This is a genomic window from Gluconobacter kanchanaburiensis NBRC 103587 (assembly GCF_007988905.1).
GTDB classification, from domain to species: Bacteria; Pseudomonadota; Alphaproteobacteria; order Acetobacterales; family Acetobacteraceae; genus Gluconobacter; species Gluconobacter kanchanaburiensis.
Window position 1 is genome coordinate 54,614 of record NZ_BJVA01000005.1, and the last position, 115,343, is coordinate 169,956.

98 protein-coding genes, 4 tRNA genes and 1 pseudogene (2 of these 103 running past the window's edge) are annotated in these 115,343 nt (G+C 58.6%); 37 read left to right on the forward strand and 66 right to left on the reverse strand.

The features are described 5' to 3' along the window. The 10 genes from dnaA to GKA01_RS05725 all read left to right on the forward strand — a co-directional run. Positions 1 to 250, forward strand: the final stretch of a protein-coding gene (gene dnaA, locus GKA01_RS05680; RefSeq protein ID WP_228119790.1) for a chromosomal replication initiator protein DnaA. It extends 1,190 nt beyond the left edge of the window; 250 of the gene's 1,440 nt are visible here — the last part of the coding sequence; its start codon lies beyond the left edge, outside the window; it ends in the stop codon at positions 248 to 250. A 91-nt stretch (positions 251 to 341) separates the two neighbouring features. Further along, positions 342 to 1,466 (forward strand): DNA polymerase III subunit beta, encoded by a 1,125-nt coding sequence (gene dnaN / locus GKA01_RS05685; RefSeq protein WP_146860081.1) that lies wholly within the window; start codon positions 342 to 344, stop codon positions 1,464 to 1,466. 13 nt (positions 1,467 to 1,479) lie between these two features. Beyond that, on the forward strand, positions 1,480 to 2,583 hold the full coding sequence (gene recF, locus GKA01_RS05690) for a DNA replication/repair protein RecF (protein ID WP_146860083.1): 1,104 nt from the start codon (positions 1,480 to 1,482) through the stop codon (positions 2,581 to 2,583). An 85-nt stretch (positions 2,584 to 2,668) separates the two neighbouring features. After that, positions 2,669 to 5,113, forward strand: coding sequence for a DNA topoisomerase (ATP-hydrolyzing) subunit B (gene gyrB / locus GKA01_RS05695; RefSeq protein WP_146860085.1), 2,445 nt, complete (start codon positions 2,669 to 2,671; stop codon positions 5,111 to 5,113). Next, positions 5,103 to 5,903, forward strand: a complete 801-nt coding sequence (locus GKA01_RS05700; RefSeq protein WP_228119789.1) for a DUF3108 domain-containing protein — start codon at positions 5,103 to 5,105, stop codon at positions 5,901 to 5,903. The genes gyrB and GKA01_RS05700 overlap by 11 nt, the downstream gene beginning before the upstream one ends. A 104-nt stretch (positions 5,904 to 6,007) precedes the next feature. Further along, complete coding sequence (gene glmU / locus GKA01_RS05705) at positions 6,008 to 7,342, forward strand: bifunctional UDP-N-acetylglucosamine diphosphorylase/glucosamine-1-phosphate N-acetyltransferase GlmU (RefSeq protein ID WP_146860089.1); 1,335 nt, start codon at positions 6,008 to 6,010, stop codon at positions 7,340 to 7,342. Next, positions 7,342 to 9,168, forward strand: a complete 1,827-nt coding sequence (gene glmS / locus GKA01_RS05710) for a glutamine--fructose-6-phosphate transaminase (isomerizing) (RefSeq protein ID WP_146860091.1) — start codon at positions 7,342 to 7,344, stop codon at positions 9,166 to 9,168. Before glmU ends, glmS begins: the two co-directional genes overlap by 1 nt. A 77-nt stretch (positions 9,169 to 9,245) precedes the next feature. Beyond that, entirely contained in the window at positions 9,246 to 12,224 is a 2,979-nt protein-coding gene (locus GKA01_RS05715; protein WP_146860093.1) for an FAD-binding and (Fe-S)-binding domain-containing protein, read from the forward strand. 116 nt (positions 12,225 to 12,340) lie between these two features. Then, entirely contained in the window at positions 12,341 to 12,961 is a 621-nt protein-coding gene (locus GKA01_RS05720) for a thiamine phosphate synthase (protein WP_146860269.1), read from the forward strand. A 49-nt stretch (positions 12,962 to 13,010) separates the two neighbouring features. Then, positions 13,011 to 15,584 carry a cation:proton antiporter gene (locus GKA01_RS05725; protein ID WP_146860095.1) on the forward strand — a complete coding sequence of 858 codons (2,574 nt, stop codon included), beginning with the start codon at positions 13,011 to 13,013 and terminating at the stop codon, positions 15,582 to 15,584. Here the strand turns inward: GKA01_RS05725 and GKA01_RS05730 are convergent. Beyond that, positions 15,581 to 17,044 carry a peptide MFS transporter gene (locus tag GKA01_RS05730; RefSeq protein ID WP_146860097.1) on the reverse strand — a complete coding sequence of 488 codons (1,464 nt, stop codon included), beginning with the start codon at positions 17,042 to 17,044 and terminating at the stop codon, positions 15,581 to 15,583. The two genes, GKA01_RS05725 and GKA01_RS05730, sit on opposite strands and share 4 nt — an antisense overlap. A 528-nt stretch (positions 17,045 to 17,572) precedes the next feature. Here GKA01_RS05730 and GKA01_RS05735 point away from each other — a divergent pair. After that, positions 17,573 to 19,201, forward strand: coding sequence for a porin family protein (locus GKA01_RS05735; protein WP_371859261.1), 1,629 nt, complete (start codon positions 17,573 to 17,575; stop codon positions 19,199 to 19,201). Positions 19,202 to 19,329: 128 nt separating this feature from the next. Here GKA01_RS05735 and GKA01_RS05740 read toward each other — a convergent pair whose 3' ends face one another. From GKA01_RS05740 to GKA01_RS05775, 8 genes are read right to left on the reverse strand one after another with little or no spacing between them, the layout of a single operon-like run. Further along, positions 19,330 to 20,121 carry an MBL fold metallo-hydrolase gene (locus GKA01_RS05740; protein WP_146860099.1) on the reverse strand — a complete coding sequence of 264 codons (792 nt, stop codon included), beginning with the start codon at positions 20,119 to 20,121 and terminating at the stop codon, positions 19,330 to 19,332. After that, on the reverse strand, positions 20,118 to 20,903 hold the full coding sequence (locus GKA01_RS05745; protein WP_146860101.1) for a TatD family hydrolase: 786 nt from the start codon (positions 20,901 to 20,903) through the stop codon (positions 20,118 to 20,120). The genes GKA01_RS05740 and GKA01_RS05745 overlap by 4 nt, the downstream gene beginning before the upstream one ends. After that, positions 20,900 to 22,435, reverse strand: a complete 1,536-nt coding sequence (gene metG, locus GKA01_RS05750; RefSeq protein ID WP_146860103.1) for a methionine--tRNA ligase — start codon at positions 22,433 to 22,435, stop codon at positions 20,900 to 20,902. Before metG ends, GKA01_RS05745 begins: the two co-directional genes overlap by 4 nt. A 30-nt stretch (positions 22,436 to 22,465) precedes the next feature. After that, positions 22,466 to 23,389 (reverse strand): DNA polymerase III subunit delta', encoded by a 924-nt coding sequence (locus GKA01_RS05755; protein WP_146860105.1) that lies wholly within the window; start codon positions 23,387 to 23,389, stop codon positions 22,466 to 22,468. Beyond that, positions 23,386 to 24,030, reverse strand: a complete 645-nt coding sequence (tmk, locus tag GKA01_RS05760; RefSeq protein WP_146860275.1) for a dTMP kinase — start codon at positions 24,028 to 24,030, stop codon at positions 23,386 to 23,388. The genes GKA01_RS05755 and tmk overlap by 4 nt, the downstream gene beginning before the upstream one ends. Positions 24,031 to 24,034: 4 nt before the next feature. Next, entirely contained in the window at positions 24,035 to 25,309 is a 1,275-nt protein-coding gene (locus GKA01_RS05765; protein ID WP_194265804.1) for a D-alanyl-D-alanine carboxypeptidase family protein, read from the reverse strand. After that, positions 25,306 to 26,154, reverse strand: a complete 849-nt coding sequence (locus GKA01_RS05770) for a septal ring lytic transglycosylase RlpA family protein (protein ID WP_146860277.1) — start codon at positions 26,152 to 26,154, stop codon at positions 25,306 to 25,308. Before GKA01_RS05770 ends, GKA01_RS05765 begins: the two co-directional genes overlap by 4 nt. Continuing rightward, complete coding sequence (locus GKA01_RS05775; RefSeq protein WP_146860107.1) at positions 26,141 to 27,124, reverse strand: lytic murein transglycosylase; 984 nt, start codon at positions 27,122 to 27,124, stop codon at positions 26,141 to 26,143. The genes GKA01_RS05770 and GKA01_RS05775 overlap by 14 nt, the downstream gene beginning before the upstream one ends. Positions 27,125 to 27,306: 182 nt before the next feature. On the opposite strand from GKA01_RS05775, the gene GKA01_RS05780 reads away from it, so the two are divergent. Beyond that, on the forward strand, positions 27,307 to 27,873 hold the full coding sequence (locus GKA01_RS05780) for a DedA family protein (protein WP_146860279.1): 567 nt from the start codon (positions 27,307 to 27,309) through the stop codon (positions 27,871 to 27,873). A gap of 5 nt (positions 27,874 to 27,878) precedes the next feature. After that, a complete protein-coding gene (locus tag GKA01_RS05785) occupies positions 27,879 to 28,943 on the forward strand; it encodes an ATP-grasp domain-containing protein (RefSeq protein WP_146860109.1) in 1,065 nt (354 codons plus the stop codon). A gap of 41 nt (positions 28,944 to 28,984) precedes the next feature. Here GKA01_RS05785 and GKA01_RS05790 read toward each other — a convergent pair whose 3' ends face one another. Continuing rightward, positions 28,985 to 29,449 (reverse strand): MlaD family protein, encoded by a 465-nt coding sequence (locus GKA01_RS05790; RefSeq protein ID WP_146860111.1) that lies wholly within the window; start codon positions 29,447 to 29,449, stop codon positions 28,985 to 28,987. Between the two features lie 174 nt (positions 29,450 to 29,623). On the opposite strand from GKA01_RS05790, the gene GKA01_RS05795 reads away from it, so the two are divergent. Both GKA01_RS05795 and GKA01_RS05800 read left to right on the forward strand, forming a co-directional pair. Continuing rightward, complete coding sequence (locus tag GKA01_RS05795) at positions 29,624 to 30,466, forward strand: undecaprenyl-diphosphate phosphatase (RefSeq protein ID WP_146860113.1); 843 nt, start codon at positions 29,624 to 29,626, stop codon at positions 30,464 to 30,466. Positions 30,467 to 30,517: 51 nt separating this feature from the next. Further along, positions 30,518 to 32,059, forward strand: a complete 1,542-nt coding sequence (locus GKA01_RS05800; RefSeq protein WP_146860115.1) for an amino acid permease — start codon at positions 30,518 to 30,520, stop codon at positions 32,057 to 32,059. Here GKA01_RS05800 and GKA01_RS05805 read toward each other — a convergent pair. Beyond that, on the reverse strand, positions 32,051 to 33,298 hold the full coding sequence (locus GKA01_RS05805) for a mechanosensitive ion channel family protein (RefSeq protein WP_146860117.1): 1,248 nt from the start codon (positions 33,296 to 33,298) through the stop codon (positions 32,051 to 32,053). The genes GKA01_RS05800 and GKA01_RS05805 overlap by 9 nt on opposite strands. Before the next feature lie 207 nt (positions 33,299 to 33,505). On the opposite strand from GKA01_RS05805, the gene GKA01_RS05810 reads away from it, so the two are divergent. Together GKA01_RS05810 and GKA01_RS05815 are read left to right on the forward strand one after the other, a co-directional pair. Then, positions 33,506 to 33,580: transfer RNA gene (locus GKA01_RS05810), tRNA-Met, on the forward strand. 47 nt (positions 33,581 to 33,627) lie between these two features. Continuing rightward, the gene (locus GKA01_RS05815; protein WP_228119787.1) at positions 33,628 to 34,524 is read left to right on the forward strand and encodes a glycosyltransferase family 2 protein; all 897 of its coding nucleotides are present in this window, start codon (positions 33,628 to 33,630) and stop codon (positions 34,522 to 34,524) included. Between the two features lie 56 nt (positions 34,525 to 34,580). Here the strand turns inward: GKA01_RS05815 and GKA01_RS05820 are convergent, their stop codons facing one another. Then, a complete protein-coding gene (locus tag GKA01_RS05820; RefSeq protein ID WP_228119814.1) occupies positions 34,581 to 35,039 on the reverse strand; it encodes a DUF4167 domain-containing protein in 459 nt (152 codons plus the stop codon). Positions 35,040 to 35,318: 279 nt separating this feature from the next. Next, on the reverse strand, positions 35,319 to 36,161 hold the full coding sequence (prmC, locus tag GKA01_RS05825) for a peptide chain release factor N(5)-glutamine methyltransferase (RefSeq protein WP_194265803.1): 843 nt from the start codon (positions 36,159 to 36,161) through the stop codon (positions 35,319 to 35,321). A 30-nt stretch (positions 36,162 to 36,191) separates the two neighbouring features. Between prmC and GKA01_RS05830 the strand changes: the two genes are divergently transcribed. Further along, the gene (locus tag GKA01_RS05830) at positions 36,192 to 36,662 is read left to right on the forward strand and encodes a hypothetical protein (RefSeq protein ID WP_146860123.1); all 471 of its coding nucleotides are present in this window, start codon (positions 36,192 to 36,194) and stop codon (positions 36,660 to 36,662) included. A 3-nt stretch (positions 36,663 to 36,665) separates the two neighbouring features. Here GKA01_RS05830 and prfA read toward each other — a convergent pair whose 3' ends face one another. The 6 genes from prfA to GKA01_RS05860 form a co-directional block, all read right to left on the reverse strand. After that, on the reverse strand, positions 36,666 to 37,727 hold the full coding sequence (gene prfA / locus GKA01_RS05835) for a peptide chain release factor 1 (protein ID WP_146860125.1): 1,062 nt from the start codon (positions 37,725 to 37,727) through the stop codon (positions 36,666 to 36,668). Positions 37,728 to 37,731: 4 nt separating this feature from the next. After that, positions 37,732 to 38,979: a histidine--tRNA ligase gene (gene hisS / locus GKA01_RS05840; protein ID WP_146860127.1), complete on the reverse strand. Its 1,248-nt coding sequence runs from the start codon at positions 38,977 to 38,979 to the stop codon at positions 37,732 to 37,734. Next, positions 38,979 to 40,124 (reverse strand): flavodoxin-dependent (E)-4-hydroxy-3-methylbut-2-enyl-diphosphate synthase, encoded by a 1,146-nt coding sequence (gene ispG, locus GKA01_RS05845; protein ID WP_141351147.1) that lies wholly within the window; start codon positions 40,122 to 40,124, stop codon positions 38,979 to 38,981. Before ispG ends, hisS begins: the two co-directional genes overlap by 1 nt. 91 nt (positions 40,125 to 40,215) lie before the next feature. Beyond that, on the reverse strand, positions 40,216 to 41,484 hold the full coding sequence (locus GKA01_RS05850; protein ID WP_146860129.1) for a helix-turn-helix domain-containing protein: 1,269 nt from the start codon (positions 41,482 to 41,484) through the stop codon (positions 40,216 to 40,218). A gap of 14 nt (positions 41,485 to 41,498) precedes the next feature. Next, entirely contained in the window at positions 41,499 to 42,542 is a 1,044-nt protein-coding gene (locus GKA01_RS05855; protein WP_146860131.1) for an NAD(P)H-dependent flavin oxidoreductase, read from the reverse strand. Continuing rightward, positions 42,539 to 43,864: an aspartate kinase gene (locus GKA01_RS05860; RefSeq protein WP_146860133.1), complete on the reverse strand. Its 1,326-nt coding sequence runs from the start codon at positions 43,862 to 43,864 to the stop codon at positions 42,539 to 42,541. Before GKA01_RS05860 ends, GKA01_RS05855 begins: the two co-directional genes overlap by 4 nt. 175 nt (positions 43,865 to 44,039) lie before the next feature. Between GKA01_RS05860 and ubiG the strand changes: the two genes are divergently transcribed. Then, positions 44,040 to 44,795 (forward strand): bifunctional 2-polyprenyl-6-hydroxyphenol methylase/3-demethylubiquinol 3-O-methyltransferase UbiG, encoded by a 756-nt coding sequence (gene ubiG / locus GKA01_RS05865; RefSeq protein WP_146860135.1) that lies wholly within the window; start codon positions 44,040 to 44,042, stop codon positions 44,793 to 44,795. 69 nt (positions 44,796 to 44,864) lie between these two features. Here ubiG and GKA01_RS05870 read toward each other — a convergent pair whose 3' ends face one another. The 8 genes from GKA01_RS05870 to GKA01_RS05905 form a co-directional block, all read right to left on the reverse strand. Beyond that, entirely contained in the window at positions 44,865 to 46,136 is a 1,272-nt protein-coding gene (locus GKA01_RS05870; protein WP_146860138.1) for a lactonase family protein, read from the reverse strand. A 92-nt stretch (positions 46,137 to 46,228) separates the two neighbouring features. Then, on the reverse strand, positions 46,229 to 46,711 hold the full coding sequence (locus GKA01_RS05875) for a DUF2147 domain-containing protein (RefSeq protein WP_146860140.1): 483 nt from the start codon (positions 46,709 to 46,711) through the stop codon (positions 46,229 to 46,231). Then, entirely contained in the window at positions 46,712 to 46,969 is a 258-nt protein-coding gene (gene grxC, locus GKA01_RS05880) for a glutaredoxin 3 (RefSeq protein WP_146860142.1), read from the reverse strand. Between the two features lie 7 nt (positions 46,970 to 46,976). Next, positions 46,977 to 47,747 (reverse strand): ComF family protein, encoded by a 771-nt coding sequence (locus GKA01_RS05885; protein WP_306309826.1) that lies wholly within the window; start codon positions 47,745 to 47,747, stop codon positions 46,977 to 46,979. Further along, positions 47,744 to 47,932, reverse strand: coding sequence for a DUF3553 domain-containing protein (locus GKA01_RS05890; RefSeq protein ID WP_146860144.1), 189 nt, complete (start codon positions 47,930 to 47,932; stop codon positions 47,744 to 47,746). The genes GKA01_RS05885 and GKA01_RS05890 overlap by 4 nt, the downstream gene beginning before the upstream one ends. A gap of 36 nt (positions 47,933 to 47,968) precedes the next feature. Then, the gene (gene pgmG, locus GKA01_RS05895; protein WP_146860147.1) at positions 47,969 to 49,375 is read right to left on the reverse strand and encodes a phosphoglucomutase/phosphomannomutase PgmG; all 1,407 of its coding nucleotides are present in this window, start codon (positions 49,373 to 49,375) and stop codon (positions 47,969 to 47,971) included. Further along, complete coding sequence (galU, locus tag GKA01_RS05900) at positions 49,375 to 50,259, reverse strand: UTP--glucose-1-phosphate uridylyltransferase GalU (protein WP_146860149.1); 885 nt, start codon at positions 50,257 to 50,259, stop codon at positions 49,375 to 49,377. The genes pgmG and galU overlap by 1 nt, the downstream gene beginning before the upstream one ends. Positions 50,260 to 50,469: 210 nt before the next feature. Further along, positions 50,470 to 50,555: transfer RNA gene (locus GKA01_RS05905), tRNA-Leu, on the reverse strand. A gap of 77 nt (positions 50,556 to 50,632) precedes the next feature. Between GKA01_RS05905 and lipB the strand changes: the two genes are divergently transcribed. Next, a complete protein-coding gene (lipB, locus tag GKA01_RS05910; protein WP_146860151.1) occupies positions 50,633 to 51,316 on the forward strand; it encodes a lipoyl(octanoyl) transferase LipB in 684 nt (227 codons plus the stop codon). Here lipB and GKA01_RS05915 read toward each other — a convergent pair. Next, entirely contained in the window at positions 51,297 to 51,890 is a 594-nt protein-coding gene (locus GKA01_RS05915) for a LolA family protein (RefSeq protein ID WP_146860153.1), read from the reverse strand. The two genes, lipB and GKA01_RS05915, sit on opposite strands and share 20 nt — an antisense overlap. Then, positions 51,887 to 52,213, reverse strand: a complete 327-nt coding sequence (locus tag GKA01_RS05920) for a BolA family protein (protein WP_146860160.1) — start codon at positions 52,211 to 52,213, stop codon at positions 51,887 to 51,889. The genes GKA01_RS05915 and GKA01_RS05920 overlap by 4 nt, the downstream gene beginning before the upstream one ends. A 68-nt stretch (positions 52,214 to 52,281) precedes the next feature. Here GKA01_RS05920 and GKA01_RS05925 point away from each other — a divergent pair, with 68 nt between their 5' ends. The 3 genes from GKA01_RS05925 to GKA01_RS05935 all read left to right on the forward strand — a co-directional run bounded on the left by GKA01_RS05925 (position 52,282) and on the right by GKA01_RS05935 (position 55,882). Continuing rightward, entirely contained in the window at positions 52,282 to 52,902 is a 621-nt protein-coding gene (locus GKA01_RS05925; protein ID WP_146860162.1) for a J domain-containing protein, read from the forward strand. Between the two features lie 87 nt (positions 52,903 to 52,989). Beyond that, complete coding sequence (cobS, locus tag GKA01_RS05930; protein ID WP_146860164.1) at positions 52,990 to 54,006, forward strand: cobaltochelatase subunit CobS; 1,017 nt, start codon at positions 52,990 to 52,992, stop codon at positions 54,004 to 54,006. A gap of 4 nt (positions 54,007 to 54,010) precedes the next feature. Beyond that, on the forward strand, positions 54,011 to 55,882 hold the full coding sequence (locus GKA01_RS05935; RefSeq protein WP_146860166.1) for a cobaltochelatase CobT-related protein: 1,872 nt from the start codon (positions 54,011 to 54,013) through the stop codon (positions 55,880 to 55,882). Here the strand turns inward: GKA01_RS05935 and GKA01_RS05940 are convergent. Continuing rightward, complete coding sequence (locus GKA01_RS05940; RefSeq protein ID WP_146860168.1) at positions 55,836 to 57,263, reverse strand: pyridoxal phosphate-dependent decarboxylase family protein; 1,428 nt, start codon at positions 57,261 to 57,263, stop codon at positions 55,836 to 55,838. The genes GKA01_RS05935 and GKA01_RS05940 overlap by 47 nt on opposite strands. 77 nt (positions 57,264 to 57,340) lie before the next feature. Next, complete coding sequence (locus GKA01_RS05945; RefSeq protein ID WP_146860170.1) at positions 57,341 to 58,162, reverse strand: DUF1217 domain-containing protein; 822 nt, start codon at positions 58,160 to 58,162, stop codon at positions 57,341 to 57,343. Positions 58,163 to 58,265: 103 nt separating this feature from the next. Here GKA01_RS05945 and GKA01_RS05950 point away from each other — a divergent pair, with 103 nt between their 5' ends. Beyond that, a complete protein-coding gene (locus GKA01_RS05950) occupies positions 58,266 to 59,129 on the forward strand; it encodes a DUF2125 domain-containing protein (protein ID WP_146860172.1) in 864 nt (287 codons plus the stop codon). On the opposite strand, the gene mfd is transcribed toward GKA01_RS05950, so the two are convergent. After that, positions 59,118 to 62,627, reverse strand: coding sequence for a transcription-repair coupling factor (gene mfd / locus GKA01_RS05955; protein ID WP_146860173.1), 3,510 nt, complete (start codon positions 62,625 to 62,627; stop codon positions 59,118 to 59,120). The genes GKA01_RS05950 and mfd overlap by 12 nt on opposite strands. Positions 62,628 to 62,699: 72 nt before the next feature. Between mfd and recG the strand changes: the two genes are divergently transcribed. Together recG and GKA01_RS05965 are read left to right on the forward strand one after the other, a co-directional pair. After that, complete coding sequence (gene recG, locus GKA01_RS05960) at positions 62,700 to 64,853, forward strand: ATP-dependent DNA helicase RecG (RefSeq protein ID WP_146860285.1); 2,154 nt, start codon at positions 62,700 to 62,702, stop codon at positions 64,851 to 64,853. Between the two features lie 79 nt (positions 64,854 to 64,932). Continuing rightward, entirely contained in the window at positions 64,933 to 66,633 is a 1,701-nt protein-coding gene (locus tag GKA01_RS05965; protein WP_146860174.1) for a putative bifunctional diguanylate cyclase/phosphodiesterase, read from the forward strand. Positions 66,634 to 66,698: 65 nt separating this feature from the next. Here the strand turns inward: GKA01_RS05965 and GKA01_RS05970 are convergent, their stop codons facing one another. Further along, the gene (locus GKA01_RS05970; RefSeq protein WP_146860175.1) at positions 66,699 to 67,700 is read right to left on the reverse strand and encodes a lipid A deacylase LpxR family protein; all 1,002 of its coding nucleotides are present in this window, start codon (positions 67,698 to 67,700) and stop codon (positions 66,699 to 66,701) included. Positions 67,701 to 67,990: 290 nt separating this feature from the next. Between GKA01_RS05970 and GKA01_RS13975 the strand changes: the two genes are divergently transcribed. Then, entirely contained in the window at positions 67,991 to 68,683 is a 693-nt protein-coding gene (locus GKA01_RS13975) for a cold-shock protein (protein ID WP_146860176.1), read from the forward strand. 143 nt (positions 68,684 to 68,826) lie between these two features. Here GKA01_RS13975 and smpB read toward each other — a convergent pair whose 3' ends face one another. Genes smpB through GKA01_RS05995 form a run of 4 tightly spaced genes read right to left on the reverse strand, consistent with a single transcriptional unit; the run spans position 68,827 to position 71,823 of the window. Beyond that, entirely contained in the window at positions 68,827 to 69,321 is a 495-nt protein-coding gene (gene smpB, locus GKA01_RS05980) for an SsrA-binding protein SmpB (protein ID WP_146860177.1), read from the reverse strand. Positions 69,322 to 69,329: 8 nt separating this feature from the next. After that, positions 69,330 to 70,223 (reverse strand): 4-hydroxy-tetrahydrodipicolinate synthase, encoded by an 894-nt coding sequence (gene dapA / locus GKA01_RS05985; protein WP_194265802.1) that lies wholly within the window; start codon positions 70,221 to 70,223, stop codon positions 69,330 to 69,332. 38 nt (positions 70,224 to 70,261) lie between these two features. After that, positions 70,262 to 71,098 carry a prephenate dehydratase gene (locus tag GKA01_RS05990; RefSeq protein WP_146860179.1) on the reverse strand — a complete coding sequence of 279 codons (837 nt, stop codon included), beginning with the start codon at positions 71,096 to 71,098 and terminating at the stop codon, positions 70,262 to 70,264. Then, positions 71,098 to 71,823: a 3-deoxy-manno-octulosonate cytidylyltransferase gene (locus tag GKA01_RS05995; protein WP_146860181.1), complete on the reverse strand. Its 726-nt coding sequence runs from the start codon at positions 71,821 to 71,823 to the stop codon at positions 71,098 to 71,100. The genes GKA01_RS05990 and GKA01_RS05995 overlap by 1 nt, the downstream gene beginning before the upstream one ends. Positions 71,824 to 71,897: 74 nt before the next feature. Here GKA01_RS05995 and GKA01_RS06000 point away from each other — a divergent pair, with 74 nt between their 5' ends. The 3 genes and pseudogenes from GKA01_RS06000 (at position 71,898) to GKA01_RS06010 (ending at position 75,499) form a co-directional block, all read left to right on the forward strand. After that, complete coding sequence (locus tag GKA01_RS06000; RefSeq protein ID WP_146860182.1) at positions 71,898 to 72,686, forward strand: inositol monophosphatase family protein; 789 nt, start codon at positions 71,898 to 71,900, stop codon at positions 72,684 to 72,686. 140 nt (positions 72,687 to 72,826) lie between these two features. Then, positions 72,827 to 74,077 carry a phosphoglycerate dehydrogenase gene (gene serA, locus GKA01_RS06005; RefSeq protein ID WP_146860287.1) on the forward strand — a complete coding sequence of 417 codons (1,251 nt, stop codon included), beginning with the start codon at positions 72,827 to 72,829 and terminating at the stop codon, positions 74,075 to 74,077. Positions 74,078 to 74,127: 50 nt separating this feature from the next. Further along, positions 74,128 to 75,499 (forward strand): annotated as a pseudogene (locus GKA01_RS06010) (YifB family Mg chelatase-like AAA ATPase). A gap of 4 nt (positions 75,500 to 75,503) precedes the next feature. On the opposite strand, the gene metC reads toward GKA01_RS06010, so the two are convergent. Together metC and GKA01_RS06020 are read right to left on the reverse strand one after the other, a co-directional pair. Continuing rightward, entirely contained in the window at positions 75,504 to 76,715 is a 1,212-nt protein-coding gene (gene metC / locus GKA01_RS06015; RefSeq protein ID WP_146860184.1) for a cystathionine beta-lyase, read from the reverse strand. Continuing rightward, positions 76,708 to 77,613 (reverse strand): sulfurtransferase, encoded by a 906-nt coding sequence (locus tag GKA01_RS06020; RefSeq protein ID WP_228119785.1) that lies wholly within the window; start codon positions 77,611 to 77,613, stop codon positions 76,708 to 76,710. The genes metC and GKA01_RS06020 overlap by 8 nt, the downstream gene beginning before the upstream one ends. A 69-nt stretch (positions 77,614 to 77,682) precedes the next feature. Here GKA01_RS06020 and GKA01_RS06025 point away from each other — a divergent pair, with 69 nt between their 5' ends. Together GKA01_RS06025 and GKA01_RS06030 are read left to right on the forward strand one after the other, a co-directional pair. Beyond that, the gene (locus tag GKA01_RS06025; protein ID WP_146860291.1) at positions 77,683 to 78,762 is read left to right on the forward strand and encodes an AI-2E family transporter; all 1,080 of its coding nucleotides are present in this window, start codon (positions 77,683 to 77,685) and stop codon (positions 78,760 to 78,762) included. After that, positions 78,759 to 79,385, forward strand: coding sequence for an endonuclease/exonuclease/phosphatase family protein (locus GKA01_RS06030; protein WP_146860186.1), 627 nt, complete (start codon positions 78,759 to 78,761; stop codon positions 79,383 to 79,385). The genes GKA01_RS06025 and GKA01_RS06030 overlap by 4 nt, the downstream gene beginning before the upstream one ends. A gap of 6 nt (positions 79,386 to 79,391) precedes the next feature. Here the strand turns inward: GKA01_RS06030 and cls are convergent, their stop codons facing one another. Beyond that, positions 79,392 to 80,804, reverse strand: coding sequence for a cardiolipin synthase (cls, locus tag GKA01_RS06035; protein WP_146860188.1), 1,413 nt, complete (start codon positions 80,802 to 80,804; stop codon positions 79,392 to 79,394). Positions 80,805 to 80,957: 153 nt separating this feature from the next. Between cls and GKA01_RS06040 the strand changes: the two genes are divergently transcribed. Beyond that, the gene (locus tag GKA01_RS06040) at positions 80,958 to 81,674 is read left to right on the forward strand and encodes an arginyltransferase (RefSeq protein WP_146860190.1); all 717 of its coding nucleotides are present in this window, start codon (positions 80,958 to 80,960) and stop codon (positions 81,672 to 81,674) included. Positions 81,675 to 81,705: 31 nt separating this feature from the next. On the opposite strand, the gene parC is transcribed toward GKA01_RS06040, so the two are convergent. Continuing rightward, positions 81,706 to 83,913 (reverse strand): DNA topoisomerase IV subunit A, encoded by a 2,208-nt coding sequence (gene parC / locus GKA01_RS06045; RefSeq protein WP_146860192.1) that lies wholly within the window; start codon positions 83,911 to 83,913, stop codon positions 81,706 to 81,708. On the opposite strand from parC, the gene GKA01_RS06050 reads away from it, so the two are divergent. Continuing rightward, positions 83,890 to 84,366 (forward strand): hypothetical protein, encoded by a 477-nt coding sequence (locus GKA01_RS06050; RefSeq protein WP_146860194.1) that lies wholly within the window; start codon positions 83,890 to 83,892, stop codon positions 84,364 to 84,366. The genes parC and GKA01_RS06050 overlap by 24 nt on opposite strands. Here the strand turns inward: GKA01_RS06050 and recO are convergent. The 18 genes from recO to GKA01_RS06140 form a co-directional block, all read right to left on the reverse strand. Further along, positions 84,360 to 85,124: a DNA repair protein RecO gene (gene recO, locus GKA01_RS06055; protein ID WP_146860293.1), complete on the reverse strand. Its 765-nt coding sequence runs from the start codon at positions 85,122 to 85,124 to the stop codon at positions 84,360 to 84,362. The genes GKA01_RS06050 and recO overlap by 7 nt on opposite strands. Before the next feature lie 127 nt (positions 85,125 to 85,251). Then, a complete protein-coding gene (gene tsf / locus GKA01_RS06060) occupies positions 85,252 to 86,160 on the reverse strand; it encodes a translation elongation factor Ts (RefSeq protein ID WP_146860196.1) in 909 nt (302 codons plus the stop codon). Positions 86,161 to 86,261: 101 nt separating this feature from the next. Further along, positions 86,262 to 87,059, reverse strand: a complete 798-nt coding sequence (rpsB, locus tag GKA01_RS06065) for a 30S ribosomal protein S2 (RefSeq protein ID WP_146860198.1) — start codon at positions 87,057 to 87,059, stop codon at positions 86,262 to 86,264. Positions 87,060 to 87,262: 203 nt separating this feature from the next. Then, positions 87,263 to 90,685: a DNA polymerase III subunit alpha gene (gene dnaE, locus GKA01_RS06070; protein WP_146860200.1), complete on the reverse strand. Its 3,423-nt coding sequence runs from the start codon at positions 90,683 to 90,685 to the stop codon at positions 87,263 to 87,265. A 70-nt stretch (positions 90,686 to 90,755) separates the two neighbouring features. Next, positions 90,756 to 91,451: an ABC transporter ATP-binding protein gene (locus GKA01_RS06075; protein WP_146860202.1), complete on the reverse strand. Its 696-nt coding sequence runs from the start codon at positions 91,449 to 91,451 to the stop codon at positions 90,756 to 90,758. Further along, complete coding sequence (locus tag GKA01_RS06080; protein ID WP_146860204.1) at positions 91,444 to 92,694, reverse strand: lipoprotein-releasing ABC transporter permease subunit; 1,251 nt, start codon at positions 92,692 to 92,694, stop codon at positions 91,444 to 91,446. Before GKA01_RS06080 ends, GKA01_RS06075 begins: the two co-directional genes overlap by 8 nt. Next, positions 92,694 to 94,010 (reverse strand): proline--tRNA ligase, encoded by a 1,317-nt coding sequence (gene proS / locus GKA01_RS06085; protein ID WP_146860206.1) that lies wholly within the window; start codon positions 94,008 to 94,010, stop codon positions 92,694 to 92,696. The genes GKA01_RS06080 and proS overlap by 1 nt, the downstream gene beginning before the upstream one ends. Positions 94,011 to 94,022: 12 nt before the next feature. Further along, positions 94,023 to 95,681 carry a ribonuclease J gene (locus tag GKA01_RS06090; RefSeq protein WP_146860208.1) on the reverse strand — a complete coding sequence of 553 codons (1,659 nt, stop codon included), beginning with the start codon at positions 95,679 to 95,681 and terminating at the stop codon, positions 94,023 to 94,025. Positions 95,682 to 95,721: 40 nt separating this feature from the next. Beyond that, positions 95,722 to 96,534 carry a type III pantothenate kinase gene (locus tag GKA01_RS06095; protein ID WP_146860210.1) on the reverse strand — a complete coding sequence of 271 codons (813 nt, stop codon included), beginning with the start codon at positions 96,532 to 96,534 and terminating at the stop codon, positions 95,722 to 95,724. Between the two features lie 16 nt (positions 96,535 to 96,550). After that, on the reverse strand, positions 96,551 to 97,282 hold the full coding sequence (locus GKA01_RS06100) for a biotin--[acetyl-CoA-carboxylase] ligase (protein WP_146860212.1): 732 nt from the start codon (positions 97,280 to 97,282) through the stop codon (positions 96,551 to 96,553). A 19-nt stretch (positions 97,283 to 97,301) separates the two neighbouring features. Next, positions 97,302 to 97,376, reverse strand: a tRNA-Val gene (locus GKA01_RS06105). 75 nt (positions 97,377 to 97,451) lie between these two features. After that, on the reverse strand, positions 97,452 to 97,736 hold the full coding sequence (locus tag GKA01_RS06110; RefSeq protein ID WP_011251684.1) for an HU family DNA-binding protein: 285 nt from the start codon (positions 97,734 to 97,736) through the stop codon (positions 97,452 to 97,454). Positions 97,737 to 97,877: 141 nt separating this feature from the next. Next, positions 97,878 to 100,442, reverse strand: coding sequence for an endopeptidase La (gene lon / locus GKA01_RS06115; protein ID WP_146860214.1), 2,565 nt, complete (start codon positions 100,440 to 100,442; stop codon positions 97,878 to 97,880). A 153-nt stretch (positions 100,443 to 100,595) separates the two neighbouring features. Beyond that, positions 100,596 to 101,861: an ATP-dependent Clp protease ATP-binding subunit ClpX gene (gene clpX, locus GKA01_RS06120; protein ID WP_146860216.1), complete on the reverse strand. Its 1,266-nt coding sequence runs from the start codon at positions 101,859 to 101,861 to the stop codon at positions 100,596 to 100,598. 191 nt (positions 101,862 to 102,052) lie between these two features. Next, a complete protein-coding gene (locus GKA01_RS06125) occupies positions 102,053 to 102,700 on the reverse strand; it encodes an ATP-dependent Clp protease proteolytic subunit (RefSeq protein ID WP_146860218.1) in 648 nt (215 codons plus the stop codon). Positions 102,701 to 102,833: 133 nt separating this feature from the next. After that, positions 102,834 to 104,165 (reverse strand): trigger factor, encoded by a 1,332-nt coding sequence (gene tig, locus GKA01_RS06130; RefSeq protein ID WP_146860220.1) that lies wholly within the window; start codon positions 104,163 to 104,165, stop codon positions 102,834 to 102,836. Positions 104,166 to 104,224: 59 nt separating this feature from the next. Continuing rightward, a tRNA-Leu gene (locus GKA01_RS06135) sits at positions 104,225 to 104,309 on the reverse strand. Between the two features lie 68 nt (positions 104,310 to 104,377). Continuing rightward, complete coding sequence (locus tag GKA01_RS06140) at positions 104,378 to 105,847, reverse strand: NAD(P)H-hydrate dehydratase (RefSeq protein ID WP_146860222.1); 1,470 nt, start codon at positions 105,845 to 105,847, stop codon at positions 104,378 to 104,380. Between the two features lie 252 nt (positions 105,848 to 106,099). Between GKA01_RS06140 and GKA01_RS06145 the strand changes: the two genes are divergently transcribed. Then, entirely contained in the window at positions 106,100 to 106,552 is a 453-nt protein-coding gene (locus GKA01_RS06145; RefSeq protein WP_146860224.1) for a hypothetical protein, read from the forward strand. Positions 106,553 to 106,716: 164 nt separating this feature from the next. Here the strand turns inward: GKA01_RS06145 and GKA01_RS06150 are convergent, their stop codons facing one another. Further along, positions 106,717 to 107,112 (reverse strand): hypothetical protein, encoded by a 396-nt coding sequence (locus GKA01_RS06150; protein WP_146860225.1) that lies wholly within the window; start codon positions 107,110 to 107,112, stop codon positions 106,717 to 106,719. A gap of 1 nt (position 107,113) precedes the next feature. On the opposite strand from GKA01_RS06150, the gene GKA01_RS06155 reads away from it, so the two are divergent. Together GKA01_RS06155 and GKA01_RS06160 are read left to right on the forward strand one after the other, a co-directional pair. Further along, positions 107,114 to 109,048, forward strand: coding sequence for a DEAD/DEAH box helicase (locus tag GKA01_RS06155; protein ID WP_244289172.1), 1,935 nt, complete (start codon positions 107,114 to 107,116; stop codon positions 109,046 to 109,048). Next, complete coding sequence (locus GKA01_RS06160; protein ID WP_146860227.1) at positions 109,041 to 110,366, forward strand: class I SAM-dependent RNA methyltransferase; 1,326 nt, start codon at positions 109,041 to 109,043, stop codon at positions 110,364 to 110,366. Before GKA01_RS06155 ends, GKA01_RS06160 begins: the two co-directional genes overlap by 8 nt. Here GKA01_RS06160 and GKA01_RS06165 read toward each other — a convergent pair. The 6 genes in view from GKA01_RS06165 to sufB are tightly spaced (at most 15 nt apart) and all read right to left on the reverse strand, a layout consistent with a single transcriptional unit that may run on beyond the window. Then, complete coding sequence (locus GKA01_RS06165) at positions 110,311 to 110,667, reverse strand: HesB/IscA family protein (RefSeq protein WP_146860229.1); 357 nt, start codon at positions 110,665 to 110,667, stop codon at positions 110,311 to 110,313. The genes GKA01_RS06160 and GKA01_RS06165 overlap by 56 nt on opposite strands. 15 nt (positions 110,668 to 110,682) lie before the next feature. Beyond that, positions 110,683 to 111,039: an SUF system Fe-S cluster assembly protein gene (locus GKA01_RS06170; protein WP_306309820.1), complete on the reverse strand. Its 357-nt coding sequence runs from the start codon at positions 111,037 to 111,039 to the stop codon at positions 110,683 to 110,685. 8 nt (positions 111,040 to 111,047) lie between these two features. Beyond that, on the reverse strand, positions 111,048 to 112,289 hold the full coding sequence (locus GKA01_RS06175; protein WP_146860233.1) for an aminotransferase class V-fold PLP-dependent enzyme: 1,242 nt from the start codon (positions 112,287 to 112,289) through the stop codon (positions 111,048 to 111,050). Further along, positions 112,286 to 113,482 (reverse strand): Fe-S cluster assembly protein SufD, encoded by a 1,197-nt coding sequence (gene sufD, locus GKA01_RS06180; protein WP_244289173.1) that lies wholly within the window; start codon positions 113,480 to 113,482, stop codon positions 112,286 to 112,288. The genes GKA01_RS06175 and sufD overlap by 4 nt, the downstream gene beginning before the upstream one ends. After that, a complete protein-coding gene (gene sufC / locus GKA01_RS06185; protein WP_146860235.1) occupies positions 113,479 to 114,249 on the reverse strand; it encodes a Fe-S cluster assembly ATPase SufC in 771 nt (256 codons plus the stop codon). Before sufC ends, sufD begins: the two co-directional genes overlap by 4 nt. A 1-nt stretch (position 114,250) precedes the next feature. Beyond that, a protein-coding gene (gene sufB / locus GKA01_RS06190) for a Fe-S cluster assembly protein SufB (protein WP_146860237.1) crosses the window boundary here: on the reverse strand, positions 114,251 to 115,343 show its 3' portion. It continues 392 nt past the right edge of the window; only the last 1,093 of its 1,485 coding nucleotides appear in the window; its start codon lies beyond the right edge, outside the window — the gene reads right to left on this strand; it ends in the stop codon at positions 114,251 to 114,253.

Sequence of the window (115,343 nt, forward strand, 5' to 3'; positions counted from 1 at the left end):
GCACTGGAATATCCGCCTGACGGACATGTCGTCCGCCCGCCGCGCGCGCGCGGTCGCGCGCCCACGCCAGGTCGCCATGTATTTGGCCAAACAGTTGACGAGCCGTTCTCTTCCGGAAATCGGACGTAAATTTGGCAACCGCGACCACACGACCGTCATGCATGCTGTCAACCGCGTCACAGAGTTGATGGATCAGGATACATCCTTCGCCGAGGACGTAGAACTGCTGCGCCGGATGCTCGAAGGCTGATCTCGACCAGCCCCCGATCCCTCTCTTTCCCGAGGGGCGGGGGTCTGCTAGGTTCTCTCAATTAATTCAAGATCTTCACCCGAGGCCCGGAATGAAATTCAAGGTTGACCGTACCCTGCTGCAACGGGCTCTGGCGCATATTCATGGCGTTGCGGAAAAGCGGAATACCATTCCCATTCTGGCCAACGTCCTGATGAGCTTTGAGGGCGATATTCTGCGCCTGACGGCGACGGATATGGAAATCGCTGTTGTGGAAGATGTTCCCGCCACCGGCGAACGCTCCGGCTCCACCACAGTGCCTGCCGCAGTACTTTTCGAAATTGTCCGCAAACTACCGGACGGTGTGGCACTTGAGTTTGATCATCAGGATAGCGAAGCACCGCTGGCCTTGCGCGCGGGCCGTTATGCCACCAGCCTGAATGTTCTGCCGGTCGATGATTTCCCGGCCATGGTCGCCGGAGATCTGCCGCATCGTTTCTCGCTCCCCGCAGCAACACTGCGCGGTCTGATCGACCGCACTAAGTTCGCCATTTCGAACGAAGAAACCCGCTACTACCTAAACGGCATCTATCTGCATGTGGCAGAAAACGGTGCCACCCCGATGCTGCGAGCCGTCGCCACGGACGGTCACCGTCTGGCACGCGTTGAAACGGACCTGCCCAAAGGTGCACGCGGCATGCCGGGCGTCATTATTCCCCGCAAGACTGTCAACGAACTGCGCAAGCTTCTGGACGAAGGGGCGGCTGATCTGGAAATCTCCCTGTCTGACACGCGGATCCAGTTCCAGGCCGGCCCCGTCCTTCTGACCTCCAAACTGATTGACGGAACCTTCCCGGAATATGAGCGCGTCATTCCCAAGGGCAATGATCGCATCCTGCGTGTCGGCAAGCGTGATTTCGCGGCTGCTGTCGGCCGCGTTGCGGCCATCAGCCAGGAACGCTCGCGCCCGGTCAAGCTGTCTGTCACGCAGAATATGCTGAACCTGTCCGCCACCAGCCCCGATCAGGGCGTGGCGCATGAGGAACTCGACGAAAGCGCAGTATCATATGATGCCGCGCCGATCGAGATCGGCTTTCAGGCGCGTTATCTGACAGACATCACCGACCAGATCGACGTCGAAGTGGAATTTGCATTCTCGGATAGTTCCGCTCCAACCATCGTGCGGGATACGGCCGCACCGTCGGCTCTGTATGTTCTGATGCCGATGCGGGTCTAAACGCGAGCGTCTATTGAAACTGACCCGGCTCGCACTGACGGATTTCCGGAACTATTCACACGCTGTCTGGACACCGGAAAAGCGGATATTGGTCCTGACCGGCGAGAACGGGTCCGGGAAAACCAATCTTCTTGAAGCAGTCTCGCTTCTTGCACCGGGTAGAGGACTAAGGGGGGCACCGCTTCCCGTACTGTGCCGCCAGGGAGCAGAAAGCTGGGGCGTCGCCGCTACATTCCGGTCAGGTCTGGAGGAGTTCCAGATCGGCACCGGAAATACACCGGCAAACGGACCACGCCGGATCTTTCAGCTTGATGGCGAAAATGTCCGTTCCCACGCGCGTATAGGCCAGCGCTTCTCCTGTGTCTGGCTGACACCTCAGATGGACCGTCTTTTTCAGGATGGCGCCAGTAGCCGACGGCGCTTTCTGGACAGACTGGTCATGTCTCTGTCTCCCGATCACGGACGACAGATCGCCGCCCATGACCGTTCCGTGGCCAGTCGGAACCGACTTCTTTCAGAACGGCCATCTGAAACAGAATGGATGTCTTCGATTGAAGACTCTATTGCCCGCCATGCTGTCGCAGCCTCCGCCGCACGGCTCGCACTTGTCGAGAGCATGAACGCTCATCCATTTGAAAATGAAGGTTTTCCAGGAAGCACTCTTTCCTTGGAATGCTCCATCGCGAGACGTCTCTCCAACCAGCCGGCTCTGGAAGTTGAAGACTGGATCCGAAATGCTTTGAGCACGTCAAGATCTGATGACAGGATGCGCGGGGCAACCTCTCTCGGAGCTCACAAAGCGGATTTTTCGCTGTCGGATACTGCGACTTCGCGCCCTGCCGAGCTTTCAAGCAGTGGCCAGCAGAAGATCATGCTGACCGGGACCATTCTCTCACATGCCAGATTGATGATTCAGGCACGGCGTCAGGTTCCTGCCATTCTTCTGGATGAACCGTTGCTTCATCTCGATGAACGTATGCGCCATGCGCTTATGCGCGGCCTTGAAAAACTCGACGCACCGGTGATGATTACCGGGACCGATATCGAACCCTTTGCACCGCTAAAGGGGCAGGCACAATTCTTTTCCGTCCGTCATGGGACAATAGCGCCGTCCTGAACGAATGCGCCCGCTGGCCTAAACCGGCTGTGCGGGCTATACTCGTCCAACAGTTTTTCAGAGTACCACGGAGACCGTCACGCGCATGTCAGACACCCAGAACCAGCCCGAGATCCCAAGCGCAGACGGTGAAGATTACGGCGCTTCCTCCATCTCGGTGCTGAAGGGACTGGATGCGGTCCGCAAACGTCCAGGAATGTATATCGGTGATACGGATGACGGCTCCGGTCTGCATCACATGGTCTTCGAAATCATCGATAATGCCGTGGATGAAGCCCAGGCAGGCCACGCCACATATTGCATCCTGACGCTGAATGGCGATGGCTCAGTCTCGGTTCGTGACAATGGTCGTGGCATCCCGACGGATCTGCATCCTGAAGAAGGGATCAGTGCCGCTGAAGTCGTGCTCACGAAACTTCACGCCGGCGGCAAGTTCAATCAGAATTCCTATAAGGTTTCCGGCGGTCTGCACGGCGTCGGCGCGGCTGTGGTAAATGCCCTTTCCGAATGGATGGAAGTCCGCATCTGGCGTAATGGACTGGAGCACAAGATCCGGTTCCAGCACGGTGAGCGCGACGAAGCCCTCCATGTTATCGGCTCTTCCACTGAGGATCGGGGAACGCTGGTTACATTCAAGCCCAGCAAGCAGACCTTCACGAAGGTCGAATTTGATATTTCCATTCTGGAGCGGCGTGTTCGGGAACTGGCCTTCCTGAACTCCGGGATGCTGATCATCCTCCGGGATGAACGCCATGCCGAGCCGAAAGAGACGCGTTTCCATTATGAAGGTGGTCTGAGCGCGTTCGCCGAATGGCTTGATTCTTCAAAAACTTCCATCGTTACGCCGCCTATCACGGGTGAGATCGACAATCCCGAAAGCGGCATCCGCGTCGAGTTCGCACTGACTTGGAACGACAGCTATCACGAGACGATGCTGTGCTTTACCAACAACATTCCACAGCGTGACGGCGGCACCCATCTGGCCGGTTTCCGTCAGGCCCTGACGCGCGTCGTTGGCAAGTATGCCGAAGGGGTGGCTAAGCGTGAGGCCGGATCGCTGACTGGTGAAGACATGCGTGAAGGCATGACAGCCGTGCTTTCCGTCAAGGTTCCTGACCCGAAGTTCTCTTCGCAGACCAAAGACAAGCTCGTCTCGTCCGAAGTCCAGCCTGTAGTACATGCCGCGGCTTCCGATGCAATCTCACACTGGTTCGAAACGCATCCGAAGGAAGCAAAGGCGATCGTCGCCAAAATCATCGACGCCGCCAGCGCCCGCGAGGCAGCGCGCCGCGCCCGCGAACTGACACGCCGCAAGGGTGTACTGGATGTTTCGTCGCTTCCGGGCAAGCTCGCGGACTGTCAGGAGCGGGATGCCTCCAAGGCCGAAATTTTCATCGTTGAGGGTGACTCCGCAGGGGGAACCGCCAAGCAGGGGCGGGACCGTCGCTTTCAGGCCATCCTGCCTTTGCGGGGCAAGATCCTGAACGTCGAACGTGCCCGCTTCGACCGAATGCTGGGCTCCGCGGAAATCGGAACCCTGATTACGGCGCTCGGCACCGGGATCGGTCGCGGCGATGTGGAGCAGGGTGGTTTTTCAGCCGAAAAGCTGCGTTACCACAAAATCGTCATCATGACCGATGCTGACGTCGACGGATCCCATATCCGGACGCTGCTACTGACCTTCTTCTTCAGGCAGATGCCAGAGCTGATCGAGCAAGGTTATCTTTATATCGCCCAGCCGCCGCTCTATCGCGCAAAGCGCGGCCAGGAAGAGCGTTACCTCAAGGACGATGCTGCTCTTGAGCAGTATCTGCTGGACAAGGCTCTTGCCAATGCGTCGCTGCGCTTTGCAGATGGACGCGTATTGACGGGTGAGCCTCTGTCCGAGGAGATCACGTTCCTGTCCGCGGCCACACGCAGGCTCCAGAGCCTTGCCTCCAAGGTTCCCGTCTGGGTCATGGAACAGGCAGCCATTGCGGGTGTTCTGGACAGCGACGTGTCTGTTGCGACGACCCGCATGCCGGACTTCCAGCGTCGGCTTGACGGGGCGTCTTTGCCAAACGAACGGGGATGGAAAGTGTCCATCTCTGAAACCGGTCTCGAATGTGCGCGCTCTGTCCGTGGTGTGGGTGAAGTTTACAGGATTGAGCCCTCACTGCTCCGCTCGGCGGAAGCACGCTGGCTGGTCGCGGAATGGGAGCGTCTCTCCCGTGACTTTGACAAGCCTGTAATCCTGACGCTTGATCCCGCGACGCACGACCTGTTCGGGCCTGCGGCAGTGATGGAACGCATTCTTCTTCAGGGCCGTCGCGGTCTAACCATCAACCGGTTCAAGGGGCTGGGCGAGATGAATGACGAGCAGCTCTGGCACACGACCCTTGATCCTTCGACCCGCACCCTGCTTCAGGTCCGTATCGGGGACGTTGAGGATGCCGGTCAGGTATTCTCCACCCTTATGGGAGACGTCGTGGAGCCGCGCAGAGACTTTATTGTCGGAAACGCCCTTAAAGTTGCCAACCTTGACGTTTAAGGCGCTGGCGTTCGGTATCTGCTTGGCTCTGGCGGCGGCTGTTTCCGCTTCTGCCTGGGCTGGTAATCAGCCCAAGGGACAGGTCGATGCCGATTACGCCGTATACCTCAAGGGTTTTCATGTTCTGAATGCCCATGCCTCCTACCAGATCGAGCCGTGGGGGTATGGTGGCAGTACACAGATCAAGCCGGCCGGACTTATCAGCTGGTTCGTCACCATGGACGTAACCTCGCGCGTTCAGGGCCGCTTTACGCCTGATGGCAATGTGCAGCCTGTTCTGTTCGACAGTGGAGGAATATCCCGGGGCAAGCACAGGCATGTGCGGCTGGAATTTTCCGACGATACCCCCAAAGTCACGGACCTTCAGCCTCCGGAAAGCGACCGTGAACCGGTTCCTGACAGTTCGTTACCGCATACGGTTGATACACTGAGCGGCATGGCGCATCTTCTACATTCTCTGGAAACGACCGGAAAATGTAACGGATCTCAGATCATCTTCGATGGCATCCGGCTTAGCGAAATGGTTGTACATGGTCCGGTTACTGCCGATATTCCGCGGGAACAGAGAGAATTCTATTCCGGCCCGGGCTTGCGCTGCGATTTTGTGGGGCGCCAGTTGGCGGGGTTCATCAAAGACTCTCCCAACCGCGCCAAACTTGCTGCCCCCCAACCGGGATCGGTATGGTTTTACAGGATTGACGGTCTGGGCCTTGTCCCCGTGCGGATAGAGTTCAGCCACCCGAAACTCGGACGTGTCACCGTGGTCATGCAGCATGCCGTAAACCGTTGAATAGACAGTCGATGCCTGTTGCAATAATCGGCAATTCGAAGTGATGAAACAGCCTCCCGCATCCGTTTGACGCGGACCTGCGGTTTGGATACCCCGGGCGGGACATGACCGACAGCACCCAACGCACCACCGCCATCATTCTCGCCGCAGGACTCGGCACACGCATGAAGTCCCGGCTGCCCAAGGCGCTCCATCGTCTGGGCAACCAGCCAATGATCAACCATCTCATTACGACGGCCAGAGAGGTCTTTGACGACATTGTCGTCGTGACAGGGCCAGACATGCCCGCCTTGGAAGAGGCAGTCCACCCATACCGGACCGTCACTCAGGTGGAGAGGCTGGGAACGGCCCATGCGGCCAGCACAGCGCGTGAACTTTTCGGAACGGGTGATGTCGCAATCCTTTATGCTGACAATCCCCTGATCACGGCCGAGACGATGAAACGTCTCCTTGCCGCACGGCAGGAAGGAGCAAGCCTGGCTCTTCTGGGAATGCGCCCTTCAGAACCGGGCCGCTATGGCCGCATCGTGGAAGAACAGGGACGGGTCACGAAAATCGTGGAGTTCAAAGACGCTACGGAAGAGGAACGTCGTATTCCTCTCTGCAATGCGGGCGTGATGTGCGCAGGCGCCGAAGACTTCAGGAACTGGCTTGCGAATGTCCACAATGACAATGCCCAGGGCGAATATTACCTGACGGACGTGGTCGAAATGGCAGCCCAGAACGGAGCTGTAATCTGCGTGGAAGCTGCCGAAGCAGAACTGGCGGGCGTGAATTCACGAGCAGAACTGGCACAGGCTGAGGCCACACTGCAAAACAGGCTGCGCGATGCGGCCATGGATGCGGGAGTGACGCTTGTTGCACCTGAGACTGTCTTCTTCAGCACCGACACGCTTCTGGAAGCCGATGTAACGATCGAGCCGAATGTTTTTTTCGGGCCTGGCGTTACAGTGCGCACAGGCGCTCTGATCAGGGCTTTTTCACATCTGGAAGGCTGTGAAGTCGGAGAAGGCGCGATGATCGGTCCGTATGCGCGGCTGCGTCCTGGAACACTCTGCGGCGCGCACTCCCATGTCGGGAATTTCGTCGAACTCAAAAACGTGGAGCTGGGTGAAGGAGCGAAAGCCAATCATCTGACCTATCTGGGGGACGCGTCCGTGGGGGCTGCCACGAATGTGGGAGCGGGAACCATTACCTGCAATTATGACGGCGTCTTCAAACACCGCACTACGATCGGCGAACGAGCCTTTATCGGGTCCGATTCCATTCTGGTGGCTCCGGTTACCATTGGCGACGATGCACTGATCGCGGCTGGGAGTGTCATCACGCAGGATGTTCCTGCAGGCGATCTGGCTTTTGGCAGAGCCCAACAGACGCTCAAGACCGGTCGTGGCATTCAGATCAAACAGTCTCTCAAAGCTCGGAAGGAACAGGGCTGATGTGCGGCATCTGTGGAATTGTAGGGCATAAGCCCGCCAGCCCCATCGCATTCGAAGCGCTCCGACGGCTGGAATATCGCGGTTATGACTCAGCGGGTATTGCAACGCTGACCGCCTCGGGAGAGATCGACCGCCGCCGTGCTGCAGGCAAACTGGACAATCTTGAGCGTGTCCTTCGTGACAATCCGCTGCCCGGCACGACCGCCATCGGCCACACCCGGTGGGCCACGCATGGCGCACCGACAGAAAACAACGCCCATCCTCACGAAGCTGGTGGCGTGGCCATCGTGCATAACGGGATCATTGAAAACTTTGCAGAGCTCAAGAAGGAGCTCGAAGCGAAGGGACGGATTTTCGTTACCGAGACGGATTCAGAAACCGTCGCCCATTTAGTGGACGATTATCTCCAGCAGGGGTTCGAGCCGCGGGATGCGGCTTTCGCCGCAATCAAGCGACTTGAGGGCGCTTATGCGATCGCCATGATCTTCAGACATCATGAAGGTCTTCTGATCGGTGCGCGTCATGGAGCCCCGCTGGCTGTCGGGTATGGTGAAGGGGAGATGTTTCTGGGCTCCGACAGTATCGCCCTGGCACCGATGGCGCGGAAAATGACGTATCTCGAGGACGGAGACTGGTGCGAACTGACGCCAGGTCATGTCCGGATCTTCGACATGACGGGGGCTGAAGTTTCCCGCCCGGTTCAGGATCTGACGTTTATGGCCGGGCAGGTCGGTAAAGACGGTTATCGGCATTACATGGAGAAAGAGCTCCATGAACACCCATCCGCCATTGGCCAGACGCTGAAACGGATTACGGACCCTGCCTCCAAACGTGTCGTTCTGCCGGAAATGCCGTTCGATCCCGCGCAGGTTCCCCGTATCACCATCACGGCCTGCGGCTCAGCCTATTATGCCGGCATGGTGGGGCGATACTGGCTGGAATCCCTTGCCAGGATCCCCGTAGAGATCGATGTTGCCTCTGAAATGCGCTACCGGGAGCCACCTCAGCCGGACAGGGGGGTAGCGTTACTGATTTCCCAGTCTGGTGAAACAGCCGATACGCTTGGGGTTCTCAGGAGCCTCAGGAAAGCTGGCCAGAGCATCGTATCCGTCCTGAATGTTGAACATTCGACCATGGGCCGGGAGAGCGATCTGGTTCTCGGCATGGATGCGGGACCCGAAATCTCGGTTGCTTCCACAAAGGCGTTCACAGCCCAGCTTACCGTTCTGGCCGCCCTGTCGATCGAATTTGCGCGCGCGCGGCAAAAAATAGACCTGGCGCGCGAGGAGCGTTTGACCGCAAGTCTTCTGGACCTGCCATCACGTACGGCAGAAGTATTCGCCCGTACCAAAGATATCCAGACGATGGCTGCTGTTGTGGCGCAGGCGCGGGACGTCCTCTATCTCGGACGCGGCATTTGCACGCCCATCGCATTTGAGGGCGCCTTAAAATTAAAGGAAATCAGTTATATCCATGCTGAAGCTTACGCTGCGGGTGAACTCAAGCATGGGCCGATCAGCCTGATCGACCAGACGGTCCCGGTGGTGGCCATCGCACCGTCCACGATCTTGTTCGACAAAACGCTTTCCAATTTGCAGGAGGCCAAGGCAAGAGGCGGACGTATTCTGGCATTCACGGACGCCGAAGGCGCAAAACGCCTGAAGGATGTCGCCGAGCAGATTGTCGTCATGCCGGATGCCGATGCTTTCGTAACGCCCATTCTTTACGCCATTCCCGTGCAGATGCTTGCCTATGAAGTTGCGCTGCTCAAGGGCACGGATGTCGATCAGCCTCGCAATCTCGCCAAATCTGTTACGGTGGAGTGAAAGATTTGGCGCAGGACTGTCTGTTGCGGCAGAATTGAAGGCTGAATGGACGTAAAACACTAATAGAGGGAATGGATATGGGCGGAGACGGATTAACCGGTGTACCGGTCGGAAATTCCGGCATGTCGCCGGATGCATCTGCCACTGCTCAACGGGAGAGCTTCATTGCTCGCCTAAAGGCGCAGGGATTTGCAGGCGACATCAGCAAGGATATCTCCTCGCGCCTCGTTTTCTCTACAGATAACAGCATCTATCAGCGACTTCCGTCCCTAGTTCTTTACCCGCGCAACGGAGAAGATCTTAATCGCGCGGTGAGGGCAGCAGACGGGCACATCACTCTTGCCGTTAGAGGTGGAGGAACAGGAACGAACGGACAGTCCCTGACCGATGGGGTTGTGGTCGATGTATCCCGTTATCTGGACCACATTCTGGATTTCGATGCGGAAGAGGGAACCGTCACCGTTGAGCCAGGTGTTATTCTGGCGCGCCTGAATGCATTCCTGAAGCCTCACGGGTGTTTCTTTCCGCCTACTGTTTCCACCGCGACGCGGGCTACGATCGGCGGGATGATCGCGACGGATGCGTCCGGCAAGGGCTCCCGTATCTATGGCCGGACCTCGGATTATATCGAGGCCATGGATGTCGTTCTGTCCGATGGGTCGGACCTTCATGTCACCCGTCTCAGCGCGGACGGTCTGGAACAGGCTTGCGCCGGGACAGACCTTTCTTCACGGATCCACGCTGAAGTTCGCAGAGTTGTCACCGAACACGCAGCAGAAATTCAACGCGTCTTTCCGGACATGAACAGAGGTTTGACAGGCTACAACCTTCAGAACCTGCTGCATGACGATGGCAGCTTTCATCTGGCGCGTCTTCTTGCCGGGTCAGAAGGCACACTCGCCCTAACGCGCCGGGTCGTGCTGCGTGTCAGGCGCCTGCCGAAATACCGCCAGCTTATTGTCGTTCGTTATACCAGTTTCAATGGCACCCTGTGTGATGTGCAGACCCTTCTGCCGGCCGGACCTTCAGCCGTGGAGGTACTGGATGACCGCGTTCTCGCCAGGGCGCAGCAGGATGTGACATGGCACGCGCTGGAACAGGTTCTGGGCAGCCGCACGTCTCTTCCGGTCAAGGGTCTCAGTTTTGTCGAGTTCGTGGGAGACGATCCCGACCTTCTGAGCGAACAGATCGCGTCAGCCGTAAATCTTCTTGAGAACTCTCCCTATAAACCAATTGATTATAAAGCAGTTTCTGATCCTGACATCATCGCAAACCTCTGGACGCTAAGAGAAAAATCCGTTGGCCTTCTGGGACGCCCCGACGGTCACAGGCAGGGCGTTCCCTTTGTAGAAGATACAGCTGTACCCCCTGAAGTCCTGCCCGAATATGTCAGTGAGTTCCGTGATATTCTGGACGGATATGGCCTGTCCTATGGCATGTTCGGTCATGCCGATGTCGGCTGTCTGCATGTCAGACCGTTTCTGGACATGCTGACGGAGGAAGATCGCGCGCTGATCCGGCCGATCTCTGATGCGGTAGCGGCTTTGACAAAGAGGCATGGTGGTCTACTCTGGGGAGAGCATGGCCGCGGCTTCAGAGGCGAATTTTCTCCGCTTTTTTTTGGCGAGACGCTGTTTGCCGAGCTTTGCCGGATCAAGGACACGTTTGATCCAAAAGATATTTTCAATCGGGGCAAACTTGCACCGGGGGGCATGGGACACCCCGTGGACCGGATTGATGGTATCCCGTTCAAGGGAAGCTTCGACGAGGAAATCGCGCCGGAACTGCGCGACGCTTACGGCCTGTCCGTCAGTTGCAACGGAAATGGAGCCTGCTTCAACCGTGAGCCGGACATGGCCATGTGCCCATCCTACAAGGCCACCAAAGATCGCAGGCAGTCTCCGAAAGGGCGGGCACTTCTGATCAGGAGCTGGACGAGGCTGCGGTCTCTGCCGCAGGACGCGCCTGACCGGAGCCTGCTTCCCGCCGTGGCAGAGCAACTCCACACGGCGCTTGACACCTGCCTGTCCTGCAAGGCCTGCGCAACGCAGTGCCCGATCCGCGTGGACATTCCCTCCATGCGCTCGAAATTTCTCGCAAGCTATTACCGTGAGCGTCACAGACCGTTCCGGGATTATCTGGTCTACTGGCTCGAACCGCTCCTGGCTCTTGGGCGGATAGCGCCAGGAGCAGGCAATGTTCTCCTGCATAATCCGCTGTCACGCAGTATTCTGTCGAGGGTCGGGCTTGTCGACCTTCCTCGCCTCCGACCTGCACGGCTGGGTAGGAAAGCCCATATCAACCGCACATGGTTGCGCCATAGCCGTGGCAATCCAGACGCAGTGATCCTGATCCAGGATTCATTTACTGGCAGTTTTGATGGCGGCCTGACGGAGAAAGTGCACGCTCTTCTGACCACACTTGGACTGGACGTCCGGGTCACGCCCGTGTGGGACAACGGCAAGGCGCGTCATGTCCTGGGTTTCCGCCGGGGGTTTGGAGTTACCGCAAGACATACGCTTCGGAAACTGAACCGGATCGGCAGTTTCGGAATTTCGCTTGTGTCACTGGACGCTGCGACCGGCCTGATGTTCACTCAGGAGTATCGCGACATCTCAGGAGCCGGGTTAATGCCTAAAATCATGCCTCTGGAAACATTCCTACGTGGCAGGATTGAACAGAATGCACTCCAGAGCCGGGGTCAGGCATCACAGGCGCAGAAAAACCCCGAAACGTCCTTTTCGGTTATCTCCCATTGCACCGAGCAGGCGTCCCGTCCGGAGAGTGCAGGGGACTGGGCTTTCGTTCTCCGTTATTTCGGTCTTGCCGCAGAGGCAGGCAAGGCGGGCTGCTGCGGAATGGCGGGTCTGTTCGGACATCAGAAGGAACAGGCCGGATTATCTCGCCGGATTTTTGAGCAGAACTGGCAGGCCAAAATAACGAAGCCTGTTCTGGCAACCGGTTTCTCTTGCCGCTGCCAGACGGAGCGACTTGCGGGCCTTCGCCCAGCGCATCCGGCAGAGGCCCTGCTTGATGTTCTTCAGGAACAGGCATGAAAACAAGGTATTAATAAAGAGATGCTATGTCTGGACGCATTGGGTCTGACCTGTAACACTATTGGCCGATCCGGCGATGCGCGGCCGTCTATGGAGCCCCCTGGAGTACGAATGTGATGTCCTCTCTTCCGTCAAGGATCTATGCCGTTGTCGATCACCCTCGCTGGGTGGAAAGACTGGGGGGAGCGGGGCTGCGGTTTATTGAACTGTATCTGCGGGACATGCCCGAAGAAGATATCCGCGCCCAGGCGCAGTTAGCCCAGGAACTTGCGACAAGATGTAACGTTTCCCTGGCACTGAACCGCTACTGGCAGATCGCGATCGAGCTTGGATATGAATGGGTTCATCTGGGCCCCGAAGATCTCGAGACGGCCGATCTGGACGCGATCCGCACGGCAGGCCTCCGGTTTGGCATCTCCACGCATGATCATGTGGAACTGGAAACGGCACTGTCCTGCAAGCCGGACTATGTCTCGTTCGGTCCTGTGTGGGCCACGCAACTCAGGGGTGTCCCACTTTCCGGGCGCGGGCTGGAGCGACTGGTGGAATGGCGGGAACTTTGCGGAAATGTTCCGCTTGTGGCGATCGGGGGAATGACCATTCCTCGTATGCGGGACTGTTTTGCCGCTGGCGCGGATACGGTTGCGGCCATGAGCGCCTTCATTGCTCATGAAGACCCCGAAGGTCAGGTACGGGAATGGCTCAAAGCCGTTTCCACCGAAGCCCCGACAGCTTGAAACACACACGATCATCCCACGATGATCGCATGAAGGGACAGACATAACGATGATGGTGACAGGGCTGGCGGCCGTACTCCTAGCGCTTGCGTTCCTGCTCACGCTTGTCAGCATCATCCAACCCCTTGCGAAACGGCTCGAGATTTCCGAAGCCGTTCTGCTTGCCCTGACAGGGATCGGGCTGGGTCTCGTTGCCTCTCTTATTGTCCGTTCCTCTGCGACAGACCTTCTCGATGGCGCGGCTGAAGCGCTGATTTACTTCCCGATCAACAGCGAAGCCTTTCTGCTGATTTTCCTACCGGTTCTGGTATTTCAGGGCGCAATGGCGATCGATGTCCGTCGCCTGGCGCACGAGACGGCAACCGTGCTGCTGCTTGCAGTCGTTGCCGTCGTCGTTTCCACTGCAACGATCGGGTTTGCGCTTTATCCCTTTGCCCAACAGAGCCTTGTGGTCTGCCTGCTGCTCGGTTCAATCGTCGCTACAACCGATCCGTCCGCCGTTGCCGGAATCTTCCGCGAGATCGGTGCGGCCTCACGTCTGACGCGGCTGGTAGAAGGGGAGGCACTTCTCAACGACGCAGCCGCGATTTCCATTTTCTCGATCCTGTTGGCAGCCGTCACCTCGCATCATCACATCCATCTCGCCGATGCGCTGATGGACTTCCTGACCGCCTTTATCGGCGCAATCGTGGTCGGGGTCTGCCTCGCACGTCTGACACTCCTGCTGATCGCGGGGCTCGGAGGGTCGGCGGCTTCGGAAGTCACTCTGACGTTGGCACTGCCCTATGCCGTCTATATCCTGTGCGACGAAATGCTGGGGTTTTCCGGCGTTGTCGCGACAGCCGCCGCAGGACTGACGGTTTCGGCTTACGGTCCTTCCACTTTCCGTCCACAGGTCTGGCGTTTTCTGAACGAAATGTGGGAACAGCTTGTCTTCTGGGCTGGTTCTCTCGTCTTCCTTCTCGCTACGATGCTGGTGCCGCGCCTCCTGATCGGTATGACGAGGTGGGATTTCGTCCTGATCATCATTGCCAGCCTTGCAGGCCTGATCGCCCGATCAGCCGTAATTTTCGGCATACTGCCGCTACTGGCTGTAACAAAACTCTCACCGCCCGTGCCCAACCCATTCAAGGCAACGATGGCCTGGGGTGGAATTCGTGGTGCCATCACGCTTGCCCTGGCTTTGGCTGTCACCGAAAACCAGAGTGTTTCGAGCCCCGTTGCCCATTTTGTTGGTATCATCGCAACCGGGTTCGTTCTCATCACGCTTCTCGTCAATGGCACCACGCTGCGCGCGCTCGTCCTATTCTTCAAGCTGGATCAGCTTTCGCCCATCGATCAGGCCATTCGCCAGCAGATCGTGGGCATCGGGTTGGGTGAAGTTGCAGAGCGGACCCGGGAGCTCTCGGAAGAGCTCGGCTTTAGCGAGCAGACACGTGCAGGCGTCATTACCCGTCTCGAACGTCGGGCGGAGAAGGAGAGGGCGGCGAACAATTTTGAAGCCGCCCTGAATGACCGGAACCGCGTCAATATTGCCCTGATCACGATTGCCAATCAGGAACGCTCACTTCTGCTGGACCTGTTCCGTATTCAGGGCCTTTCACGTCGCGTCATGGAGACGCTGCTACGTACGGCAGAAGCGATGGCTGATGGTGCCCGGCTGGAGGGGCGGTATGGATATGTCCGCGCATTGAAGCGTCGGCTCCAGCCGTCTCTCCGGTTTCGGATTGCACAGGAACTGCACAGCCGCTTTCATATCGACGAGCCTCTGACGAACTGTATGATGGAGCGCTTCGAGATGCTCATCATCGCACATCTCGTTTCGCTCTCGCTTCAACGGTTCATCCGTCAACGGATGGAGCCTACACTGGGGCCCCGTATTACGGAAATTGTCTCCGAAGTTCTGGGACGGCAGCGTAAACTGCTCGATGACGCGCTGGAGACTTTGCGACTGCATTACTCCGGCTATTCTGAGGCGCTGGAGAGTCGTATTCTTCGCCAGATTGCCCTGCGCCTTGAGGACGAAGAATATGATGCCCTGGAAGCAGACAACCTGATTTCGGAGGAGCTTCACCGCGAGCTTCATCGTGAAATCGAACGGCAGCGAGCCCGTCTTGATGCGCCGCTGAGGTTCAATCTGAAAAGCGGTATCGAACAGCGTCTCAGGGCTTTTCCGGCATTCAACGGTGTTCCCGACAGTGTTCTTCAGAAACTGGCGGGGAAGGTGTCAATGCATTTCGTTTCCCCCGGTGAAGTCCTCTTCAAACGGGGACAACGGGTCCGGGTCGTTTATGCACAGGTTGCAGGGCTGGCAGAGGTCAACCTGGCCGAAAGAGATCTGCTGTTCGGGGGCGGAGATCTTATCGGCGCAGCGTCCGTAATCCGGGATACGCCAATGCCAGGAACAGTACGCTCGCTGCAATTCAGCCATCTTCTGGCCATTCCGCGTCCGGTTTTCGAACGGCTGCTTAAACAGTATCCAATCGTTCAGCGTCTCATCATCCAGCGAAGCCAGAAACGCGCTGACGGGTTGCTTACGCCGGTGACGGTTCGCACTCTAGACGGGGATATGGTTTCCACAGCATCTGCGCCGGAAATGCGTCGTCTGGTCTCGCCTCCTTAATCGGGGCGTACCTCGGCACCTCCCTGCGGGGCAAGGAGGTCACGAAACCGGACTGCACAGAATCCGAGAATAATCGAAGCCAGGAGAGCTGCGCCTGAATGAAGCAGCCAGAACGAGACGTCTGACATCCGGCCCAGAAGAGTGGCCAGCTTTCCAATGAGGAGATTGGATAAAAACAGATGCAACGAAAAGCATGCCACGAGAATGGTATTCAGACTGGTTGGAGCAGCGCGTGAAAACAGTGCCATTCCGATCGCGAAGTTCATCGAAAAACCAATGTCGTTAATAATGTGAAACGCAAGTCCCCATAACAGGCTCACGTCATGCGGTCCGGGACTAAGCCAGGCTCCCAGTGCCAGCATGAGAGGGCCGAACGCTGCAATCAGCGTTCCCAGAGCGACCTTGGTAATTTCAGGAAGATCCTGCCGTCGTCGTGAGTAAGCCTTCCAGAACCACAGAACCAGAATAGCGCACAGAGTGCTGATGAAACCATCGAGTGAAATCAGGTCGCTTACCGGCATTTCATAACCGAAAAGACGAAGCTGAAAATGCTCGCGTCCCCACAGCAGATATCCGTCGAAAATCTCGGAATTGGGAACCGCCCCCACAGCCATGACGGGAACAAGAGCCAGCAGAAGAAAAGTTGTTTTTTTCTCACGAGCGGTAAGGGCAGGGCGGGGCGGCACGACTGCATCAAGGCCCTGCACGTTACCGGCGTCCTGTCCGGATGCTGTAGAGAGCCAGCGACGGCCGAACAGATAGACCAGCAGACCAATCAGCATTCCCAGACCTGCCGCAAGGAATCCCCAGTGCCAGGCGATCTGCGCAAGGCTGGCGCACAGGGCCGGGGAGACGATCACCGCGATCTGAAGACCCATCATATAAATCTGATATGCGTCGGAACGCCGGCGATCGCCAAGAGCATAAAGTGCGCCGACCTGAGCCCGCAAACCACCAGCCATACCGATCCCAGGAAGCAGAAGCCCGAGTGCCAGTACGAAACTCCAGTCGAATGAAAGCAGGAAATGCCCAGCTGTCATCAAAACGGCGCCAAGAAGGATGGTCCGTGTCTGCCCGAGCACCCTGTCGGCGAGAAAGCCGCCGAGAAGAGGAGTGGCGTAGATCAGCGCAAGGAAAAGCCCGGTAATTGCGGCTGCCATCGCCTGGGGACCCGCAGGCGCATAAAGAGCCGATACGATGTTTTCCAGAGCACCCAGACCCCAGACATGCCCGGAATGATCAGTCTTAAGGAGATGATCCGTCAGATACAGCGCCAGAATTGACTGCATCCCGTAAAGCGAAAATCCAACCCAGCCTTCAGTCAGGGTCAGAACCCACAACCCGACCGGGTGCCCCCAGAGTTCCTGTTGGTAAACGGAGAGCCCGGAGGAATGGTTACCGTGCACGGAAGCTGGCTGAGAGGAAACTGGCTCAGGAGTAGCCGGAACGATTTCAGTCATAGGACCTCGTCAATACGCGGAGTAGGGAACCTGCGTACCGGGAGAACGTTATGAACGCAAAAAGGAGAAGATGATCATGGCTTAATGCCATAGATAATATTCATGGCATTAAGCCATGATCAGGATTGATGGCTTAATGCCATAACCTAAACAAAAAAAGATAGGTTTAGCGAATGAGATCCTGCCGCCAGATGGCGCAACGCTCGCAGAAAAGCCTATTGGCGAAATGCCATTATACATAAATCGCCAAAAACTGCGGATTTCAGCGCATTCAGGCCGGCGAGTGTCGGCGATTCGAAGCCTGAGTCCGGGCAAGTGGTCCAAACACATATTTGTCGCATAAGATATATTATGCCAACTTATTGGCGTAAGCGGGGGATTCTCTGACGTTTTCGTGATAACACATCCTATTGTTGCGAAGAATGTCGCCATTCGCGCTAGGAAAAGCACTGTAGTCCATTTCGGCCGGTCGGTGCCTGCATTGCACTGACCGGCATATCCGCGGGAGCGGCTGTCCTTATGCCATCTATGTCCTTGTGCCGACTGAGTCTTCTGGGAAGCACATTCTGCATTGCTGCACTCTCCGTTATCCCGACTGTCGCACGAGCCGATGATTATACGGAACTTCTCGACATCCTCAGGGCCAAGGGCAGCCTGAGCCGTTCCGAGTACAACGTTCTGCTCGCCCACCATCAGCATCACGCGCACCCCTCTTTGCAGCGTGACGACGATGCTGCGTCTTCTTCCGCTCCTTCCCGGCATCGCAACCGCTACATGCGCTATGGACCTCAACATGAAGGGAGCAATCTCGAAGCGCCGCCTGATGTGACGACCATCGCTGCCGTTTCCGCCGCACGCCGGGCCGCCATGGAGGCCTCCGCTAGCGCACAGGATGCCCGCAACTCGTTGATGGAAGCGCGTCGGACCTATAACCCCGACAGCATCGTGCGGGTAAAACCCTATGTCGCCGGCAAAGGCATTACTCTTCAGGCTGGCCAGATTGACATCAACATTTCCGGCTTCGTCAACGCTTACTATACCTATAATAGCCCGAGCGGCGGCCGCCCTGTAGCAGGCGGCGTCTCGACCGGCAGCAGCGGCTTTGATTCCTCGTCCGTTCGTAACGGCCTGCTGCCGGGCGGTCTGATCCTCAAGCTGAATACGGTTCAGGACGGGATCAAGCTTGGTGCCGTCTTCGGAATGTATCCTGGCATCAACAACAACAATCCCAGCACCTTCAACGCCAATTCGGGCGGCAGTCCGGTGGGCCTCGGAACGGCCGGCCTCGATTTCCGTCAGGTTTACATGACCGCGGGCACGGACAAGTTCGGTACGGTCAAGCTGGGTCGCGATATCGCACTGTTTGCATCGGACGCCATCCTGAACGATGCCACACTTCTCAGCGTCGGAAGCACCGGTAGCAACGCTAATCCCGCCAACACCTCACTCGGTCGTATCGGCGTGGGTTATGTTTATACTGACTGGCTGCCGCAGATCACCTATATTTCACCGAGATGGAAGGGTTTTCAGGCTTCCGTCGGCGTCATGACACCGCTGGATGAATACAACTACGCTGGGGGTGGCCTGTCTGCGACCACGACGCAACACAGCTCCCCCATGCTTCAGGGCAAAGTCACGTATGACGGGAACATCTACGGCTTCACAACACGGTTCTGGAGCAGCTTCCTCGTCCAGCACCAACAAAACCTGACCAGTTCCACACTCGGAAGCAGCAGCCGCAAAGGAACGACTGTCGAGGCTGGAGACGTGGGCGTGAAACTGTCGCGTGGTCCATTTGAAGGCGTGGCCTATTACTATTACGGCAGCGGACTAGGAACGACCGGCATTTTCTTCGACGGTGTCTCTCCGGACGGACGCAAACGTGCTTCTGAGGGATATTATGTTCAGGCGGCCTACAAAATTCTGCCAAAGCTCAAGGTTGTCGGTAGTTATGGTGTGAGCAATCTTTATCAGGCGCCAGGTGAAGACAATCCGTCTCTCGTGCGTCGCAACCAGTCGGAAGTCGGGGCAATCTATTACAACGTGACGGACTGGTTCACGATCGTAGGTGAATATGCCCATACGGAATCGGATGCTCACAGTTTCGCGCATGAAAGCGACCACACCATGTCCGCTGGTGCGATGATGACGTTCTGATAGCGGCTCAGGTCAGACAGGCTTCTTATCCTGTCTGACCGACCAAACCTTATACGGAGGTCAGAAAACCATTCTGACCACCCTTCCCGCCTCCATCGCGAAAAAGATACGTTTCCGCTGCCAGGTGTTTAGATCTGGAGAACCATTCCATCATACGCTGGCTCCACCCCAGCTGGCAGCGTCTGGCGCAGCGTCTGGTAATCCATTTCTGGTCCCATATGAGTCAGGATGACATGTTCTATGCCAAGCCGCTCACGCCACACCAAGACGCGTTCGAGCCATGCATGGGCAGGATGGGGCTCATACTGGAAGCAGTCCACAATCCAGATGCTAACGCCTTCGAGCCGTAAGAGCGCCTCGTCCGACAGAGTCTCGACATCTGTGCTGTAAGCAAAATTTCCACATCGCACCCCCAGAGACGTGATCCGACCGTGACGCTGCTCAAAAATCCGCAGGTCTAGCCCTGGAAATGCGATCTCATCGCCTGCCTGCACGATCCGTTCATCGAAAACCGGCCGATAGAACTCCGGTCCCTTCCAGGGCGCGAAAGCGTAGGCATACCGCAGACGCAGTTCTTCGAGGACGTCATGCGTTGCCAGAAGCGGCAGGGGCGTTTCGATCACGCGGTTGATGGCCCGCAATTCGTCGAGACCACCGATATGGTCACTGTGCGGGTGGGTGTAGAGCACCGCATGAACATGGCTGAGACCGCAGGCCAGCATCTGATGTCGGAAGTCCGGTCCCGAGTCCACGAGAAGCCGGAAGCCACCCTCGCCTTCGATCACGATCGAAGAGCGTGTGCGCCGGTTTCGCGGCTCGGCGGGGTCGCAGACACCCCAGATCCCCGTCTGCGCCCCCTCCTCGCCCCCGATCATCGGGACGCCAGCGGAGCCACCACATCCGAGGACCGTCACCTTCATGCAGCGATCCTTGAGAACAGGCGGCGGGCATTTTCGGTCGTAATCCGGGTGATTTCCTCAAGAGAAACCCCGCGCTCTTCTGCCAGACGTGCTGCCGTATGGGCAACATAACCGGGCGTGTTGGGCTTTCCGCGTTTCGGGACAGGTGCAAGATATGGGCTGTCTGTCTCGACCAGAAGACGATCTTCCGGGACCATCCTTGCAACCTCGCGGATTTCCTCGCATTTCGGGAAGGTCAGCAAGCCTGAAAAGCTGATATATCCCCCAAGTTCCAGAACCGCTTCTGCCAGTTTCGGACCAGATGCAAAGCAGTGGATCAGGAACGGAAATGCGCCGTTCGCGTGTTCTTCACGCAGAATGGCGATCATGTCGTCATCGGCGTTACGGGTGTGAATGACGACTGGCAGCCCAGTCTGACGTGCGGCCGCGATATGGGTGCGGAACGCGGCATGCTGGGCCGGTTTGGCTTCATCTCCACTGTGGAAATAATCCAGTCCCGTCTCCCCGATCGCCACGACACAAGACGTTTCGGTCTTGGCAACCAGCTCCTCAACCGACGGCAGACGCTCCTCACCCGCATAATCCGGATGGATGCCGATCGCACACCAGATCCGCAGATCCGGCGTGTCATGCTGCGTCAGGGCGATCTGAGTGTCTGCTTTGGAAAACCGTGTCCCAATCGTGATCATTCCGGACAGACCCGCCTCCCGCGCCAGCTCGAAAGCGGGCGCGAGATCGTCGAGCTTATCCAGATGACAGTGCGTGTCGATCAGTCCCGTCATGCCTCTTCCTCAACAAAGCGCGGGAATAGACCTTCCGGCTTGGGAAGTGTGCGACCAGCCGGGAGCGGCGTCTCAAGGGCCGCGAATGTCCTCTCGTCGTCCTGCACACCGAGTTGGGTGAGCATCTTGTCCATCGTGTTCGGCATGAAAGGCTGAAGCATGGTTGCGATGCCCCGGATCATGTCCACAAGAACGCGCAGCACATCGGCCATCCGCTCCGGATCGGTCTTCTTCAAAGCCCAGGGGGCCTGACGGTCGATATAGGAGTTGGCAGCGCGGATGACCTTCCAGACCTCCTCCAGCGCATCGGTGATTGCCTTGCGCTCGATCTGCTCGGACATAATCGTCGGCAGCAGAGTCACCATAGCCAGCATGGCCTGATCGTCTTCGGTCAGTGCGCCGCGTTCGGGCAGAATGCCTCCCAGATTGCGGGCCACCTGACTCAACGTGCGCTGGCAGAGATTGCCGAGATCGTTCGCAAGCTCAACATTCGTGCGGGTGATCATGGAGCGGCGGCTGAAATTGGAATCACCGCCGAACGGCACTTCGCGCATCAGGAAGAAGCGCAACGCATCCAGACCGAACTCGTCGGCCAGCGCCTTCGGATCAAGGACGTTGCCGAGAGACTTGCTCATCTTCTCGCCCTCGACCGTCCACCAGCCATGGGCAAAGACGCTCTTCGGCAGATCGATGCCAGCCGCCATCAGGAACGCAGGCCAGTATACGCAGTGGAAGCGAGCGATTTCCTTGCCCACGACATGCACATCCGCTGGCCAGAACTTCGCCCGCGGCTCGTTGAAGTCGGGATAGCCCACGGCCGTCAGGTAGTTCGCGAGCGCGTCAAACCACACATACATGACATGGTCCGGATCGTTCGGAACCGGTACACCCCATTTGAAGCTTGTGCGGCTGACAGACAGGTCACGCAGGCCCTGACGGACGAAGCTTTCGATTTCACGACGCGGTCCAACAGGGCCGATGAAGTCGGGATTATCTTCATACAGTTTCAGAAGCCGGTCCTGAAAATCGGACAGACGGAAAAAATAAGACGGCTCCTTGACGCGCTCCACTGGCGCACCGGACGGCGCAACGAACGATCCATCCGGCTTCTTGACCAGTTCGTCCTCGCCGATGAAGGCTTCATCGCGGGTAGAATACCAACCTTCATAGGCGCCCAGATAGATATGCCCGTTCGCCGCGACCTTCTCCCACAGCGCCTTGGCCGCGCCCTTGTGGCGCTCCTCTGTGGTGCGGATGAACTCGTCAGTCGAGATCGCCATGTCCTTCTGCATCTGGCGGAAGGAGGCCGAAACCTCGTCGGCGTAGGCCTGCGGGTCCATGCCCTTGGCGACGGCCGTCTGCTCGACCTTCTGGCCATGCTCGTCCGTCCCACTGACGAACAGAACCTCTTCGCCGTTCAGGCGATGAAAGCGGGCCAGAACGTCGGCCGCGATGGAGGTATAGGCATGCCCGATATGCGGAGCGCCGTTCACATAGAAGATCGGGGTCGTGATGGTGAAGCGCCGCGTCATGTCCACTCGTTTCATAACGCCCTGACCATCTCAATTGCCGGAAGCAAGTTCCGCTGCCTGACGGATGGCCTGGGCCTTGTCCAGATTGAAGCCTTCGGTCTGGCGTCTCAGCGTATCCAGTTCGGAACACTGCCGCGCCGCCAGATCGGCCTTTGCAAGATCCCCATGTCGCGCTGCCGAGCGCGCACGGTCTGCCAGTCCCTCGCCTAGCAAATCGCAGAGCAATGCGAAACCTTCCGCTTCTTTTGCAATACGCTCGCTCAGGGGCATGGTTGCCGAAACACGCACCTGTCCGCCAAGGATTTCCGCCACAAATGACGCAATCACGCCGTCCCGGTCCTGCGAGAGAAAGAGTGCCCGGCCTGGCGATCCATGGGCCCGTGCCAGCACATCCGCAGAAACACCGGGCAGTGCGGCGCGCATATCCGCGTCGGACAGCGCGGACAAAGTGAGCATCCGGCACCGGCTGCGGATCGTGGGCAGGAGCGCGCCCGGAGAAGACGTCGTCAGGAGAAGGACACAGCGCGGAGGAGGCTCTTCAAGGATCTTGAGCAGCGCGTTGGCCGCGAACCGGTTCAGATATTCCGCCCCGTCCACGATCACCACACGCCAGCCGCCTTCGGTTGCCGTGTGATGCAGGAAGGTCTGGACCGGGCGCACATCCGCCGCAGTAATTTCCCCGCGCAGACGCCCTTTTTTTTCGTCCACGACCCGCGAAATTTCCAGCAAATCCCCATGTGTTCCGGCCGCAATACGCCGTGCCTGCGACGATTCCGGATTTTCCGCATTCAGCAGCAGCCGGGCCAGACGGAAGGCCAGCGTCGCCTTGCCAATTCCTGCCGGGCCACAGATCAGCCAGGCATGATGCAGCTTGCCACCGGCCAGGGCCTGCCGGAACGTCGCTTCCGCGTCGCCGTGACCATACAGCTCCAGAGTGTGGCGCGGATCGCTCACACGCCCTGAACCGCAAGACGAGCCTGAACAGCTTGCAGAAGCGCCGCACCGACGATCTCGGGTGTCTGGGCCGCGTCAATTCGCTTCACGCGCGCTGGGTCCGCTGACGCAATCGCGTCAAACCCGGCCAGAACGCGCTCGTGAAACGCTTCTGCCTGACCTTCGTAACGATCTGTCTGTCCACCACGGGCATTAAGGCGCTCACGCGCCTGCGTCCGGGGAAGCTCAAGCATCAATGTCAGATCGGGCTCGAAATCCACGAGTTTGCGCGCGCCGTTCAGGAATTTCAGAACATCCGGTGCACTCTGCCCGACGCCATAGCCTTGATAGGCAAACGTCGAATCATGAAAGCGGTCACACACCACGATCTCGCCCCGCTCAAGCGCCGGCAGAATGGCGTTATCGAGATGGTCCGACCGGGCGGCCATGTGCATCAGGATTTCCGCCCGCCAGGAGAGATCAACCTTTCCAAACAGCAGCAGGTTGCGGATTTCTTCCGCGCCCGGCGTGCCACCAGGCTCTCGCGTCAGCAGAACATTATGCCCTTGCGCACGCAGGGCCTCAGCAAGAAGGCGGGCCTGCGTGGATTTCCCCGCGCCCTCACCACCTTCCAGTGTGATAAACAGTCCTTTTCCAGCCATGTCCTTACTGCGCGGGACCATGACCCAGACGGGTCATGGCGCGAGCGACCAGTCCAAGCTTCGCAACCGATTCGCCAGCTTCAAGCGGCACGCGGATATCGGCCATGTTCGGCGCGGAAATCACCAGCGCTCCGCAAACCTGCCCCTTCGTTACGGGGGCAATCACCGGCGACGCATAATCCACGGCGATATGGGAGCGCTGCTGCCAGCCGACCGGCAGCGTCATGACGATATCCGCACCGGCGACCAACGACACCTGACGATGCTCGCCCATCCAGACCGGCGCGGAATCGACGACCTGTCCACGGCGGAACAGTGTAGCGTTCTCGAAATTGGCAAACGCCCAGGACATCAGGCGTTCGCCTTCATGCGCGCGCTCGTTGCTCGACGCAGTACCGTTGATGACGACGATCACACGGTTGCCGTTGCGCTTGGAACTGGCACAGAGGCCAAACCCGCCCGCATCGGTATGACCGGTCTTCAGACCATCTGCGAGGCCCTTGTCGACCAGCACGTTCCGGTTACCCTGACGGATGTGGTTGTAGGTGAACTCAAGTTCGCCGAAATAATGGTAATACTGCGGGAAATCGCGGATCAGATGCGAGGCGATTGTCGCGACATCGCGCGCAGTCATGAAGTGACCGTCCGCCGGCAGACCCGTCACATTGGCGAAGTGCGAGTTCATCATGCCGAGCTTAGGCGCTTCCTCGTTCATCATCGCAACGAAGCGCTCTTCCGAACCCGCAATGCCTTCAGCCAGAACGATACAGGCGTCATTGCCGGACTGGATCAGCATACCCTGGATCAGGTCGGACACCAGAACGCTCTGGCCCAGCGGAACGAACATCTTGGAGCCCTGCGTACGCCAGGCTTTCTCACTGACCGGAAGGCTCTGCTCTAGGCGGATACGCCCTGTCGCCAGCATGCCGAACACGATATAGGCCGTCATCATCTTCGTCAGCGAAGATGGCGCCATACGCTCCTCGGAAGCCTTGTCGAGCAGAACAGCGCCCGTGTCGTAATCCAGGATATAGGCCCAGCGCGCCACGGTATCGAATGGTCCGATCGGTGTGTTTGCCGGCGTACCGACAGGTGCGTCAGCCGCAGGAGCCGCAGCCGCTTTCGCAACATGGCCTGCATGACGGTGCGGGCGGGCAAACGCCTTCAGGGGTCCCGCAAAAGAAGCACAGGCTGCAATGCCTGCCACCCCACCGAAAAGAGAGCGTCTAGTCCGCACGTTCGTCCCCAGTTTCACGGCCTTCACACAACCGGCCATCATTCCACAATGATCCGCGCGCCCTCTACCCCGCACAGGCGGGTGCGGTCCAGTGCCGCATCCGCCTGTGCGATATCGACATAGGGCCCGCCAAGAACACGCCACTCCAGTCTCGCGCCTTCGGAGGCGTGCAGGACCGTACCGCCACAGCGCATTGCGACACTTGCCGCCGTCGCATGGCCAGAAAAGATTCCCATCAGGACATACAGACCCGACGGTCCCGGACTGCCCTGCATCCAGGTCACAGGCAACGGCCCCACGACAACAGAAGATGCCGCCGCGGACGAGTCGTTACCATAGACACGGGAAGATCCATCACTCAGGGAGGTCTCGCGGACTTCCCCAACAGGGGCCGCGGAAATATTCTGGGCAGGCGGCTTGCCCAATTCTTCCGCCAGCGACCGACTGGCCGTTTCGTCTTCCATGACCTCAACTGGCGTATCCGCAGTCATGCCCAGCAGATCCGCAGCCTTGGGGGAAAGCGCGATGATGCGCCCCGGATCCGCCGGCCCACGATCGGTCAGCCGGATCCGGACGATCCGCCCATTCAGCAAATTGCGGATACTGACGATCGCCGGAAGCTGGAGCGTCTGATGCGCACCCGTCATGCCGCTCGCAGACCAGGTCTCACCATCCGCCGTCAATCCACCAACCGGTGCTTGCTGTCGCGTTGCCAGACCTGTCACGTGGTAGTCAAACTGCTCGTTGGGATAGAACCAGCCGTGCGTTCCGCGCCAGGCACTTCCCAATTCGTAATACGGATGCGCGGCTGGCGTCGGCCCTTCACGGTGACAGGCCGCAAGAAGGGGCAGAAGGACCAGAGCGGCCCCGTAATTACGCAGAGACAATGCCCGTCCCCAGAAGCCCGACGCCGAGCGCATAATAGTCCGAAGGGTTATAACGGCGGATCACGTTGAAGTTGTGATAGACCATGAAGGCCTGTGTCCCCGGGCCATCGGGCTGCACGACAGCGCCTTTTACGTTCGACTGCGAGAACGCCGTCCCATCCACGCGACGCACACCCAGCGCCATCCATTCGGCCAGTGTCCGCTGACGGGTCCGGCCGATCTCGGCCTTGTCGAGCACCTTGGTCAGCGTGATTTCCTGGCCCCAGGGTTCGTTGCGCTGCCAGCCGCATTTTCCGAGATAATTGGCGATGGACGCGAACACGTCTGGTTCGGATGTCCAGATGTTGCGCTTGCCGTCCCCGTCCCCATCCGCCGCGTAACGCAGATAGGCGCTAGGCATGAACTGCGCCTGCCCCATGGCGCCCGCATAACTGCCGATCATTGCAGCTGGTGCGATATCGCCATCATTGAGGATCTGGAGCGCCTTCATGAGCTCGTTGCGAAAAAAAGCCGAGCGTCTCCCGTCAAAAGCCAGAGTCGCGAGCGCGTCGATGACAGAATACGTCCCATCATGTGCGCCAAATCCCGACTCGAGCCCCCAGATCCCCATGACAGCGCGATCGTCACATCCAAAGCGTGCGCTGATGGGAGACATCACGGCCTGCTGAGCGGCGTAGACGCTCCGCCCCTTCGCAAAGCGCGACTCCGGGAGAACGCGATCACGATACTGCACCCAGGTCAGGGTGAACTCCGGCTGGTGACGGTCCAGTTTGAGTACGGAAGCATTGGGCTGTTTCGTCAGGCTGAGCGCTTGGGAGACGATCGATGGCGAAAGACCCTGCGCCAGTGCCTGACTACGAATACTGGCGAGAAAGGCGGCATAATCCTCAGCGCTGGCTGACGAAAAACCTGCTGCTGCCGAACCGGCAACAGAAGTCAGGGCGGCGAGCAGATGGCGTCTTTGAAGCACGGTCAAGACCAATCCCTTACGGGTCGAAATGATAAGACATACGCTAGCAATCCGCAGCCCGAACCGCCAGCCTTGGCGCGAGTGTCGCAGGTCATTAGCGCCGAAATATGGCATGGCAAGATTGTCGTTGACGCGCTGGCGTGCGAAACCGGCGCCTCAATGTTCGTGAAACCTTCCCAGCCGTGATCGCCATCGGCCCCGCAATGGCCTCGCAGCCCGTCTGGCTGAAAGCGGCCACTATCATTGTCGGTACCTTCATTCTTGAAGATGTGGCGACAGTCCTGTCCGCCGTTGCGGCGCGTGCGGACGCGGTCAGCATCCCGGTGGCGCTGGGAGCACTGTATTTCGGTGTCGCGATCGGCGATCTGGGACTGTACGGTCTTGGCGCCGCGGGTGGCCGCTGGCCCTATCTCAGGCGCTTCCTGACACTCCCCAAACGCGAGCGGACGCAGGACTGGTTCCGCAGTAATGTCATCCGCGTCGTCGCCATCTCCCGTTTCGTGCCCGGCGCTCGGCTGCCCCTCTATACCGCCTGCGGTTTCTTCCGTGCGCCGCTCGTGCCCTTTGCCATGACGGCCGTTCTGGCTACGCTGGTCTGGACGACATGTCTTTTTCTGCTCGCCATGAGAGTCGGCGGCTGGCTGCTCGCCCATCAGGGCGGCTGGCGCTGGGCCGGACTGGCGGGATTTGTCCTGTGTATCGTCGTCGTCGGGCGTCTGATTGCCCGTTTCCAGACCGTGAGCCAGTAACAGCAATGTCCAAACCAGAAGCCGACCAGAACCCCCTCTCCCTTTTTGAATTCTGGCCTGGGTCCGTCTTCTATACGCCCATCGTCCTGTACTGGATCGCAATGGGCATCAAATACCGCGACCTCAGCATCTCCACTGCTGCCAATCCACGGATCGAAACCGGCGGACTGTGCGGGGAAAGCAAATCGTCCATCCTTGATATGGGCGGAGCCACGGCGCAATCCTTCATTGCGCCCTATGTCGTCTTTCGCAGCGGCAAAGGCGCAGAACGACGTGCTCTGGAAGCCATGGAACGTCGCGGGCTTTCCTTCCCCGTCGTCATAAAGCCCGATATCGGATGCAACGGGACGGGCGTGAAGCTTGTCCATTCCCGGGAGCAGCTCGAAGCCGTTCTGCCGCATTTTCCGGCCGATGTGGACATGCTGGCACAGGAACTCATCACCTATCCGGTGGAGGCAGGTCTCTTCTATATCCGCCATCCGGACGAACAGCGTGGCCGCATCACGTCAATCACCTACAAAGAGGCCCCGGTCCTGACAGGAGATGGCGTCTCCACGATCGAGGAGCTGATCCTACGTGACCCGCGCATGAGTCTCGTTCCGCAGATCTATCTGCCTCGTCTCGCCGGACGGGAAAGGAATATCCTTGCGAAAGGCGAAGAACTGCCGCTGGTCTTCGCTGGCAACCACTGCAAGGGCTCTATCTTCCGGGACGGTCGTGCCGATACGACCGAAGCCCTGACGGCTCAACTCGATGCCATCATTAAAGATATTCCGGACTTTTACTTCGGGCGGGTGGACGTGAAAGCCGCTTCCATCGAAGATCTGCGTCGGGGCGAGAACTTTCGGATCATCGAAATCAACGGTGTCGGGTCGGAAGCTACCCATATCTGGGATCGACGGACCACGTTGTGGGAAGCCTACCGCGCCCAGTTCTCACATTATCGCCAGACATTCCTGATTGGGGCGGCCAACCGGGCACGCGGCTGGAAGACCTCCGGAGCGTTCTCGATGCTACATTCCTGGCGCAAGCAGCGCCGTCTGCTGGCGTCCTATCCACTGAACGACTGACGCTCGTTCGGCGCATAGGACGCCAGATTTCATGCCAGACTTTACTGACCGAGCTTGCCGCCGCCGAAAATATAATTGCTGACCTGCTGTTCCAGCGAAAGCTGATCCTGCGTATCAGTGATCCTGCCCTCGGCGGACAATGTTGCCTGGGAATGACCAGGCTGGATCTGAAGGGCGTTATCCGCCGTCATGGTCGGAGCGCCAATCCCCACAGCACTATCCACGGGAAGATGAAGACGCTGATCCACGGTGAAGGCGACATCGGCCATCTGCGTCTGTGGATCGAGCGTAATGGACACGACACGCCCTACCGGCACGCCCGCGAGGTCCACATTGGCCCCCGCGTGCAGGCCGTTGGCGGAGTTGAACGCCGCGTGAAGCATCGCCCCCTGGAATGCCGGACCTTTTCTCAGGGCGTTGCCATAGACGAGAAACGTGCCGGCGATGGCAAGAACCAGACCACTGGCCAGGATCGCGCCGCCACGACCGCTCAATGTTGACTGCATGCCAGTCCCGCCCCCGCCGGAAATTCTAGAACAGAGTGGGAGTTAGTCCTCCGATCCGCGCCTGGTCAAGGTCAGGCCCGAACTTGCGTCCGCTGCCCCCATCGGGCAAGTGAACCCGATACGCGCACCGCTTTTCCGCCTTCATGATGAAGGCCATCACCCGATACAGGCTCCATGACGCTTCTTCAGGCCCTCATCCTCGCCGTCGTTCAGGGTATTACAGAGCCCTTCCCCGTCAGCAGTCTCGGCCATGCCGTTCTCCTGCCCGCGCTTCTGCACTGGGACCTGGACGAACATGCGCCCATGTTCCTGCCTTTCCTGACCATGCTGCATGTCGGAACGCTCGCGGCACTGGCTGGTGTTTTCTGGCGGGACTGGATGGCCATTCTAGGCGGCATGCTTGGCCGTTACGGACGCTATGCCCAGATGGAGGCGATTCGGATTTTCGGATTGCTGGTCATCGCCACCATTCCGGCGGTGCTGGTGGGATGGCTTCTGGAGCATCGGCTGCGCAGCGTCTTCGGTTCCCCGCTCGCTGTCGCCGGTTTTCTGGTACTCAATGGTTTTCTTCTGCTGATCACCGAGTGGCTCCGGCGCCAGAAAGGCCATCGCGAACACAGGCCCATCGCGACACTCAGCCCCAAAGACGCCCTGATCGTCGGCGTCTGGCAGTGCCTTGCGCTTCTTCCGGGACTCTCGCGTTCAGGTGCAACGATGAACGGTGGCCTGCTGCGGGGGCTGGATCATGAAACGGCAGCGCGGTTTTCGCTGCTGATGGCCCAGCCGATCGTTCTGGCCGCCACAGTCCGCGAAGCGTGGCAGATGCGGCATATGACGATATCACATGACATCATGGTCCAGTGCGTCGCAGGTGCAGTCGTGGCCGGTCTCACGGCGCTGATCTGTTCGCTCCTGATGCTGCGTTTCTTCCGCAATCATGACGGCTGGGCGCTGACGCCCTTTGGTCTCTACTGCATCGTGGCGGGAAGTTTCGCTGCCACCATCATTCTTCTCTGACCGTTCTCTCCGATCTTTCCAGCCGCCGTATTTCGCGGCACATTGCGGATCATGCCAGCTTCGATACAATCTTCACCCGATACCTCCTGTTCCAGCCGTCGCAAAACCCTTGAACAGGTGCTGTTCGAGAACGATACGAACGGTCTCAAGCGCAGCCTGACGGCCACGCAACTGATCATCCTCGGCGTCGGCTCGACCATCGGGGCGGGCATCTACGTCATGACGGGTACCGCCGCCGCCGAATACGCCGGCCCTTCTGTCCTGATTTCTTTCGTGATCGCAGCATTGGCGTGCCTGTTCACGGCCTTCTCGTATGGAGAGCTGTCTTCGACGCTTCCCGTCTCGGGATCAGCCTATTCCTACGCCTATATTTCCATGGGCGAGAAAGTGGCCTGGATGGTCGGCTGGCTGCTCCTGCTGGAATACGGAATTTCCTGTTCGGCGGTCGCAGCGGGACTGTCGGGTTATGCCAGCTCCCTGCTCGGGCTCACGGGTCTCCATGTTCCCGCGGCCCTCACGCAGGCCACTCTTCAGCCCATTCCCGGGACAGCCGGCGCGCAGATTGGCGCGGGGTGGCGGTTCGACCTGATCGGCTTTACGGCAACACTTCTGGTGACAGCACTTCTGGTCAGGGGGATAGAGGAATCCGCCCGCGTCAATACGATGATCGTAGCTCTCAAGGTCGGTGTGTTGTTCGTTTTCGTGGCATTGGGCATCGGTGCCGTCGATCCCGCGAACTGGCATCCGTTCATTCCACCCAGCGAGGGCGGCTTCCATTACGGGGTGCACGGCATTTTTCGGGCGGCATCAGTTATCTTTTTCGCCTATGTCGGCTTCGAAGCCGTTTCTACTGCCTCCGCCGAAGCCCGCAACCCGACTCGCGACGTCCCGATCGGCATCATCGGCAGCCTGCTGATCTGTACGGTCGTCTATATGATCGTGGCGACCGTGCTGCTCGGGATCGTCCCGTATCGTCAGCTCGACGTTCCCGATCCGCTCGCCATTGCCGTCAGGATCATGCATACGCCCTGGCTTTCGCTGCTGGTCAATATCGGCGCGACGATCGGACTTTGCTCGGTCCTGATGGGGCTCATGTATGCACAGTCGCGGGTGCTTCTGACCATCAGTCGTGACGGATTGATCCCGAAGATCTTTTCTCTGATCCATCCGAGATTTCAGACACCGTGGATCGGAACGATCGTCCTGGGTATCGTGGTGGCCCTGATTACTGCGACACTGCCCATCGACATCATCAGCGATCTCGTCTCCATCGGGACGGCGGCAGCGTTCGGGATTGTCTGCTTTACGGTCATCTGGCAGCGCAACATGCATCCCGAGATTGTCCGTCCGTTCAGCGTGCCGCTTGGCGGCATTCGCATCCGGGGCTTCTGGATCGGCACCACACCGGCGCTCGGGATCATGTTCTGCCTCATCATGACCATCCCGCTGGTTTCAGACATGATTCATGCGGTCACAAGTGGAAATCCGGTCCCGCTGATCCTGCTGATCGTCTATCTGGCGTTGGGAACGGCGACCTATCTGTTTTACGGACGCCACCACTCGAAAATGCGCCCCGACCCCCCGTCAGCCTGACGACATCGACGAGCCGCCCGGTCCCGATCCCATTTCAGGTCCCCCGCCCGCCCCCATACCTGGGCCAGTGTAGCTACCCGGCGGTGGCCGTCCGATCGGTGGCGCCATCATGTTCCAGGGGTCCAGCCCGCCGTTCTGGGAAGGCATCTGGGGCGGCATCATCGAGAAACGAGAACGCGGCAGGGCTTCGGGGCACTCGTCCCTGATCCGCGCAATGATTTTCTCCCGGATATCGCACCGCAGGTCCCAGCTCTGAAGCGCCGTCCGGGCACTGGCAATGATGCGGATGGACATGACATGCGCGTTGCAGTCCGCGACCTGCACGTCGAATACGCGCCCATCCCATAACGGACAGCCACGCACGATCTCGTTGAGCATCTCGCGGATCCTGTCCATCGGCGCCTGATAATCGACCCAAAGGAACACAACGCCGATGATGGCCGCGGAATTATGTGTCCAGTTCTCGAACTGGTTTTCCAGAAAATACGAAATCGGCACGATATGCCGCCGCCAGTCCCAGACACGGAGCACCACATAGGTCGCGTTGATTTCCTCAACCCAACACCAGTCGCCGTTAATGATGATCAGATCTTCCATCCGGATCGGCTGGGTCAACGCGATCTGCACACCCGCGATCAGGTTCGTCAGAAGACCGCGCGCCGACAGGCCGACGATCAGGGAGGCCGCTCCGGCGGAGGCAAACAGGGACAATCCGTACTGCTTGACGGACGGGAACAGCATGAGGGCCGAAGCCACCGTCACGATGCCCACGAGAATTTCGGTCAGCCGTCGCAGAACGCGGATCTGCGTCTGGTGCGAACGGATCATGATATCGTCGGTCTCTTCCCGTGCGGCAAGCCGGTTAAGATAGACCTCCGTCATGATCCGAAAGACCATGATCGCGGAAAAGCCAAATGTCAGGATCAGCAGGAACAGGAAGAAAAGCTGAAGATCGCCTTCCTGAGTGGCGGTAAAGCCTGTAGCCGCCGGGAGTGCCGAAAGCATGGCCAGAAGCGCCACCATCAGCCGCGTAGGACGTCGCAGGGAAGAAACGATCCGCCGGATCAGCGCGGCCTTGCGGGACCCGGGTATGCGCAAAAGCTGCTTTGTTACGAGATTGCCGCAGTAGAACGCCAGCACCCCTATCAGAGCCAGCATTAGCACCGAAACAACGGGGGCTGGCAGCCAGGTGAAATAGGACCGTATGGCAAACAGGGTGCTGACGAAATGCTGCGTCACCAGTGGAGAAACTCCTTGCAGTGAGAGAGACCGGCGGGCGCTACACGAAACGCGGCACCAATTGGAAAATGGTCGCACTTCAAATGCCATGACGGGCACGGTCAATGCGACCCGAAAAAACATCTTATTTTCGTGGGATCAACGTGTTGACACCCTGAAAGATCCCCCTTAAAACCCCGCGACAACGCCGGTTAACCCCGGCAGGATGGCGGTGTAGCTCAGTGGTAGAGCAGGGGAATCATAATCCCTTGGTCGGCGGTTCAAATCCGTCCACCGCTACCATTCTTTTCCAGAAAACTGAACATTCTTAACTCTTGCCCTGCAAGCTGATGGTGGTTTCCTGTATCCTGCGCGGCATGATCAAGAAGCCCCTCGCTGTCGTGACGATGGTGTACAATGAGCCGGAACATCTGCGCGTCTGGTCCAGACATTATGGAGCGCAGGTCGGAGAGACCGCCTGTTATGTGATTGACCACGGATCTGACGACGGGTCGACCTCCCGTCTAGGACAGATCAACGTGTTGCGGATCCCGCGTTCACCCCAGGACGACGAGCGCCGGACCCGCGCCATCTGCCGGTTCTGTGACAGTCTTCTGGAGTGGTATGACAGCGTCATTTACACGGATGTAGACGAAATCCTGCTGGCCGATCCGGCGCTTTTTCCGTCCCTGACTGCATTCGCCCTGCTCAACCGTATGCCCATCGTGACCGCGACGGGTTTCGACGTCATTCATATTCCTGACGAGGAAGAACGGTTCGATTACAGCCGGCCTATATCGCTCCAGCGTCAGCATCTCCGTTTTTCCAGCGCGATGTGCAAGCCGGTTCTGACACGGATCCCCATTACATGGGCGCCGGGGTTTCACTGCTGCGAAGAAAGCGTACCCTCCCCTGGAGCTCCCCTTTTTCTATTCCATCTCCGGTATGCAGATCTTACATCAGGACTGGACAGGCTTGAGCGGACCAGAAACCAGCCCTGGGTTTCAGAAAATGCCGGCAGACACCAGCGCCTAGAAAATACGGATTGGGAAAACATGGTGCGTGCGATGGCCGGCCTGCCCCGCGTCGACAGTACGCTCGACACCAACGACGAACGCCTGGGTTTCTGGCGCCAGCAGGTCGAGAACAGCACCCTGTCACGGCTGCATGACCTCTACCGTCTGGATCTGCATCTGAGCGGAAACGAGCTCTGGCGCCTTCCTGACCGCTTCGTGGGCAGGGTCTGAAACACAAAAAAACCGGCCTCTACGGGCCGGTTTTTTGACGAACTGATAAAGAGGGTTCAGTCCGCCTCGACTTCTGCCGCACGGTGATCCTGTTCTTCGTCTGAAGACCGATCGGAACCGTGATCGACATCCCTGTCTGCGGATACCGCTTCGTCATCACCACGCTCGCCCCGCGCTTCACGACGGTCCTCATAGGCCCGCTGACGCTGGAGCTGACGTTCTGTCCGCTCCTGCTGGCTCTTCTCGGCAGCCTGGTTCATGGCATTGAGAATACGGAAATAATGTTCCGCATGCTGAAAATAGGCTTCTGCAAGAATACGGTCACCAGTTCCGGTCGCATCGCGACCTAACTGGAGGTACTTCTCGAAAAGCTGCTGTGCCGTACCACGGACCCGCAGATCAGGCCCGTTGCTGTCAAACACATGGTTGCGGTTCAGAGGTGTCTGGGCGTTGCTACTGCGTGACGGCCCACTGCCCGCACGATGATGCCGGCCTCTTATGCGCTTCATATTCATCGACCCGTGATGCACTTTCATGATGACGTGGAGCGCTCTGTATCCGCAGAAAGCTCCGACCGTCGCTGTCGAAAAAGACGTCCGTCTATTCCGCTATGGCTGAACCAGGTACAGCCAGTCTTCCATCGCCAGTTCATGATGACCATTGCATGATGATATGAACGATGGGCAAAGATGCGTCTGACGATGCTGCTAAAACATCTCCAATACGCATGCATTGGCAATAGCCATACCAAGTTCCATCAGTCAAGCCAACGGTTTTTCGTCACCGGATCGTGCCTATCCCGGCAATTGCAGAACAAGTGCCCGCTCCACCCCTCCCAGATCGGTCCTGCGCGCGACTTCCCGCAACCCATTCGATGCCCCCAGCGCGGAAACAGCATCAATCTGGCCAATTCCCATTTCAAGGATCGCATAGCCTTCCGGCACCAGAATCCCCGGCAGAAGACCACAGAGGATACGATAGGCATCCAGACCATCCGCCCCTCCATCAAGCGCCCGCGCCGGTTCATAGGAGACGACTTCCGGCATCAGTCCCGCCAGGTCGCCTGTCTCGATATAAGGCGGGTTGGACAGGACGATATCGAACCTTCCATGCAGGCTGTCCGTCCAGTTTCCGGCCATAAAGAAACATCTCTCACTCAGGCCGGTCCGGATGGAATTGCGGCGCGCCAGAGCAGCGGCTTCCGGGGCCAGATCGACCCCTAGTCCGGTTGCGTGGGGATATTCGGAGAGCGCCGCCAGCAGGAGACAGCCGGTTCCGGTACCCAGATCCAGAATGGAGAGCGGGGCATTTCGGTCAGGCTGGACGTTCAGGGCGGCTTCAATCAGGGATTCGCTATCCGCCCGGGGAATGAGGGTGTCGCGCCCTGTCTCAAGATCCAGAGTCCAGAAACCGGTTTCACCCGTAATGAACGCCAAAGGTTCTCGTTTCAGGCGCCGCTTCAGACCGTCAGAGAATCGTAGAGCCTGCTCGGGACATACATTATCCAGAGAGAGCAGTCCACCTAGATCCCGGTCCGTCGCCCAGCCCAGCAGCAGTCTCGCCTCACGCCGCGCATCCTCTATCCCGGCCTGCTCCAGCGCCTCTGACGCCTCCCGCAAAAGATCATCTTTGGCCATCACTGCCGCGAACCTGTTATAGTCAATATCATGACGTCCAAACGCGCCTTCCTCTATTCCGCCCTGCTGCTTGGCTGCACGCTCAATCCCGTTCACGCCCAGTCAGAACTATCCACGGAACTGCCCCCATCCTTTACCGTGACGGACGAGCGCGCGCCCGAAGAAATTTCGGAAGTCTCACGCCTGTATCTGGACGGCAATCTGGTTGCGACCTTCAGACTGGGACTGTCCAAGGCCCATGAGACGCAGACGATCCCGCTTCCTGTCGGTCGGTTCGACGTCGATTATGCTCTGTGTGGCGAAATCACCATCGTCCATAACGGGCATCAGGAAACCCATCAGGTCAGCAGTGAAGGACAACTCCACCATCCCGAAGGGCATTCGCTCGACGCCGTGGGGACAAATAACTTCACCGATTTCTTTCTGGTTGACTACGACGATGCTGCTGTTGCCACCCACCGGCATGGCCGTGCCGCCGTCTGCGCGACACCCAATACCTGAGGCTCAGAACCCTTCGGCGGCGAGCAGTTCGGTCTGCTCCTCACGGGTCAGGGCATCGATGATCTCATCGAGCTCACCGCCCATGATCCGGTCGATCTTGTAGAGGGTCAGATTGATCCGGTGATCCGTCACACGGCCCTGCGGAAAATTGTAGGTCCGGATGCGCTCTGAACGATCGCCCGTCCCGACCTGTGATTTCCGGTCCGCGGCCCGGGTGGCATGAAGCTGCGCGCGTTCCCGCTCATAAAGCCGGGCACGCAGGATCTTCATGGCCTTGGCCTTGTTCTTGTGTTGGCTTTTCTCTTCCTGCATCGCCACGACAATACCGCTAGGCATGTGCGTAATGCGAACCGCACTCTCGGTCTTGTTGACGTGCTGGCCGCCTGCCCCCGAGGCTCGGTAGACGTCAATCCGCAGATCATCGTCATTGACCGTCACATCGACTTCTTCGGCTTCAGGAAGCACGGCCACTGTCACCGTCGAGGTGTGGATCCGTCCCTGACTTTCCGTTGCCGGAACGCGCTGCACCCGATGCACTCCGGACTCGTATTTCAGACGCGCAAAAACCGACCGGCCTGAAATGGTCGCCATACCTTCCTTGAGGCCGGCAACTTCATTTTCGGCATATTCCATGACCTCGAAACGCCAGCCATTCTGTTCGGAAAAACGACGGTAGGCATCAAACAGCTCCGCGGCGAACAGTCCCGCCTCATCACCGCCCGCTGCCGGGCGGATTTCAAGGATGGCACTGCGCTCATCCGCCGCATCTTTCGGCAGGAGCGCCAAACGCAGGGCATGCTGAAGATCGGGCAAGGTCGCCTCGATCTCCGCCAGCTCCATCTGGGCCAACTCACGCATTTCTGGATCATCCAGCAGGGCCTGCGCCCCGGCTTTCTGTTCCTCAGCGCTTTTCCAGGCTTGAATGGAGGTGACCACGGGCTCCAGTTCGGCATATTCCTGCGACAGACGGGTAAAATCCTCACCCGTCAGTTCGCCGGAAGACATCAAAGCCTGGACTTCCTCCGAACGCGCGACAATCCGCTCGAGCCTGTCGTCAAAAGCCATCTGTTCAGGCGCGTCCTGCGCTCAGAATCTGCACCAGCTCTGCAACCGGAACTTCCTGCTGCTCGCGGCTCGAGAGGTCGCGAAGCTGTACGACATTACGGGAGATTTCCTCCTCGCCCAGAACAATCGCATGGGATGCACCGGACTTCACCACGCGCTCCATTCGCTTCTTCATGTTGCCACGGGTCTCGATCTCAGCCCGCAGACCAGCAGAGCGCAGAGCGCGAGCAATAGACGCAGCTTTAAGAACAGCTTCATCTCCCATCGGCACCAGCGCAATTCCAGCCGGAAGTTCAGGCACGCTATCCAGCAGCATCGCCAGACGCTCGATGCCCCCAGCCCAGCCGATCGCCGGGATCGCTGGACCGCCCATCTGCTCGACAAGACCTTCATAGCGACCACCGGCCAGTACGGTGCCCTGAGCCCCGAGTTTCGAGGTCACGAACTCAAAGGCCGTATGGCTGTAGTAGTCGAGCCCGCGGACAATGCGCGGGTTCTCGATGAAATCCACGCCAAAGGCCTGAAGGCTGTCACGCAGCGTGTCCCAGAACTGACGGGACTCATCATTCAGATAATCCGCAAAGGCCGGAGCGTCGTCGAGCAGCTTGCGGTCCTGCTCGGATTTGCTGTCCAGAATGCGTAGCGGATTGGCTTCAAGCCGGATCCGACTTTCTTCAGACAGCGCATCGGCATGGTCACGGAAATACGCCACCAGTGCGTCTCGCCAAGCCTGACGGCTGGCCAGATCGCCAAGCGTGTTGAGTTCCAGCGTGACGTGATCGCCCAAACCCAGCTCGCGCAGAATGTCCTGCGCCATGGCGATCGTCTCGGCGTCCCGAAGCGGACTTTCCGCACCGATCAGTTCCGCACCGATCTGGTGGAACTGGCGATAACGTCCCTTCTGCGGGCGTTCGTAACGGAACATCGGCCCGTGATAGAACACCTTCTGCGGCAGGGACTGCGTCAGGCCGTTCGTGACGAGCGCGCGGCAGATCGCCGCCGTGCCCTCGGGACGCAGAGTGATGCTCTCACCGCCACGATCCTCGAACGTGTACATTTCCTTGGACACGACATCGGATGTCTCGCCGAGGGTACGCGAAAAGACGCGCGTATCCTCGAAGATAGGCGTGCTCCATTCCTCGAAACCATAGGTCTGCAGAACCCGGCGCGCCGTCTCCACGACATGGTGGTGGCGGCGCATCGTCTCGCCAATAAGGTCGTGTGTCCCGCGGGGCGGCTGAAGTCCGGACATCAGTGCGCTGCCGGATCCATCAGCTTGGCCGTCGTGCCCTCTTCCTTGCTGGCTTCGATATCCGCAACCTTCTTTTCCACGAGATCCACAATATGCTCGATCATGTCGCCACCCGGCATCGTGTGGTCCTGACGACCGGCCGCGTAAACCATATGACGGCCGTTACCGCCGCCGGTCACACCGAGATCGGTCATCAGTGCCTCGCCGGGGCCATTCACCACGCAGCCGATGATGGACAGCGTCAGCGGTGTCTTGATGTGCTGAAGACGATCTTCCAGCGTCTGGACCGTTTCAACGACGTTGAAGCCCTGACGTGCGCATGATGGGCAGGAAATAATTTTAACGCCGCGATGACGCAGACCAAGGGACTTCAGGATATCCCAGCCGACCAGCACTTCCTCTTCCGGAGCAGCCGAGAGCGAAACACGCATCGTGTCACCCACGCCAGCCCAGAGCAGGTTGCCCAGACCGATGGAGGACTTCACCGTCCCTGCACGCTTGGAGCCGGCTTCGGTGATACCGATATGCAGTGGGTGGTCACAGCAATCTGCAAGCTGTTGATAGGCCGCGACCGCCATAAACACGTCGGACGCCTTCACGCTGATCTTGAACTCGTGGAAGTCATGATCCTCAAGGATCTTGGCATGTTCCAGAGCGCTCTCGACCAGAGCTTCCGGGTTAGGCTCACCGTATTTTTCGAGCAGATGCTTCTCCAGCGAACCGGCATTCACGCCGATACGGATGGAACAACCGTAATCCTTGGCAGCGTTGACGACTTCACGTACGCGCTCGGCGCTGCCGATATTGCCCGGATTGATTCGCAGGCAGGCTGCACCAGCCTTGGCGGCTTCGATGGCACGCTTGTAGTGAAAGTGGATGTCCGCAACGATAGGGACGTTCACTTCATGCACGATCTCCGCCAGCGCAGCTGTGCTGGCCTCATCCGGACATGAAACGCGCACGATATCCACACCAGCCAACTCGGCCAGACGGATCTGATCGATTGTGGCTTGGGCATCGGATGTCAGGGTGTTGGTCATGGTCTGCACGGAGATCGGGGCATCACCACCGACCGCAACCTTGCCGACATGGATCTGGCGCGACTTGCGACGCTCGATGTGCTGATAGGGACGGTAGCTGCTCATGATTTACCTCTTCGTGCCCGGAAAGGACCGGGAGCTCTGACCCAGTAGGCCGTATTCAGGGGCAGTGAGCCCCCCCTGACTGATGAATGGTTTAATGCGATGGAGACAATTGTTCCAGCGGCTGATGTTCAAGCTGCCGGGCATTCAGGTCATCGGCAGACGTATCGTGCGACGGAGACGGAACTTTTCGTTTCGCCACCGCAGGCTGCGGCGTGGAAACAGACACATCCTTTGCAGTGGCAGGAACCGCAGGCTGGACGGGTAGCGCGATTCCCGAGCCAAAAGCTCCGGACCTGATCCCCTCGGCTGTTACCTCAACATTACGCCTTACCTGCCCTTCCCGTCCCAGTGGCGCACTGGTCGCTCCAGCCGTGGTCAGGACGACCCCACCCGCGTTTCCGAACGACATCCGGAAAGGTGCCGCCGCCGGATCACCCTGCCAGCTCTCACCTGGCTGCATCACCCGTGAAATCAGCACATGGCCATCCCGGTCTCGGACCTGCGTCCAGACAGGCGACAGCGTCCTGACCACGACAGCCCCCTCGGGAACAGAAGGCGGGAGATCCGTTGCAGGCTGAGCGGCCGCAGGTCCTTTGGCGGAAAATCCGTCAGGAGATGTCTGAACCGGAGGAGATGGCTCAGCATCGTCGTCCGTTTCGGTGGAAGACACGAGACCCGGCGGCGTCGCAAGCTGCCCTCCCGACGAGGGTGCGACGGGAACGGAGCTGTACTGGTTCTGAAGAGGTTTTGTCTGCGACGGCGCAGCAGGAAGTGTCGCCGGGGAAGATGTCGCAACGGTCCCGGGAACGGAAACCGTAGCATGCGGCTCCGGTGTGGGCGCACGGCCAGGCATGACGGAAGCGACCTGAGGCGAGGTCGTGGCAGGTGTTGCAGCACCTGGCATCAACTCTGCTACGGCCGGAACCTGCCGCTGTGCCGGCGTGTCATGCGCCGAAAACTTGTACCACCCCACATACGAGGCGACCACGACAACGAGCCCTGCCCCGACCAGAACGCCGATCGGCAGTCCCCGGTCCCCTTCCGGCTGGGGAAAAACCAGTTCGGGCCTCCGAATGACTGCGCCTCGGGTATCCTGGCGGAAACGCTCGATCAACGCCTCCGCATCAAGTTGCATGGCGTGCGCGTAAGTTCGCAAAAACCCCACAGCATATGCGACGCCAGGCAGCTTCGTTACGTCGTCCTCCTCAAGCGCCGCCAACAGCCGGGGGCGAATCCGCAGCCATTCCGCGACATCCTCCAGCCGCCATCCCAGTTCCTCACGACGCTGGCGCAGCACGGTGCCAACACTTGGCTGGTCGGAGGGCGTCGGAAACGGGCGGTTGGAGGATGGAGGAGACATGACCGGAACGTCCGTTAGCTGGTCGCGTGGATGCGGGCTTCACGCTGTTGGATAGCATCAACAGCCTGCTGCACCAGCGTTGCGATGATGTCGGCGACCGGTCGGATTTCCTTGACCATGCCCACGGACTGCCCCGCCATGACAGATCCAGTTTCCACATCGCCTTCGATAACAGCGCGACGCAACGCACCGGCCCAGTAATGCTCGATCGAAAGCTGGGCTTCTTCCTTCGTCAGTTCGCCACTCTGGAACTTCTGAAGCGCTTCGCCCTGAAGACGTGCGTAGCGACGGCCACCTTCATTCGACAGACCTCGAACCGGAATAACCGGGAAAAGTTCGTCAAGCTGAACCGTCGTTACCGCATCGCGGGCATTGGCGCGCAGGAAAGCCTTCTTGAAGTTTTCATGGGCGATGCTTTCATGAGACGCTGCAAATAGCGTTCCAAGCTGTGCACCAGCCGCCCCCTGTTCCAGATAGGACAGGATCGCATCGCCACGCCCTAGCCCACCAGCGACGAACACCGGCACGTCACGGATATGCGGCAGGATCTCCTGCGCCAGAACCGTGAGTGAAACGGGACCGACATGACCGCCCGCTTCCGAGCCTTCAATGATCAGGGCTTCGATACCCATGCGCACCAGACGCTTGCCCAGGGCCAGAGCGGGCGCGAAACCGATTGCTCGCGCTCCCCCATCGCGCACCTTGCGGATCGTGGCGCTGTTCGGCACCCCGCCCGCCAGCACAATATGCGAAACATCATGTGCCAGACAGACATCCACCAAGCGATCCAGCTCGGGATGCATGGTGATCAGGTTCACGCCGAACGGACGCTTCGTCAGAGCCTGTGTCGCGACGATTTCCTCTTCCAGCCGCTCGGGAGACATCGCACCACAAGCAATAACGCCAAAGCCTCCGGCATTGGAAATCGCGGAAACCAGATGCCGTTCGCTCACCCAGGACATGGCCCCGCCGAGGATCGCGACTTCACTGCCGAGGAAGTCACACCCCGGTTTCCACAGCCGATCCAGCGTCGCGCGGGCGTTCAGGGTCGCGCTCACGCCTCGATTCCCTCTCTCGCATCAAGGCCATAGGCCGTGTGCAGGGCGCGCATGGCGAGTTCCGTATATTCGGAATCGATCAGGACGGAGATCTTGATCTCGCTCGTGGAGATGACCTGCACGTTGATTCCGCGATCGGCCAGTGTGCGGAACATCCGTGCGGCCAGACCCGCATTCGAACGCATCCCGATGCCTACGACACTGATCTTCACCACATTGTGGGATGTAATCAGTTCGCCATACTGGACGTATTCGCGAGCCTTCTCCAGCACGGCGCGGGCGGCGGCCTCGTCAGCCTTGCTGACCGTGAAGGTCATGTTCGTCATGTTGTCCACGCCAACACTCTGGACGATCATGTCGACGTTGATGTTCGCGACTGCCAGCGGGTCGAAAATCGCAGCGGCGATTCCCGGACGGTCCGGAATGTTCCGTACGGAGATTTTCGCTTCGTCATGCGAGTTGGCAATCCCCGCAACCAGTTCCTTCTCCATGATCTCGTCCTCATCAACCACAATCGAACCGCTGTCGTCATCCGTTTCCGCGAATGATGACAGCACCCGCACCCGTACACCCTCGCGCATGGCGAGACCGACGCTGCGGGTCTGAAGTACCTTGGCGCCTACGGAAGCCAGTTCAAGCATCTCTTCATACGTGATGCGATCCAGTTTCTTTGCGCGTTTCACGATGCGCGGATCGGTCGTATAGATCCCGTCCACATCGGTATAAATATCACACTGATCGGCATTGATTGCAGCAGCCACAGCCACGGCAGACGTGTCCGATCCCCCGCGCCCCAGAGTTGCGATCCGTTCGTCAGGCCCTACGCCCTGAAAACCGGCAACTACGGGAATAATCCCATCATCAAGACAGGCCAGAAGGCCCGTACCGTCCACGCTTTCAATCGCGGCCTTGCCGTGTGCCTCGTCCGTAACGAGCGGAATCTGCCAGCCTTGGAAAGACCTCGCCTTAACGCCAAGCGCCTGTAGAGCGATGGACACCAAACCACTCGTCACCTGCTCACCAGCGGCAACAACAGCATCGTATTCTTTCGGATCAGCCAGCGGGTCCAGTTCGGCGCAGTATCCGACCATCCGGTTCGTCACCCCCGCCATCGCGGAGACGACAACCGCGACACGGCGTCCGCGGTCTTGTTCCGCCTTCACGCGTTTCGCAACATTCCGAATGCGCTCGATATTTCCGACAGACGTGCCGCCGAATTTCATGACCACCGTCATCCGTTTCCCGTTCTCGGCGTGACTGGCGGCCTTGGGCTCGGCACGACCGGAAAACTGGTCGCGGACGGAAGTATCGGGCGTGGACATCGCGGATTGGGCTCCAGTACGTGTCTGGCGTTGCGCGCTCGGGTCTGGCATCGGAGAGGGCAATGACAAGCAAAACCACCCGGCACCTGAACAGACTCTGCCGGTCCACATACTCGTCCCGCTCCGTCACGTCCAGATGATCCGCGGCACACAGGCACACAGAAGGACACTTCCGATGCCCACAGATACCTCCAGAACGCAGGATTCGCGACGCTCGTCGGTTTCCGAGGCCGAAATCGCCCATTTCAGCGCCCTTGCAGAAGATTGGTGGAATCCGCGCGGCCCCATGGCCCCCCTTCACGCCATGAACCCGCTCCGCACTGAATGGGTCAGCCGCCATGTCACCCCCCTGCGCCAGTCAACAGACAGGCCCTTGACGCTGCTCGATATTGGCTGCGGCGCGGGCCTGGCCAGCGAAGCCTACACCAAGCTCGGCTTTGTGACCCTCGGGATCGATGCGAGCGCCGCCGGCATTCGCGCGGCCGAAGCCCACCTGTCCAAGCATCCCCTTCCGCCTGCGGCCGCCGCCTTGTCCTATCGTAATGGCAGCGCGGAAGATCTTGTGGCGGAAGGCGCACAGTTCGATGTCGTCAACGCGCTCGAAGTCATCGAACACGTCAACGATCCGCAGGATTTTCTAAACATGTTGGCCACGCTGACAAAGCCGGGCGGATTGGTCGCGGTCTCGACGCTGAACCGGACCCCGCGCTCCTTCGCCGTAGCGAAGCTGGGCGCCGAATATCTTCTGAGGATGTTGCCCGTCGGCACGCATGACTGGAAGAAATTCATCAAGCCGGACGAACTTGCCGCCATGGCCCGTCAGGCGGGACTGCGGATGCTTGATATCGCGGGAATGAGCTATGTGCCGTTCGAATGGCGTGAAACGCGCGATACCGGCATCAACTACATCGCGATCTTCCGCCGCGACTAAACACAGGGCTGAATGAAAAAGGGGCGTTCCTCTCTGCCGGAACGCACCCTTTTTACAAAACAGGCCGGTTCAGACCTGCGTATTCATGAACGCAAAGGTGGTGGGGCTACCAACCGGCGTAAACTGGTTCGTAAACGCGATTTCCCCGGTTTTCTTGTCGACCCTGAAGGACGTAACGGCGTCGGAACGCTGGTTTGCGCAGAACAGGAAAGACCCGGACGGATCGAACATGAGGGCACGTCCATAATCGGCATGCATCCAGACTTCATCCTGAAGGGTCAGGGTCCCATCGGTTCCAATCGCGAAAACAGCTAGAGAATCGCCAAGACGGTTGGAAACATAAACAAATTTTCCGCTCGCCGAGATCAGGATTTCCGCCGCCAGCGTCGACCCACGGAAATGCGATGTAACGGTGCTGACGGTCTGAATATTGCTGATCGCACCTGTTGCCGGATCGAAATTGGAAACGACCACTTTCGAATCCTGTTCGCACAGGTTGTAGAGAATGCGTCCGGAATGATTGAACTGGAAATGACGGGGCGCCGAACCGGGCTCCATATCGTAATACGGTGTCTTTGCCGGGATCAGCTTGCCGGTGTCGAGATTCAGGGTCCAGACATAAACCCGGTCCAGCCCGGCATCATCCGCAAGAACAAACTTTCCACTTGGGTCAGAATGGATCATGTGCGGGTGTGAGCTCGAATGATCGGAGACTGCGAAATTTCCTTGCGGGTTGTCTGAGGCACGCTCAGGCTGGCGCGGACCGGTATTGTGCACGACGTCTGAAGCTTCACCGAGCGAGCCGTCCGAACGAATTGGCAGAACGGCGACACACCCGCCAACGTAATTGGCAACCAGCACATAGCGGCCTGAGTGATGAATGCTCAAATGGGCCGGCACGGCGCCTTTCGAACTGACAACATTGAGTTTGCGAAGGGATCCGGTTTTCGGATCAATCGCAAAAGCTGTGACGGAACCGTCGCCTTCCTTGTTGTAATCGTCAATTTCGCTCAGCGCATACAGGAAGCGCTGGTCTTTCGAAATAGCGAGGAAAGAAGGACTGGCGATGTCGGTAAAGGTCGTGATCGGCGTAAGCGCGCCGGTATCCCGATCCATCTCGAAAACTGAGATGCCCTGTCCATTACCCGTACCACCACCTGGTGGCCCGTGCTTCGTATATCCGCCAACGAAGCAGATCGTTTTGGAAACCGGCTTCGGCGGAGGCGGCGGTGTCGGCAGCGTCTTTTCGGGATCAGCGGCCCCGGCGATGCCGGTACCAGCCGCGGCAACGCCTGCTACCAGTCCGGTCGCAAAACTGCGTCGGGAAACGGGATGGGACATGGTGGCTCTGCGTTCCTTTCAGTGTGGCAGAACAATATTTACTGCAGGCGCGGCGCACAGCCCGCCCCGACATCAATTTCCTGGTAGCGACCTCAGTGGGCGTCCTTGGGCAACTTGCATTGCGGCCCTACGGATCCGCCATTATAGCGGCTCCAGGTCTGGGTTTCACCCAGAAGAGGCATTCCCAGGACGAATCCGCGAAGTTTCAGGATGTTGGCTCCGGAAACCCAGATCCGCGCCTGATAGATGCGTCCGGTCCGGGGATCAAGGATATGGCCTTGCCATTTGCGATCCTCGATTGGCACAAAATCCGTAAGCATGCGGATCCCGCACTGCGAACGTCCCCAGACGTCTTTCGGCACCTCTCCGTCATACGCCATACCGACGAGCTGTCCGCAGAGCGCATTACCACACGGCCTGATGGAAAACAGACCGTCATGCCCTTCCGACAGCCACAATCCTTCCTCAGGGATATCGGACGGAAGCTGGGAAGCCTGCGCATGCGCCCCTGTCAATGAAGCCCCTATCGAGGCAGCCATCAGCAGGACAGCACCGAAAAGACCAGCTCCCCGCATTCAGGCCTTGCCCAGCAGGGCATCCAGGCGCCCTGCACGATCAAGCGCCATCAGATCATCGCATCCGCCAAGACAGGTTCCATCGACAAATGTCTGAGGCACCGTCCGACGACCAGAGCGACGAATGGACTCTTCGCGTTCAGCGGATCCGTGAGGGGCATTGATTTCCTGAAACTCCACTCCCTTGGACCGGAGCAGACCGACAGCATGCACACAATACGGACATCCAGGCTGGGTAAAAATCTCGATCTTCGACATAGGGTCCTCATTCCTGGATAAAGCGCGGGTTCTGTTCATCCACTCTCCCGGTCCGCGCTGCAACCAAAATATCCACACTTCTCGCCCCTGCCCGCATCAAGGCATTTGCGCAGGCAGCCGCAGTGGAACCCGTTGTTAGCACATCATCAATCAGGAGAACGGCCTGTCCTTCGATATGGTGGCAGCACCTGTCCCTGACCCGGACTGCCCGTTCCATTTCCTGTTCGCGCTCCGCTGCGGAAAGACGGGCCAACGCCCGCGTCGCCCGTACACGCTGCAAGGCATCCAGCATGCACGGCACTTTGGCACGCGCACCGACATGCTGCGCCATGAGCGCTGCCTGATTATAGCGACGCTTCCACAGACGTGTCCGATAGAGAGGAACCGGAACCACGACCGTCGCATGCATCAGAAGATCGGGAGCAGCAGCGGCCATATGATGTGCCAGAACCGCAGCGTTTTCGGTATGATCGGAATATTTCAGGGGCAGAATCAGCCGCCTTGACCAAGCGTCATAGACGAAAGCTGCCCGCGCCGAACGCCAGGCAGGAGGATGCACCTGACAGGCTGCACAGCAGCTTTCCGAACCACCAAGCCCCTCGTTTTCCAAAGGAACGCCGCACCGGTGACAACTGGGCGAGACGATACGCTGTGCAGTCTGAAAACAGTCTGGACAGAATGCCCCTTCCGTCATGACCTCCGTGCCACAGGCAGCACAGGTTGGTGGAAGAAGCAGGTCGAGAGCGGCACGTACACCTCGTCCCCAAAACAGACTCACCGGGGCTTCTGAACCGGTGAGAGAGAGACCTGAGACGCATCAATCAGGACTTTACCCTGATGCTGGAAGTTCACGGTAACGCGCTCTCCCACGGCAGACTGGACCTGTCCCCAGCCCCATTCCGGATGATCGGGATGGACGACAATCTGTCCCGGCTCAAGGAAGGACTGAAATGCTCCGGTCACTGGCGTTTCCGCCAGCGGACCGGAGCAGCGTCTGTTTCAGTGACCCGCATTTTCACCTGAAAAATCCGGAGCCTTCAGCCCGGATGCTTCAAGCTGGGATGCAAGTGCGTCTTTCAGACGATCCAGCCCGGCTTCATCGCGCGCCTCGGCGCGGGCAACGAGCACGGCCTGCGTATTGGACGCACGCAGCAGCCACCAACCATCGGCGGTGTTAACCCGGACCCCGTCGATCTCCGATACATCCGCGCCTTCAGACTTCAGACGGGCGGCTACCTCGCGGATCACTTCGAACTTGCGGGTGTCATCACAGTTGAAACGCAGTTCGGGCGTCGTGACCGTGATGGGCAGGTTATCTCGAAAATCCGAGAGCGGGCCAGGCAGGCGCGAGACGATACCCAGAACGCGGATGGCCGCGTAAAGCGCGTCATCAAAGCCGTACCATTTATCCGCAAAGAAGATATGACCCGACATTTCGCCAGCCAGCGGAGAACCCGTTTCGGCCATTTTGGTCTTGATAAGCGAATGGCCTGTTTTCCACATAAGTGGTTGGCCGCCCGCCTTCGCGACTTCATCGAAGAGGATCTGGCTCGCTTTCACGTCCGCGATGATTGTGGCGCCAGGGTGACGCTTCAGAACATCCTGTGCAAGCAGGACCAGCATCTGGTCTCCCCAGAAAATCTGCCCCCGATTGTCGACCAGACCGATACGGTCGGCATCACCGTCAAAAGCAATTCCGAGATCGGCCTTTTTTTCCTCAACGGCCCGGATCAGATCCTGCAGATTTTTTTCCACAGTCGGATCAGGGTGGTGATTGGGGAAATGTCCGTCAATCTCACCAAAGAGAACCGTGTGCTCTCCGGGCAGGCGCTCAACCAGACGAGCCAGCACGTCACCGGCAGCAGAGTTACCGTTGTCCCAGACCACACGAAGCGGCCTGACACCGTCATAATCCTCAAGAAGACGATCAATATACCGGCTGGAAATATCGCTTCTGACAGCGCTTCCTTCCGTCGCGGGCTGAACATCTCCCGATGCGGACAGACGGCCGAGCTCACGGATCTGATCTCCGTAAAACGGCTTGCCCGCCATCATCATCTTGAAGCCATTATAATCGGGCGGATTATGGCTGCCGGTGACCATAATGGCACCATCGGCGCCATCAGCGACGGAGGCGAAATAGAGCATCGGGGTTGGACCGCACCCAATCCGCGTCACCTCCGCCCCGGATTCGACGGCGCCACGAACAAGCGCCTCTTCCAGAGCGGGAGACGACAGGCGGCCGTCATATCCGACCACGACCCGCTTTCCGCCGGCGCGGATCACCATGCTCGCAAACGTACGACCAATGGCGAAAGCGTCAGCGGGATGGAGCGTCTTTCCAACGATCCCGCGGATATCATATTCCCGCAAACTCGTTGGATCAAAATCATGCCGAAATGGCATCAGGCCGCATCCACATACTGCTTGTATTTCTTGAGAAACGCCTTCACTGACGCACCAAGGTCTTCGCGATCGATGGAGAAAGCGATCTGGGCTTCGAGGAAGCCTGCCTTGTCGCCGCAATCGAAGCGCGTACCTTCATACCGCAGGCCATGGAACGGCACTTCGCCAATGGTCTTGGCCATGGCGTCCGTCAACTGCACTTCGTTGCCTGCACCACGTTCCAGCTTCGCCAGATATTTCATGACGTCTGCCGTCAGAACATAGCGACCGATGATGGAGAGGTTGGACGGTGCATCCTCGGGAGCGGGCTTTTCGACCAGCCCTTTGACTTCGACAAGCTTTCCGTCGTCGCTGCCGACGTCGAGGATACCATAACGGTTGGTATGTTCGCGCGGAACTTCCGTGACCGCCACGACATTGCCACCCGTCTGGTTATAGGCCTCGACGAGCTGACCGATGCAGCTACGGCCCTTGACGATATCGTCTGGCAGCAGGATGGCAAACGGGTCATCGCCGATGAAGGAACGGGCACACCAGATCGCATGACCCAGTCCGAGCGGCTCCTGCTGACGCACTGCCACGAGCGAACCAGCCTGCACCCCACTGGGAGCCAGCGCTTCGAGAGCACTTTTCTTGCCACGTTCCCGCAGCGTCGCCTCGAGCTCGTACGCGATATCGAAATAGTCGATCAGGCTGTCCTTGCCGCGTCCGGTGACGAGGCAAAATTCTTCGATGCCGGCTTCGCGGGCCTCATCGATCGCGTACTGGATCAGCGGCTTATCAACGACAGGAAGCATTTCCTTCGGCATGGCCTTGGTCGCGGGCAGGAAGCGCGTTCCCAGACCGGCAACAGGAAGGACAGCTTTTTTCAGTGGCTTGATCACAGAACCTCACACATCAGCCGAAATAACGCCCGACCGCCGAACCAGAAGTCCAGACGCTCTCAAGGACGCAAGAGGAATAACTCTGTCTCAATAGTCTGGCAACAACATGGCACAGACAGGAAGACCAAAGCGAAACGTCTTTTTCCCCGCTGGGGTTTTATTCTTTTTTTCTGTGATATTTAACGAGATACACTGACTTTGGAGTGTCAGTGGTGCGGCCGAGAAGACTCGAACTTCCACGGGGTTTCCCCCACAAGCACCTCAAGCTTGCGCGTCTACCATTCCGCCACGGCCGCCCCGTGACAAACGACCCTGCTTCGTGCATGACCGTCTGGTGTGGGAGGGGCTATAGCCGATGCTGGAAACCAGGGCAATGACCCGGAATGAGATTTGTGAAGAAATTTTCTGGAAGTCTTCGAACGGACTGACGTCCTACCCCGAGGCACTGGCCTTCATGGAGCAGCGTGCCCGCGACATCCATCAGAGGGGCACGGCCCCGATGGTGTGGCTCGTCGAGCATCCGCCCGTCTTTACAGCGGGGACATCCGCGAAGGATGCCGATCTTTACAATCCGCATGACTATCCGACCTATGCGGCCGGACGCGGTGGACAATGGACCTATCATGGCCCTGGCCAGCGCCTTGGTTATGTCATGCTGGATCTGACGCGCCAGAACGGAACGGTCCCTCCCCGCGACGTCCGGTCGTTCGTGGCCGGCCTGGAAGGCTGGATGATCGATTCTCTAGCCCGACTTGGCGTCACAGCCTTCACACGAGAAGGACGGATCGGTGTCTGGACGATCGACCCCCTGAGCGGACTTGAGGCCAAGATCGGCGCACTGGGCATTCGTGTCAGCCGCTGGGTCAGCTGGCATGGCGTGTCACTTAACGTCAGCCCTGACCTGAACGATTTCGATGGAATCGTTCCGTGCGGAATTCGCGAATTTGGCGTCACCAGCCTTCAGCGTTTCGACAGCAGCCTGACGATGAAGGATCTGGACGACGCCCTGGCCCTGTCGTGGCCTGAGCGATTCGGCACTATCCCGCAGGCGGTGTGAAAGCCGCGGGAGCGATCGTCACGCCCTGATGCACGTCTGAGAGTACAACTCCGAAGTGATGCTGCCGCGCATCCACACCCTGTAATCCGATCAAGGAAAGCTGGCCGTTCACGTCAGAAAACTGGATTGTCAGCAAGCCCTGGGACGGATTGTCGGCCTGCGCCACGGAAATCTGGAGCGATCCATCACCATGGCGCACATCCGTGACCTGAATTTCTCCGTCAAAATGGATCGGATGTCTCAACAAAAGGCCAAGCGGATTATGCCGCAGGGACAAATGGGTCACCGCGCCACTGGAACGGTCTGCCAGCACAAGGCGTCCCTCTCCGGCAACAAGCTCCATGGAGTGGGGCGTGACGTAATCAAGCCTCAAATGACCGGGGACATAGGAAAACTGTCCTTCGCTCTGATCGGAATCGGGACCCTGCTGAGCAAATTCAGCCTGCAGGCCGTGGATGCCATTCAGATAGGCTTCAATGCGATGGACATCGCTCTGATCCGCAGCCGGAAGATGCCCGTAGCCGCTTGTGGCACAACCCGACAGGAAAAGCAGAAGAGCGAGGGTACGCTTCATGATTGTTTTCCTCCCGTATTCACCCCGTCCAACACCAGCGACAGGGCATGCAGACCGGAATGGAATTCCTCCGCCAACAGATCGTTCACCAGTCGGTGGCGAGCAATCCGGTTCAGTCCGTCAAACCGGGCGCTCGTGATGGCGATGTTGAAATGGGTTTCTTCGGCCCCGCCCAATGCCCTGGCGCCCGCATGATGGGCATGGCGCGCGCTGTCATCCTGGATTTCAAGATGGGTGGGAGACAGTTCGCGTTGCAGGATTTCCGCGATCCGCTCCCGCCGGCTGGAAGAGCGGATGGAGGCGTTTGATGTCGTCTCAGGCATGGTAAAATCGTCCGGCTTGAGGAATGCCCGCTTGCATCGGGCTGCTGTGATTGCCCATATCAGACACCATGCAGCGCAAATCTACCAGACACCGGGCCTTCGATCCCGATCCTGACGCGCCGGAACAGGTCTGCGACCATCCGGGCTGCACAGAACCCGCCGGCTATCGGGCTCCGCGCGGACGTGACGCCCTGCGTTCCTATTTCTGGTTCTGTCTCGATCATGTGCGCGAATATAATTCCCGCTGGGACTTCTATCGCGGCATGACTCCCGGCCAGATCGAAGCCCATCTGCGAGCGGACGTGTCATGGCAGCGTCCTTCATGGAAGCTTGGAACGGGAACCGCCAACAAGGCGGAATTCAACGAAGAGGACATTCTCGATCCGCTCGATATCCTCGGAGCCACACGCCAGAACCGTGCCGATCGCGCACGCGAAGCCGCCCGGCAACGCGCTTCCACCGCCCCCACAGGCGTTCCGGATGCACTGAGACAACCTCTCGCAACATTGGACCTGACCTGGCCGGTCTCGTTCGACGATGTGAAAAGCCGCTATCGCACGCTTGCACGCCAGCATCATCCCGACGCCAATATCGGCGACGAAAAATCCGAGGAGCGCTTTAAGGCGATCGGTTCCGCCTATACAGCCCTGAAAGTCCATTTCAGTCGGCAGGACGATTTCGTTTCCTGAATTTTTAGACTGGAACAGACGGGCTCAAAGGCCCATCTTCCCCATCGTTATCCTGCACCGAAGAGCCAAAGAAAGCCCGATAGCCCCATGAGCGATTTCGCGACGATCGATACCCCGGAAGCCGTGACAACTGCCGAGAATGCCTCGGTCCCCACCAGCGCTCTCGGCGCTCCCGATCTCAGGGTTTCTTCGGCTGAAGTCTTCGGCATCCACACAGACATGCAGGTTCCGGCCTATTCGGTGCGCACCGAGCATGTTCCCGACATCGACCCGTCCTATAAATTCGACGAGGACACCACACGCGCCATTCTGGCAGGATTTGCCTTCAACCGGCGCGTCATGGTTCAGGGCTTTCATGGCACCGGCAAGTCGTCCCATATCGAGCAGATCGCCGCACGCCTGAACTGGCCCTGCGTTCGCATCAATCTGGACAGCCACGTTTCGCGGATCGACCTGATCGGCAAAGATGCGATCGTGCTCAAGGATGGCAAGCAGGTTACGGAATTTCGCGAAGGTCTGCTGCCCTGGTGCCTCCAGCACCCCTGCGCCCTGATTTTCGACGAATATGACGCAGGGCGTCCGGACGTGATGTTCGTCATCCAGCGCGTTCTTGAAGCCGAAGGACATCTGACGCTTCTTGACCAGAACCGCGTCATTCGTCCCAATCCCGCCTTCCGCCTGTTTGCTACTGCCAATACGGTTGGACTGGGCGACACGACGGGCCTTTATCATGGCACCCAGCAGATCAATCAGGGACAGATGGATCGCTGGAACATCGTCGCCACTTTGAACTATCTCCCGCTTGAACAGGAGGTGCGCATCGTCACATCTAAGCTGAAAGTTCCCGCGGATGATGCTGAAGCCACGACGCTTGTGGAACGCATGGTCGCACTGGCGAACCTGACGCGCGCCGGGTTCATGGCTGGAGACATTTCGACCGTTATGTCCCCCCGCGCGGTTATCGCCTGGGCCGAAAACAACCGTATCTTCGATGATGTGGCGTTTTCCTTCCGCCTGACCTTCCTCAACAAATGCGATGAGGCCGAGCGCGGAATTGTGGCGGAATACTATCAGCGCTGCTTTAACGCCTCGCCGCTGGCCTGATCCCTTGTCCACTCCAAAGACTTCTCCCGGCGACGAGCAGCGGCAGGAACGTTTCCGTCAGGCTACCGTCGCCACATTGCGGGCCATGGGCGGTGCACCGGAACAGGGCGTGGACTTTCAGGGCGCCGTGAACGGAGGCCGCAAGGATGCGGCACAGGTCGGCAATGTAGAACTGCCCTACCTGTCTCGCCACATGCATGACTGGGAAATCCGCAAGATCAGAGGAGCGGCCGATGCCGCCGCGCTGAAAATGCGGTATCACACTGACAGAACAACCAACACCCCTGCCGAGCCTCTCGCCCGGCAGGCCTTTGATGCCCTGGAGCAGGCCCGGTGCGAAGTCTATGGCTCGCGCCACATGGCGGGCGTACGCGCCAATCTGGAACAGCGTGTTGCCCAACAATGTGCCGAACTCGGCTGCAACAGGATGAAAACGCGCGAGGACATGCCCGCTCCTGTTGCGCTCGATCTTCTCGCACGCGAAGCCATGAGCGGCCATCCCATGCCCGTGCAGGCCGGTACGGCACTTGATGAATGGCGCGCGTCCCTGACTCCTTCTGCCAGGGCAGCACTCGCTGACATGGCACGAACCCAGAGCGATCAGACAGCTTTTGCCCGCGCCACGACACGTTTCCTCGGCGCCTGTGAACTCACAATCGTCCCGGATGAAGAGGACGAACAGACGGCCCCGTCCGATCTACCTTCCGACGAGGAGGAAACGACCGACAGCGAGGCTCCCGAAACCGAAGGTCAGGACCAGCAGGCTCCCGCTGCTACCGAAGAGGAAGATGGCTATCAGCCGGAAAGTGGCGAAACAGGCCTTTCCGGAGACAGCGAAGCGACCGACGCCGCGGAAATGTCGGAAGACGGTACGGAAGAAGCTGCGGGCCCCTCCGACCAGCAGGCGGAAACAGGACCGTCTGAGACCCCCAGCACATACCGGACCTATACAACCGATTTCGATGAAGAAGTGAATGCGTCGGATCTGTGCGACGCGGATGAGCTTGAAAGGTTACGCCAGAAGCTGGATCAGCAGATGTCCCAGCTTCATGGCCTGGTGTCGCGACTGGCGCACCGGTTGCAACGCCGTCTCATGGCGCAGCAGCAGCGCCGCTGGGAGTTCGAGCAGGAAGAAGGGATTCTCGACGCAGGTCGTCTGTCGCGTGTGGTGACCAACCCGACCCTTCCGCTTTCGTGCAAGCATGAATGCGAGACGGAATTCCGCGATACGGTGGTTACCCTTCTGATCGATAATTCCGGGTCGATGCGTGGCCGTCCGATTGCTACGGCGGCCATCTGCGGGGACATCCTTGCCCGTACGCTCGAGCGTTGCGGTGTAAAGGTCGAAGTGCTCGGTTTTACGACACGGCAATGGAAAGGCGGCCAAAGTCGCGAGCGCTGGCTCAAGGCAGACCGCCCTTCCGAGCCCGGCCGCCTGAACGATCTTCGCCATATCATTTACAAGGATGCCGATACGCCCCTACGGCGCGCCCGGCGCAATCTTGGTCTGATGCTACGCGATGGGCTTCTCAAGGAAAACATCGACGGCGAAGCCTTGCTCTGGGCCTGGAAACGTCTGCGTCGACGGGCCGAACACCGTCATATCCTAATGGTGATTTCAGATGGAGCTCCGGTGGACGACAGCACATTCTCCGCCAATCCGCACAATTATCTGGAAGATCATCTTCGCCAGGTCATTGCACGGATCGAAGCAGATCGGGGTACGGAACTGCTGGCCATCGGCATTGGTCATGATGTGACGCGTTACTATCGAAACAGTGTCACGATTACCTCAGCCGAAGACCTCGGCGGCACCATGATGGCGCAGCTCAGCGCGCTGTTTGCGCCTGCAACCGGTCGTCCCGCAAGGCGATAAGCGCATCCAGCATCCGGTTGGTGTGGACGGTTGTGGTCCGGTGATTGACAATCGCTGCCCGCACCGCCAGCCGTCCGTTGATACGCGTCGTGGAAGGGGCGGCGATCCCGCTTTCGTGCAGATCCTGCACCAGTTCCGAGACTTCCCTGTCTTCAAGCCCCTCTATTCCGAAGCAGACGATATTGAGCGTTACGGGCGCCAGCAAGACAAGTCCGTCCGTTTTCTCGATACGCCGGGCCAGGTCACCCGCCACGTCGCAGCAGGCATCCACCATCTCTCCCATCCGTCTGGCGCCATAATGACCAAGTGTCATCCAGACCTTGAGCGCCCTGAAACCGCGTGACAGATCCGGTCCGAAATCACAGAACCAAGGCGCACCTGCCGCGAGGCCACGGTCTTCCCGTACCAGATAATCAAGAGACTGCGCGAAGGCCGCCGCATGTTTTGCGCTGTCCCGCACCAGCACACATCCAGCGTCGTAGGGAACCTGCGCCCATTTATGAAAATCGAACGCGAGACTGTCCGCGTTTTCGATGCCGTCAAGCCGAGGCCTGAACCGCTCCGACAGACAGGCCAGGGCACCGAACGCAGCATCGACATGGAGCCAGAGCCCTGCTGCGCGAGCAACGGCTCCGATCGCCGCCAGATCGTCGATTGCTCCGCAATCAACTGTTCCAGCCGTCCCTGCTACCATGAACGGGACCAGACCCGCTTTGCGATCTGCCTCGATCATCGTCGCGAGCGCCGTCACATCCATTCGGTGATCGGACATTACAGGCACACGGCGCAGAGCACTGCTCCCCAGGCCCGCCAGATCGAACGCCCTCGGAAGACAGCCATGGGCAGTCGTGGCGGCATAACCAACCAGCCCACGATTGCCGAGACCGTCCTGCCGGATGGCCAGATCCTGCGCCCGGCTTGCAGCAATCACCCCAATGAAATTGGCCATTGACGAACCGGTCACCAGACAGCCGGACCCGCTCTGCGGCATACCCGTCATCTGCAGAGCCCAGCGGATCACCTCCCGCTCGACTTCGATCGGCGCATGATCACGGCCACCACAATTGGCGTTCAGGCCTGCAGCCAGCATTTCGGCCAGCATCCCCACGGGCGTACCAGCACCATGGACCCAGCCCATGAAGCCAGGATGGGTATTGCCCACCCCGTAAGGCACAACGAGGTCACGATAGCGTTCATACAGATCATCAAGTGAATGACCATTTTCGGGAAGCCCTTCTTTAAGAGCCTGCCGCGCCGCGGACGGCATGGGCCTCCAGACCGGTCCCTCGCCGACATGCTCCATGCGGTCGAAAACCTCATCCAGCATGCGATGTCCGATCTCGCGTATGTCACGCCAGTTCGCAGGGTCCAGTCCGGCCATGAGTCATCCCCTCACCTGAAATCCATCAGGTGCCTGCGATACAGGGGCGCTTCCGGAATGTCACGCCTGCGACGATATCAGAACAGAGCTGAATACAAGGTCGAGCCGCTGCTACTGCCCGAATCTCCCGTGAACAGAGACAGGATACCTGTTGTTGAGCCGTCGCCCCCGTAAAGGGTCAACATGCTTGCCGGTGTCGTGGTCGCCGTAGGGTGGATCTGAAGCATGGCCAGGTATTGCTGGGCAAACTGCTGGATGCCCTTGGTGGTGCTGAGTTTGGACAGATCCAGCTTTGATCCGAGAAGACGGACCTGCTGGTCGTAATCCAGCGCTCCAAACTGAGTCGTATCAAATCCCGACACCACTTCCGCTACTTTGAGGAGCTTTGGATCGGACATCACGTTTGCAAGCGTCATGTCTGTTGTTGCCGTTCGCGTAAAATACAAGGCATCTCCCAGCCCTGGCGTATCCTTCTGAAGACTGCCTTCATAGCTGTTCGTCAGATAGCTCTGGGTAATGCTGTTGACTGTGTCGGCAGAGGCAAGCGGCGACGTCGACCAGTCCGAAAAGGCTTTTGCAAAAGCTTTCCATGACGAGTTCCCACTGGTCTGCGCCAGTGAGGTCGAGGACGCAGGGTTCTGGGTCATCAGCTTCTGAATAACGGCCGTCTCACCGATGGCCGACGACATCCCGTAAGCCCCGAGCACCACCTTGAGAGCCTTATAGTTCTTCAGGAGCTGTTCCGGCGTCTTGATCGAAGCGGCATCCTGTTTGAACGCTGTTACGGCCTGCTGGGTGGAAATGCTTGTTTTTTCCCACTTGTTCGCTGAAGAATCCTCATTCTTGATGATGGAGAGGTACTGCGGAATTGCGGGCATAGCGGAAATTGACGACGACACGCGCATTTCTCCGAAAAAGGAGTGGGTCCGTCACTTTATCTCCGCATTCCCTAATATAGTCTTAATACCTCCCGTTCTCCCCTTTTGACCCCGGAATGCCTGCATGACCAATCCTTTCAAGCTGTTTGCACTAACGGCTATTCTACTGACACCGGGCGTTGCCTGCGCGTCTACCCTGCCTGGCGTTCCGGCGTCCTGCTTCAGCTATGAGCTTGGCGGAACGCGGCAGAGCCCGCATGCGCTGACGGCGACCTCACTACACGCCACACTGACCGGCACCGACATCACACTGGACATCAAGGGAATCACTGTTGCGGACCCGTCCGGTCATGTGGAGACGGCGACGCTGGAGCGTTTCAACGCCGTGGCAGCCTATGCTGCTCTAAGTGCATTTCGCGGCGGTATCAGCGGGGCCTGTCAGGGGCAGAGCCTTGGCATTAAAAGCGACGACATCCGTCCCGGAACCCCTCAGGCTACATGGTCGAACGTCAGTCTGAACCGTCCGGGACATGGCATGACGATCCACAAGGCCTCCATCCAGGCGGTTCAAACGACACCAGATCTGCGGCTCAAGGTCGAAGGGATGGGCATCCACGACACCAAACAGCCTCTCATGCCCACGCAACTTTCGGCGGATCTGACGGTTCAGGGGCTCGACACCGCGCGTCAACAGATCACGATAAACGCCTTACATGCCGTCTCGGGCAGCAGCGCCATCGACGGCAAAGGCACCATCGAGCCCGGCGCAACAGCCTCCACGTCAGCGGCGGACCTGCATGTCAGCGTCACGAATGTCGAAACGCTAATCGGCGAAATTCGTGACACGGCTCCTAAAAAGGTTGTGGCCGCGCTCACGATCGCTCGCCTGATGGGCCGTCAGAGCGGAGACGCAACCCTGTGGGACATCGGGCTGAGCGGTGGTGTCGTCACCGTCAACCGGATCCCGCTGCCGTTCTCAGTCCCCTGATTTTTCAGTTTCAAGCTTGCGGATCATCTTGCACAGGACGGTCGTGACCTTCTTGGCATAGCCAATACGGGTCGCATTCGTCATCTCGCGGATGACCGCAAGCTTATGATCGGGACGGATCTTGACGCCCGACTCCTTTTTCCGCGTCGCCCAGTCGATCAGGGCCGCCGGATTGCCGAAACGGTTCCGACGGAACTGGATCACCATGCCTTTCGGACCGGTCTCCAGACGCTCCACTCCTGCTTCACGGCACAGACGCTTGATCAGAACCACATCAAGCAGATTGCCCACTTCCGGCGGAAGCAATCCGAAACGGTCTACAAGCTCCGCACGCATCGCCTCGACCTCGGCTTCGTTCGTCAGCGAGGCAATCCGCCGGTAAAGTCCCAGACGCACCGGCAGATCCGGCACATAGGCTTCGGGGATCAGCACAGGCAGGCCCAGAATGATGGTCGGTGTCCAACTGTCGTCGTCATCCTGACGTTTGCCGCGTTCACGACGCAGATCAACCACAGCGTCTTCCAGCATCTGCTGATAGAGTTCGATCCCCACTTCCTTGATATGCCCGGACTGCTCATCTCCCAGCAGGTTGCCCGCACCTCGCAGATCCAGATCATGGGACGCCAGCGTGAACCCGGCACCAAGCGAATCCAGCGTCTGCATGATCTCAAGCCGCTTTTCCGACGATGCCGAGAGCGGGCGCGTCTGCGGCCAGGTCAGATACGCATAACCGCGCTGCTTGCCACGCCCCACACGCCCGCGAAGCTGATAGAGCTGCCCCAGACCGAACATGTCCGCACGGTGGATGATGATCGTATTCACGCTGGGCATATCCAGTCCGCTTTCCACGATATTGGTGGAGAGCAGGATGTCGTATTTTCCGTCCGCGAACTCCGTCATGACCCGTTCGAGTTCGGTCGGCGTCAGGCGACCATGCGCCTGTACGGTTTTGGCGTCCGGTACGATTTCAGCCAGACGTTCGGCCATCCTGTCCATATCCGCCAGACGCGGCACGACACAGAAGACTTGTCCACCACGGAAGCGTTCACGCTGGATCGCCTCACGAATCATGACGCTGTCGAACGGCGTGATGAACGTCCGCACCGCCAGACGGTCCGTCGGCGGGGTCGCGATCAGGCTCATTTCCCGCACGCCGGAGAGCGAAAGCTGAAGCGTTCTGGGCAGCGGCGTGGCGGAGAGCGTCAGGACATGCACGTCTTCGCGCAGCGCTTTGAGGCGTTCCTTGTGAGAGACGCCGAAATGCTGTTCTTCGTCGATGATCAGCAGGCCCAGACGCTCGAACGCCACGGTCTTGGCCAGCAATGCATGGGTGCCGACGACGATATCCACCGTGCCGTTCGCCATGCCCTCGCGCACCTTCGTGGCTTCCTTAGGTGTTACGAGACGCGAAAGCTGCACTACATTGACCGGAAAGCCCTCGAAACGTGCTGTGAAGCTCCGGAAATGCTGGCGGGCAAGCAGCGTCGTGGGCACCACGACCGCGACCTGCATCCCTGAAAGCGCGGCCACAAACGCGGCCCGAAGGGCGACTTCCGTCTTGCCGAAACCAACATCACCACAGACCAGACGATCCATCGGCCGCCCGGCGCTCATGTCCTCGAGCACATCCGCAATCGCGCGGGACTGATCTTCGGTCTCCACAAACGGGAAGCGCGCGCAGAACTCATCCCACAGCCCCTCGGCCGGTGCGAGCGTCGGCGCGTCCCTCAGCGCACGGGCCGCAGCTGTCTTGATCAGTTCGCCGGCCATCACCCGGATGCGGGACTTCATCTTGGCCTTGCGCGCCTGCCAGGCCGTTCCACCCAGCTTGTCGAGCTGAACCCCGGTCTGTTCAGAGCCGAAGCGGCTCAGAAGTTCGATATTCTCAACCGGCAGGAGAAGCCGCTGCTCCCCATCATAGAGAATCGACAGGTAATCATGCGCGACCCGACCTTCGACGACTGTCTCCAGCCCGACATAACGCCCGATTCCATAATCCGAATGGACGACCAGATCGCCTTCCGCAATCTCGCCAACCTGCGAGATGAACTGCTCGCCACGCTTGCGGCGGCGCGGCGGACGCGAAATCCGCTCACCCAGCAGATCCTGCTCGGAGACGAAGCACAGACGGTCCGAGACGAAACCGCGTTCCAGCCCCAACGTCAGCAGGCCGGTCGTGCCTTTCGGCATTCCGGCAGCTTCAGGCCAGTCTTCATACGCCGCCGCCGTGACGCCATGCTCCGCCAGCAGATGCGAAATCCGCTCTCGTGAGCCACGGCTCCAGGCCGTGACGTATGTGCGCCGTCCGGCTTCGGCCCAGGTTTTCACCTGCTGGCCGAAAGCCTCGAACATCCCTGCCCGCGTTCCGTCCTTGGCACGCGCAAACAGCGGACCCGGCCGATAGCCCGCATCCACGCCATGCGCCGTATCCGGCATGGCGAACGCATTGAGAATGACGGACGGCACATTCGCCAGCATCGATTCCCAGCCATGCGTATCCAGATAGAGCCGGTGCGGCGGCAGCGGACGGTACGGGATTTCCCCTTCGCGCGTCGGAACGCGCCGGGCCTGATAATGGTCGGCGATCATGTCCAGCCGGGCCTTCAGGATCTCGGGGGCGTGCTGATCGAAACTGACGGCGCCGCCGGGCAAATAATCCAGCAGTGTTTCCATCTGGTGCCCGTCACCGTCGTGGAACAACGGTAGATAGTGTTCAAGGCCTGGATAGCGACGCCCATCCGAGACGTTCTCGTAGATCGTATCGGAGGTTGCCGCAGGACCGAAAAGATCGCGCCAACCGGTACGGAAGCGGCTGATGCCGTCAGGACCCAGCGAAAATTCGGAGACTGGACGCAGTTCGAAGCGTTTCAGGGTCTCGGTGGAGCGTTGCGTTCCCACATCGAACGAGCGGATATTCTCCACTTCGTCTCCAAACAGGTCCAGCCGGATCGGATCGCTTTCACCCGCCGGGAACAGATCGAAGATCCCACCCCGCGTCGCGAACTCACCCGCCTCCATGACCGTGTCGGTCCTGGTGTAGCCATTGGCAACCAGCAGTTCGATCAGCATGGCCTGGTCGAGGCTTTCACCTGTCTTCACGCTGATGGACTGTCCGCGAAATGCCGAACGCGGCGGCACACGCTGCACCAGACTATGAACCGTCGTCAGAACAATACGTCGCGCCTTGGTGGGTTCCAGCAGACGACAGAGCGTCCCGGCCCGTTCAGCGATCAGAACCGGGTTGGGAGAAACACGATCGTAAGGCAGGCAGTCCCAGGCGGGCAAACGCAGGACTTCGACTTCCGGCATCAACCACGTGAGCATATCCGCGAGCACAGCCACAGCCGCATCATCACGCGCCACATGCAGCAGAGGTCCGGCATGTTCGGCCAGACGCTGACGAAGCAGAAAGGCGACACTGCCATCGGGAACACCCCAGACGGTCGGTCCGAAAGAGGCCAGAGGCATTTCACGGATCATGGTTTCGTTTTGTTCCATTCTGTTCATGCCCTATACCTGCCGTTCCATCGCCTGTCAGCCCGAGGAGCACGGGAAGCGCCCGTTGTCACGATGTCGTCCGAACAGTTTCCGCCACCTTCCCTGCCTCACTCCGCGCCGCACACCGTTGGGACGCACGACGCAGAACACGCTCTGGCACCGCTCTTCGCGCCGCTGACGAGCCTGCCAGGCATTGGCCCCCGGCATGCCAGCCTGCTGGAAAAAATCGCAGGCGGTCGCCGGGTGCTGGATCTGCTGTTCACCCTGCCCGAACGGGTGGTTGACCGACGTATTCTGCGCACAGTCGCAGAAGGATACAATCTCGCGCCCGGAGAAATCCTGACAGCCCATGTGCGTGTTTTCTCCCTGCGAAAGGCCGCACGCCCCGGACAACCGTCGATCATCCGTACGGAGGACGAGAGCGGAAAGCTGGATCTGGTCTTTTTCCAGACGCGTACAATGCCCAACCCGACCGTCGGCGCAGAACTTCTCATTTCCGGGAAGACCGGTCTGTTTCAGGGCACGCTAACCATGCCGCAGCCCGACCATGTCGTAAGCTGGAGCCAACGCGATAACTTTCCGTCCCTCGAGCCGGTCTGGCCTCTCACGGCGGGACTGTTTCCGTCTACCGTCCGCAAGGCCATGCGCGCCGCCCTTTCCCTTCTGCCCGATCTTCCGGAATGGCTGGATCCGGTTCTTGTTGCCAAGCGGAAATGGCCGTCTTTCACGCAGGCCCTCCGTCTGATGCAGTCTCCCGAAATCATTCCGTCAGACGTCGCATGGGAGCCTGTCCGCAACCGTGCCCTGTCTCGTCTCGCTGCGGACGAGCTTCTCGCAGACCAGATGTGCTTCGGACTTGCCCGCCTGAAAGCCCGGCAACGACAAGGCCGCAGCTTTCCCGGAACAGGTAAGCTTCAGGCTGAAATGATTCAGCGTTTCGGACATCGCCCCACTTCGGCGCAAACACTCGCAATCGCGGAAATCGCTGCCGATCTTGCCAGCCCGACTCCAATGATGCGCCTGCTTCAGGGCGATGTCGGCGCGGGAAAAACATTCGTTGCCATGAATGCCATGCTTCAGGTCGTCGAATCAGGCGCGCAGGCGGCTCTCATGGCGCCGACCGAAATCCTTGCCCGCCAGCATTTCGAAACGCTCTCCCGCCTTTGCCCTGCGGAATGCGTCTATCTGAGTGGCACCATCAAGGGCGCGGCACGGCGCAGCGCGCTCTCCTCCATCGCCGACGGGAGCGCGAAGATTGTAGTGGGCACCCATGCGCTGTTTCAGGAAGGCGTGACTTTTCACGATCTTGGTCTCGCAGTTATCGACGAACAGCATCGGTTCGGAGTTCGCCAGCGGATGAACCTGAGCGCAAAGGGAGAGGCGACCGACATCCTCGTCATGACAGCCACCCCCATTCCCCGCACACTTCAGCTTATGGAATGGGGGGAAATGAGCGTCAGTCGACTCGATGCGAAGCCACCGGGGCGCCAGCCCATCCGCACAACACTTCACAGCATGGATTCGCTCGACAGCGTTCTCGCCGGCATCAGCCGTGCCCTGCGTGACGGCGTGCAGGTCTTCTGGGTCTGCCCGCTTATTGAAAACAGCGAAACACAGGCAGCAGCAGCAGCCGAAGATCGTTGGGCAATGCTGGAGCAGCGCTTTGAAGGCCTCGTAGGTCTCGCTCACGGCAAGCAGGATATTACGGTTCGTCAGGAGGCGCTCGATACATTCCGGCTTGGAAAAACGCGTCTGCTCGTCGCCACCACCGTTATCGAGGTCGGGGTAGATATTCCCGCGGCCTCGGTCATGGTCATCGAACAGGCCGAGCGTTTCGGCCTCGCCCAGCTTCATCAGCTTCGCGGGCGCGTCGGACGTGGTTCAAAACAGTCTTTCTGCCTGCTGCTGCATGACAGATCCGCCACGCCCACCGCGATCCGGCGACTCAGCCTTCTGCGCGATACAAATGATGGGTTCCTGATCGCCGACGAAGATTACAGGATCCGGGGTGGAGGCGACCTCGCCGGCAGCCGTCAGTCAGGACTGCCGGGCTTTCGTCTGGCACAGGGCGCACGCCTCAGCCTGCTGTTGACCGCCATGCAACAGGACAGCGAGCGCGAGCTCGCCCGCAATCCGCGTCTCGAAGGACCACGCGGAAAGGCTTTGGAAATACTTCTTGAAATCTTCGACCGGAGCGACCCGGACAGACTGCTGATTTCCGGTTAGACACACAGGCCCGCCTGGATATAATGCCGCCACTTAATCGGTCATGTGATCAATTGAATATCCATGGAGCATACGGGGAATGAGCCGTCCTGCCAGAGACGCTCAACAAGAGGCGTCATATGATTATTCTGGCATTTCTTCAGACAGCCGATCGGTTTTTTTCCGTCTGCTTCTGAGTGCTACGGATGCAGCAGCCGTGGTTCTGACGGATATCGCGGCCAACGCAGCGCCCCGCGTTCTGCAATCCTTCGGAACGATCGCCCCCCCCCTGCAGAAAGCCGCTGCGAGCCGTGTCATTCTTGATGCGACTCATAGTCATGCGAACGTCTGTTTTTCGTGCCAGATTTCGGAAGACTTGTCTGTGCTTGCCGTCTGTCTTCCGAAAAAACCGGATGACAGTACCACCAGACACTATCTGGCGCTTCTGTTTCCTTCACAAAAAATCCTTTCACCGTCAGCTCCCGGCCTGTTGCAGGACGTGGCGAACCAGCTTGTCGAAGGGACGGCCGGTCGGCCAGGCAGCAAACCCGCGCTCCCAGGGCGAGAAGAAAGCCTTCAGGTCCTGAATCAGTTCATTGAGGCGACAGGTAAGCTTTCAAAACGGGCGGTTTTCAGCCTGATCCGCCTGAATTTGGATCATCTGACCCTGATCAACGATCGTTACGGATGGGATACAGCAGACCTCATTCTCGCTGAACTGATCCAGCGCCTCAAAGCCATTCTTCCGGACGGCTGTTTTCTGAGTTCCGTCGGCGGCGGGCATTTCATGATCCTGACGCCTCCCGGGACAACAGCGATCACCACCCGAACTCTCGTGAATGCGATTCTGAGGATTTCCCGTAGTCCCGTTGAGCTGGACATGGGAGCAGTTCCTTTTTCGATTTCAGCCGGCTGGAGCGTTTATCCTCAGGACGCGAACGACGCGAACCAGTTGATCCTCTCCGCCCGCGCCGCACTTACGGAGGCCAACCGCACCGGAGGAGGTCATGAACGGCGCGCGACCGCCGAACTGACGAGTGCCTATACCATCACGTCAAATCTCGAGCAGGATCTTCTCAAGGCTGTCGAAGACAACGCCCTCTTCCTGAAATGGATGCCCATTGTGGACACCACATCCCAACGGATCGTGGCGCATGAAGCACTTCTGCGCTGGAACCGTCCCGGACATGGAGAAGTCGCGCCCAACCTCTTTATCCGTTACGCCGAAGAAGCCGGCATGATCGAGGCGCTCGATACCTGGAGCCTGCGTAGCGCCTGCCGAGCAGCCCTTCACTGGCCAAAGCCGTTGCGAGTCTGCGTGAACGTCTCACCGGTCTGGCTAGTTAACGAACGGCTTGCGGTCCTCGTGGACACGATCCTTCACGAAACAGGGCTCCCGCCTGGGCGGCTTCAGATCGAACTATCGGAATGCAGGCCTTTCGGCCCTTCAGACATTGCCTTTCGGGAACTGTCCCGTGTTCGCGCCCTAGGCGTCAGACTGGCGATCGATGACTTCGGAGCAGGATATTCTTCTCTGGAAAGGCTGCGGATTTACCCGCTGGACCAAATCAAGCTTGATCGTGCCTTCGTTCAGTATCTCGGTGAGGACATACGGGCGGATGAGGTCATGTATGCCATTCTTGCTCTCGCACGCTCACTAAACATTACCTGCTGCGCAAAAGGTGTGGAAACCGAACGCCAGATGGCACTTCTGGATGCAAATGGATGCGAGGAAGTTCAAGGATATCTGCTCGGGGCTCCTGTTCGCGACAGCCACGTTCCGCATCTTGCTCAGACGTAAAAAAAACCGCCTTCCCTTATAGAGAAAGCGGCTGTTCTGAGACTTTCCCGGTCAGAGAGACCGGATCAGAATTTGACGGAAAGCTTGAGCGAGCCGTAATTGAAAAGGCCCGCTTTCTGAGTCTGGAACTGTGCTGTCTGCCAATTTTGGCTATAGGACAGACGCACGCCATGCCACATGACCGCAACACCGGCATGAATCTCGCCTACATCCCAGACCTTATCGACATGCGGGGCGTTGGGGCGGACGGTGCTGCCCTGAAGCGTCACGTCATACCCAACGGCCTGGCCCTCTACGCCACCATAGAAGTACCAGGCGAACGGACGTGTCGCCCGGAAAGCATCCGTGCCATCAAGGCCCGGTCCGATCGTCGCGTTACCGAAGTCACTGTCCAAGCCCTGTCCGATACGGAAGGTCGTTGCGACATCAGCATAAGTTCGGTAGTCGCCAGCGGCACCTGAAATTGCAGGCAGCACATCGGCATGAACGCCGAAAACATCGAGAACTGGCAGGCGCCAGATACGCCCGGCCTGCACCTGAAAGATCGGCTGGTTCGCGAGCTGGTGGCCCCACCCTGTGCTTGGCGTGTCGCTGATGGCCTTATGGAATCCGTTCTGGACCTGCCGCCCCAGCCCCGACGGACCAAGCATACCGAACTGGATTCCCATGACCGTACGCGAAAGATCAGTATCGTTGATGAGATTGACAGTCCCAAGCAGCAGGCCCGCATAGGGGCGATCACCCTGCGGCGGATTGTCGGCCTGCGTATCGCGCGGTGTGTCGATGATCTGCTGAAGGCCGATGCTGATGCGCTGGACACCTTCGCCCATGAGAATACGGTTCAGTTTGGCGATCGGCCGTGGAAGATTGTCGGTCCCAGACGTCCAGTTGATGCGCAGACCAGAAGTATAATACTGATCTGATGTTCCCTTAAGGGTTGAAATCGCGTCATTTTCCCCCTGGATGGTCCAGGTTCCGTACGGATCCTGCAACGGCGTTGCCATGGCGGAGGAAGACAGCGCCAGCACGGCAGTGGCTCCAATCGAAAAAGTCAGTCTGCTTCGCATGGACACCTCTGTTACGCGCGTGATCAGGAACCGTCAGGGCCTGGGACCAAATACTGGGAAAGGTGTGTATGTCATTTTCGGCCCCCGAATCAAAGTCTCCAGAACACCTGCCTCAATCTTAAAATTAGCGCGAGTTATGTTTCAGCCTCATATTCCCTGTGGCAGAGAGGGAAAAAAGCGTGCTAGGGATTACTACAGGAGAGAAACGGGATTGTTTTTCTCCAAATTTTTGAAATTACGTCACGGCAGGGTTTCCCCTACCATGACACCCCAGTCTCGGGATTAGACCGTTGAGAAACAACAGAACCGACCGCAGCAGCTTCAACTCACCTCGCCGCGGCGGATTTGACGATGCATACTCGTCCCAGCCGTCCTATGGCGACCGTGGTGGCTTTGGTGGTGGAAATGGTGGCAGTGGTGGCTACGGCGCACCCCGTCGCAGCAACAGCTTCGTCGCAGCTTCAGGCCCGGAAATCAGCTCCCGCGTGAAGTGGTTCAACACCGAGAAGGGTTTCGGTTTCGTTGAACTGTCCGATGGCTCGGGCGACATCTTCCTGCACGCCAACGCCCTCACCAATGCTGGTGTCAGCAACGTGAACCCGGGCGCGACCGTTGTGGTCCGCATCGGCCAGGGTCCGAAGGGCCGTCAGGTCGCTGAAGTTCTCTCCGTCGATGAAAGCACGGCGGAAGCACCGCGTCCCCGCGCTTCCTTCGGCGACCAGCCCCGTTTCGGCGGTGCCCGTCCGGGCCGTCCGGCTCCGGACCTGTCCCGTGCAGAAGACATGCGCGGCACGGTCAAGTGGTACAACGCCACGAAGGGCTTCGGATTCATCACGCCAGAATCCGGTGGTAAAGACATTTTTGTTCATGCCTCCGCTCTCGAGCGCTCGGGTCTGCCGACGCTTGATGAAGGCCAGACGATCAACGTCAAGGTTGTTCAGGGCCAGAAGGGCCCGGAAGCCGCTGAGATCAGCGCTGACTGAATGATCCAGGCCTCGGTCTGAAAGATAAAGCCGCTGCAAGCTCAGGCTTCAGCGGCTTTTTTCATGCCTTGCCTCCAAACAGGACATAAAAAAAGCCGGAGAATTCCGGCTTTTCCAAAATGCTCTGTGGAAAGGACTCAATCTTAGTAGTCTTTACCCTTGCTCCGGACCAGACGGGCTTTGTCCCGCTTCCAGTCACGCTCGGCAATTGCGTGTCGCTTGTCTTCTTTTTTGCGACCCTGCCCCAGACCCAGTGTCACTTTCGCCATTCCCCGTTCATTGAAATGAATATCCAGCGGCACGAGACTGGCGCCTGCACGGCTGACGGCACCCAGATAATGCGCGATCTGCTTGCGGTGCATCAGGAGCTTGCGCGGTGCCCGCGGCTCAAAACGGGAGAGAACGCCACCCTGATATTCGGGAATGTAGGAATTGAAGAGCCAGATCTCGCCATCCCGTTCCGCAGCGTAGGCTTCCGTGATTGTAGCGCGCCCAAGGCGAAGACTTTTGACCTCTGGCCCTTTCAGAACAATTCCCGCCTCAGTCGTCTCAAGAATGGTGTAGTCGAACCGACCTTTACGGTTCTGGGCCGCCATTCCGTGAGAAATCATGCCGCTCTTGGTTTTTTTTCCTGCCATACCCCTACTCAGTCCAGCAGCTCGAGGGAACGCAGAGCCTCGTCGATAGCCCGACAGGTTGCCTCCTGAGGCTCCACCAGCGGCAAACGCAGTGTAGCGTTACACAGACCCAGTCGGGACAGCGCGTATTTGACCGGACCCGGGTTACTTTCCATGAACATGGCGTCATGCAGCGGCGTCAGGTGGTCCTGAATGGCAATCGCATCCTCGATCCGCCCTTCCTGCCACGCCAGGTGCATATCGGCACACAGATGGGGGACGACATTAGACGTTACACCAATGCAGCCGTCTCCGCCTGCCGCCAAAAATGATAAGACACTGTGATCGTCACCGGACAGCTGGTTAAAAGGTTTGTCCACAGCGCGACGCACAGCCGTCGGACGGGCCATATTCGCAGTAGCATCTTTCGTACCGACAATATTCGGATGCTCCCCGAGGCGCGCCATTGTCGCTACGGAAATGTCCACAACGGAACGTCCGGGAATACAGTACAGGAACATCGGTAAGGGCGTCGCATCTGCAATCGTCATGAAGTGACGGTACAGACCTTCCTGCGAAGGCTTATTGTAATATGGCACCACCACAAGCAGGCTGTCCGCACCGACGGAATGGGCATGTTTGGCCATAAGAACGGCCTCGGATGTACTGTTGGACCCCGCACCCGCCATGACCCGCACGCGACCGTTGGCCGTCTCGACACAATGCGCGACGACACGGCCGTGCTCTTCGTGAGACAGCGTCGGGCTTTCGCCCGTAGTGCCCGCAGGAATAAGCCCTGTCGTTCCGGCCTCGATCTGGCGCTCGATCAGCTTTGCCGAAACATCGAAATCGATCCGTCCGTCAGGATGCATCGGAGTGACCAGAGCCGTCAGCGACCCCTGATACATGCTCGTGTCAGTCATTGTTGCACTTTCCGTCATGGAATCCGCCTGTCCTGCCATCACGCCTGACGACGCGAGAGGCTGCTTGGGTAAACACCCAGAATTCTCAGATCATCACTGACCTGCTCCAGTTCCGCGAGTGCCGCCGCCAGAGCGGTCTGTTCCGGATGCCCTTCGACATCCATCAGGAACTGTGTCGCCGCGAACGAGCCGTCCAGCATATAACTTTCGATCCGCGTCATGTTGATACCATGCCGGGAGAAGCCACCCAATGCCGCATAAAGGGCGCCAGGGCAGTTTCCGACCCTCATCAGAAGGGTCGTAAGCACATCTGTGCGGTCGGAGGAAGGAATGCAAGCCTTGCGCGCCACACGATAGAACCGCGTGGTGTTATGCGATGCGTCTTCGACATTGCTCCGCAAAACCACAAGATCATTCAGTTCCGCAGCAAGGGAGGAAGCGATTGCCGCCTCTTCCCTGCGGCCCCACTGCGCGACCATCTCCGCCGCTCCGGCCGTATCGAACTGCACGACCGGCTCGACGCCCAGTTCACTGATCAGGCGACGGACCTGTCCCATGGCGACAGGATGCGTGTGGATTCGCCGAATATCCCCCAGGGTCGCGCCTGGAACGCCCAGCAGACAGTGTTCAACACGCTGGAAATATTCACCGACAATATGAAGACCCGCATCCGGCAATAGGGAGTGGATGTCAGGCACACGCCCCGCAAGCGTATTTTCACAGGCCAGAAGGGCTTCCTCAGCTCGTCCGTCATGCACGGCGTCGATGGCATCAGCAAAGGTGGGACACGGCAGTGTCGTCCAGCCCGGACGCGCCTGACGGCAGGCCAGATCGGAATAGGCCCCCGGGCGCCCCTGAAATGCAATGACCGCCATCAGACCAGCCCTCTCACGTGTTCCAGATCAGCAGGCGTATCCACTCCCTGCGGCGCTTGGTCAATCCTCGCACACCCGATTGTCATACCGGCTTCCAGCGCCCGAAGCTGTTCCAGACTTTCCCGACGCTCCAGCGCAGAGGGAGGCAGGTTTACGAAACGCTCCAGAGCAGACCGTCGCCAGGCATAGACACCCACATGATGCCAGTGCGTTCCCTCACCCCAAGGAATGGGAAGACGCGAAAAATACAGAGCGCGCGCGATGTCCGTGTCTTCGAAAGCGCAGGCGATCTTCACCACCTGAGTCGCATCGCGCTCTGCGAGCGTCATAACAGGGGCGGCAAGCGTTCCGATATCGAAGGCGGAATTTTCAACTGGCTTCAGAACGGCATGCAGACTGGACGGTGCGATCAGGGGAAGGTCCCCCTGAAGATTGATGATCACGTCATGCACGCCATCCGGATCCAGCTCCGTTATCGCGGCGTGGACCCGATCTGAACCGCTTGCCAGAGTCGAGTCGGTCAAAACACCCCTGACACCCGGAATTTCTGCGACAACATCAAGAATTTCCGTGTCTGCCGCCGCCACAACGACCGGGCCGAGCCGCGCTTCGAGGGCCCGACGCGCAACACGGACGATCATGGGCACACCACCGATATCAGCAAGGGGCTTGCGTGGCAGGCGGGTCGAAGCAAGTCTGGCAGGAATGACGATGATCGGATTCATGGCCCTGTGATGCCGCCCGCCACCACGGGCGTCAATCTCATGCCATGCTCAAGCAACGGGAACAGACGAAAATTATGAGTGAAACGGTTCTGCAGACGGCCATGGACGCTGCAACGGCCTGTGCTGACATTGCCCGCCGGACCATTCTGCCCCATTTCCGGACAACTCTCCACGCCGATGCCAAATCGGACGACAGCCCCGTCACGATCGCTGACCGTCAGGCGGAACAGGCCATGCGCTCTGTTCTTCAGAACGCCCTGCCCGGGCATGACATCCTCGGCGAGGAAGATGGCCTGTCCGGTGGCGGAAGCGAATGGCTCTGGGTTCTCGACCCGATTGACGGGACACGCGCATTTCTGACTGGCCGGCCGACATTTGGGACGCTTGTAGCACTTTTTCATAACGGGCATCCCGTTCTCGGACTGATCGACCAGCCCGTGACGGGAGAACGGTGGATCGGCGTCGCAGGTCAGCCGACCTGTTTCCTGTCCGACCGCCTGCCCGGCGTGATAGGCACGCGCTCCTGTCCAGCCGCGGCAGAGGCTGAACTGTCCTGCACCGCACCTGAAATCATGACGCCAGACCACGCACCGCGTTTTGCGAATCTTCAGAAACACACCCGTCGCACATCCTGGGGCGGAGATTGTTATGCTTATGGACTGCTCGCTCTCGGACAGATCGACGTTATTGCTGAATGCACCATGAAACCCTGGGACTGGGGAGCACTTGTTCCGGTAGTGGAAGGAGCAGGAGGCCGGATCACCGACTGGCAGGGTCAGCCTCTCAATCTGCAAAGCGATGGCACCGTCCTCGCCTGCGGAGACGCAACCCTGCTGCCCGAACTCGTGCGGCATCTTTCCTGATATCCCCTGATCGGCTACGGAGGAGGCCCCGGTGCATGTAGCGGCAGACATGAGCCGGGACGGGTCAGGACATGACCAGTCCTGACGGAACCAGTTTGACCTGCAACCGGAGCCTTCCGGTTCATCACCGGGACGGATTTATGGAAACTCAGTTCTCTCTCCCCAAGAACAAGATCCGCATTCTTCTTCTGGAAGGCATTCACGAAAGCGCCGCGGCTCATTTTTCACAGGACGGCTATACAGAAGTCACACGCGTCAAAGGGGCGCTTGAAGGTGAGGCACTGAAAGAGGCACTTCAGGGCGTGCACATGATCGGTATCCGAAGCCGGACCCAGCTTACGCGAGAGGTTCTGGAAGCTGCGGACCGGCTGATGGCCATCGGCTGTTTCTGCATCGGTACGAATCAGGTCGATCTCGGCGCTGCCCGCATGCTTGGCATTCCGGTTTTCAACGCACCGTTCAGTAATACGCGCTCCGTGGCAGAACTGGTCATGGGTGAGATCGTCATGCTGCTACGGCGCATTCCATCCCGATCCGAGGACTGCCACCGTGGTGGCTGGGACAAATCAGCCACCAATGCGTGGGAAGTCCGGGGCAAGACGCTCGGTATCGTCGGTTACGGCTCCATCGGTTCACAGCTGTCCGTTCTTGCGGAAGCGTTTGGAATGCGGGTGGTGTATTTCGATGTCATGCCGCGTCTGCCGCATGGCAACGCCATCGCGATTTCGAACCTTCATGACCTCCTCGCCCAGTCCGATATCGTCAGCCTGCACGTTCCGCAGACACCCGAAACGGATCTCCTTATCGGAGAGACGGAAATCCGGGCCATGAAGCCCAATTCCATCCTGCTCAACAACGCCCGCGGCAATGTCGTGGATCTTGAAGCGCTCGCCGCCGCCCTGAAGGACGGTCATCTGATGGGAGCGGGTGTGGATGTCTTTCCTGTCGAGCCCAAGAAAGCGGGCGAGCAGTTCCGGTCTCCACTTCAGGGACTTGAGAACGTCATTCTCACGCCTCATATCGGCGGCTCCACCATGGAAGCGCAGGAGCGTATTGGCGTCGAAGTCGCCCGCAAACTGGTGGATTATTCGGACGTCGGCTCCACCATTGGTGCCGTCAATTTTCCCAGCGTCCAGCTCCCGGAGCGTCCGCGCGGCACGCGCTTCATGCATGTTCACGCCAACCGCCCGGGAATCATGCGCCAGATCAACGACCTCTTTGCATCCCATAACTGCAACATAACCGCACAATACCTTCAGACGGATGGCGAAGTGGGTTACGTCGTTGTGGAAGCTGAGTCGGAAAGCTCGGACATGGACACCACGCTTCTCGACGGCCTCAAGGCGCTTGACGGCACCCTGCGTGCACGGCTGCTTTACCAGCGCTCCTGACAACCGTTTCATTAACCGAATATAAATAATTTCGGGCTAGGATTTTGCTCATGACAAATCCCAGCCCGCACACACCCGCTCTCGCCCGTATCGAAAGTTTCGCTTTTTCGGGAATCGAGGCCGTCCCTGTGACCGTAGAGGTTCAGGTTTCAAGCGGGCTTCCTGCCTTTCTCGTCGTAGGGCTTGCGGACAAGTCTGTCGGCGAAGCACGGGAGAGGGTCCGGGCCGCCCTGACAGCCATGGGTCTGGCGCTTCCGCCCAAACGTATTCTCGTCAATCTGGTCCCGGCCGATCTGGTGAAAGAAGGGGCGCATTTCGATCTTCCCATTGCGCTCGGCCTCCTGTGCGCGATGGGGATCCTGTCTTTCGAAGCGGTCTCAGCCTATGCGGCGGTTGGTGAACTCTCGCTGGACGGACGGATCAATCCCGTCGCTGGTTTCCCATTTCCAGGGTCTTCAGGTTCTCTCGCCTGCGCCACTGCCACGCGAACATATCATCGAATACGGTCCCGATCTTGCGGATGTCAAAGGGATGCCGCTGGGGCGGCGGGCTCTGGAAATTGCTGCTGCCGGGGCACATTCCATGCTGATGAGCGGACCGCCCGGCGCAGGCAAATCCATGCTCGCAAGCCGTCTGCCCGGAATTCTTCCGAACCTGACACGTGAAGAAGCTCTGGAGACAAGCCGTATTCACAGTGTCTCCGGGATTCTACAGAATGGACGCTTGGTCGTCCGGCCACCCTATCGTGCTCCGCATCACAGCGCGAGCCTGCCCGCAATAGTGGGTGGCGGCGCGAAAGCCCGGCCCGGCGAAGTCAGCCTCGCCAATAACGGCGTCCTGTTTCTTGACGAACTGCCGGAATTCTCACGCAGTTGTCTGGAATCGCTCCGCCAGCCCATCGAAACCGGCAGTATCTCCATTGCGCGTGCGGCTCACCACACAACCTATCCGGCGCGTTTCCAGTTCATCGGAGCCATGAATCCCTGTCGCTGCGGGTATCTGGGAGATCCGGAACGCAGCTGCCGCAAAGCGCCGCGATGCGGTGAAGACTATGCTGCCAAAATTTCTGGCCCGATGCTGGACCGCATGGATCTGTGCGTACAGATCGACCCGCTATCGCCGATCGAAATCAGCCGCGCGCCAAAAGGTGAGGACAGCGCGACCGTGAGATGCCGCGTCGAGCGGGCGCGGAAACGCCAGATCGACCGTCAGGGCGTTCCCAACGCACAAGTCTCCCCCGATGATCTCGAGATGGACGACGACGCCCGCTCCCTCGCCGAGCAGGCATCCGAGAGACTGCGCCTATCCAATCGTGGCATCACACGCCTGATCCGCGTCTCGCGCACCATCGCCGATCTGGAAGGCACGCAGAGCATTCAGCGCCATCACGTCGCGGAAGCACTGACGTTCCGAAGACGCTGACCGATCAGAAACGCAGGCTGTCGAGCCCGCATGCCAGATCGTTTTTCAAGTCTGAGACGTCTTCAAGCCCGATATGAAGCCGGAACGTTGCCGATGTCGGGCCACCCTCACCTGTCACACGCCGGATATGGCCCGTCGTCGGCAGGACCAGACTTTCATACCCGCCCCAGGAGGCACCAATTCCAAACAGGCTAAGCCCGTCGATCATGCGCTCGGTAGCCTCGACGGAGATTTGCGGCTGAAGCTCCACGCCGAACAGTCCACAGGCTCCGGTAAAATCACGCTTCCAGAAGGCGTGTCCCGGACAGTCTTCGAAAGCGGGATGGAGAACCCGCGCGACCTCGGGACGAGTTTTAAGCCATTGCGCGATCTCAAGCGCCGAGCGCGACTGGTGCGCCAGCCTGACGCCCATCGTGCGCAGTCCACGCAATGTCAGCCAGCAATCATCCGGGCCCGCACACTGTCCAAGCTGGATGGCCGCGTCCCGCAACGTTTTCCAGTGCGCCTCGTCATTGACCGTCACGGAGCCCATGATGACGTCAGAATGTCCAGCTGGATATTTCGTCAGAGCCTGAATCGACACATCCACCCCATGGACGAAAGGCTGAAACACTCCGATCCCCCAGGTGTTATCCAGCATCAGCAGGGCGCCTGCCTCATGCGCCACTTCCGCAAGCATCGGGACATCCTGTACCTCGAACGTATGACTGCCCGGGCTTTCCGAGAACACGATTTTCGTCTCGGGGCGGACCAGAGTCATCATCTCCGCGCGTGATGCCATCGGCGGGTAATACGTCGTCATAACCCCCAGTCGGTGCAGCATCGTGCCCGCAAAGCGCCTTGTCGGTCCATAGACCGAATCGGGAAGCAGAAGGTGATCCCCACACCCGAGAAAAGCCAACAGAGGCATCGTACACGCGGCAAGACCGGAATTGACGACCTGCGTATGTGTGCCGCCCTCGATGACGCTCAGCATTTCCTCAAGCTGATGCTGGATCGGCGACCCCATGGCACCATAGACCAGCTTATGGGCATGACTGCGACCATCCGTGCGGTTCATCGCTTCCAGCGTAGGAAACAGGACCGTCGAACCCCGCGTGACAGGCACGTTCACGAACTCACCTGTTTCAGGCAGTTCCTGTGGCCGTCCTTCTCGTACCAGCATGGAGGACATGCGGCTCCAACCCGCGCTTACCTGCGTTTCCAGATCATTCATGCTCATCTCCTCCCGTCACGACAGGCGCGTCAGGATCGCTCCCCCACTCCGCCCAGGACCCGTCATACAGGGCCGCTTCACCATATCCTGCGACCGCGAGACCCGCGACGATCGTCGCGGCCGTCAGCCCTGAACCACAGCTTGCGATTACCGCACGGTCTTCCGCAGCGGCAAGAAGGTGTCTCAGCCCCGTGCGGGGCAGAAAACATCCATTCCGGTCTACAAGACGCGTCCAGTCCATACTGCGCGCACCAGGCATATGACCGCCTCGCACACCGGGACGTGGTTCGGGGACCGTCGCCGCAAAGCGAGCGCCGCTCCTTGCGTCCAGAACCAGAGCATCCGGCCGTTCCAGCGCATGGCGGACATCATCCGCACCCGCCAGAAGGGCGTAACGGGGGCGGCACCGAAAAACCGTAGCGTCCGGGGCGACAGCGCGTCCGTGTTCCACCGGGCCTCCCGCCTTTACCCATGCATCGAGCCCGCCATCCAGAATACGGGCGTTACGATGACCGAACAGCCGTGCCAGCCACCAGCCCCTGCAAGCCCCCACACTGCCACGCCCGTCGTAAAACACGATCGGACTTTCCTCACTGGCGCCGAGTGCACCCATCAGGCGCGCAAAACGTGCAGCCCCCGGGACCGTGTGTGGCAGCGGGCTCTCCGGGTCTGCGAAGACATCAATGTCGAATCGCTGTGCGCCGGGCAGATGGGCATCCATGAATGCGGCATCGGGATCGCCCTTCTGCCCCGGCAGAAGGACACTGGCATCAAGGGGAATGAAGCGGCCCAGTTCGGAAATCAGGGTCGGGGCATCAACAAGTGGCGAGATCGTCATATCTGCACCATAGGTCGAGGGATGCGTCCGACGCCAGAGCGTGCCAATGTAGTGGTCCATGAAGATGCAGAGCACAGAGCCATGCGCGCCGGAGCGTCCGTCCGGCCCCTGTCAGAATTGCGCGACAGCATGACGACCGAGCGGATCCTCCTCGGCCTCATCCTGGCTGGCATTGCCTATGGATGCGGCATCATCCTCTGGCCATTCCTTTCGGCCATTCTATGGGCCGCGATCCTCGCCTTCACCACTTGGCCGATCTATCGCCGCATGCGCCGGCATGTCCGCCCCGTTATGGCAGCGCTGGCCATGATGGCGCTAAGCGCCCTGTTCATTCTGGTTCCCATGACAGTACTGACCAGCACTGGGATCAGCGACATTCCCGGCACCATTGCCGAAATCGACACCCTTATTCTGCATGTCACCAGCGCAAACCCGCCGCCTGCATGGATGATCCGCATTCCGATGGCTGGTCCACACCTCGTGAATGCGTGGCATCATTTCAGTCAGGACATGGGAGCTTTTGCGACTGAGGTCCTGCGTCCATATGCCGGACAGATCGCGCATGTCACGCTGACGGTGCTGCTCAGGCTCGCAGGAGGGCTGGCCGAACTCGTCATAGCCCTGTTCGTTGCGTTCTTCCTGTGGCTCAACGGCGATACGCTGGGAAACACCATCGTCGCCCTGATTGACCGTATTGCGGGGCCACATACGACGCCGCGTCTGATCAATATCATCGGCCGCACCATCCGCGGGACGGTCTATGGCATCCTCGGCACAGCACTGATCCAGGGCGTGCTGACAGGGATCGGCATGATGCTGGCGGGCGTTCCCTCGCCCGTCCTCCTCGCCGGGATTACCGCCTTCGTGGCCGTCTTTCCGATAGGCGCACCTCTGGTCTGGATCCCGGCCGCAATCTGGCTCGGAATGACCCATCATTTCGGACATGGTCTTTTTCTGGCCCTTTATGGCGTCATCGTCATTTCGGGCGCCGACCACATCATCCGCCCGGCATTCATCGCACGAGGCGCACAACTACCCTATCTACTGACGGTGCTGGGCGTTCTGGGCGGCATCGTAACATTCGGCGGAGTGGGAATTTTTCTCGGCCCCGTCCTGCTGGCCGTCGGGTACACCCTGACCAGCGAATTCGCCGCCGGCCCCCATCACCGCGAACGTAATCCACTCTACCTGCCGGAGCCTCCGAAATGACGACCTCTCTTCTGTCCGGAGCGTCCTTCAAAATTCTGAGCTGGAATCTCTATCGCTGGGACGGTGCGTCGCCTGAAGATGTGCTGACCGTCATCCGGGCTGAAGATCCTGATATTGTTGTCATGCAGGAAGCACAGGAGGCCGTGGATCAGCTTCCGGAAATCCTCGGCGGATATTACGACCGTATTCCACTTCCAGGACGGCCACATGGCACGGCGTGCTGGAGCCGCCTGCCGTTTACACGACCGCCCTCCTTTTGCCGCCTGCCACGCGGCCTGCTGGTCAAGCGAACCGCACAGCTTATCGATTTCGGCAGCTTTTCACTGGCGAATGTTCATCTGTCGCATGGTCAGATCCTCAATCGCCGGCAGCTCCGCAGCATCAGCACCAATATGCGCCACCGTGCCGTCATCATGGGGGACTTCAATCTGGTCGGTCCGGTTCTGCTGCCTGGGTTTCTGGATGTCGGCCCCAAGGAAAAAACCCACCGGATGTTAAATCACGTCCCATTGCGGCTGGACCGTTGCCTTGTTCGCGGTCTGTCGCGGGTGGAGGCACGCGCCTTACCCCGTTTCGGCTCCGATCACCGGCCGATTTCCGTAACTCTGCGATTGGGCGCTTAAATTTCCTTACAGATACGGCAGTAGAAGCCTGATCGCCGAATTCCGCATACGGATTAGGAATGGCAAGCTATCCAGATCATGGTGCGTCAGCCGGTTCCGACGATGTGTTTCCATAAACTTGGACAACTCTTTCGCCACATCCGTGTCATAGATTTCCAGGTTGATTTCAAAATTCAGGCGCAGGGAGCGCATGTCAATATTTGCGCTCCCGACAAAGCTCCACTCGTCGTCCACCACCATCAGCTTGGAATGATTGAACGGCGGGTCGGCCATCCAGACCCGGCAGCCCGCATCCAGAAACGGCCGCAGATTGGCAGCTCGCGCATGGTCGATCAGGGCATGATTGCTGCTCTTCGGAACCACGATGTCGATCACAACCCCTCTGAGAGCCGCAAGAATAAGCTCCGTTGAAAAACGGTCATCTGGCAGAAAATAAGGCGTCATGACCCAGATATGCTTCCGGGCCAGTGAGAAGGCCTGGAGCATTCCGTACTCGATTTTCTCCAGATCCGCATCCGGCCCGGAGGTTACGATCCGCATCGGCACATCCCCGACCGGAGAAGGTTCGGGCAGATAACGCTCTCCTTCAAGCTCCTCGCCCGTCGTAAAAGACCAGTCCCAGGCGAAAGCCACCGCAAGCTGATGCACGATCGGCCCTTGAAGACGGAAATGCGTATCGGCAACCGGCAGTTTCGTCCGCAGCCGGAGCAGGTTTTCCTCCCCGATATTCAGGCCGCCCATGAAGCCGATGGTGCCGTCCACCACGAGGATCTTGCGATGATTGCGCAGATTGATGAACGGCATGCGCCAGGGCCAGACCGAATGCATAAAGCGCGCACAGGCCACCCCCTCATGTCGCAGACGACGCTCGATCCCGCAGCGGAAATATCCGCTCCCGATCCCGTCCACCAGAACCCGCACCTCGACCCCGCGATGCTTGGCTGCGATCAGAGCATCCGCGAAACGCTGTCCGACCTTGTCGTCACGAAAAATATACGAACACAGGATGATCGACGTCTTGGCTTTATCAATCGCGTCCAGCATCACCGGGTAGGCATTGTCCCCATCATGCAGGCACATGATCGAGTTGCCACGCATCAGAGGACGTTCTGTCAGTCGGCCCAGCATTTTCGATAACGGCGCAAGATTACCGTCCACAGTCTGCCGATACTGGGCAAGCGGATCGCGCCCTTCCCACAGATGCCGGTTGACCATCTTCTGTGCCCGGCGCCGCACCCGATTGATCCCGAACATCAGATACAGCACCGTTCCCAGCAACGGCGCGATCCAGCAGATTCCGATCCAGCCGGTACAGGACGCCGTATCACGCTTGTGAGTGAGCGCATGAACCGTCACGAGAAGAGGCAGGATCCAACGGAAGATTTCTGCCAGAATATGAAAAAGGGTCCAGTGCGTCATAAACTTCCCTGAAACGAAAAGCCTTTTGGCTCTACGGACATGCGGACTTTGGAGACTATCCCATCATCCTTTCGCAAAGATGATGGATGCGCCACCCCCCGTCCTTGCGATATAATCATCTTTCGGTCGGGTTCTTGAACAGGAGAGCGTCTCATGCAGCATCGCCCACAGCTCTTCTACACGACTGTTCCTGCACCCTGCCCCTATCTACCAAACAGAACGGAACGCAAGGTTTTGACCGAACTGGCGGGGCCTGATGCCATTGCGCTGCACAACCGCCTGTCGCAGGCCGGTTTCCGACGCAGCCACGCCATCGCCTATGCCCCGGTCTGCGTCGGCTGCCGTGCCTGCACGCCCATGCGCATTCCTGCCGCAACATTCACGCCTACCCGGACGCAGAAAAAAGTCCGCTACCGCCAAGCGGACCTTGTCGTCACCATGGGGCCGCCTGTTCCTACGAACGAGCAGTATCGCCTGTTCGAAATGTATCAGGCCATGCGCCACCCGGATGGGGACATGACCCATATGTGCTGGCGCGATTACGCCGAACTGATCGCCAACACACCCGTCGAGACTTTTCTCGCTGAATTCCGTCGTCCGGACGGCCAGCTCGTCTGTGTCAGTCTTGTAGACCGCCTTTCCGACGGCCTGTCAGCGGTTTACACCTTCTATGATGTCAATGATCCGGGAGCATCCTGGGGAACGTTTTCCATCCAGTGGCTGATTGAACAGACCCTTCGCTTCGGTCTGGACTATCTCTATCTGGGCTATTACGTGCCGGGCAGCCCCAAAATGAACTACAAAGCCGCCTTCGGACCCGCGGAAATCTTCCGGGACGGCCACTGGGGGCCGCTGTTGCTGCCCCTCTGACGCTGATCCAACACGAAGAAGCACAAAATTTTCAGCTCTTGCGCAACATCCATTGCGGGGCGGCTTTCCCGACAGCGCCCCGACGCCCTTCGAGAGGCATAAGATCAGACGCCGCCCGCACCCGCTGACCATCCTGCCAAAGCAGCCCTTCAGAAACGGTCAGGGTCCGCATGTCGCGTAGTGTACTATCCCCCAACTTCTGAAAAGCGACCCCACCGCCACGCGTCATTTCAGGCACTTGCTCCATCGGGAAGATCAGGGCGCGCTTATTATGACCGAGCGTCAGAACATGTGTCCCGCTGACAGGGATACACCCGAACACCTCGTCACCATCCTTGACATTGAAGACCTGCTTGCCAGTCCGTTTCTCGGCCACCAGCCCGGCCTCGGACACGATCATCCCGCGCCCCGAGGCAGACGCGATCAGACGGCGTCCTTCCTCCGAAACGGGGAACAGGGTGACGACCCGGTCTTCCTGCGGTACATCCACCACGGTCCGGAAAGGCTGCCCGAACCCTCGTCCGCGCGGCAGATCGGCGGCCTTGATGGTGTAGGCCTTGCCGCTGCTGGAAATCAGGCACAGCCGATCCGTACTCTGGCACTCAACCGACAACCAGCCTTCATCGCCTTCCTTGAATCGATGCCCCTGCGGATCGAGCCCATGACCCTTCATGGCCCGGATCCATCCTTCGCGAGACAGCAGGACAGTCAGCGGCTCACGGTCGATTTCCAGAGCCGCCGAAATATCCACCGGCTCCGGCGCCGCTGCAATCAAAGTCCGACGGTCGCCGAGCGGGCCCGATCCAAATTTCTTGATCGTGCCATCCAGATCCTTGCAGATCCGCGTCCAGCGCCGCCGCTCCGACCCCAGCAGCGTTTCGAGCGCCTTCTGTTCGTCGGCAAGCTTGTCCCGCTCGCGCCGAATTTCCATTTCCTCCAGCCGTCGCAGGGAACGCAGGCGCATGTTCAGCACCGCCTCGGCCTGAGTATCCGTCAGACTGAATGTTTCCATCAGGCTGGCCTTGGGCTCGTCTTCCTCACGAATGATCCGGATCACCTCGTCAAGGTTCAGATAGACCGCAAGGAAGCCATCAAGAATTTCCAGCCGCCGCAGAACCGCTGCCAGACGGTGGTTCGACCGCCGCACCAGAACCTCATGCACATGGTCCAGCCATGCGCGCAAAACCTGTTTCAGCGACAGCACGCCTGGAACGCGATCCCCGCCGAGAACATTCATGTTCAGGCTAAAACGGTTCTCAAGCGCCGTGTTGCGAAAAAGCGTCTCCATCAGGACTTCGGGTTCGACACCCTTGGTCTTGGGTTCCAGCACAAGGCGGATATCGGTCGTGCTCTCATCCCGCACATCGCCCAGAAGCGGCAGCTTGCGCTGTTCCATCAGCTCGGCAATCTGCTCGATCAGACGCGATTTCTGCACCTGATACGGAATCTCAGTAACGATGATGACCCATGTGCCGAAACGGCCCTGCTCGACCTCCCAGCGCGCGCGCGTTCGGAAACTGCCACGGCCCGTTTCGTAAGAACGGATAATGGAGTCGCGCTCTTCCACCAGAATGCCACCTGTCGGGAAATCCGGCCCCGGCATCAGATCCACCAGTTCGGCGATCGTTACGTCGGGGTTTTCGATCAGGAGTTTGGCAGCCCGGCAGATCTCGGCGGCATTATGGGGCGGAATGCTCGTCGCCATGCCCACGGCAATGCCCGCCGCGCCATTGGCCAGCAGGTTCGGGAAGGTGCCGGGCAGGACGATCGGTTCGTGATCTTCGTTATCGTAAGTCGCACGAAAATCGACCGCATCGTCCTGAATACCGTCCAGCAGCGCCTGCGCTACTTCCGTCAGACGGCTTTCGGTATATCGCATCGCCGCCGCGCCATCACCGTCGATGGAACCGAAATTGCCCTGCCCCTCAACCAGCGGATACCGGACCGCGAAATCCTGCGCCAAACGCACCAGCGCCTCGTAAACGGACGCATCGCCATGCGGATGGAACTTACCAATCACGTCACCGACGACACGTGCACACTTTTTAAACCCTGATGTGGGATCAAGGCGTAACTGCTGCATCGCATAAAGGAGGCGGCGGTGGACCGGCTTCAGGCCATCACGCACGTCCGGAAGGGAACGCGACATGATTGTCGACATCGCATACGCAATATATCGCTCGCTCAGAGCCTCAGCGAGCCTGGTATCCTCGATATGACCAGCCAGATCCGTTCCCATGCCTCTCCCCTCTTTCGTGCAGGACTTAGACACTGGCGGGTCATCCTGTCCAGCGCTCTCCTCGCTGGTGTAGCGGCATGCTCACCCTACCGTCCGGTCCAGAAGGCGGAAGTGTCTTTCGCCCTGGCCGGCTTCAGGGCGCATCCCGCCGACACCACGGCACGCTGGGCCATGATGAACCTCCTGCCCCCCAACACCCTGACCTACCGCATGCAGAACGGACAACCCGTCCTGCTCTACGCTGATCCGATCGCCTGCGGCTGCGTCTACATGGGCGACAGGACAGCCTATGCTGCCTACAAAACGAGCCATCGCATTGATGTGGCGCAGGAACAGCACATGACCGCCGAAATCAACCAGCATCCCGGCTGGGACTGGTCTGTCTGGGAAAGCACCGCCGACGTGGACGTCGTCAACGGTCTGCGTCCCGGTCCCAGCCACGTTTTCTACTGACCAGACTTCTCCGATCCGGTTGGTCCCGCCTGAAGCCGCTGTACATACTCGATCAGCCGCTCCCGCGCCGCGGGAAGAGGCTGGTGCCGGACACCAAAAACCCAGCGCGACAGGAAATGCCCTGTCAGCACCAGACCATCCCTCCAATCCTCAGGCGTTCCGTCGTCTGTATCGTTCGCCATCAACGGCGGTAGCGGCAACAAACGGTCCCGCCAGTCGCCGGCAGCATCTCCGCTGACCGCACGACCCGATCGCGGCGACACATACAACAGATTTTCGCGACTACCCGTTACCGCACATTCCGACAGATCCAGCCCGTAGCCAAGACTTGCGAGAAGCTGAGCTTCCCAACGCAGATAATCGCCCATGGGAGCAGGCTCTGGCGCCACGCTGATCAGCGTCACAAGACGCACCAGTCGCATGAAAAGCTCCGGATACGCCTCTCCCTGCGGCAACGCTCCGTCAACCAAAGCGCAGGCACTGCTCACCATCTCAAGCTGCAAGGGCGCATCCAGAATACGGCCTGCCACACACTGGACCGGCTCAGCCGTCAGGGTTCCGAGCTGATCCGCCAGCCTTGCGCGCCATCGCGCCATGACCAGATTGCCCGTCTGCCACAATGATGACTGACGCCGGGACGCTCCTCCACGCGCCATGCCATGCGAGACCCCATGCTCCTCACTGAACAGATGAACGAGCGCGCTTCCCTCGCCATAAGGCCGGACCGACAGAACCAGCGCCGCCGCTTCCCATTCCATCCCTGATCCCTTCCCAATGGCCAAAAGTAAAAAGGCCCCTGCACGCAGAGCGCACAGGGGCCTTTCTACAGACTTTCGACGTCAACCTGAACCAGACAGACCCGGCTCAGGTCAGAAACGGAAAACCTTACTTGGTGCCAGCAGCAGCGGCGACTTCAGCAGCGAAGTCGCTCTCTTCCTTCTCGATGCCCTCACCGAGCTGGAAGCGCTCGAAACCGACCAGCTTTGCGCCAGCTTCCTTGACGACCTTGGCCACGCGGCTTTCGCCGTCCAGAACCCACACCTGCTCCAGAAGTACGACTTCTTCGTAGAACTTGCGGATACGGCCTTCGACCATCTTCTCGATGATGGCTTCCGGCTTGCCGGACTCACGGGCCTGCTCGATCAGAACGGCACGCTCGCGCTCCAGGGACTCCGGATCGACACTGGCGACATCCAGAGCGGCCGGACGGGTCGCGGCAACATGCATGCCGATCTGGCGACCCAGCGTCAGCAGCGCGTCGGACTCAGAAGGAGCCTCAAGAGCAGCGAGAACGCCAATCTTGCCGATGCCCGGACGCAGGGCACTGTGGACGTAGCTGGCGACAACGCCGGACTCGACCGACAGGACCTTGGCGCGACGGATGGCCATGTTCTCGCCAATCGTGGCGATCAGGTGCGTCAGTTCGTCAGCAACCGTACGGCCGGACGGAACCTTGGCAGCCTTGATGGCGTCCAGATCGTCACCAACTTCGAGCGCGACATGAGCCACCTGCTCAACGAAAGCCTGAAAGGCTTCGTTGCGGCCCACGAAGTCCGTCTCAGCATTGACTTCAACCATGGCGGCGCGGTTCTTGGCGGATACGACGCCGACCAGACCTTCAGCCGTCGTGCGGCCGGACTTCTTCGCAGCCTGGGACAGACCCTTCGTGCGCAGCCAGTCGATGGCGGCTTCCATGTCGCCAGAGGCTTCCGTCAGGGCCTTCTTGCAATCCATCATGCCCGCGCCGGTGGCTTCGCGCAGTTCGCGGACCAGGGCTGCTGTGATTTCTGCCATTTATCTCATCCCTCAAAAAAGATCATGCGGCCGGACGATCCCGCCCGGCCGCATGCCATGTTTCAGTTGCCGTTTTCCATGACCGGACCCCGGCAGTCTGTTCAGCCTGCGGAAGCGGGAGCTTCTGCGCCTTCAGCAGCGGCGGCTTCCAGAACAGCGGTTTCCGCCGGCAGTTCTTCGGCGGCACCGATATCCTGACCGGAAGCTGCCATCTCGGCGGAAATACCATCGAGAACCGCGCCGGAGACCAGGTCACAATACAGTGTAATGGCGCGGATGGCGTCATCATTGCCCGGGATCGGATAGGTCACGCCAGCAGGGTTGGAGTTGCTGTCCAGAACGCCGATGACCGGAATGCCGAGCTTCGTGGCTTCTTCGATCGCCAGCTTTTCCTTGTTCGTGTCGATCACGAACAGCAGGTCGGGCAGGCCACCCATTTCCTTGATGCCGCCGAGGGAACGCTCGAGCTTCTCGCGGTCACGCGTGATGTCGAGAACTTCCTTCTTCGTCAGACCAGCGGTATCACCGGCAAGCATTTCGTCGATCTGACGCAGACGCTTGATGGAGCCCGTGATGGTCTTCCAGTTGGTCAGCATGCCGCCGAGCCAGCGGTGATTGACGTAGTACTGGCCGCAACGCTGTGCAGCTTCGGCAACATGATCAGCCGCAGCGCGCTTGGTGCCGACGAACAGAACGCGGCCACCGTTGGCAACCGTGTCACGGACAACTTTCAGAGCACGGTCCAGCATCGGAACCGTCTGCTGCAGGTCGATGATGTGAACCTGGTTACGCACACCGAAGAGGTACGGTGCCATCGCCGGGTTCCAGCGACGGGTGTGGTGACCGAAATGAACGCCGGCTTCGAGCAGCTGGCGCATGGTGAAATCAGGCATTGCCATGATTCAAAATTCCTTGCGTCTGGTTGAACCTCCGCATGACAACGTCCTGAGATCAGGACACCAGAAAACCCAGAGCCATGCGTGCGGATTGCCCTTTTTCTGGAAAATCCCAGTCAAAGGACGCTCGCGATATGACCGAAACGCGCTCCGAAAGCAAGTGCCTGCTTCAATTTCTGGGTCCTGGACAGCATATTCCGCGCATTTCAGACCTGCTCCGCCTTTTCAACGCCCTTCAGGGTTCGCAAACGCTCCGCAAGACGGGGGGTTACCCGATACGAACCCGGTATGGAAATCTCCACGTCCTGCGTTTCCTCCACTGAAGGAAGCAGTTTTACGCGCCCTACACCTCCCTGAACTTCTTCCAGAAGCGTAGCGAGATCCGCGAGAGCTGCGTTTTCCTTCAGCCAGACCCGAAGTTCCGATCGTTCCGCAGCAGCCGCAACTTCAAGGTCCATCACGCTTTGGGCAGTAATGCGCAACGCATCGCCATCCACTTTCAGCTCGGCATTCACCAAAATTGCCTGCCCAGCCACCAGAAGATCCCGACACGAAATCAGCGTTTCCGAGAAGAGGGTTACCTCGCATCCACCCCCGCTATCCGAAAGATTAACCCAAGCCATCTTTTTACCGGTACGCGTCGGACGCTCTTTCCGGTCAACGACACACCCTGCGATCCTGACACGCGTAGTTCCTGTTTTTGCAGCATTTTCCAAGGCATTGGATGGCGTAACACCCAATCGGCGCAAGACGCTGCGATAAGCATCCAGCGGATGCGCACTCATGTGAAAACCGATCGAAGAAGCTTCCAGGGACAGCCTTTCGAAATCCGGCCAGGGACGGCCCTCATTCAATCTGAGAATTTCCCGCTCCTGTCCGGCACCGCCAAACAGCCCTGCTTGGCCTACCTGCTGCTCCTGTGCCCGCGCCTGTGCACGGCGCAGGAGAATGTCCGCACTGGAGAAAACGACATGCCTTTCTTTAAGAAGACTGTCGAAAGCACCTGCTTTTGCAAGACTTTCCAACTGAATTTTGTTCAGGCTCTTCGGGTCACATCTTTCAGCGAAATCCGTCAGATCCTGAAAAGGCTTGCTTCCCCGGGCAGCAACGACATTCTCCATAGCCGCCGCTCCGACCCGTTTAATCGCTGACAATGCATAGCGGATTCCCTGACGCCCATCTTCCAGTATCTCAATGGAGAAATCAGCCATAGATCTATTGATATCAACAGGTAAGACGGGAATCTTCATTCGCCGCGCCTCTTGGCACAACGCCGAAAGCTTGTCTGTTTTTTCCCGTGCCAGCGACATGCATCCCGCCAGAAAAGCAACCGGATGATTGGCTTTCATCCAGGCCGTTTGATAGGACACCAGGGCATATGCTGCGGCATGAGACTTATTAAAGCCGTAATCCGCAAAACGGGCCATAAGATCAAAGACTTCAACGGCTTTTTCCTGTGGAATTCCTCGCGCGGTAGCTCCTTCCGTGAAGATCGCACGCTGCTTCTCCATTTCCGCGGCAATCTTTTTGCCCATTGCCCGGCGAAGCAGATCGGCGCCACCGAGACTGTAGCCCGCCATTTTCTGGGCAATCTGCATGACCTGTTCCTGATAGACCATGATACCGTAGGTCTCTTCAAGAATGTCGCGAATTTCCTCGTGTGGGGGCTCCCAGGGCTCTCCGTGTTTACGGCGGCAATAATCCGGAATATTTGCCATCGGCCCAGGCCGATAAAGCGACACGCCCGCAATCAGATCCTCGAGCCGACTGGCCGCCATCTGTTTGAGCATGTCCCGCATACCGGCGCCTTCGAACTGGAAGACACCGGCCGTATCGCCTTTCGCCAGCATTTCGAAAGTTTTGGGATCATCCAGAGGAATGCGTGAAAGATCGACGATAACACCTTGCTCTTTAAGGAAATCCAGACCCCGCTTGAGAATGGTAAGCGTTGTCAGACCAAGGAAATCGAACTTTACTAGCCCGGCCTGTTCCACATATTTCATGTTGTACTGGGTTACGAGCATATCGCTCTTGGGATCGCGATAGAGCGGTACCAGTTCGACCAGTTCACGATCGCCGATCACCACACCCGCCGCATGAGTGGACGCGTGGCGATACAGCCCCTCAAGCTGCAATGCGATTTCCATAAGCCGTCTCAGCGACTCATCAGTGTCCCTCATTTCCTGAAGGCGCGGCTCTCCATCAATCGCGTCGGAAAGCGATACCGGTTTGGCCGGATTGTTCGGAATCAGTTCAGCAACACGGTTGACCATACCGTAAGGCAGACCCAACACGCGCCCCACGTCACGGACGGCAGCCTTCGCCTGAAGCTTTCCGAAAGTGATAATCTGAGCGACACGGCTTCCGCCATACTCTTCCCGCACGTAACGAATGACCTCGTCACGTCGGTCCTGGCAGAAATCGATATCGAAATCCGGCATGGATACACGTTCGGGGTTCAGGAAGCGTTCGAACAGAAGGCCAAACGGGATAGGATCGATATCCGTAATCGTCAGCGCATACGCTACAAGTGAGCCTGCACCAGAACCACGACCTGGCCCGACTGGAATGTCATGCGCTTTGGCCCACTGAATAAAATCAGCAACGATCAGGAAGTACCCTGGAAATCCCATGCGCGCGATAATGTCGAGCTCGACCTGAAGACGCTCCGAATACAGCGTCCGCGTTTCCTCACTGGCGTCCATGGTCTGCAGACGTTTTTCCAGTCCTTCCCACGCCATCGCCCGCAAAGTCTCTTCTTCCGTAGAGCCTTCACGTACTTTGGGGCAGATGGGCAGAAGCGGCTTGCGGGTACAGGCTGCAACAGCACATTTCCGGGCAATGATGAGCGTGTTGTCACAGGCCTCCGGCAGATCGTGAAAGACCGCGCGCATTTCTGCCGGTGTTTTAAACCAGGCCTGCGGAGAGACATGCCAGCGATCCTCCTCAGCGATGGTCCTTCCCTGCGCGATGCACAACAGGGCGTCGTGAGCCTCATGCATTTCCGGTTTAGGAAAAAAGCACTCATTGGTCGCGACCAGCGGGATCTCCAGATCATCCGCCATCGGGATCAGAATACTTTCGACCGCCCGTTCTCCCGGCTCTCCCAGGCGGTTCAGCTCAACAGCGATGTTTCCCCGAAATGCCTCTTCAAGCTGCATCAGCAGAGCACGGGCTTCGGTTTTTTGTTCTTCGAGAATCAGTCTGTTGATCGGTCCACGATTCCCTCCCGTCAGCAGGAAGAGGCCGTTTGCGTGACGGCAGAGGAATTCGGTCACAACGCAAGGATCAGCCGGATCACCGTTCAGAAACCCCTCTGAAGACAGGATCTGAAGATTGGCCAGTCCCTCCTCATTTCGTGCCAGCACGACCAGAGGCTCACAAGCCGCACCGGGTTTTGTCGAGCGCGCGGGAAGAGAAATCTGACAGCCGACAATTGGCTGGACACCATTGCTGCGACAATACAGCGAGAACTCAAGTGCGCCGAACAGATTGCCGCTATCTGTCAGGGCTACGGCTGGCATCCCGTTTTTTGCTGCCAGCGTGACGAGCTCTGGAATCCGGATTGCTCCCTGACTCAGGGAGTAGGCAGAGTGATTTCTAAGATGGACAAAATCGGCATGTGACATGCCTGTACTCTACCAAGATCACGCTCAGGATGCAGGTGGTTTCGAGTGCCATCCCTGCACATAGGGAAGATCAGAGAGGAACGAGCTTTCCATTCCGCAGTGTGACGGTCCTGTCCATCCGGGATGCCAGTTCGTCATTATGGGTCGCGATCAGAGCTGCAGCGCCCTCTTCCCGCACCACACGTAGCAGCTCTCCAAAGACATGGTCCGCAGTTCCAACATCCAGATTGCCAGTTGGTTCATCTGCCAGAAGCAATCGGGGCTGGTTGGCCAGTGCGCGGGCAATTGCCGTTCGCTGCTGCTCACCTCCCGAAAGACGGCCGGGCAGCGACTCAAGACGATGCGACAGTCCAAAACGGCCCAGCAGATCCCTTGCCCGTTCCCGCGCCTTGCGTGGGGGTACACCTGCGATCAGTTGCGGCAGCATGACGTTTTCGCAGGCGGTAAACTCACCCAGCAGATGATGAAACTGATAGACGAAGCCGATCTGGTCCCGTCGAATGGCCGTGCGTACGGTGTCATTCAATCCGCTGGCGGGGCGGTCGGCGATAAAGACTGTCCCCTCACTGGGAGCTTCCAGCAAACCCGCCAGATGCAAAAGCGTGGATTTTCCTGTTCCGCTTGGCGCCACCAGAGCCACGATCTCGCCGGAACGGAGTTCGAACTCCGCTCCGCTCAGGATTTCGAGCGTTTCCTCGCCCGAGCGAAAGCGCCGCGTGAGTCCCTCAAGGCGCAGGGCGCTGGGCCCTGTGGATGTTTCACTCATGACGCAGTGCCTCGATCGGATCGGTTCTCGCTGCCCGCCATGACGGATAGAGGGTCGCCAGAAGCGACAGAACCAGCGACATCCCAATCACTTCCCATACCTGAGACCACACCAGTTTTGCTGGCAGACGCTCCAGAAAATAGACTTCCGGGTTGAACAGATTGGTTCCCGTCAGAGACTGAAGCCATTGACGGATCCGTTCGATGTTCAACGCGAAAGCGATGCCCAGCGCAGAACCCGCCACGGTTCCCACAATCCCGACAGACGCGCCGCACATGAGGAAAATCCGCATGATCGCGCCTCTGCTCGCACCAAGCGTCCGTAGCACCGCAATATCCCGCGTCTTGTCCTTGACCATCATGATCAGTGACGAAATCACGTTGAATGCCGCCACGAGAATGATGAGCGTCAGGATCAGGAACATGACGTTCTGCTCAACCGTCACCGCATCCAGGAAACCATTGGCGCTCTGCGTCCAGTCCAGCACACGCAGGCGCGGATCTTCCAGACGCGCGGCAATGGCCTTGCGCGTCGGCTGCACATTGGACGGGTCAACCGTAGAAACCTGAATGAGCGAAACAGCGGACGTCCCGAGCATCAGGAATTTCTGCGCCGCGGGCAGCGGCATCAGGACGACACTGGAATTATAGTCGTTCCAGTTCGCATCGAAAATGACGGCCACATGATAGGTTTTCACCCGCGGCATCGTTCCGAACGGCGTCGCTTGCCCGTCCGGAGAAAGCAGCGTGATGGGAGACCCGATCGTGAGCCCTGCCCTGTCTGCCATCGTGGTGCCGATGGCCACAGCGTTATCGCCAGTAAAATCGTTCAGACTTCCTGCGATGATCCCGCTGCTCAGGGCCGTCCAGTCCCGCAATGACTGCTGGGAGACGCCCTGCATTTCCGCCCCGGACGAGAAGCGCCCCGCCTCCACCAGCACAGTACCCTGCGCCATGGGGATAACGGATTTTACGCCCGGAACCTGCCGGATCGCAGCGACATCGTTTTCGTAAGCCTCAATGGGACGCCCATAACCATATACGGTCAGGTCTCCGTGCAGACCGAGGATACGTCCCATCAGATCGGCCTTGAAGCCGTTCATCACCGACATGACGATGATGAGTGTCGCCACTCCGAGCGCAATCCCGATCAGGGAGAAAATGGCGATGATCGAGGCGAAACGCTCGCCCCGGCGGGCACGGAGATACCGTCCCGCCACCATGCGCTCGAAGCGGCCGAACATCAGGCGTCTCCGATTTTGGCCAGAGCGTCCTCGACGGACAGTTCAAACCGCTCGCCTGTAGCACGCTGCTTGAGCTCGACCTTGCCTTCCTTGGCGCCCCGAGGTCCGACGATAATCTGCCAGGGATGTCCCATCAGATCCGCATCGTTGAACTTCACACCCGCGCGATCTGAGCGGTCATCGTACAGCAGGTTCTCGGGATCGGTGCCGTAAATGCTCTCACAGATCGCATCACAGGCCTCATCCCCCTGACGCAGGTTCAGGATTGCCGCACGATACGGCGCGACCGATGCTGGCCAGATGATGCCAGCCTCATCATGCGACGCCTCGATGATCGCCCCGACCAGACGCGACACGCCAATACCGTAAGACCCCATCTGCGGATGGAACGACGTCCCATCAGAACCGATCACCTCAATGCCCATCGATTCCGTGTACTTCGTACCAAAATAGAAGATATGACCGACTTCGATCCCGCGGCCTTCGCGCTTGCGCTCCTCCGGGACCTTGGCCCATTCGGCTTCGTCGTGCTTCTCATCCGTAGCGGCGTAATGATCGGTCACGGTTGAGAAGAATGTGGCGAGACTTTCGTGATCGTCACAATCGACCGGACGACCAAGCCAGTCCTGCTCTTCGAGTGCGGCATCAAAGAAAACGCCGCTTTCACCCGTCGGAGCAAGAACGAGGAATTCGTGGCTCAGATCACCACCGATCGGTCCCGTATCGGCGACCATCGGAACGGCCCGAACACCCAGACGCTGGAAGATACGCAGATAGGACAGCATCATCCGGCGATAGCTGGCGACGGCATCCTCGTAGGACGCATCGAAGGAATAGGCGTCTTTCATGAGGAACTCACGCCCGCGCATCACGCCGAAACGGGGACGCACCTCGTCCCGGAACTTCCACTGGATGTGGTAGAGTGCCTTGGGCAGATCCTTGTAGGATTTCACGGATGCTCCGAAGATATCCGTGATCATTTCCTCGTTCGTCGGCCCGTACAGCAGATCACGGCCATGACGATCCTGAATCCGGAGCATTTCCGGACCATAAGCGTCATACCGCCCCGAGCGGCGCCACAGATCGGCGGACTGAAGCGTCGGCATCAGAACTTCCTGTGCGCCGATCGCGTCCTGCTCCTCGCGGACGATCTGCTCGATATTGCGCAGAACCCGCAGGCCTGCCGGCAGCCAGGCATAGATGCCCGAAGAGGTCTGGCGCACAAGACCAGCCCGCAGCATCAGGCGGTGAGACGCGATCTGTGCCTCGGTCGGCACTTCCTTCAGCGTCGGCTGAAAGGCTTTTGTCAAACGCATGGATTACTTCTCTCAGACGCGCAGCAGATGAACATCGACAAGCGGACGCTTCTGAAGCTTTCGCCCCAGAGCACGACGCAGGGCCGTTTTGGCCGCATCACGGAAGGCCGCATCGTCCTGACGCAGTTCATCCGGAATCTGGTCGATGGAGTCAGCGAATTCTTCCTGAATCCGGATGCTTTCCGGATCGTCAGATTCCAGCAGGCCCGGCGCACTGATCTTCGGCTCACCAATGACGTAACCTTCGTCATCGACCGCAAAACTAGCTAAAACGATGCCGTTGAACAGCATCTTGCGACGAGCAGCGAGAACACCGCCCGTCATGGGCAGCAGACGACCGCCATCCAGTGCCAGACGGCCCGTCGGCGCTGTGTCGACAACCTTCACCTCACCCGGAGACAGGTTCAGGATGTCACCATCTTCCAGAAGGATCGGTTCCGAACCCATTTCATGCGCCAGTGCGGCATGAGCCGTCAGATGACGCCATTCACCGTGGGTCGGAATGCTGTATTTCGGGCGGACGATCCGATAGAGCGTGCGAATGTCTTCGCTGGTCGCATGACCGGATGTGTGAACCTTCGCGTCCTTGTCCGTCAGGACCGTCACGCCACGACGCGACAGATTGTCCTGTACGGCCATAACGGCCTGCTCGTTACCCGGGATCATCCGCGAGCTGTAGATCACCGTATCCCCTTCGCCGAGGGCAATGTTCGGATGCGTATCAGAAGCAATACGCGACAGGGCCGAGCGCGGCTCACCCTGACTGCCCGTGATGATCATCAGCAGGTTTTCGTCTTCGACGTCCCGCGCATCCTGTTCGGTCAGAAAAGGCGGCAGGTCCTGAAAATAGCCGCACTCACGCGCAGCCGTCTCAAGGTTGCGCAGCGAACGCCCAACGATCATGACCACACGCCCCGAAGCCTGAGCAGCCTTGGCGATGCTCTCAACGCGCGCCACGTTACTGGCGAAGCAGGTCACGGCGATACGGCCTTCCAGACCCATGATCAGATCCGTCAGCCCTTTGCGGACATCTGCCTCGGACTCGGACTTGCCCGGCTTGAGCACGTTGGTGCTGTCGCCGACCATGGCCAGAACACCTTCGTCGCCCAGCTTACCGAACGTCTCCAGATCCGTTACCGGACCGACCAGCGGGTTCTCGTCGAGCTTCCAGTCACCGGTATGGACGATCAGACCATGCGGCGTCCGCAGCGCCACAGCCTGCGCTTCGGCGACGGAATGCGTGACGGACACGAACTGAAGATCGAACGGCCCAACTTCAAAACGCGAAGCCGGACGAATGACATGGATCTTCACCTGATTGTTCAGATGCGCTTCCTGCAACTTGCGCCGTAGAACCGCAGCAGCAAACGGCGTTGCATAAACCGGGCAGCGCAGATACGGCCACAGATGCGCCACCGCACCCAGATGGTCTTCATGCGCGTGCGTAATCACCAGACCGCACAGATCCCGCGCGCGATCAGCAATGAAGGTCGGGTCCGGCATCAGCACTTCGGCTTCAGGTGTGTCGTTACCCGAAAATCCGATGCCGCAATCGATGGCAAGCCAGGTGTCGCGACCGTTCTTCGTCAGGCAGTAGAGATTGAAATTCATGCCGATCTCGCCTGTCCCGCCCAAGGGCAGGAAAGACAGACCGTCCGGTTTTTCTGTCATGATTGTTCCTTGCAGTTATGACACATAATCAGAATGATATTCATTGCCCGATGCCCTGAGAGCGGTCGGGGGAATAGGAAAGCGGCGGACCCATATTGCGGTCCGCCAGAAGGCGCAGGCCATCCAGCGTCAAATCGGGCGCCAGTACATCGAAAAGCGACGTTCCCTCGGAGAACAGCGGAGCCAGACCTCCTGTCGCAATCACGGTTGGCTTTGTGTCCATTTCATCAGAAATGCGTCGGATCAGTCCCTCGACAAGCCCGACATAGCCCCAGAACAACCCGGAGCGCATTGCCACACTTGTGCTGCGCCCGATGGCAACACTGGGACGTCCGATACTCATTCTGGGCAGGCGAGCCGCGGCACGATGCAGAGCATCAATGGAAAGATTGACGCCCGGAGCAATCGCCCCACCACAGAACTGTCCGGCACTATTGACGACATCGAATGTTGTTGCCGTTCCAAAATCAACAACAATAAGGGGTGTTCCATGAAGTTCACGCCCCGCCAGACCATTCAGACGGCGATCAGCACCGAGCTCATTGGGGTTATCCACGAGAACATCAATTCCCCAGTCCAGCCTCGCGTCGGCGACAAGAGGAACAACACTCAGCCATTCACGGCAAAAACGGCGCAGTTCATAAAGCGCCACCGGTACCACAGTCCCAATAATTGCCCGGGTCACCTTGCGGCTATCAAGCCCGACACGCTCGAAAAGTATCAGAAGCCACGCAGCATATTCGTCAGCAGTCCGCGCTTCGTTCGTGGAGATACGCCACTGCCCCAGCCACGCCTCACCATCGTGTAAGGCGAACACGATGTTGGTGTTTCCAGCATCAATGACGAGAAGCACGTTGGGGTCCGGTCCTTCAATCCAGCACGATATCGCCGGTTACAACCGGAATGGTCTCACCGTTAGGCAATGCAAGAAGCAGGCGTCCCTGCGCATCCAGCCCTGAAAACGAACCTGTAATATATGTTTCACGTCCCTGAATCGCAAGCGCCGCACCGATAGGGTGCGCCCTTGCCAGCCAGGCCTCCCTGATTGGGGCAAACCCGTCCCGCACCTGTACGGCAACCCAGCGGTCGACCATCTCCACAAGTATGCGTCCGAAAACCTCAGGCGACGGTGTATCGGCGATTTCACTGAGTGCAGCCAGGCGGCGGCCGGGAATAACTGGTGGCTCGCGCAGGTTAGCGCCGATCCCGACAACAACCCACGAATTCTCACGCAAAGTTCCCGTCTCGATCAGAACTCCTGCCATCTTGCGCCCTTCAAACAGAAGGTCGTTCGGCCATTTGAGCATGAGACGGGAGACAGCATGTTGTGTGGCGCAAAAATGCGCGGCGGCATCAAACAGCGCAACTGCAATGACGAAAGGAAGAGCTGTAATGAAATCAGCCATGCTGATGGGGCGAAACAGGAGAGAAATTGCAAGATTTCCGCCTGGATCAGTCCAGCTTCGTCCTCGCGTACCGCGTCCGGATGTCTGGGAAAAAGCCTGAATGGCCAAGCCGGCCAACTCACCCGTCTCGGCTCTGGCTTTACAGAGATCAGACGTAGAGCCAAGCGTCTCATAATACTCGAAACGCCAGTTCATTGCTGTACGGAATTCATTTTGGTGGGCGATGACGGGATTGAACCGCCGACCCTCTCGGTGTAAACGAGACGCTCTACCGCTGAGCTAATCGCCCTCAGAATGTTTGTGAGGTCTATATACACGGTTTCGGATGGCGGTAAAGCCACCCGAAACCGTTTTGTGAGTTTTCTCAGCTCACGGCGTCCTTCAGACCCTTGCCCGGCTTAAAGCGGACAGAGGTGGATGCCGGAATGTCGATCTCTTCGCCCGTACGCGGGTTGCGGCCCTTGGCAGCCTTACGCGTTGCGGTCACGAAGCTGCCGAAGCCGACGAGACGGACTTCCTGCTTCTTGGCAAGCGTCGCTTCGATTGTGCTGAACACCGCATCGACAACTTCGCTAGCCTTGGCCTTCGGAAGATCGGCAGCGTCTGCAACGGCGGCGATCAGTTCCTGCTTGTTGAGGGGCTTCTCCATGATGTGCCTTTCTGGTGTTAGAGGGCCTGAGCCGGGCTCCGGTGAGTCCCTTCTGGCTCAGGCGCCTTGTTCGATCTGCGGCCGCACTATGAAGCGGATTTTGCCCGCGTCAACTGCTAGAATCGCAGAAGATCTGCCCTGTCAGTGCGGAAGGGGCTGCGGAGCAGCTTTATCCACCGTTATTTCACCAATTGGATCGACATTTTCATCCCATTCAATAGCTTCAGGCATCCGAGTCAGTGCGATTTTGAGCACCTCGTCCACATGGCTCACCGGAATGATCTTAAGGGCATGGCGGACATTGTCCGGCACTTCTGTCAGATCTTTCTCGTTGTCCTTGGGAATCAGAACGGTCTTGATGCCCGCCCTCAGCGCGGCCAGAAGCTTTTCCTTCAGCCCTCCAATCTCAAGAACGCGCCCACGCAGGGTGATCTCGCCTGTCATGGCGACGTCCCGGCGAATGGGAATCTGCGTCATGATGCTCACCAGAGACGTAGCGAGCGCGATGCCAGCGGAAGGACCATCCTTGGGGGTAGCACCCTCGGGCAAATGAATGTGGATATCCCGCTTCTCAAACAAAGGCGGCCGGATGCCAAAGTCTTGCGCTCGCGAGCGGACATAGGAAAGCGCAGCAGAAATGCTCTCCTGCATAACTTCACCAAGCTTACCCGTCTGCTTGACCTGCCCCTTGCCTGGAACGGTCACGCTTTCGATCGTCAGGATTTCGCCCCCAACAGATGTCCAGGCAAGCCCCGTAACAACGCCAATCATGTCTTCAGCTTCGGTCTCCCCATGGCGGAAACGACGAACACCAGCATATTTCTCAAGGTTTTCCGGCGTAATCTCGACGTGATCAACGTTGGTAGTAATGATTTCCTTTACCGCTTTGCGAGCAAGCTTTGCCAGCTCACGCTCAAGGTTTCGAACGCCAGCTTCCCGGGTATACGCACGGATCAGCTCCCTGATCGTGTCGTCGGAAATGATCAGCTCGCCTTCCTTGAGATTATGGGCTTCTGCCTGTTTGCCCAGAAGATGACGTCTCGCAATCTGCACCTTCTCATCTTCCGTATAACCGGAAAGATTGATGACCTCCATGCGGTCCAGCAGTGGCTGGGGCATGTTTAGACTGTTGGCCGTCGTGACGAACATCACATCCGACAGATCATAATCCACTTCAAGATAGTGATCGGCGAACGTGGAATTCTGCTCCGGATCCAGCACTTCCAGCAGGGCCGAAGACGGATCACCACGCCAGTCAGCGCCAAGCTTATCAATTTCATCCAGAAGGAAAAGCGGATTGGACGTCCGCGCTTTTTTCATGCCCTGAATGATCTTGCCAGGCATCGAGCCGATATAGGTACGTCGGTGGCCACGGATTTCAGATTCATCACGCACACCACCCAATGACATCCGGATGTAGTTCCGCCCGGTAGCTTTGGCTATGGAGCGGGCCAGAGAAGTCTTACCAACACCAGGAGGTCCGACAAGACACAGGATCGGTCCTTTGAGCTTCTGCGAACGACTCTGGACGGCCAAATACTCGAGAATGCGCTCCTTGACCTTCTCCAGGCCATAATGCTCGGCCTCAAGCACTTCTTCTGCATGTTGGAATTCACGGGTAATCTTGGACCGCTTTTTCCAGGGAATGCCAAGCAACCAGTCGAGATAGTTCCGCACGACCGTGCTTTCGGCCGACATGGGACTCATCCCCCGCAGCTTTTTCAGCTCGGCAAGGGCCTTTTCCTTGGCTTCACGGGTCAGACGCGTCTTGGCGATCTTTTCTTCAAGCTCGGCATTTTCATCCTTGCCGTCTTCCCCCTCGCCAAGCTCCTTCTGAATCGCCTTGAGCTGCTCGTTCAGATAGTACTCGCGCTGGGTCTTCTCCATCTGCCGCTTCACGCGGTTGCGGATCCGCTTTTCAACCTGAAGAACGCCGATTTCGGTTTCGATATGCGCGAAAACCTGCTCCAGACGCCGCGCGGCCGATGCTGTCTCGAGAATTTCCTGCTTTTCAGAAATCTTGAGGTTTAGATGGCTTGCGATCGTATCTGCAAGCTTTGACACGCCTTCGATCTGGTTGATCGAAACCATGACCTCGGGAGGAATTTTCTTGTTGAGCTTGATATACTGTTCAAACTGCGAAACCGTTGAGCGGCTCAGCGCCTCAATTTCGCTACCGGGAGCAGCATCGACGGCCTCTTCAGGAATTTCCTCGATTTCCGCCTCGAAATGACCATCCACATCAAACAGTCGCGTGATATGGACACGCCGCGTCCCCTCAACCAGAACCTTGACGGTTCCATCAGGCAGCTTGAGAAGCTGCAGGATCGTTGACACTGTTCCATAGCGATAGATGTCATCAACAGACGGATCGTCCAGCGAGACATCCTTCTGCGCGACAAGAAGGATCTGCTTGCTCTCGCGCGTAACCGTTTCGAGCGCCTTGACTGATTTTTCACGCCCCACAAACAGTGGCACGATCATATGTGGAAAAACGACGATGTTTCGTAGCGGCAGAACCGCCATCACGTCATGACGCACCTGTTCGACGACAGCATGAGTCTCCACTTCGGGTGACGGCTTGGAGGCCGCAGCAGACCGAGGCTTACGAACGGCTTTGATGGGAGCAGTGGTCTTTTCGGACCCGAAATCCTCAACGGATTTCTTGGTACGGCGACGGGTTTTGGGCTTGGTATCTTCAGTCATTCACTTGATCTCCAGAGGGACGATCTGGTGGCACTGGCCTGCCATGCAGCACCAGCACCACATCGTTTTCACACCTTTCGGCATGAATTCGGACAACCTCGGTCAGTTATGTCGAAACCCATAAGGTCCGGCGCAAGAGCCCGACATGTTATTTCATGCAGACTGTTCTGCAGGTTCGGTTTTCCCCTTGCCATATACATAGACAGGCTGGGCCTTGTTTTCGGCAACATCCTTGTTGATGACGACTTCCTCCACCCCTTCGAGACCCGGAAGGTCGAACATCGTTCCAAGCAGGATATTCTCCATGATGGATCGAAGACCGCGAGCACCGGTCTTGCGCTCGATCGCACGCTTGGCGATGGCCGCCAGAGCATCTTCCGTGAAGGTGAGTTTGACTCCCTCCATCTCAAAAAGGCGGCCATACTGCTTGATCAGCGCGTTTTTGGGTTTACTGAGAATCTGGATCAGAGCAGCTTCATCCAGATCGTTCAGCGCGGCGATGACCGGCAAACGGCCAATGAATTCGGGAATAAGACCGAATTTTAGCAGATCTTCAGGCTCAACGCTCTGAAGAATGGCTCCCAGCCGACGCTCGTCATCGGATCTTACATCCGCGCCGAAGCCTATGCCGGACCCTTTGCCACGCGCTGAGATGATCTTGTCCAGCCCCGCAAACGCACCGCCACAGATAAACAGCATATTAGTCGTATCCACCTGCAGGAATTCCTGCTGCGGATGTTTGCGCCCCCCTTGCGGAGGCACAGACGCAACCGTTCCTTCCATGAGCTTGAGCAGTGCCTGCTGCACCCCCTCGCCCGAGACATCCCGCGTAATGGACGGATTGTCGGACTTACGGGAAATTTTGTCGATTTCGTCGATATAGACGATGCCGCGCTGCGCCCGGTCCACGTTGTAATCGGCCGCCTGTAGCAGCTTGAGAATGATGTTTTCGACATCCTCACCCACGTAACCGGCTTCGGTCAGGGTCGTCGCATCCGCCATTGTAAACGGAACATCCAGAATTCGAGCTAGCGTCTGGGCAAGCAGAGTTTTTCCAGAACCTGTCGGACCGATCAGCAGGATGTTGGATTTCGCAATTTCGATGTCGTTGCTCTTCGCCGCATGGGCGAGGCGCTTGTAATGATTGTGAACAGCCACAGAGAGCGCACGCTTGGCTTCAAACTGACCAATGACATAGTCATCGAGAACCTTGCAGATTTCCTTGGGCGTGGGGACACCGTCACGGGACTTCACGAGATGCGTCTTATGCTCTTCACGGATGATATCCATGCAGAGTTCTACACATTCGTCGCAGATGAAGACCGTGGGACCAGCGATCAGCTTGCGGACTTCGTGCTGGGATTTCCCACAGAACGAGCAATACAAGGTGTTTTTGGAATCGCCGGATTTGTTGCTCATTGCTGTTCCCTTTCCCTTACGCACGACCTGACCGCATTCACGCAGCAGACATGCGAAAGAACTTTAACTGTAAGCCGAGGTGAGTTCCTTCGGCAACCCCGGAGCCTAGAGCCCCAAGACACGAAAAGCGGCATCCTGGATGCCGCTTTTTAGCTTCAGGAAGTCACGTCACTTCCCGTCCCAGACATACCTCAGCTTGGGTCAGGTGTGGTCTTGTGCGGATTACGTTCGACAACCTTGTCAATAAGACCGAATTCACGCGCTTCGTTCGCCGAAAGATAACTGTCACGTTCGAGCTTCTGCTCGATCTGTTCCAGCGTCTGTCCGGTGTGCTCGCGATAGATCTCGTTTAAGCGCTGACGGATGATGAGAATTTCGCGGGCCTGAATCTCGATGTCCGAGGCCTGTCCCTGCGCACCGCCAGACGGCTGATGGACCATCACGCGGGCATTCGGAAGAGCGTAACGATGCCCCTTCTCACCACCCGCGAGCAGCAGAGACCCCATGGAGGCGGCCTGACCGATGCAGACCGTGCTGACCGGGCAGCGGATGTACTGCATGGTGTCATAGATCGCGAGGCCGGCGGAAACAACGCCGCCCGGACTGTTGATGTAAAACGAGATTTCCTTGGTCGGGTTTACGCTCTCAAGGTAGAGAAGCTGCGCGCAGATCAGGGAGGAGACCTGATCGTAAACGGGTCCGGTCAGGAAAATGATGCGCTCCTGAAGGAGACGCGAAAAGATGTCAAAAGCGCGTTCTCCGCGGGCAGTCTGCTCGACCACCATCGGCACCAGAGAGTTGCTCAACACCTCGAGGGGATCACGATCCCGAATGGCCATGCTGTCTGTTCCTCAATGCCCAATGGGCTTTCTTCTGCTTCCTAACATGGACCCGACATGTCATTCCGTCAAAGGGAGCAGGCAGGAAAAAACGGGCACCCGAAGAGTGCCCGTTGGATCCCGCGCCGAAAGATCAGAGTTCGGCGGGCGGGATTTCGGCCAGCTCTTCCGGCGTCACGTCCTTATCGGTGACGTCGGCCAGCTCGATCAGATAATCGACGACCTTGTTTTCCAGGATCGGGCCACGGAGCCCTTCAACAGCCTGCGGGTTCTTGGAGAAGAACTCGAAAACCATCTGTTCCTGACCCGGATAACGCTGGGCTTCCTGCTGCATCGCACCCAGAAGCTCTTCACGAGAAACTTGAATCTCCTGCTTGCGGCCGATTTCAGCCAGCAGCAGACCCAGCTTCACGCGACGCTCTGCAATACGACGGTAATCAGCCTTGAGGGTCTCTTCGTCCTTGCCTGCATCTTCCTCGTCCAGGCGACCGGCCTTACGGTCTTCCTCGACGCGAGCCCAGATCTGGTTGAACTCAGCGTCAACCATGCTGGACGGTGCCTCAAAATCCGTTTTCTCGGACAGGGCATCCAGAAGGTCACGCTTAATGCGCAGACGCGAGAGCTGCTGGTATTCACCCTCAGCCTGCTCGGTGATGATCTTGCGGATCTGCTCAAGATTTTCGAAACCGATCGTCTTGGCAAGCTCGTCGTCGATGACCGGATCAACGGCCTTCTTCAGGGACTTCGCCTTGATGTCGAAGGTGACAGCCTTGCCGGCCAGTTCTTCAGCCTGATAGTCGGCGGGGAACGTCACATTGATAACACGCTCTTCGCCAGCCTTCATGCCTTCCATCTGCTCGGCAAAACCAGGGATAAAGCCTTCGCCGCCGATTTCGACATTCACGTCGTCAGCCGTGCCGCCATCGAACGGCGTGCCGTCTAGCTTGCCGACAAAGTCAACGCAGACGACATCGCCCTGAGCGGCTGCACGGTCTTCCTCGATTGTCTCGAACTTGCGGCTACGACGAGCAACATCGTTCAGAGCCTTTTCGACAGTCTCTTCGCTTACCTTGGCGCCAAGACGAGTCAATTTCAGGCCAGACAGATCGGGAACTTCGATTTCCGGAAGAACCTCGGTCTCGACCTTGAATTCAAGATCCTTGCCGTCTTCAATTGCGGATACCACTTCGACCTTCGGCTGCATCGCCGGACGGATCTTCTGTTCTTCAAACAGTTTTGTGGTCGCATCGTTGACGGCTTCTTCAAGCAGTTCCGCATTCACGGATGCACCATAACGCTGCTTGACGAGGGAGGCCGGCACCTTGCCAGGACGGAAACCCGGCAGCTTGATGGTCTTCGCGACTTCGGCGAGTCGTGCATCGCGGCGGGCCTGCAGGTCGGCAGACGGGACAACGACGGTGAAGGCGCGCTTAAGTCCTTCGTTGAGCGTGGGCGTAACCTGCATGAGCCAGGCGATCCTCTCGGTCGGTAGGTTGGTCAAATCTCTTTCTCGGGAAGCCGGGTTGGTGCGGGCGGAGGGACTTGAACCCCCACGACTTGCGCCACCAGAACCTAAATCTGGCGTGTCTACCAATTTCACCACGCCCGCAGCGCTCGGCTTCCAGGTTCGTGTTACCGAACCTCGGAAGCGCGGCCTTTAGCGCATGCTACGCTACTTCACAACAGGGATCCGGTGGCCTTTTTGTTCGCGCCTTCCTGCGCAAGCTGCGTTGCAACCTTGCGCGCAGGCCCCAGAGGCAGGTCCAGATCCTCCGCCAACGGCCAACCACCTTGTGATTTCGCAGCCTCGATTCCTGCCTCTCCATGCAGCCAGACAGCCGCGCAGCATCCTTCCCAAACTTCCATACCCGCCGCGAGAAGTGTTGCGATAATTCCGGTCAGCGTATCTCCCGATCCTGCCGTCGCCAGTGCGGAAGACGCATGCGTGTTGATGGCGACACGCCCATCCGGAGCAGCGATAATGGTGTCGGGCCCTTTCATGACCACAACCGCCTTGATCTGCCTGGCGGCCTTCCGTGCGGCATTGAGCCTGCTGCCCTCCACTGGCCCGAAAAGCTTGCGGAACTCCCCGAGGTGTGGCGTGACTACGGCGACGCCTTGCAATCGGGTCAGATCCTGCGCGCCCCAACTCAATGCTCCGGCATCCGCGATAACGGTGCGATTACTCTTCAGAATCAGAGGTAATGTCGCGGCAACTTCACCTTCAGTCAGTCCGGGGCCGCAGATCCACACCTTGCGCCTCTGATCTTCAAGCAGTTCCGGAAGTGGCACATCATCCACCACAAGACCCGGATCACCGAGTCGATACGTGGGGGCGCCCTGCCCCGCGGCAATTCGCACCAACCCTGCCCCGCTTCGCCTCGCACCACGCGCGGCAAGCCGGGCCGCGCCAGGCATCTCGGCTCCGCCACACAGACTGACGACGCCGCGGCGATATTTATAGTCTCCATCATCCGAAACCGGCAGTTCCCACAGGCCGGGCCGATTGTGCTGGACCGAGGGGGTAAAGCCACTCCAGACCTGTTCAGGCATTCCAATATCCGCACAGATAACTTCGCCGCAGAGATCTGCCCCCGGCTTCAGAACATGACCCGGCCGTAGGCGCACAAACGTGACCGTCAACACACAGGCCCGTACCTCGCCAAGAATCTCACCCGAACCTCCCGAAACGCCGCTGGGGATGTCGATTGCAACGACTTCCTTCGCTGCGGCCAGAGCGGATGCCACAACATCCGAAACCGGTCGCTTCAGACCAGCCCCAAACACCGCATCCACCACCAAATCGGCATTTTTCAGCTCTTCCGGCGACAGAGGCACGACAGACCCTGTCCAGCGCGTCGCCATTTCTGCCGCAGGTGTCCCGACCTTCGGATCCGCAAGCGCAGCCACCCGGACAGACCATCCCCAGCGCGCAAGAGCACAGGCCACAACATATCCGTCACCACCATTATTACCTGGTCCGCAGGCAATGGTGACACGACGCGGAGAAAAACGGTTCCGTAGAACACGGGCGACTGCCCAGCCCGCATTTTCCATCAGGCGCGTGACGGGAAAAACGGCAGCCGCCTCGCGATCCATCCACTCGCTCTCCTCAGGCGTCAGCAATGCGAAAGGATAAGAAGTCATGACAGAATGATCTCCTGATTGTATCCGAGATAGAGAAAACACGGACGCTCATCCCATTGCCCCGCCAGACATTCACGAAATTTCATCGCTTGAGTGTTTCATCACCAGAATTTCCATCGGAAAATTGCCATCAAAAGGGCTTCCTTCGATAGGGTTTCCTCTGGCGCGAACAGGGTTGGCTCGGGTATTGCGGAACAATACCAGGACAATGGTGTTCCTGAATTTCACCGTCTGCAACCATTCCGAGGATCAATGACTGTTTCGATCATCTGGAGCCTCGTGCTCGCAATTCACATGCTGTGCATGACTTACTGGGTGGGTGGTTCACTATACTCAACACTTGTCGTGCGCTCGACAGTCGGGCTCCTGGATCCGGGACCGCGTAACTCGGTGCTTCTTCAGGGTTACACACGGTTTTTTCGTGGACTTTATCAGGTCGTCCCGTTTTCGCTCATCAGCGGATGGGCCCTCGTTTTTCATGACGGGGGTTTTGCCGCCGTTCCGTGGACGGTCAATGCCATGCAGCTTCTAGGGCTTATCATGGCAGTGCTGTTCATTTTGACCGTTCAAGGCCCATTCCGTCGCGCGCGACGTGCCATGCGCCCCCAGCAGGCCCTGTTTGATACCCTTCGCAGCCGGACTGCCATGATGGCAGGGCTAGGGCTTCTGACCATTCTTGTCGCAGCAATGGCACGTGGGATCTGAAATCGTGAGCGATATGGCGCTTTCGAGCGGGTTGTAGCGTCCATATCGCTTGCCATTTCCATCATTTGTCGATAACGCACCAGTTATAGATGCGGGCTGTTGTCCCGCCCTCAACTCCGGCCCGCACCGATCCATGTGTGGGCCGTCAACGAGAGTCTCGAGAGTCATTTGAGCGCGAAAACGACCTCCGGTCCTTCCAAGTCCCGTACGACTGCTCCCTCCAGACGCGGACGCACTTCTGCTTCGCGCCCTCCTGCAGCCGAAATATCCACGACTGTTACAGAGGCGGACGAAACACCCGCTGAAGTGCCTGCGACTAAGCCTGCACGCCCACGTCGCACAAAAACAGCGGGTGAAGCTGTGGCTGTAGCGCCGGAAGCGCCAGTTGCAAAAGCCGTTACGCGCCGAACGCGCAAAACTTCCGCATCGGTGGATGTCGCTCCAGTTGAGACAAAACTGCCGGGACGTCGCAGAAAAACCGTGACAGAAACGCTGGAAAATAATGAAAAACCTTCGGCGTCACGTAGCCGATCGCCTGCAAAATCGGCAGACGCAGACATTGTGACGGAAGCCGCCGAAATTACGCCGAAACGTCGTGGCCGCCCTCGCAAAACGCCGATTGTGGAGCAGGCGGCTCCGGAACCGCCCGTAGAGGCCCCTGCTGCTCCGCGCCGCCGTGGGCGTCCGCGGAAAGTCGACATTGCAGCCAGAGAAGCAGCAAAGGAAGCTGCGGCTGAGGCGATTCCTGAAAAGAAACCCCGCGCTCCGCGTCGCAAAACCACGGCTTCCGCTGAGGACTCTGCTCCTTCCAGCACACAAGAATCTCTAATCGTCTCGACGGAAACAGCGAAGGCTGAAAAGCCCCCTGTACGTCGTGGACGTCCCAAGGCAGCCGCAAAAAAAGTAGTCCTCGTTGAGGAGGCTGTTGCCCCCGAACCCGTCAGAACTTTCGATACCGCCCCTGAAACTGGAGAATCGTCCGACAAACCGCGTTTCGCCGATCTGGGTCTTGATGCACCCATCATGAAGGCGATCGGAGAACTAGGCTACGAGCACCCGACTCCCATTCAGGCGCAGGCGATCCCCGAGGTTCTGAAAGGCCATGACGTTCTGGGCGTCGCCCAGACAGGAACTGGCAAGACGGCATCTTTCACCTTGCCTCTACTCCAGAAGCTCTCAGGATCCCGTGCCCGTGCGCGAATGCCCCGGTCTCTGATCCTCGAGCCGACACGCGAACTGGCACTTCAGGTTGCGGAAAATTTCAAGCTGTACGGCAAGCATCTGCGCCTGACACATGCTCTGCTGATCGGTGGCGAGAGCATGGCCGAACAGCGTGACGTCCTCAATCGTGGCGTTGATGTCCTGATCGCTACTCCCGGGAGACTTCTCGACCTGTTCGGTCGCGGCGGACTTCTGCTGACGCAGACTGCGACGCTGGTCATTGATGAAGCCGACCGGATGCTCGATATGGGATTCATTCCAGATATCGAGAAAATTGTCGGTCTTCTGCCGCCTCATCGCCAGACGCTCTTTTTCTCCGCCACGATGGCGCCGGAAATCCGTCGCCTCGCGGATGCCTTCCTGAGGCATCCTGCCGAAATTACGGTTTCACGTCAGTCTTCAGTCGCCACGACGATTGAAGAGGCTCTGGTGATCGTGCCGGAAGACGAGAAACGTCGCACGCTCAAAAAGCTACTGCGGCGTGAGAACGTCCAAAGTGCAATCGTCTTCTGCAATCGCAAACGCGATGTGGACATGATCCAGCAGTATCTGACTAAATACGGCATTGAAGCCGGGCATCTGCATGGCGATCTGGCCCAGTCCCTGCGCTTTTCGACACTGGAACGCTTTCGTTCCGGAGAGCTCAAATTTCTGGTCTGCTCCGATGTGGCAGCACGCGGCATCGATATCGGCGGCCTTTCACACGTTTTCAATTATGACCTGCCGTTCAATGCAGAAGACTATGTCCATCGCATTGGTCGTACAGGGCGGGCAGGCAATGAAGGGCATGCCTTCAGTCTGGCCACGCCAAGGGACCGAAAGTTCCTTGAGGCCATTGAAACGCTGACTGGTAAAGTGATTCCCCGGCCGACCCTTGACGGTATTACGACCGTTGACTGGTCGCCTGAAGAAGCCGACCAAAATCCCGCAGAACATGCCAAAACAGAGCTTTCGGGCGAGTCGAACGACGATGCAGAGCAGCGTGGTCGCAAGCGTCGCAGAGGTGGTCGCCGCCGTAATCGCGGGGACAGGGAAGAGAACGAGGCAATCCACGCCGCGTCCGCGCCTAACCCCGTTGCGATTATCGAGACACCCGCTGCTCACCGCTCTGTAGAACTCGCACCTGCTTTTGAAAACGATGGGCCCAAAACAGGTTTTGGAGGCGACACTCCAGCCTTCATGCTGGTTCCGCGCCGTAGAAAGGTTACAGTGTCGGACACCATGGATCCCGCCCTTCCCATTCAACATGACGGGCGTCACTACGGTAATGAATGATACCTTGACCGGAGTTTCCGAACTCCGGATTGAAGGGCTGGGTGCTGCGGGCGATGGCGTGGCACATATCAACGGACAGAGCGTCTTCATCCCGGGCACCCTGCCAGGAGAAGACGTTCAGGTTCGCCTGTCTGCCGGCCACCCTGAACTGATCAGCATCGTTCATTCATCTCCCGAGCGCGTGACGCCTCCCTGCAGTCTGTTTGGGGAATGCGGCGGCTGTGCGTTGCAGCACCTTTCCCTGCCGGCCTTGCTGGAATGGAAATCGCAACGAGTCATCCATGCGCTCACCGCTGCCGGTTTTGCCGACCTCCCTTCAGCGCGACTGTTTCAGACAAAGCCGGGAACACGGCGGCGGATGGATTTTGCTATCCAGCGCGTACCAGGTGCCGTGATCATCGGGTTGCACCGTCGCAACGGGGATCCTGTGGACATGGCAGAATGTCACATTCTCCATCCTGCGATCTTCGAGCTGCTGGTGCCATTGCGCGAGGTTCTGGGAAGCCTCGGAGCCCTAACGGGTCGGGGAAGTCTGATGGTCAACCTGCTCGACAGCGGGCCGGATCTGACACTTCAGACCCCCGCGCCGCTGACCAGTGCGGATCGTGCAAAGCTGGCAGCCTTCGCACGCGCGCATAATCTGTCACGCATTTCTTGGCAGGACCCGAAGAATCAGGGGATCGAGACTGTCGCCCAGTCCGGAGCGGTCCGGGAGGAGTTCGGCGGTGTAGCCGTCTCGCCCCCACCTTCCGCATTCCTTCAGGCCGCGGCTGACGCGGAAAATGCGATCGTTACCGCTGTTCTGGACGGCCTGCCGTCATTGAACAAAAAAGATGTGACGGTCGAACTGTTCGCTGGTTGTGGCACGCTGACCTTTCCAATGTCGGAAAAAGGCCGCGTCATGGCCTATGAAGGTAATCTCGCAGCGGCAAACTGCCTCAAGGCTGCGGCTGGTGGCCGACGTGTGGATGGTTTTCATCGGGATCTGGGGCGTCAGCCTCTTCTTCCGCAAGATCTGAAATCTACACGTGCCGTAGTGCTCGATCCGCCTTACGCCGGTGCGGGAGCACAAACTTTTCCGCTGGCCAAGTCGGCTGTTCCGGACATCATCTATGTGAGCTGTAACCCGGCTGCGCTCGAAAAAGATGGCCGGACTCTCTGGAACGCCGGTTTTTCAGTGATCGGCCTTACAATCGTAGACCAGTTTCTCTGGTCTACCGAAGTCGAAGCTGTGATCGTTCTGTCCCGTGATGCAAAACGGATCAGACGTGAAAGCTCTCGCCGCAGCCACAACGACCTTTTTCGTTCGGATTCCTGAACGTAAACCCGGATTCCAGGTCCTTAACCTCGTAGTCCATGACAGTCCCGGTCAGAAAAAGCGTAGCCTTGCGGTCCACCAGCAGGCTAACGCCCTGGTCCTCGACGCGCTCATCGGTCGGCTCGGGCGCTGCCACAAAATTCATCTCATAAGACAGACCCGAACAGCCCCGCGTACCAACGCTGATCCGCAGGAGCTGTCCCTGATGGGAACCGGCATAGAGAGCTCTCAGACGTGTTGCCGCCTGATCCGAAAGGGTCATGAGAGCGGGTAACGGTCGGCGCGTGGCGACATCAGACATGAGGTATCTTCCGGTTCAGAACATATTGAGGGCGAGACGGGCATCATCGCTCATGCGGCTCATGTCCCAAGGTGGATCCCAGACAATTTCGACCGTTGCCTGGGTAACGCCAGGAACATGTGAAATGGCGTCACGGACCATTTCGGGAAGTTCCTGCGCACTGGGGCAATTTGGCGCTGTCAGAGTCATCTCGACATGCACACGCCCGTCATCATGCAGGTCAATCGCGTAGATCAGACCCAGTTCGTAAATATTGACGGGAATCTCGGGATCATAAACGGTCGCGATCGCGGCGATAACGGCTTCCTGATCGGGAGCCGTCCCTTCTGCCGGACTACTAACTATGTCTTCCTGAGTAGATATATCGGTCATGGCTTCACTCATGTGAGCATCATCCGGGCACGTTCAAGCCCTTCAATCAGAGCATCAATGTCTTCAGTCGTCGTGTAGATGCCAAAACTTGCACGTGCGGTGGCGTGAACGCCAAGACGACGGACCAGCGGCTCCGCGCAATGCTGCCCGGCTCGAATGGCGATCCCAAGCTGATCAAGCAACGTCGCAAGATCATGTGGATGTGCACCATCCATGACGAAAGAAATGACGCCGCCCCGGTCTTCAGGCTCGCCCAGGATACGCAGACTGTTGATTCCACGCATTTTTCCAAGCGCATAAGCAGTGAGCTCGGCTTCATGACGGGATATCGCGTCGTAACCGATATCTTCCACAAAGCGAATGGCCGCTCCAAGACCGATGGTTTCCAGAATAGCGGGTGTTCCGGCTTCGAACTTGTGCGGAACATGCGCCCAAGTGGCGCGCTCAAAGGACACATTCTGGATCATATCGCCACCGCCCATGAAAGGCGGCATCCGGTCCAGCAGATCCATTCGTCCCCACAGCACGCCAATCCCTGTAGGTCCGTATAGCTTGTGTCCGGTGAAGGTGAAAAAATCCGCGCCGATGTCCTGCACGTCAATCTTGCGATGCACAATGGACTGCGACCCATCAAGCAGGATCCGCGCACCATGTGCATGGGCAATCTCTGTTAGCTTCCGGACCGGCGTGACGGTGCCAAGCACGTTGGACATATGCGTGAGGGACACGAGCCCCACCTTGCCGTCCGCCAAAAGCGCCTCGTAGGCCGCGAGATCGATATCACCCGCATCAGTAATGGGCGCGACACGCAGTTCAATACCTGCACGATCGCGCAGCATGAGCCAGGGAACGATATTGGCATGATGCTCAAGTTCGGAGATCAGAATTGCCTGGCCCGACTTCAACAGACTGCCAAAGCTATGCGCTACGAGATTGATGGCCTCGGTGCTATTTCGGGTAAACACGATCTCACGATGATCGGAAGCATTCAACAAACGTGCGACATCCTGTCGAACGTTCTCATAAGCCTCTGTCGTGCGTTCGCTCATCCAGTGCAGACCGCGATGAATATTCGCGTATTGATGATAGGCCGAGTCCTGCATGGCCTTCATCACGACATCCGGTTTCTGGGCAGACGCTGCGCTATCGAGGAAAACCAGAGGACGGCCGTGAACAGTTTCGTTCAGGATCGGAAAATGGCTCCGGATATCAACAATCGTCTGGCCGGAGCTGGTTTTGCCAGCGGTCATGACGTCATGCTCCGCAGCAGAAGCTCACGCAGCACTTCGTCAGCCACCAGATCCAGCGCATCAATCAGGAACGCACGAACAAGGATTTCCCGGGCTTCCGTTTCCGGAATTCCACGGGAGCGCAGATAAAAAAGCTGCTCGTCATCAAGAGCACCAACTGTGGCGCCATGACTGCACTTCACATCATCCGCATAGATTTCAAGTTCAGGCTTGCTGTTGATCTGCGCCTGCTCAGACAGAAGAAGCGCCTGATTCATCTGATAGCCATCGGTTTTCTGGGCCACCCGATCAACAAGAATCTTGCCCTGAAAAACGCCCTGCCCCGCGTCGGACAGTACCGTCTTGACAGTCTGCCGCGAACTGCCGTCCGGAGCAGCATGATGGATCATGGATGTAAGATCATTCAGGCGCTGGCCATCGATGATCTGTACGCCATTGACATGCGCCATAGCATGGGGTGCACCAAGCGTGACCACCGCTTCATGTCTTGCAAGATTAGCGCCATAATTTAGCGTAAAGCTGTCATATTCGCCTTTCTCCGCCACATCCGCAGAAATGATCGCGAGATGGGTCGCACTCAGGCTCTCACGCTGAACCTTTACATGACGTAGGGTCGCATTCTTTCCGACGACAATATCGAAACGCGGATTGGTTATATAACGTCCGTCGCCCACATTCACGTCGTATAATGTCAGCGTTGCCCCGTCTTCCAGCACGATACGATGCTGCAGATGGGTGGACACATTCTGCCCTCCTGAAACGCTTACAAGCGTCAGAAGACCGGCGTCTTCTCCTACGGGCACACGAATATCGAGCCCTTTCTCGCCCAACGCTGCATTCAGCGTGGCGGAGAAAATGCCATTGAGCGGCGAGAGACTCTGGGCATCCGGACTAAAACTTTCCGGCAGACTGGAGTGCTCGTGCAGAAAGCCACCATTGCCATAAACCGCCCGTGCGCCGGTTTCAGGAAGTGCCAGACGGGCCAGCAGAGCAGAAACAACCTCGGGGGACAACACATCTGCCGCCTGCCAGGCGGTATCCGCGATAGGGCGCAGTGAGGTGTATCGCCAGGCCTCAACACGGCGCGTTGGCAGGCCGTTTTCCAGCAGGGTTGCACCCTGCCCGGCCGCACGTGCAACGAAAGCCTCCAGAGCAGGACACGAGCTCTGCGTCACGGGAGAGTGCGTACTCACGCCGCCGCCTCAAGGAACTGGGTATAGCCCTGCTTTTCAAGCGTTTTGGCAATATCGGGGCCGCCGCTATGAATGATGCGGCCATGCGCCATGACATGCACGCGATCCGGCACGATATAGTCGAGCAGACGCTGATGATGCGTGATGACAAGCGCCGAAAAATCCGGACTGCGCAGCGAATTCACACCTTCCGCGACAATGCGCAGGGCATCAATGTCCAGACCGCTGTCCGTTTCATCGAGGATGGCAAAGGACGGCTGAAGCAGCCGCATCTGCAGCACTTCGTTGCGCTTCTTTTCGCCACCCGAAAAGCCGACATTGACCGCACGCTTGAGCATGTCGTCGGACATGGACAGATGCTTGGTTTCCGCACGGACAGCCTTAAGGAACGCTACGGCATCCAGTTCGGCTTCACCACGCGCCCGGCGGACTGCGTTAACAGCCGTTCGCAGGAAATTCGCGTTGTTCACACCCGGCAGTTCCACCGGGGACTGGAACGCCAGAAACAGGCCCAGAGCAGCACGCTCTTCGGGTTCAAGAGCCAGAAGATCCTGTCCCTTGAACGTGGCCGATCCACCTGTAACTTCGTAGTCATCACGACCGGCGAGCACATAAGACAGCGTCGATTTACCCGAGCCGTTCGGGCCCATGATGACATGGACTTCACCCTTGGGGACTTCGAGATCGAGCCCCTTGAGAATGTCCTTGGGGGTACCGTCGGCGTCGATGCGGGCCTGAAGACCCTGAATTTTCAGAAAATCGCTCATATTAACCCACACTTCCTTCGAGGCTGATCTGCAGAAGCTTCTGCGCCTCGACCGCGAATTCCATCGGCAGCTCCTTGAGCACCTCGCGGCAGAAACCATTAACGATCAGACCCACCGCATCTTCTTCCGACAGGCCGCGCGAACGGCAGTAGAAGAGTTGGTCCTCAGAGATTTTCGACGTGGTCGCTTCATGCTCCACGCGCGCCGTCATATTACGGCTTTCGATATAAGGCACCGTATGCGCGCCACACTGGTCGCCGATCAGGAGGCTGTCACACTGCGTGAAATTACGCGCATTGCGAGCCTTCGGCTGCATACGGACGAGGCCACGATAGGTGCTGTCAGAGTGACCGGCGGAAATGGTCTTGGCGATGATCGTCGAGCGCGTATTCGGCGCAAGATGGATCATCTTCGTCCCTGTGTCGGCCTGCTGATGGTTGTTGGTCACCGCGACCGAGTAGAACTCACCGACCGATCCTTCACCGGCCAGAACACAGGACGGATATTTCCATGTAATCGCAGAGCCGGTTTCGACCTGTGTCCAGGAAATCTTGGAACGCGCGCCACGGCAGATGCCGCGCTTTGTGACGAAATTGTAGATACCACCCCGACCTTCGTCATCCCCCGGATACCAATTCTGAACGGTGGAATACTTGATCGAAGCGTCTTCCATCGCGATCAACTCGACCACAGCAGCATGAAGCTGGTTTTCATCACGTTGCGGAGCGGTGCAGCCTTCCAGGTAGGATACGGTCGCGCGATCTTCAGCAATGATGAGTGTCCGCTCAAACTGCCCCGTATTACGGGCATTGATGCGGAAATAGGTGGACAGCTCCATCGGGCAGCGGACACCCTCGGGAATGTAGACGAAAGAGCCATCGGTAAAGACCGCAGAGTTCAACGCCGCAAAAAAATTGTCGACGATAGGAACGACCGTCCCAAGATATTTCCGGACCAATTCGGGATATTCGCGAATGGCATCAGAAATGGGACAGAAAATCACCCCGGCTTCTGCAAGCGTCTTGCGGAAAGTCGTCGCTACCGAGACGCTGTCAAAAACGGCATCGACGGCAACGGGGAGACGTTGCTCCTCC

Bases quoted from the DNA above. Each gene is read 5' to 3' on its own strand.
- GKA01_RS05715 (WP_146860093.1), top strand. From the start codon at position 9,246: ATGGGCGGAGACGGATTAACCGGTGTACCGGTCGGAAATTCCGGCATG.
- glmS (WP_146860091.1), top strand. From the start codon at position 7,342: ATGTGCGGCATCTGTGGAATTGTAGGGCATAAGCCCGCCAGCCCCATC.
- GKA01_RS06110 (WP_011251684.1), bottom strand. From the start codon at position 97,736: ATGGAGAAGCCCCTCAACAAGCAGGAACTGATCGCCGCCGTTGCAGAC.
- GKA01_RS05790 (WP_146860111.1), bottom strand. From the start codon at position 29,449: ATGCAGTCAACATTGAGCGGTCGTGGCGGCGCGATCCTGGCCAGTGGT.
- gyrB (WP_146860085.1), top strand. From the start codon at position 2,669: ATGTCAGACACCCAGAACCAGCCCGAGATCCCAAGCGCAGACGGTGAA.
- GKA01_RS05730 (WP_146860097.1), bottom strand. From the start codon at position 17,044: ATGACTGAAATCGTTCCGGCTACTCCTGAGCCAGTTTCCTCTCAGCCA.
- serA (WP_146860287.1), top strand. From the start codon at position 72,827: ATGGAAACTCAGTTCTCTCTCCCCAAGAACAAGATCCGCATTCTTCTT.
- GKA01_RS06000 (WP_146860182.1), top strand. From the start codon at position 71,898: ATGAGTGAAACGGTTCTGCAGACGGCCATGGACGCTGCAACGGCCTGT.
- hisS (WP_146860127.1), bottom strand. From the start codon at position 38,979: ATGTCCGGACTTCAGCCGCCCCGCGGGACACACGACCTTATTGGCGAG.
- glmU (WP_146860089.1), top strand. From the start codon at position 6,008: ATGACCGACAGCACCCAACGCACCACCGCCATCATTCTCGCCGCAGGA.
- GKA01_RS06075 (WP_146860202.1), bottom strand. From the start codon at position 91,451: ATGAGTGAAACATCCACAGGGCCCAGCGCCCTGCGCCTTGAGGGACTC.
- dapA (WP_194265802.1), bottom strand. From the start codon at position 70,223: ATGACTGACACGAGCATGTATCAGGGGTCGCTGACGGCTCTGGTCACT.
- clpX (WP_146860216.1), bottom strand. From the start codon at position 101,861: ATGAGCAACAAATCCGGCGATTCCAAAAACACCTTGTATTGCTCGTTC.
- smpB (WP_146860177.1), bottom strand. From the start codon at position 69,321: ATGGCAGGAAAAAAAACCAAGAGCGGCATGATTTCTCACGGAATGGCG.
- GKA01_RS05995 (WP_146860181.1), bottom strand. From the start codon at position 71,823: ATGAATCCGATCATCGTCATTCCTGCCAGACTTGCTTCGACCCGCCTG.
- lipB (WP_146860151.1), top strand. From the start codon at position 50,633: ATGACCCGGAATGAGATTTGTGAAGAAATTTTCTGGAAGTCTTCGAAC.
- parC (WP_146860192.1), bottom strand. From the start codon at position 83,913: ATGGGAACGGATCTGGCTGGTCATATCGAGGATACCAGGCTCGCTGAG.
- GKA01_RS05970 (WP_146860175.1), bottom strand. From the start codon at position 67,700: ATGCGAAGCAGACTGACTTTTTCGATTGGAGCCACTGCCGTGCTGGCG.
- GKA01_RS05870 (WP_146860138.1), bottom strand. From the start codon at position 46,136: ATGTCCCATCCCGTTTCCCGACGCAGTTTTGCGACCGGACTGGTAGCA.
- GKA01_RS06165 (WP_146860229.1), bottom strand. From the start codon at position 110,667: ATGTCTGATGTCGCCACGCGCCGACCGTTACCCGCTCTCATGACCCTT.
- GKA01_RS05795 (WP_146860113.1), top strand. From the start codon at position 29,624: ATGACGCTTCTTCAGGCCCTCATCCTCGCCGTCGTTCAGGGTATTACA.
- GKA01_RS06160 (WP_146860227.1), top strand. From the start codon at position 109,041: ATGAATGATACCTTGACCGGAGTTTCCGAACTCCGGATTGAAGGGCTG.
- GKA01_RS05785 (WP_146860109.1), top strand. From the start codon at position 27,879: ATGTCCAAACCAGAAGCCGACCAGAACCCCCTCTCCCTTTTTGAATTC.
- GKA01_RS05990 (WP_146860179.1), bottom strand. From the start codon at position 71,098: ATGGCGGTCATTGCATTTCAGGGGCGCCCGGGGGCCTATTCCGATCTG.
- GKA01_RS05720 (WP_146860269.1), top strand. From the start codon at position 12,341: ATGTCCTCTCTTCCGTCAAGGATCTATGCCGTTGTCGATCACCCTCGC.
- GKA01_RS06090 (WP_146860208.1), bottom strand. From the start codon at position 95,681: ATGACAGAAAAACCGGACGGTCTGTCTTTCCTGCCCTTGGGCGGGACA.
- GKA01_RS05950 (WP_146860172.1), top strand. From the start codon at position 58,266: ATGACCAATCCTTTCAAGCTGTTTGCACTAACGGCTATTCTACTGACA.
- tig (WP_146860220.1), bottom strand. From the start codon at position 104,165: ATGCAGGTTACGCCCACGCTCAACGAAGGACTTAAGCGCGCCTTCACC.
- recG (WP_146860285.1), top strand. From the start codon at position 62,700: ATGTCGTCCGAACAGTTTCCGCCACCTTCCCTGCCTCACTCCGCGCCG.
- tsf (WP_146860196.1), bottom strand. From the start codon at position 86,160: ATGGCAGAAATCACAGCAGCCCTGGTCCGCGAACTGCGCGAAGCCACC.
- GKA01_RS05965 (WP_146860174.1), top strand. From the start codon at position 64,933: ATGAGCCGTCCTGCCAGAGACGCTCAACAAGAGGCGTCATATGATTAT.
- GKA01_RS06025 (WP_146860291.1), top strand. From the start codon at position 77,683: ATGACGACCGAGCGGATCCTCCTCGGCCTCATCCTGGCTGGCATTGCC.
- GKA01_RS05815 (WP_228119787.1), top strand. From the start codon at position 33,628: ATGGTGGTTTCCTGTATCCTGCGCGGCATGATCAAGAAGCCCCTCGCT.
- proS (WP_146860206.1), bottom strand. From the start codon at position 94,010: ATGCGTTTGACAAAAGCCTTTCAGCCGACGCTGAAGGAAGTGCCGACC.
- recO (WP_146860293.1), bottom strand. From the start codon at position 85,124: ATGGAATGGGAAGCGGCGGCGCTGGTTCTGTCGGTCCGGCCTTATGGC.
- GKA01_RS06040 (WP_146860190.1), top strand. From the start codon at position 80,958: ATGCAGCATCGCCCACAGCTCTTCTACACGACTGTTCCTGCACCCTGC.
- prmC (WP_194265803.1), bottom strand. From the start codon at position 36,161: ATGGCCAAAGATGATCTTTTGCGGGAGGCGTCAGAGGCGCTGGAGCAG.
- GKA01_RS06050 (WP_146860194.1), top strand. From the start codon at position 83,890: ATGACCAGCCAGATCCGTTCCCATGCCTCTCCCCTCTTTCGTGCAGGA.
- dnaE (WP_146860200.1), bottom strand. From the start codon at position 90,685: ATGTCACATGCCGATTTTGTCCATCTTAGAAATCACTCTGCCTACTCC.
- GKA01_RS05920 (WP_146860160.1), bottom strand. From the start codon at position 52,213: ATGCCTGAGACGACATCAAACGCCTCCATCCGCTCTTCCAGCCGGCGG.
- GKA01_RS05860 (WP_146860133.1), bottom strand. From the start codon at position 43,864: ATGTCCACGCCCGATACTTCCGTCCGCGACCAGTTTTCCGGTCGTGCC.
- GKA01_RS05875 (WP_146860140.1), bottom strand. From the start codon at position 46,711: ATGCGGGGAGCTGGTCTTTTCGGTGCTGTCCTGCTGATGGCTGCCTCG.
- GKA01_RS05735 (WP_371859261.1), top strand. From the start codon at position 17,573: ATGTCCTTGTGCCGACTGAGTCTTCTGGGAAGCACATTCTGCATTGCT.
- grxC (WP_146860142.1), bottom strand. From the start codon at position 46,969: ATGTCGAAGATCGAGATTTTTACCCAGCCTGGATGTCCGTATTGTGTG.
- GKA01_RS06150 (WP_146860225.1), bottom strand. From the start codon at position 107,112: ATGTCTGCGTCTGCCGATTTTGCAGGCGATCGGCTACGTGACGCCGAA.
- ubiG (WP_146860135.1), top strand. From the start codon at position 44,040: ATGCCCACAGATACCTCCAGAACGCAGGATTCGCGACGCTCGTCGGTT.
- pgmG (WP_146860147.1), bottom strand. From the start codon at position 49,375: ATGCCATTTCGGCATGATTTTGATCCAACGAGTTTGCGGGAATATGAT.
- ispG (WP_141351147.1), bottom strand. From the start codon at position 40,124: ATGAGCAGCTACCGTCCCTATCAGCACATCGAGCGTCGCAAGTCGCGC.
- GKA01_RS06140 (WP_146860222.1), bottom strand. From the start codon at position 105,847: ATGACTTCTTATCCTTTCGCATTGCTGACGCCTGAGGAGAGCGAGTGG.
- GKA01_RS05800 (WP_146860115.1), top strand. From the start codon at position 30,518: ATGCCAGCTTCGATACAATCTTCACCCGATACCTCCTGTTCCAGCCGT.
- GKA01_RS05940 (WP_146860168.1), bottom strand. From the start codon at position 57,263: ATGGCCGGACTGGACCCTGCGAACTGGCGTGACATACGCGAGATCGGA.
- GKA01_RS06030 (WP_146860186.1), top strand. From the start codon at position 78,759: ATGACGACCTCTCTTCTGTCCGGAGCGTCCTTCAAAATTCTGAGCTGG.
- GKA01_RS05725 (WP_146860095.1), top strand. From the start codon at position 13,011: ATGATGGTGACAGGGCTGGCGGCCGTACTCCTAGCGCTTGCGTTCCTG.
- GKA01_RS06170 (WP_306309820.1), bottom strand. From the start codon at position 111,039: ATGACCGATATATCTACTCAGGAAGACATAGTTAGTAGTCCGGCAGAA.
- metC (WP_146860184.1), bottom strand. From the start codon at position 76,715: ATGAATGATCTGGAAACGCAGGTAAGCGCGGGTTGGAGCCGCATGTCC.
- metG (WP_146860103.1), bottom strand. From the start codon at position 22,435: ATGACGCGGCGCTTCACCATCACGACCCCGATCTTCTATGTGAACGGC.
- GKA01_RS06125 (WP_146860218.1), bottom strand. From the start codon at position 102,700: ATGGCCATTCGGGATCGTGATCCCCTCGAGGTGTTGAGCAACTCTCTG.
- sufC (WP_146860235.1), bottom strand. From the start codon at position 114,249: ATGAGCGATTTTCTGAAAATTCAGGGTCTTCAGGCCCGCATCGACGCC.
- prfA (WP_146860125.1), bottom strand. From the start codon at position 37,727: ATGGCTTTTGACGACAGGCTCGAGCGGATTGTCGCGCGTTCGGAGGAA.
- GKA01_RS06145 (WP_146860224.1), top strand. From the start codon at position 106,100: ATGACTGTTTCGATCATCTGGAGCCTCGTGCTCGCAATTCACATGCTG.
- GKA01_RS05925 (WP_146860162.1), top strand. From the start codon at position 52,282: ATGCAGCGCAAATCTACCAGACACCGGGCCTTCGATCCCGATCCTGAC.
- GKA01_RS05915 (WP_146860153.1), bottom strand. From the start codon at position 51,890: ATGAAGCGTACCCTCGCTCTTCTGCTTTTCCTGTCGGGTTGTGCCACA.
- GKA01_RS05740 (WP_146860099.1), bottom strand. From the start codon at position 20,121: ATGAAGGTGACGGTCCTCGGATGTGGTGGCTCCGCTGGCGTCCCGATG.
- lon (WP_146860214.1), bottom strand. From the start codon at position 100,442: ATGACTGAAGATACCAAGCCCAAAACCCGTCGCCGTACCAAGAAATCC.
- GKA01_RS06080 (WP_146860204.1), bottom strand. From the start codon at position 92,694: ATGTTCGGCCGCTTCGAGCGCATGGTGGCGGGACGGTATCTCCGTGCC.
- mfd (WP_146860173.1), bottom strand. From the start codon at position 62,627: ATGGAACAAAACGAAACCATGATCCGTGAAATGCCTCTGGCCTCTTTC.
- tmk (WP_146860275.1), bottom strand. From the start codon at position 24,030: ATGGCTGGAAAAGGACTGTTTATCACACTGGAAGGTGGTGAGGGCGCG.
- dnaN (WP_146860081.1), top strand. From the start codon at position 342: ATGAAATTCAAGGTTGACCGTACCCTGCTGCAACGGGCTCTGGCGCAT.
- cls (WP_146860188.1), bottom strand. From the start codon at position 80,804: ATGACGCACTGGACCCTTTTTCATATTCTGGCAGAAATCTTCCGTTGG.
- GKA01_RS06175 (WP_146860233.1), bottom strand. From the start codon at position 112,289: ATGACCGCTGGCAAAACCAGCTCCGGCCAGACGATTGTTGATATCCGG.
- rpsB (WP_146860198.1), bottom strand. From the start codon at position 87,059: ATGGCAATGCCTGATTTCACCATGCGCCAGCTGCTCGAAGCCGGCGTT.
- GKA01_RS05820 (WP_228119814.1), bottom strand. From the start codon at position 35,039: ATGAATATGAAGCGCATAAGAGGCCGGCATCATCGTGCGGGCAGTGGG.
- GKA01_RS05765 (WP_194265804.1), bottom strand. From the start codon at position 25,309: ATGATGGCCGGTTGTGTGAAGGCCGTGAAACTGGGGACGAACGTGCGG.
- GKA01_RS05830 (WP_146860123.1), top strand. From the start codon at position 36,192: ATGACGTCCAAACGCGCCTTCCTCTATTCCGCCCTGCTGCTTGGCTGC.
- GKA01_RS05745 (WP_146860101.1), bottom strand. From the start codon at position 20,903: ATGACGGGACTGATCGACACGCACTGTCATCTGGATAAGCTCGACGAT.
- GKA01_RS05850 (WP_146860129.1), bottom strand. From the start codon at position 41,484: ATGTCTCCTCCATCCTCCAACCGCCCGTTTCCGACGCCCTCCGACCAG.
- cobS (WP_146860164.1), top strand. From the start codon at position 52,990: ATGAGCGATTTCGCGACGATCGATACCCCGGAAGCCGTGACAACTGCC.
- GKA01_RS06020 (WP_228119785.1), bottom strand. From the start codon at position 77,613: ATGGACCACTACATTGGCACGCTCTGGCGTCGGACGCATCCCTCGACC.
- GKA01_RS06100 (WP_146860212.1), bottom strand. From the start codon at position 97,282: ATGAACTGGCGTTTCGAGTATTATGAGACGCTTGGCTCTACGTCTGAT.